Annotated in this window: 100 protein-coding genes and 1 riboswitch (2 of these 101 only partly in view); of the genes, 52 read left to right on the forward strand and 48 right to left on the reverse strand. The window is 67.2% G+C overall.

The window, feature by feature from the left end:
• Together LJF27_RS19710 and LJF27_RS19715 are read left to right on the forward strand one after the other, a co-directional pair.
• A protein-coding gene (locus LJF27_RS19710) for an AraC family transcriptional regulator (protein WP_003117898.1) crosses the window boundary here: on the forward strand, positions 1 to 504 show its 3' portion. Its footprint begins 291 nt before the window's first position; the window shows 504 of its 795 coding nt (coding positions 292-795); the start codon falls outside the window, past its left edge; the stop codon is at positions 502 to 504.
• A gap of 75 nt (positions 505 to 579) precedes the next feature.
• Entirely contained in the window at positions 580 to 1191 is a 612-nt protein-coding gene (locus LJF27_RS19715) for a LysE family translocator (RefSeq protein ID WP_003084610.1), read from the forward strand.
• Positions 1192 to 1198: 7 nt separating this feature from the next.
• On the opposite strand, the gene LJF27_RS19720 is transcribed toward LJF27_RS19715, so the two are convergent.
• From LJF27_RS19720 to LJF27_RS19730, 3 genes are all read right to left on the reverse strand, one after another.
• Positions 1199 to 2614, reverse strand: coding sequence for a hypothetical protein (locus tag LJF27_RS19720; RefSeq protein WP_025921018.1), 1416 nt, complete (start codon positions 2612 to 2614; stop codon positions 1199 to 1201).
• Between the two features lie 34 nt (positions 2615 to 2648).
• On the reverse strand, positions 2649 to 3371 hold the full coding sequence (locus tag LJF27_RS19725) for a 16S rRNA (uracil(1498)-N(3))-methyltransferase (protein ID WP_003106127.1): 723 nt from the start codon (positions 3369 to 3371) through the stop codon (positions 2649 to 2651).
• Between the two features lie 92 nt (positions 3372 to 3463).
• Positions 3464 to 4867 (reverse strand): adenosylmethionine--8-amino-7-oxononanoate transaminase, encoded by a 1404-nt coding sequence (locus tag LJF27_RS19730; protein ID WP_003117900.1) that lies wholly within the window; start codon positions 4865 to 4867, stop codon positions 3464 to 3466.
• Between the two features lie 173 nt (positions 4868 to 5040).
• Between LJF27_RS19730 and LJF27_RS19735 the strand changes: the two genes are divergently transcribed.
• The 3 genes from LJF27_RS19735 to LJF27_RS19745 all read left to right on the forward strand — a co-directional run bounded on the left by LJF27_RS19735 (position 5041) and on the right by LJF27_RS19745 (position 7868).
• Entirely contained in the window at positions 5041 to 6531 is a 1491-nt protein-coding gene (locus LJF27_RS19735; protein ID WP_003118815.1) for a flavin monoamine oxidase family protein, read from the forward strand.
• 180 nt (positions 6532 to 6711) lie between these two features.
• Complete coding sequence (locus LJF27_RS19740; RefSeq protein WP_003106133.1) at positions 6712 to 7281, forward strand: cytochrome b; 570 nt, start codon at positions 6712 to 6714, stop codon at positions 7279 to 7281.
• An 11-nt stretch (positions 7282 to 7292) separates the two neighbouring features.
• Positions 7293 to 7868 carry a YceI family protein gene (locus tag LJF27_RS19745; RefSeq protein WP_003084626.1) on the forward strand — a complete coding sequence of 192 codons (576 nt, stop codon included), beginning with the start codon at positions 7293 to 7295 and terminating at the stop codon, positions 7866 to 7868.
• 68 nt (positions 7869 to 7936) lie between these two features.
• Here the strand turns inward: LJF27_RS19745 and mexR are convergent, their stop codons facing one another.
• Complete coding sequence (gene mexR, locus LJF27_RS19750) at positions 7937 to 8380, reverse strand: MarR family transcriptional repressor MexR (protein WP_003114897.1); 444 nt, start codon at positions 8378 to 8380, stop codon at positions 7937 to 7939.
• Between the two features lie 274 nt (positions 8381 to 8654).
• On the opposite strand from mexR, the gene mexA reads away from it, so the two are divergent.
• From mexA to oprM, 3 genes are read left to right on the forward strand one after another with little or no spacing between them, the layout of a single operon-like run.
• Positions 8655 to 9806, forward strand: a complete 1152-nt coding sequence (gene mexA, locus LJF27_RS19755; RefSeq protein ID WP_003118819.1) for a multidrug efflux RND transporter periplasmic adaptor subunit MexA — start codon at positions 8655 to 8657, stop codon at positions 9804 to 9806.
• A 15-nt stretch (positions 9807 to 9821) separates the two neighbouring features.
• A complete protein-coding gene (gene mexB / locus LJF27_RS19760; RefSeq protein ID WP_003107312.1) occupies positions 9822 to 12962 on the forward strand; it encodes a multidrug efflux RND transporter permease subunit MexB in 3141 nt (1046 codons plus the stop codon).
• Between the two features lies 1 nt (position 12963).
• Entirely contained in the window at positions 12964 to 14421 is a 1458-nt protein-coding gene (gene oprM / locus LJF27_RS19765; RefSeq protein WP_003084633.1) for a multidrug efflux RND transporter outer membrane channel subunit OprM, read from the forward strand.
• Between the two features lie 95 nt (positions 14422 to 14516).
• Here oprM and LJF27_RS19770 read toward each other — a convergent pair whose 3' ends face one another.
• The 5 genes from LJF27_RS19770 to ahcY all read right to left on the reverse strand — a co-directional run bounded on the left by LJF27_RS19770 (position 14517) and on the right by ahcY (position 20746).
• Complete coding sequence (locus tag LJF27_RS19770) at positions 14517 to 16436, reverse strand: DEAD/DEAH box helicase (RefSeq protein WP_003099895.1); 1920 nt, start codon at positions 16434 to 16436, stop codon at positions 14517 to 14519.
• A gap of 250 nt (positions 16437 to 16686) precedes the next feature.
• Complete coding sequence (locus LJF27_RS19775) at positions 16687 to 17757, reverse strand: hypothetical protein (RefSeq protein ID WP_003084637.1); 1071 nt, start codon at positions 17755 to 17757, stop codon at positions 16687 to 16689.
• A 69-nt stretch (positions 17758 to 17826) separates the two neighbouring features.
• Positions 17827 to 18675: a methylenetetrahydrofolate reductase [NAD(P)H] gene (gene metF / locus LJF27_RS19780; RefSeq protein WP_003084639.1), complete on the reverse strand. Its 849-nt coding sequence runs from the start codon at positions 18673 to 18675 to the stop codon at positions 17827 to 17829.
• 66 nt (positions 18676 to 18741) lie between these two features.
• The gene (locus tag LJF27_RS19785) at positions 18742 to 19296 is read right to left on the reverse strand and encodes an HD domain-containing protein (RefSeq protein ID WP_029981941.1); all 555 of its coding nucleotides are present in this window, start codon (positions 19294 to 19296) and stop codon (positions 18742 to 18744) included.
• Positions 19297 to 19336: 40 nt separating this feature from the next.
• Entirely contained in the window at positions 19337 to 20746 is a 1410-nt protein-coding gene (ahcY, locus tag LJF27_RS19790) for an adenosylhomocysteinase (RefSeq protein ID WP_003099900.1), read from the reverse strand.
• 22 nt (positions 20747 to 20768) lie between these two features.
• A riboswitch (S-adenosyl-L-homocysteine riboswitch) is annotated at positions 20769 to 20874 on the reverse strand.
• A gap of 179 nt (positions 20875 to 21053) precedes the next feature.
• Here ahcY and LJF27_RS19795 point away from each other — a divergent pair.
• From LJF27_RS19795 to LJF27_RS19810, 4 genes are all read left to right on the forward strand, one after another.
• Positions 21054 to 21470, forward strand: coding sequence for a DUF2946 domain-containing protein (locus LJF27_RS19795; protein WP_003160904.1), 417 nt, complete (start codon positions 21054 to 21056; stop codon positions 21468 to 21470).
• A gap of 125 nt (positions 21471 to 21595) precedes the next feature.
• The gene (locus LJF27_RS19800) at positions 21596 to 23788 is read left to right on the forward strand and encodes a TonB-dependent receptor (RefSeq protein WP_010793538.1); all 2193 of its coding nucleotides are present in this window, start codon (positions 21596 to 21598) and stop codon (positions 23786 to 23788) included.
• 10 nt (positions 23789 to 23798) lie between these two features.
• A complete protein-coding gene (locus tag LJF27_RS19805; protein WP_023102804.1) occupies positions 23799 to 25277 on the forward strand; it encodes a PepSY domain-containing protein in 1479 nt (492 codons plus the stop codon).
• Between the two features lie 84 nt (positions 25278 to 25361).
• The gene (locus tag LJF27_RS19810; protein WP_003084655.1) at positions 25362 to 25982 is read left to right on the forward strand and encodes a TetR/AcrR family transcriptional regulator; all 621 of its coding nucleotides are present in this window, start codon (positions 25362 to 25364) and stop codon (positions 25980 to 25982) included.
• Between the two features lie 36 nt (positions 25983 to 26018).
• On the opposite strand, the gene LJF27_RS19815 is transcribed toward LJF27_RS19810, so the two are convergent.
• The 5 genes from LJF27_RS19815 to hydA all read right to left on the reverse strand — a co-directional run bounded on the left by LJF27_RS19815 (position 26019) and on the right by hydA (position 32887).
• On the reverse strand, positions 26019 to 27290 hold the full coding sequence (locus LJF27_RS19815; protein ID WP_009875736.1) for a cytosine deaminase: 1272 nt from the start codon (positions 27288 to 27290) through the stop codon (positions 26019 to 26021).
• Positions 27280 to 28530, reverse strand: coding sequence for a cytosine permease (gene codB / locus LJF27_RS19820; protein WP_023117220.1), 1251 nt, complete (start codon positions 28528 to 28530; stop codon positions 27280 to 27282). The genes LJF27_RS19815 and codB overlap by 11 nt, the downstream gene beginning before the upstream one ends.
• Positions 28531 to 28711: 181 nt before the next feature.
• The gene (gene preA, locus LJF27_RS19825; RefSeq protein ID WP_003118829.1) at positions 28712 to 29989 is read right to left on the reverse strand and encodes an NAD-dependent dihydropyrimidine dehydrogenase subunit PreA; all 1278 of its coding nucleotides are present in this window, start codon (positions 29987 to 29989) and stop codon (positions 28712 to 28714) included.
• On the reverse strand, positions 29986 to 31353 hold the full coding sequence (locus LJF27_RS19830) for an NAD(P)-dependent oxidoreductase (RefSeq protein ID WP_003084667.1): 1368 nt from the start codon (positions 31351 to 31353) through the stop codon (positions 29986 to 29988). The genes preA and LJF27_RS19830 overlap by 4 nt, the downstream gene beginning before the upstream one ends.
• A gap of 94 nt (positions 31354 to 31447) precedes the next feature.
• The gene (gene hydA, locus LJF27_RS19835; RefSeq protein WP_003099919.1) at positions 31448 to 32887 is read right to left on the reverse strand and encodes a dihydropyrimidinase; all 1440 of its coding nucleotides are present in this window, start codon (positions 32885 to 32887) and stop codon (positions 31448 to 31450) included.
• A 615-nt stretch (positions 32888 to 33502) separates the two neighbouring features.
• Between hydA and LJF27_RS19840 the strand changes: the two genes are divergently transcribed.
• Positions 33503 to 34993, forward strand: a complete 1491-nt coding sequence (locus LJF27_RS19840) for an NCS1 family nucleobase:cation symporter-1 (protein ID WP_003084674.1) — start codon at positions 33503 to 33505, stop codon at positions 34991 to 34993.
• 58 nt (positions 34994 to 35051) lie between these two features.
• On the forward strand, positions 35052 to 36335 hold the full coding sequence (locus LJF27_RS19845; RefSeq protein ID WP_003084676.1) for a Zn-dependent hydrolase: 1284 nt from the start codon (positions 35052 to 35054) through the stop codon (positions 36333 to 36335).
• Positions 36336 to 36534: 199 nt separating this feature from the next.
• Here LJF27_RS19845 and LJF27_RS19850 read toward each other — a convergent pair whose 3' ends face one another.
• Positions 36535 to 37758 carry a CaiB/BaiF CoA transferase family protein gene (locus LJF27_RS19850; RefSeq protein ID WP_003084679.1) on the reverse strand — a complete coding sequence of 408 codons (1224 nt, stop codon included), beginning with the start codon at positions 37756 to 37758 and terminating at the stop codon, positions 36535 to 36537.
• Between the two features lie 119 nt (positions 37759 to 37877).
• Complete coding sequence (locus LJF27_RS19855) at positions 37878 to 39059, reverse strand: acyl-CoA dehydrogenase (protein ID WP_003084682.1); 1182 nt, start codon at positions 39057 to 39059, stop codon at positions 37878 to 37880.
• A 220-nt stretch (positions 39060 to 39279) separates the two neighbouring features.
• On the opposite strand from LJF27_RS19855, the gene LJF27_RS19860 reads away from it, so the two are divergent.
• Both LJF27_RS19860 and LJF27_RS19865 read left to right on the forward strand, forming a co-directional pair.
• Entirely contained in the window at positions 39280 to 40188 is a 909-nt protein-coding gene (locus LJF27_RS19860; RefSeq protein WP_003109731.1) for a LysR family transcriptional regulator, read from the forward strand.
• A gap of 151 nt (positions 40189 to 40339) precedes the next feature.
• Positions 40340 to 40744, forward strand: coding sequence for an acyl-CoA thioesterase (locus LJF27_RS19865; RefSeq protein ID WP_003084686.1), 405 nt, complete (start codon positions 40340 to 40342; stop codon positions 40742 to 40744).
• Between the two features lie 42 nt (positions 40745 to 40786).
• Here the strand turns inward: LJF27_RS19865 and LJF27_RS19870 are convergent, their stop codons facing one another.
• A complete protein-coding gene (locus tag LJF27_RS19870) occupies positions 40787 to 42409 on the reverse strand; it encodes an inorganic phosphate transporter (protein ID WP_003117914.1) in 1623 nt (540 codons plus the stop codon).
• A gap of 379 nt (positions 42410 to 42788) precedes the next feature.
• Here LJF27_RS19870 and LJF27_RS19875 point away from each other — a divergent pair, with 379 nt between their 5' ends.
• The 3 genes from LJF27_RS19875 (at position 42789) to LJF27_RS19885 (ending at position 45750) form a co-directional block, all read left to right on the forward strand.
• Positions 42789 to 44120, forward strand: coding sequence for an NfeD family protein (locus LJF27_RS19875; RefSeq protein ID WP_003099925.1), 1332 nt, complete (start codon positions 42789 to 42791; stop codon positions 44118 to 44120).
• The gene (locus LJF27_RS19880; protein WP_003084693.1) at positions 44117 to 44911 is read left to right on the forward strand and encodes a slipin family protein; all 795 of its coding nucleotides are present in this window, start codon (positions 44117 to 44119) and stop codon (positions 44909 to 44911) included. The genes LJF27_RS19875 and LJF27_RS19880 overlap by 4 nt, the downstream gene beginning before the upstream one ends.
• A 107-nt stretch (positions 44912 to 45018) precedes the next feature.
• Entirely contained in the window at positions 45019 to 45750 is a 732-nt protein-coding gene (locus tag LJF27_RS19885; protein ID WP_003109736.1) for a substrate-binding periplasmic protein, read from the forward strand.
• On the opposite strand, the gene yccS is transcribed toward LJF27_RS19885, so the two are convergent.
• Both yccS and dbpA read right to left on the reverse strand, forming a co-directional pair.
• Positions 45747 to 47948: a YccS family putative transporter gene (gene yccS / locus LJF27_RS19890; protein WP_003084700.1), complete on the reverse strand. Its 2202-nt coding sequence runs from the start codon at positions 47946 to 47948 to the stop codon at positions 45747 to 45749. The two genes, LJF27_RS19885 and yccS, sit on opposite strands and share 4 nt — an antisense overlap.
• 261 nt (positions 47949 to 48209) lie before the next feature.
• Positions 48210 to 49586, reverse strand: a complete 1377-nt coding sequence (gene dbpA / locus LJF27_RS19895) for an ATP-dependent RNA helicase DbpA (RefSeq protein ID WP_003113273.1) — start codon at positions 49584 to 49586, stop codon at positions 48210 to 48212.
• A 347-nt stretch (positions 49587 to 49933) separates the two neighbouring features.
• Between dbpA and LJF27_RS19900 the strand changes: the two genes are divergently transcribed.
• Both LJF27_RS19900 and LJF27_RS19905 read left to right on the forward strand, forming a co-directional pair.
• Positions 49934 to 50143, forward strand: a complete 210-nt coding sequence (locus LJF27_RS19900; protein WP_003084710.1) for a cold-shock protein — start codon at positions 49934 to 49936, stop codon at positions 50141 to 50143.
• 150 nt (positions 50144 to 50293) lie between these two features.
• Positions 50294 to 50818, forward strand: coding sequence for an ATP-dependent zinc protease (locus tag LJF27_RS19905; RefSeq protein ID WP_003117916.1), 525 nt, complete (start codon positions 50294 to 50296; stop codon positions 50816 to 50818).
• Between the two features lie 102 nt (positions 50819 to 50920).
• Here LJF27_RS19905 and mdtD read toward each other — a convergent pair whose 3' ends face one another.
• A complete protein-coding gene (gene mdtD, locus LJF27_RS19910; protein ID WP_003084717.1) occupies positions 50921 to 52354 on the reverse strand; it encodes a multidrug transporter subunit MdtD in 1434 nt (477 codons plus the stop codon).
• 373 nt (positions 52355 to 52727) lie between these two features.
• Between mdtD and clpG the strand changes: the two genes are divergently transcribed.
• Complete coding sequence (clpG, locus tag LJF27_RS19915) at positions 52728 to 55526, forward strand: AAA family protein disaggregase ClpG (protein WP_003117917.1); 2799 nt, start codon at positions 52728 to 52730, stop codon at positions 55524 to 55526.
• A gap of 101 nt (positions 55527 to 55627) precedes the next feature.
• The gene (locus LJF27_RS19920; RefSeq protein WP_003084725.1) at positions 55628 to 56206 is read left to right on the forward strand and encodes a DUF2780 domain-containing protein; all 579 of its coding nucleotides are present in this window, start codon (positions 55628 to 55630) and stop codon (positions 56204 to 56206) included.
• A 197-nt stretch (positions 56207 to 56403) separates the two neighbouring features.
• On the opposite strand, the gene LJF27_RS19925 is transcribed toward LJF27_RS19920, so the two are convergent.
• Positions 56404 to 57291 carry an acyltransferase gene (locus tag LJF27_RS19925; protein WP_003099939.1) on the reverse strand — a complete coding sequence of 296 codons (888 nt, stop codon included), beginning with the start codon at positions 57289 to 57291 and terminating at the stop codon, positions 56404 to 56406.
• 142 nt (positions 57292 to 57433) lie between these two features.
• Here LJF27_RS19925 and LJF27_RS19930 point away from each other — a divergent pair, with 142 nt between their 5' ends.
• From LJF27_RS19930 to LJF27_RS19955, 6 genes are all read left to right on the forward strand, one after another.
• The gene (locus tag LJF27_RS19930; protein WP_003084733.1) at positions 57434 to 57943 is read left to right on the forward strand and encodes an ATP-dependent zinc protease; all 510 of its coding nucleotides are present in this window, start codon (positions 57434 to 57436) and stop codon (positions 57941 to 57943) included.
• Positions 57944 to 58027: 84 nt separating this feature from the next.
• Entirely contained in the window at positions 58028 to 58717 is a 690-nt protein-coding gene (gene creB, locus LJF27_RS19935) for a two-component system response regulator CreB (protein ID WP_003113268.1), read from the forward strand.
• Positions 58717 to 60141 (forward strand): two-component system sensor histidine kinase CreC, encoded by a 1425-nt coding sequence (gene creC, locus LJF27_RS19940; RefSeq protein WP_010793529.1) that lies wholly within the window; start codon positions 58717 to 58719, stop codon positions 60139 to 60141. The genes creB and creC overlap by 1 nt, the downstream gene beginning before the upstream one ends.
• Before the next feature lie 102 nt (positions 60142 to 60243).
• On the forward strand, positions 60244 to 61602 hold the full coding sequence (gene creD, locus LJF27_RS19945; RefSeq protein WP_003099944.1) for a cell envelope integrity protein CreD: 1359 nt from the start codon (positions 60244 to 60246) through the stop codon (positions 61600 to 61602).
• A gap of 49 nt (positions 61603 to 61651) precedes the next feature.
• Positions 61652 to 61954, forward strand: a complete 303-nt coding sequence (locus tag LJF27_RS19950) for a hypothetical protein (protein WP_003084737.1) — start codon at positions 61652 to 61654, stop codon at positions 61952 to 61954.
• Positions 61951 to 62136 (forward strand): hypothetical protein, encoded by a 186-nt coding sequence (locus LJF27_RS19955; protein ID WP_003084739.1) that lies wholly within the window; start codon positions 61951 to 61953, stop codon positions 62134 to 62136. Before LJF27_RS19950 ends, LJF27_RS19955 begins: the two co-directional genes overlap by 4 nt.
• On the opposite strand, the gene LJF27_RS19960 is transcribed toward LJF27_RS19955, so the two are convergent.
• Positions 62099 to 62719, reverse strand: coding sequence for a glutathione S-transferase (locus LJF27_RS19960; protein ID WP_003113265.1), 621 nt, complete (start codon positions 62717 to 62719; stop codon positions 62099 to 62101). The two genes, LJF27_RS19955 and LJF27_RS19960, sit on opposite strands and share 38 nt — an antisense overlap.
• 18 nt (positions 62720 to 62737) lie before the next feature.
• The gene (locus LJF27_RS19965) at positions 62738 to 63688 is read right to left on the reverse strand and encodes a virginiamycin B lyase family protein (RefSeq protein ID WP_003111755.1); all 951 of its coding nucleotides are present in this window, start codon (positions 63686 to 63688) and stop codon (positions 62738 to 62740) included.
• Between the two features lie 85 nt (positions 63689 to 63773).
• Here LJF27_RS19965 and LJF27_RS19970 point away from each other — a divergent pair, with 85 nt between their 5' ends.
• Positions 63774 to 64631, forward strand: a complete 858-nt coding sequence (locus LJF27_RS19970; RefSeq protein ID WP_003099950.1) for a PP2C family serine/threonine-protein phosphatase — start codon at positions 63774 to 63776, stop codon at positions 64629 to 64631.
• Between the two features lie 172 nt (positions 64632 to 64803).
• On the opposite strand, the gene fiuA is transcribed toward LJF27_RS19970, so the two are convergent.
• The 3 genes from fiuA to LJF27_RS19985 form a co-directional block, all read right to left on the reverse strand.
• Complete coding sequence (gene fiuA / locus LJF27_RS19975) at positions 64804 to 67212, reverse strand: TonB-dependent ferrichrome receptor FiuA (RefSeq protein WP_023117219.1); 2409 nt, start codon at positions 67210 to 67212, stop codon at positions 64804 to 64806.
• A 103-nt stretch (positions 67213 to 67315) separates the two neighbouring features.
• Entirely contained in the window at positions 67316 to 68287 is a 972-nt protein-coding gene (locus tag LJF27_RS19980) for a FecR domain-containing protein (RefSeq protein WP_023117218.1), read from the reverse strand.
• Positions 68284 to 68802 carry an RNA polymerase sigma factor gene (locus tag LJF27_RS19985; RefSeq protein ID WP_003084762.1) on the reverse strand — a complete coding sequence of 173 codons (519 nt, stop codon included), beginning with the start codon at positions 68800 to 68802 and terminating at the stop codon, positions 68284 to 68286. Before LJF27_RS19985 ends, LJF27_RS19980 begins: the two co-directional genes overlap by 4 nt.
• A gap of 168 nt (positions 68803 to 68970) precedes the next feature.
• On the opposite strand from LJF27_RS19985, the gene LJF27_RS19990 reads away from it, so the two are divergent.
• From LJF27_RS19990 to LJF27_RS20000, 3 genes are all read left to right on the forward strand, one after another.
• Positions 68971 to 69720 carry a glutathione S-transferase family protein gene (locus tag LJF27_RS19990; protein ID WP_003105233.1) on the forward strand — a complete coding sequence of 250 codons (750 nt, stop codon included), beginning with the start codon at positions 68971 to 68973 and terminating at the stop codon, positions 69718 to 69720.
• A 139-nt stretch (positions 69721 to 69859) separates the two neighbouring features.
• The gene (locus tag LJF27_RS19995) at positions 69860 to 70264 is read left to right on the forward strand and encodes a PaaI family thioesterase (protein WP_025921017.1); all 405 of its coding nucleotides are present in this window, start codon (positions 69860 to 69862) and stop codon (positions 70262 to 70264) included.
• Between the two features lie 49 nt (positions 70265 to 70313).
• Positions 70314 to 70883, forward strand: a complete 570-nt coding sequence (locus LJF27_RS20000; RefSeq protein WP_003084771.1) for a TetR/AcrR family transcriptional regulator — start codon at positions 70314 to 70316, stop codon at positions 70881 to 70883.
• Between the two features lie 33 nt (positions 70884 to 70916).
• Here the strand turns inward: LJF27_RS20000 and LJF27_RS20005 are convergent, their stop codons facing one another.
• Both LJF27_RS20005 and LJF27_RS20010 read right to left on the reverse strand, forming a co-directional pair.
• On the reverse strand, positions 70917 to 72566 hold the full coding sequence (locus LJF27_RS20005) for an NCS1 family nucleobase:cation symporter-1 (RefSeq protein ID WP_023117216.1): 1650 nt from the start codon (positions 72564 to 72566) through the stop codon (positions 70917 to 70919).
• Between the two features lie 347 nt (positions 72567 to 72913).
• A complete protein-coding gene (locus LJF27_RS20010) occupies positions 72914 to 73840 on the reverse strand; it encodes a LysR substrate-binding domain-containing protein (RefSeq protein WP_003117923.1) in 927 nt (308 codons plus the stop codon).
• 87 nt (positions 73841 to 73927) lie between these two features.
• On the opposite strand from LJF27_RS20010, the gene LJF27_RS20015 reads away from it, so the two are divergent.
• A complete protein-coding gene (locus LJF27_RS20015; RefSeq protein ID WP_003084777.1) occupies positions 73928 to 74404 on the forward strand; it encodes a GNAT family N-acetyltransferase in 477 nt (158 codons plus the stop codon).
• Positions 74405 to 74482: 78 nt separating this feature from the next.
• Here LJF27_RS20015 and LJF27_RS20020 read toward each other — a convergent pair whose 3' ends face one another.
• Complete coding sequence (locus tag LJF27_RS20020) at positions 74483 to 75421, reverse strand: LysR family transcriptional regulator (protein ID WP_023117215.1); 939 nt, start codon at positions 75419 to 75421, stop codon at positions 74483 to 74485.
• Positions 75422 to 75524: 103 nt separating this feature from the next.
• Here LJF27_RS20020 and pcaD point away from each other — a divergent pair, with 103 nt between their 5' ends.
• On the forward strand, positions 75525 to 76322 hold the full coding sequence (gene pcaD / locus LJF27_RS20025; RefSeq protein WP_004346523.1) for a 3-oxoadipate enol-lactonase: 798 nt from the start codon (positions 75525 to 75527) through the stop codon (positions 76320 to 76322).
• A 42-nt stretch (positions 76323 to 76364) separates the two neighbouring features.
• Positions 76365 to 76808 (forward strand): hypothetical protein, encoded by a 444-nt coding sequence (locus LJF27_RS20030; protein WP_003105223.1) that lies wholly within the window; start codon positions 76365 to 76367, stop codon positions 76806 to 76808.
• Positions 76809 to 76855: 47 nt separating this feature from the next.
• Here LJF27_RS20030 and LJF27_RS20035 read toward each other — a convergent pair whose 3' ends face one another.
• Positions 76856 to 79033 (reverse strand): malate synthase G, encoded by a 2178-nt coding sequence (locus tag LJF27_RS20035; RefSeq protein WP_003105217.1) that lies wholly within the window; start codon positions 79031 to 79033, stop codon positions 76856 to 76858.
• 306 nt (positions 79034 to 79339) lie between these two features.
• Here LJF27_RS20035 and LJF27_RS20040 point away from each other — a divergent pair, with 306 nt between their 5' ends.
• Both LJF27_RS20040 and LJF27_RS20045 read left to right on the forward strand, forming a co-directional pair.
• Positions 79340 to 79783 (forward strand): GNAT family N-acetyltransferase, encoded by a 444-nt coding sequence (locus LJF27_RS20040; protein ID WP_003105215.1) that lies wholly within the window; start codon positions 79340 to 79342, stop codon positions 79781 to 79783.
• 31 nt (positions 79784 to 79814) lie between these two features.
• Positions 79815 to 80330, forward strand: a complete 516-nt coding sequence (locus LJF27_RS20045) for a glycine cleavage system protein R (RefSeq protein ID WP_003084789.1) — start codon at positions 79815 to 79817, stop codon at positions 80328 to 80330.
• A gap of 689 nt (positions 80331 to 81019) precedes the next feature.
• Here LJF27_RS20045 and rarD read toward each other — a convergent pair.
• The 7 genes from rarD to LJF27_RS20080 all read right to left on the reverse strand — a co-directional run bounded on the left by rarD (position 81020) and on the right by LJF27_RS20080 (position 86480).
• Complete coding sequence (rarD, locus tag LJF27_RS20050; protein WP_003103301.1) at positions 81020 to 81916, reverse strand: EamA family transporter RarD; 897 nt, start codon at positions 81914 to 81916, stop codon at positions 81020 to 81022.
• 202 nt (positions 81917 to 82118) lie between these two features.
• Entirely contained in the window at positions 82119 to 83093 is a 975-nt protein-coding gene (locus LJF27_RS20055; protein WP_003084794.1) for a serine/threonine protein kinase, read from the reverse strand.
• Positions 83094 to 83154: 61 nt separating this feature from the next.
• Positions 83155 to 83913 carry a TOBE domain-containing protein gene (locus LJF27_RS20060; RefSeq protein ID WP_023117214.1) on the reverse strand — a complete coding sequence of 253 codons (759 nt, stop codon included), beginning with the start codon at positions 83911 to 83913 and terminating at the stop codon, positions 83155 to 83157.
• A 67-nt stretch (positions 83914 to 83980) separates the two neighbouring features.
• Positions 83981 to 84301 (reverse strand): YfiM family lipoprotein, encoded by a 321-nt coding sequence (locus LJF27_RS20065; RefSeq protein WP_003117926.1) that lies wholly within the window; start codon positions 84299 to 84301, stop codon positions 83981 to 83983.
• Between the two features lie 41 nt (positions 84302 to 84342).
• Positions 84343 to 85068, reverse strand: a complete 726-nt coding sequence (locus LJF27_RS20070) for a ComF family protein (protein WP_003103309.1) — start codon at positions 85066 to 85068, stop codon at positions 84343 to 84345.
• A 138-nt stretch (positions 85069 to 85206) separates the two neighbouring features.
• Complete coding sequence (locus LJF27_RS20075; RefSeq protein WP_003084806.1) at positions 85207 to 85500, reverse strand: hypothetical protein; 294 nt, start codon at positions 85498 to 85500, stop codon at positions 85207 to 85209.
• 53 nt (positions 85501 to 85553) lie between these two features.
• Entirely contained in the window at positions 85554 to 86480 is a 927-nt protein-coding gene (locus LJF27_RS20080; protein WP_003118849.1) for a LysR family transcriptional regulator, read from the reverse strand.
• Positions 86481 to 86597: 117 nt separating this feature from the next.
• On the opposite strand from LJF27_RS20080, the gene LJF27_RS20085 reads away from it, so the two are divergent.
• The 5 genes from LJF27_RS20085 (at position 86598) to LJF27_RS20105 (ending at position 90915) form a co-directional block, all read left to right on the forward strand.
• Positions 86598 to 87356, forward strand: coding sequence for a 5-oxoprolinase subunit PxpA (locus LJF27_RS20085; protein ID WP_003103315.1), 759 nt, complete (start codon positions 86598 to 86600; stop codon positions 87354 to 87356).
• Between the two features lie 76 nt (positions 87357 to 87432).
• A complete protein-coding gene (locus LJF27_RS20090; protein ID WP_003084813.1) occupies positions 87433 to 87681 on the forward strand; it encodes an acetyl-CoA carboxylase in 249 nt (82 codons plus the stop codon).
• A gap of 10 nt (positions 87682 to 87691) precedes the next feature.
• Positions 87692 to 89068, forward strand: a complete 1377-nt coding sequence (locus LJF27_RS20095; RefSeq protein WP_003113254.1) for an acetyl-CoA carboxylase biotin carboxylase subunit — start codon at positions 87692 to 87694, stop codon at positions 89066 to 89068.
• A 1-nt stretch (position 89069) separates the two neighbouring features.
• Positions 89070 to 89948, forward strand: coding sequence for a 5-oxoprolinase subunit B family protein (locus tag LJF27_RS20100; RefSeq protein WP_023115725.1), 879 nt, complete (start codon positions 89070 to 89072; stop codon positions 89946 to 89948).
• Entirely contained in the window at positions 89938 to 90915 is a 978-nt protein-coding gene (locus LJF27_RS20105) for a biotin-dependent carboxyltransferase family protein (protein ID WP_023117213.1), read from the forward strand. The genes LJF27_RS20100 and LJF27_RS20105 overlap by 11 nt, the downstream gene beginning before the upstream one ends.
• Positions 90916 to 90958: 43 nt before the next feature.
• On the opposite strand, the gene LJF27_RS20110 is transcribed toward LJF27_RS20105, so the two are convergent.
• Both LJF27_RS20110 and LJF27_RS20115 read right to left on the reverse strand, forming a co-directional pair.
• A complete protein-coding gene (locus LJF27_RS20110; protein ID WP_003103326.1) occupies positions 90959 to 91957 on the reverse strand; it encodes a fimbrial protein in 999 nt (332 codons plus the stop codon).
• Between the two features lie 17 nt (positions 91958 to 91974).
• Positions 91975 to 92676, reverse strand: coding sequence for a molecular chaperone (locus LJF27_RS20115; protein WP_025921016.1), 702 nt, complete (start codon positions 92674 to 92676; stop codon positions 91975 to 91977).
• Between the two features lie 565 nt (positions 92677 to 93241).
• On the opposite strand from LJF27_RS20115, the gene bioB reads away from it, so the two are divergent.
• The 9 genes from bioB (at position 93242) to LJF27_RS20160 (ending at position 104379) form a co-directional block, all read left to right on the forward strand.
• Positions 93242 to 94300 carry a biotin synthase BioB gene (gene bioB, locus LJF27_RS20120; RefSeq protein ID WP_003103330.1) on the forward strand — a complete coding sequence of 353 codons (1059 nt, stop codon included), beginning with the start codon at positions 93242 to 93244 and terminating at the stop codon, positions 94298 to 94300.
• A 105-nt stretch (positions 94301 to 94405) separates the two neighbouring features.
• Positions 94406 to 95611: an 8-amino-7-oxononanoate synthase gene (bioF, locus tag LJF27_RS20125; RefSeq protein WP_003084826.1), complete on the forward strand. Its 1206-nt coding sequence runs from the start codon at positions 94406 to 94408 to the stop codon at positions 95609 to 95611.
• Positions 95604 to 96326, forward strand: a complete 723-nt coding sequence (locus LJF27_RS20130; protein WP_023114733.1) for an alpha/beta fold hydrolase — start codon at positions 95604 to 95606, stop codon at positions 96324 to 96326. Before bioF ends, LJF27_RS20130 begins: the two co-directional genes overlap by 8 nt.
• Positions 96319 to 97143 carry a malonyl-ACP O-methyltransferase BioC gene (gene bioC / locus LJF27_RS20135; protein ID WP_003113247.1) on the forward strand — a complete coding sequence of 275 codons (825 nt, stop codon included), beginning with the start codon at positions 96319 to 96321 and terminating at the stop codon, positions 97141 to 97143. Before LJF27_RS20130 ends, bioC begins: the two co-directional genes overlap by 8 nt.
• Before the next feature lie 3 nt (positions 97144 to 97146).
• Positions 97147 to 97833 (forward strand): dethiobiotin synthase, encoded by a 687-nt coding sequence (gene bioD, locus LJF27_RS20140; protein WP_003103336.1) that lies wholly within the window; start codon positions 97147 to 97149, stop codon positions 97831 to 97833.
• Positions 97834 to 97941: 108 nt separating this feature from the next.
• Entirely contained in the window at positions 97942 to 98172 is a 231-nt protein-coding gene (locus LJF27_RS20145; RefSeq protein WP_003103338.1) for a hypothetical protein, read from the forward strand.
• A 339-nt stretch (positions 98173 to 98511) separates the two neighbouring features.
• Positions 98512 to 100317: a phenylacyl-CoA dehydrogenase gene (locus tag LJF27_RS20150; protein WP_003084842.1), complete on the forward strand. Its 1806-nt coding sequence runs from the start codon at positions 98512 to 98514 to the stop codon at positions 100315 to 100317.
• Positions 100318 to 100529: 212 nt separating this feature from the next.
• Positions 100530 to 102326 (forward strand): acyl-CoA dehydrogenase C-terminal domain-containing protein, encoded by a 1797-nt coding sequence (locus LJF27_RS20155; RefSeq protein WP_003103343.1) that lies wholly within the window; start codon positions 100530 to 100532, stop codon positions 102324 to 102326.
• Positions 102327 to 102600: 274 nt separating this feature from the next.
• The gene (locus tag LJF27_RS20160) at positions 102601 to 104379 is read left to right on the forward strand and encodes an acyl-CoA dehydrogenase C-terminal domain-containing protein (protein ID WP_023117211.1); all 1779 of its coding nucleotides are present in this window, start codon (positions 102601 to 102603) and stop codon (positions 104377 to 104379) included.
• A gap of 331 nt (positions 104380 to 104710) precedes the next feature.
• Here LJF27_RS20160 and nirN read toward each other — a convergent pair whose 3' ends face one another.
• The 9 genes in view from nirN to nirC are tightly spaced (at most 10 nt apart) and all read right to left on the reverse strand, a layout consistent with a single transcriptional unit that may run on beyond the window.
• On the reverse strand, positions 104711 to 106192 hold the full coding sequence (gene nirN / locus LJF27_RS20165; RefSeq protein WP_023117210.1) for a dihydro-heme d1 dehydrogenase: 1482 nt from the start codon (positions 106190 to 106192) through the stop codon (positions 104711 to 104713).
• Positions 106183 to 107022, reverse strand: a complete 840-nt coding sequence (gene cobA / locus LJF27_RS20170) for a uroporphyrinogen-III C-methyltransferase (RefSeq protein WP_003113243.1) — start codon at positions 107020 to 107022, stop codon at positions 106183 to 106185. The genes nirN and cobA overlap by 10 nt, the downstream gene beginning before the upstream one ends.
• Positions 107023 to 107032: 10 nt before the next feature.
• A complete protein-coding gene (nirJ, locus tag LJF27_RS20175) occupies positions 107033 to 108196 on the reverse strand; it encodes a heme d1 biosynthesis radical SAM protein NirJ (protein WP_003106109.1) in 1164 nt (387 codons plus the stop codon).
• On the reverse strand, positions 108190 to 108705 hold the full coding sequence (locus tag LJF27_RS20180) for an Lrp/AsnC family transcriptional regulator (RefSeq protein WP_003084858.1): 516 nt from the start codon (positions 108703 to 108705) through the stop codon (positions 108190 to 108192). Before LJF27_RS20180 ends, nirJ begins: the two co-directional genes overlap by 7 nt.
• Positions 108680 to 109123, reverse strand: a complete 444-nt coding sequence (locus LJF27_RS20185; RefSeq protein WP_003084860.1) for an Lrp/AsnC family transcriptional regulator — start codon at positions 109121 to 109123, stop codon at positions 108680 to 108682. Before LJF27_RS20185 ends, LJF27_RS20180 begins: the two co-directional genes overlap by 26 nt.
• Entirely contained in the window at positions 109116 to 109640 is a 525-nt protein-coding gene (locus LJF27_RS20190; protein WP_003111534.1) for an Lrp/AsnC family transcriptional regulator, read from the reverse strand. The genes LJF27_RS20185 and LJF27_RS20190 overlap by 8 nt, the downstream gene beginning before the upstream one ends.
• Positions 109637 to 110089, reverse strand: coding sequence for an AsnC family transcriptional regulator (locus LJF27_RS20195; protein WP_003084864.1), 453 nt, complete (start codon positions 110087 to 110089; stop codon positions 109637 to 109639). The genes LJF27_RS20190 and LJF27_RS20195 overlap by 4 nt, the downstream gene beginning before the upstream one ends.
• An 8-nt stretch (positions 110090 to 110097) precedes the next feature.
• Positions 110098 to 111276: a heme d1 biosynthesis protein NirF gene (nirF, locus tag LJF27_RS20200; RefSeq protein ID WP_003084866.1), complete on the reverse strand. Its 1179-nt coding sequence runs from the start codon at positions 111274 to 111276 to the stop codon at positions 110098 to 110100.
• On the reverse strand, positions 111273 to 111321 hold the 3' end of the coding sequence (gene nirC / locus LJF27_RS20205; RefSeq protein ID WP_003084870.1) for a cytochrome c55X. It continues 311 nt past the right edge of the window; 49 of the gene's 360 nt are visible here — the last part of the coding sequence; the start codon falls outside the window, past its right edge — the gene reads right to left on this strand; its stop codon occupies positions 111273 to 111275. Before nirC ends, nirF begins: the two co-directional genes overlap by 4 nt.

Genomic DNA, 111321 nt, shown 5'->3' on the forward strand with positions numbered 1-111321 from the left:
TCCGTCGAGTTCGACCGCCCGCTGCTGCGCAGTCCGGCGCTGGGCCGCGAGTTGGCCGCCAGCATCGAAGCCTTGCTGGCCAGCGACCGTTTCGCCCGCGAACGGGGCGAGGAGCGCCTGCTGGATTTCCTTGGCCGCCTGCTGGCGGCGAGCGGCACCCGCCTGCCGCAGAGGGCCGATCCTGGGCGCCCGGCTGTCGCCCGCCTGCAGGCGCTGCTCGCCGAGCGCCTGGCCGAACCGCCGGACCTGGATGAGATGGCGGAGCAGGTGGGCCTGTCGAAATACCACCTGCTGCGGGCGTTCAAGAAGGCCACCGGGCTCAGCCCGCGCCAGTGGAGCATGCAACTGCGCACCCGCCGCGCCCTCGGCCTGTTGCGCCGTGGCCTGGCGGTGGGCGAGGTGGCCCACGCCCTGGGCTTCGCCGATCAGAGCCACCTGACCCGTTACTTCACCAGCGCCTACGGCATTTCGCCGGGCCGCTACCAGCGCGCCGTGCGCGGCTGAACTGCGCAATCCGGTTCAAGTCGGCGGAGCCGCCGGCCGGGATAATCCGACGTCCCACCACGGAGTCGTCGTTCCATGCTCGCCATCTTCCTCGCCGCCTTGCTGTTCGGTTTCGCCTTCAATGTTTCCCCTGGCGCGGTGTTCAGCGAAACGCTGCGCCGCGGTTTGACCGGCGGCTTCCGCCCGGCGTTGCTGGTGCAACTGGGGTCGCTGATCGGCGATGCCGTCTGGGCCCTGCTCGGGCTTACCGGACTGGCGCTGCTGCTGGGCTACGAGCAGGTGCGGATTCCCCTGACCCTGGCCTGTGCCGCCTACCTGGCCTGGCTCGGCGTGCAAGGCTTGCGCGACGCCTGGAGTCCGCCGCTGGCGGCGGAGGATGCCGGCGAGCAGGGGCGCAACGCCTTCGGCGCCGGCGCGGCGATCTCCCTGTCCAATCCGAAGAACGTGGTCTACTGGGGTGCCCTCGGCAGCGCCCTGGCGGGGATCGTCGACGGCACGCCGAACCAGGCGCAGTCGCTGGTGTTCTTCGCCGGTTTCATGCTCTCGTCGCTGATCTGGTGCTTTTGCTGCGCGGCGCTGGTGGACTGGCTGCGGCGCAACACCTCGCTGTTCTGGCACCGCGTCAGCTACGCCGGTTGCGGCGTGCTCCTGCTCGGCCTGGCGGGACTGGCGCTGCGCGGGCTGTAGACGCGCCTCAGGCCGGCGCCAGGCGCCGCCGCAGCAGGCGTTGGCGCAGGCTTTCGAACCTGCCGAGGTCGACATGCCGGGCATGGTCGCCGACGACGATCCGGCCGTCGGGCAGCTCCGCCCAGTGCTGTAGTCCGCCCTCCAGGTCCAGTTCGCCGTAGCGGATGCGCAGCGCCCGGCCGGATTCGAGGTGCCAGAGCTGGGCGAGGTCCCGCGAGCGATGCGGTTCCAGCCACGGCGCCAGGAGCAGCCAGCCTCCGTCCAGGGCCTGGAGCTTCAGGTAGGGGCCTTCGGCCAGGCCGTCCAGCGAGTGGCTGCGGATCTCGCCGCTGTCGAGCCGGCCTTCGCAGAGCGTTTCACGCTCCAGCCAGACGATGGTCCCGGGCGCCGCCGAGGTCGGTTGCGCCGGATCGGCGGGCAGATCCTTGCCGACGGGGAACGGCAGGGGCTGGATGCGTGCCTCGCGCCATTCGAAGAACTGCCCGCGGGAGAGCAGGCAGACGCGCTGGTCCGGAGTGGTGAAGACCGCCGGCGGATTCTCGATGGAGCGCCGCGCTTGCGGCACGTCGAAGAGCAACCGCGGTTCGTCGTTGCCCTGGGCGAAGCCCGGATAGAGGAAGAACAGGCCGCGGTCGGCCAGGAGCAGGTCGTCCCCGGCCAGGCCGATGGCAAGTTCCGGGGTGCGGCGTTGGCGCAACGACTGCGCTGGCGGCAGCGGCAAGGGCGGTAGTTCGGGCGTCAACGAGGCGAGGTCGCGGGAGCGATGCAGCCAGGCGTAGGGGCTTCCCGAACGGGTCATCCTGACCCAGGCGTGCAGGCCGTCCGACGAACTGGCCCGGCAGAGCAAGGCGCCCTGGGTTTCCTCCGCGCCATCGGGCAGGCGTTGCAGCCTGGGCCATTGGCGCAGGTCCAGCAGGTCGCGGCTGTCCTCGCCCGGCAGGCGGGCGATGGCCAGGCCGGGCGCCAGGTGCTCGGCGTGTTCGAGGCAGATGTAGGCCGAAGCCGGCGCCAGGCCGGCCGGCGCGGCGGCGGGGAGGGCCGCCCGGGCGCCCTCGGGGGCGTTTTCCTGGCGCAGCGTGCGGGCGTTGTGGCCCTGCGCTGCGAGCGCATCGAGGAGGCGCTGGCTGTGGGGGGCGCCGACCACGTACAGGTTCAGGCTGTCGTCTTCGTCCAGGCGTTCCACCAACGCCAGTCCGAGGGATTCCAGCTCCTGGCCGAGGGCTGGCAGGAAATCCTCGGGAAGGTCGTCGCGCAGGCGCTCCAGCAGCGTCTCCAGTGCGGCGGAGGCCAACTGCGGGAAGCGTCCGGCATAGTCTCGGCGGAGTACGCCGAGCACGTCGGGCAGGCGGATCTTCCAATCGAAGGTAACGGGCGTGTCCATGCGTGCGATCCGTTGCGAAGTGGGTTGCGCAACGGTATTCACTGGCTGTCGCCGTTGTAAAGCGGCGGGAGGGATATCAGGCGAAGTCGCCCCAGAGTTGCTGGGCCACCGCCAACGCTACCACCGGAGCGGTCTCGGTGCGCAGCACTCGCGGGCCGAGGCGCGCGGAGTGGAAACCGGCCGCCTGAGCCTGCTCCACCTCGGCATCGCTCAGGCCGCCTTCGGGACCCACCAGGAAGGCCAGGCGCGACGGCGGCGCATGGCTGGCCAGGGGGGCGGCCACAGGGTGCAGGACCAGCCTGAGGTCATCGTCCCGCCCGCGCAGCCAGTCCTCCAGGGCCAGAGGCGGATGGATCAGCGGCAGGCTCGAACGGCCGCACTGCTCGCAGGCGCTGATCGCCACCTGGCGCCAGTGCTGCAGGCGCTTGTCGGCGCGCTCGTCCTTCAGGCGCACTTCGCAACGCTCGCTGACGATCGGGGTGATTTCCGCCACCCCCAGCTCGGTGGCCTTCTGGATCGCCCAGTCCATCCGCTCGCCGCGCGACAGGCCTTGCCCCAGGTGGATACGCAGGGGCGAGTCGGGCTGGCCGGCGAACTGCTCGCGGAGTTCGACGCGGACATTCTTCTTGCCGACCTCGACCAGCTCGCCGAGGTATTCCCGGCCGCTGCCGTCGAACAGTTGCACGGCGTCGCCCGTGGCGTGCCGCAGCACGCGGCCGATGTAGTGGGCCTGGGCCTCGGGCAGGTCGTGCTGGCCGAGGGAGAGAGGCTGGTCGACGAAGAAGCGGGACAGGCGCATGGCGATTCGAGGGTAGTGGCGACAGGCGCGCAGTTTACTGCCTGCCGCGGGGCGCTGGAACCGGCCCCCTCGGAACGAAGGGGCGGCGACGGTCAGCCCGGATCGCGGTGGTCCGGGTGGAAGTCGCTGACCGCCACGCTGACCGCGTCGCGGGTGGCGATGTCGATGCCTTCGCTGGCCACCTCGGCGAGGAAGTCGATCTGCTCCGGGGTAATCACGTAGGGCGGCAGGAAATACACCACGCTGCCCAGCGGGCGCAGCAGCGCGCCGCGCTCCAGGCCATGCTGGAAGACCTTCAGGCCGCGGCGCTCCTGCCAGGGGTAGGGCGTCCTGGATGCCTTGTCCTGGACCATTTCGATGGCCAGGACCATCCCGGTCTGGCGCACCTCGGCGACATGCGGGTGGTCGGCCAGGTGCGCGGTGGCCCTGGCCATGTGGGTGGACAGCGCGCGGTTGGCCTCGATCACCTTGTCTTCCTCGAAGATGTCCAGGGTCGCCAGGGCGGCGGCGCAGGCCAGCGGGTTGCCGGTATAGGTGTGCGAGTGGAGGAAGGCGCGCAGGGTCTGGTAGTCGTCGTAGAAGCCCCGGTAGACGGTCTCGCTGGTCAGCACCGCGGACATCGGCAGGTAGCCGCCGGTGAGGGCCTTGGACAGGCAGAGGAAATCCGGGGCGATGCCGGCCTGCTCGCAGGCGAACATCGTCCCGGTGCGGCCGAAGCCCACCGCGATCTCGTCGTGGATCAGGTGCACGCCATAGCGGTCGCAGGCTTCGCGCAGCAGCTTGAGGTAGACCGGGTGGTACATGCGCATGCCGCCGGCGCCCTGGATCAGCGGTTCGACGATGACCGCGGCGATCTCGTCGTGCCCTTCGGCCAGGGTGCGCTCCATGTGGGCGAACATGTTCCGCGAATGTTCTTCCCAGCACATGCCGTCCGGACGCAGGAAGCAGTCCGGGCTGGGCACCTTGATGGTGTCGAGCAGCAGCGACTTGTAGGTTTCGGTGAACAGCGCCACGTCGCCCACCGACATCGCCGCGATGGTTTCGCCGTGGTAGCTGTTGGTCAGGGTGACGAAGCGCTTCTTGCGCGGCCTGCCGCTATTGAGCCAGAAGTGGTAGCTCATCTTCAGCGCGACCTCGATGCCCGCCGAGCCGCTGTCGGCGTAGAACACCCGGTCGAGCCCCGGCGGGGTGATCTTCACCAGTCGCTCCGACAGCTCGATCACCGGCTGGTGGCTGAATCCGGCGAGGATCACGTGCTCCAACTGGTCGACCTGGTCCTTGATGCGCTGGTTGATGCGCGGGTTGGCGTGACCGAACACATTGACCCACCAGGAACTGACTGCGTCGATGTAGCGCTTGCCTTCGAAATCCTCCAGCCAGACGCCTTCGCCGCGGCGGATCGGGATCACCGGCAGGCGTTCGTGGTCTTTCATCTGGGTACAGGGATGCCAGAGTACGTTCAGGTCGCGCTGCATCCAGTCGGCGTTAAGGCCCATGGGCTGTCTCCTCGGATCGATCGGCAAAGCCTATGCAATGGGGGTGAGATGAACAACCCGGCGGGTTGGGACACATCCGACAGCAGCCGCCGACGGACTCCTATGGTGGCCCAAACGGCTCTGGCGTATGCTGCGCGCCGTTGCGTCTTTGCTTTTTTCCTGGGGAGTCCGGTATGTCGTTAAGGTGGCTGCGCGCCGCGGCGTTTCTCATGTTGGGGGTGTTCAGCGCGGTGGCGCTGGGCAAGGATAAACAGCCTACGGCGATCGTCGTCGGCGCGGGCCTGGCAGGCCTGAGCGCGGCCTACGAATTGCAGAAGGACGGCTGGCAGGTCACGGTGCTCGAAGCGCGGCCGCAGGTGGGCGGGCGTTCCGGCCTGGCCACCAGCGAATGGGTCGGCAACCAGAAGGTCCAGCCCACGCTCAATGCCTACCTGGACACCTTCAAGCTGAAGCCGGTGCCGGCGCCGGACTTCGTCCGCACCCCCAGCTACCTGATCGACGGCCTGTACTACAGCAGCAGCGATCTCGCGCTCAAGCAGCCGAACGTCGCCGCCGACCTCAAGCGCTTCGAGTCGACCCTGGACGATCTCTCGGCATCGATCTCCGATCCGCTCAACCCCGCCTCGAGCAATACCCTGTTCGCCCTCGACCAGATGAACGCCGCGCGCTGGCTGGACAAGCTGAACCTGTCGCCGACCGCGCGCCTGCTGGTCAACCAGCGTATCCGCTCGCGCTACGACGAACCGTCGCGCCTGTCGCTGCTCTACCTCGCCCAGCAGGGCCGCGCCTACCGTGGCGTCGATGACCGCGACCTGCGCGCGGCGCGCCTGCCCGGCGGCAGCCAGGTGCTGGCGGAAGCCTTCGTCAAGCAGATCAAGACGATCAAGACCAAATCCAAGGTGTCGAGCATCGTCCAGGCCAAGGACGGCGTCGCCGTCAAGGCCGGCAGCGAGACCTACAAGGCCGACTACGTGGTTCTCGCCGTGCCGCTGAAGGCGCTCGGCCAGATCCAGATGACCCCGTCCCTGAGCGGTACCCAGATGTCCGCGCTGAAGGGCACCAACTATGGCTGGCGCGACCAGATCCTGCTGAAGTTCAAGCGTCCGGTGTGGGACGACAAGTCGCGCCTCTCCGGCGAGATCTTCAGCGACCAGGGCCTGGGCATGATCTGGGTCGAGCCGGCGCTGAAAGGCGGCGCCAACGTGCTGATCAACCTGTCCGGCGACAACGCCCGCGTGCTGCAGGCTTTCGGCGACCGGCAGATGGTCGATCAGGTGCTGATCCGCATGAACAAGTTCTATCCGAAGATGCGCGGTGCCTTTGCCGGCTACGAAATTCGTCGCTACAGCGCCGATCCGGGTACCGGTGGTTCCTACCTGGCCTACGGTCCGGGCCAGGTGACGCGTTTCTGGCGGATCTGGGAACAGCCGCTGTCGCGGGTCGCCTTCGCCGGCGAGCACACCGATGCGCTGTACCCCGGCACCATCGAGGGCGCGCTGCGTAGCGGCAAGCGCGCGGCCAGCCAGGTGCGCGACCTGTATGCCGGCAAGACGCCGGTGATCGAGGGCGCGCCGATGGTGGCGAAGGCCGAGAAGGTGGCCGCACCGACGACCGGCGGCGAGAAGAAGAACCCGTTTGCCTGGTTCACCCGCCTGTTCGATTGATCCCCTTCGCCGGCGCCGGAAGCTCCGGCGCCTTGCGCTTCCCGGTTCGCAGCGCAATCCGGGGTTTTTTCTTAGCCTGCGAACCTATCTTGTGAATCGATGTTTCAAAGCAGAATTTTCTGCTTTAACTCGATGGATTTGCCGCTAGTCTTGAGGCTTCGCTTTTCAAGGAAGTTTTTCATGCAGTGGCGCAATACCTCATCCCGTTACGGCGTATTCAGCCTGTTCCTGCACTGGGGCAGCGCGCTGGTGGTCTTCGGCCTGTTCGGCCTGGGCCTGTGGATGCGCGAACTGAGCTATTACGACCCCTGGTACCACCCCGCGCCGGCCCTGCATAAAAGCATCGGCATCCTGCTGGCCATTGCCCTGCTGGTGCGGATCGTCTGGCGTTTCGTCAGCCCGCCGCCGCCGGCGCCGGCCAACCACGGTCCGCTCACGCGGGTAGCGAGCAAGCTTGGCCACCTCGCGCTGTACGGGCTGCTGCTGGCGGTGATCGTCGCGGGCTACCTGATTTCCACCGCCGACGGCGAACCGATCAGCGTGTTCGGCTGGTTCTCCGTGCCGGCAACCCTCAGCGGGCTGCCCGACCAGGCAGACGTCGCGGGTGAAATCCATCTCTACCTGGCCTGGGCGCTGGTGGTCTTCGCCGTCCTCCATGCCCTGGCCGCCCTCAAGCATCACTTCGTCGACCGCGACCCGACCCTAAAGCGCATGCTCGGTCGCTCGTCGAATGATCAACAACCACGTTAAGGAGAATGTCCATGCTGAAGAAGACCCTTGCCGCGCTGGCGCTCGGCTCCGCACTGTTCACCGCCGGCCAGGCAATGGCCGCGGACTACAAGATCGACAAGGAAGGCCAGCACGCCTTCATCGAGTTCCGCATCAAGCACCTGGGCTATAGCTGGCTGTACGGCCGCTTCAACGACTTCGACGGCAGCTTCACCTTCGACGAGAAGAACCCGTCGGCCGACAAGGTCAAGGTGACCATCAACACCAACAGCGTGGACACCAACCATGCCGAGCGTGACAAGCACCTGCGCAGCGGTGATTTCCTCAACGTCAGCAAGAACCCGACCGCTACCTTCGAATCCACCGAAGTGAAGGCCAACGGCGACAGCGCCGACATCACCGGCAACCTGACCCTGAACGGCGTGACCAAGCCGGTCACCATCAAGGCCAAGCTGATCGGCCAGGGCGACGACCCGTGGGGCGGCTACCGTGCCGGCTTCGAAGGCAGCGCCACCCTGAAGCTGAAAGACTTCGGCATCAAGATGGACCTCGGCCCGGCATCCCAGGAAGTCGAGCTGCTGCTCTCCGTCGAAGGCATTCGCCAGTAAGCGGATACCTGAAACGAAAAACGCCGGCGATCGCCGGCGTTTTTCATTGTGCTTCGAAAAGAATGTTCTTAAATATCCTCAAGCGGTTGCGCGGCCAGGCACTGGTCGAGGAGATGCACCAGGGTGGCCTGTTCCACCGGGGTGAGCGGGGCAAACAACTCGTCATGCACGCGTGACATGATGGCCTCCGCATGCTGGTGGATGGCCAGCCCCTCGTCGGTGAGGAAGAGCTGGAAGCTGCGCTGGTCGCTGGGGTTGCGCTCGCGGCGGACCAGGTTTCTTCCCTCCAGCTCGCGGATCTTCCGGGTGATCAGTGCCTTGTCGCGGCACATCTGGCGTCCCAGGTCCTGCAGGTTCAGCCCGCGTTGTTCGTCGATAAGCTTCAATACATGGACGTCGGGCGGGGTCAGGTCGAGTCGCTGGCAATCGAGCTCGCTCTGGATGCGCGTCCGCACATGCTGGAAGACCGCCATCAGCGCGGGCATCAGGTCGGGATTCACGGGGTAGTTCATTGGTTTGGCCGAGTAAACCTAATGTAAATGTGGTTGATCCAGTCAACTATTTTGCTTATTTTAGTTGACCTTATCAACCTTGTTTCAGGTTCTGAATATGGGCCATGGCGCCGGGTGGATAACCGGCCATCGAGCTAAAACGTTTCAGGTGTTTTCACGCGAGGCTTTCGGACGTTTACAAACACCTATGAATGTAAGTATTTTGCCTGCCTTCTTCGAGCCGGTGCAGCGCCTTCACGCTGCATCGGCCGCTTTCGCTCATGAGGACAACGCTATGCAACGAACGCCAGCCATGCGTGTACTGGTTCCGGCCCTGCTGGTCGCGATTTCGGCCCTTTCCGGGTGCGGAAAAAGCGAGGCGCCGCCGCCGGCGCAAACGCCGGAGGTCGGGATCGTGACCCTGGAAGCGCAGACGGTGACCCTGAATACCGAGCTGCCGGGCCGGACCAATGCGTTCCGCATCGCCGAGGTGCGTCCCCAGGTGAACGGCATCATCCTCAAGCGCCTGTTCAAGGAAGGCAGCGACGTCAAGGCCGGGCAGCAGCTCTACCAGATCGACCCCGCCACCTACGAGGCCGACTACCAGAGCGCCCAGGCCAACCTGGCTTCGACCCAGGAACAGGCCCAGCGCTACAAGCTGCTGGTCGCCGACCAGGCCGTGAGCAAGCAGCAGTACGCCGACGCCAATGCCGCCTACCTGCAGTCCAAGGCGGCGGTGGAGCAGGCGCGGATCAACCTGCGCTACACCAAGGTGCTGTCGCCGATCTCCGGCCGCATCGGCCGTTCCGCGGTGACCGAAGGCGCCCTGGTGACCAACGGCCAGGCCAACGCGATGGCCACCGTGCAACAGCTCGACCCGATCTACGTCGACGTCACCCAGCCGTCCACCGCCCTGCTGCGCCTGCGCCGCGAACTGGCCAGCGGCCAGTTGGAGCGCGCCGGCGACAACGCGGCGAAGGTCTCCCTGAAGCTGGAGGACGGTAGCCAATACCCGCTGGAAGGTCGCCTCGAATTCTCCGAGGTTTCCGTCGACGAAGGCACCGGCTCGGTCACCATCCGCGCCGTGTTCCCCAACCCGAACAACGAGCTGCTGCCCGGCATGTTCGTTCACGCGCAGTTGCAGGAAGGCGTCAAGCAGAAGGCCATCCTCGCTCCGCAGCAAGGCGTGACCCGCGACCTCAAGGGCCAGGCTACCGCGCTGGTGGTGAACGCGCAGAACAAGGTCGAGCTGCGGGTGATCAAGGCCGACCGGGTGATCGGCGACAAATGGCTGGTTACCGAAGGCCTGAACGCCGGCGACAAGATCATTACCGAAGGCCTGCAGTTCGTGCAGCCGGGTGTCGAGGTGAAGACCGTGCCGGCGAAGAATGTCGCGTCCGCGCAGAAGGCCGACGCCGCTCCGGCGAAAACCGACAGCAAGGGCTGATCAAGGGGATTCGTAATGTCGAAGTTTTTCATTGATAGGCCCATTTTCGCGTGGGTGATCGCCTTGGTGATCATGCTCGCGGGCGGCCTGTCGATCCTCAGTCTGCCGGTCAACCAGTACCCGGCCATCGCCCCGCCGGCCATCGCCGTGCAGGTGAGCTACCCGGGCGCCTCGGCCGAGACGGTGCAGGACACCGTGGTCCAGGTGATCGAGCAGCAGATGAACGGGATCGACAATCTGCGCTACATCTCCTCGGAGAGTAACTCCGACGGCAGCATGACCATCACCGTGACCTTCGAACAGGGCACCGACCCCGACATCGCCCAGGTCCAGGTGCAGAACAAGCTGCAACTGGCCACCCCGCTACTGCCGCAGGAAGTGCAGCGCCAGGGGATCCGGGTGACCAAGGCGGTGAAGAACTTCCTCATGGTGGTCGGTGTGGTTTCCACCGACGGCAGCATGACCAAGGAAGACCTGTCGAACTACATCGTTTCCAACATCCAGGACCCGCTCTCGCGGACCAAGGGCGTCGGTGACTTCCAGGTGTTCGGCTCGCAGTACTCGATGCGCATCTGGCTCGACCCGGCCAAGCTGAACAGCTACCAGCTGACCCCCGGCGACGTGAGCAGCGCGATCCAGGCGCAGAACGTGCAGATTTCCTCCGGCCAGCTCGGCGGCTTGCCGGCGGTCAAGGGCCAGCAGCTCAACGCCACCATCATCGGCAAGACCCGCCTGCAGACCGCGGAGCAATTCGAGAACATCCTGCTCAAGGTCAATCCCGACGGTTCCCAGGTGCGCCTGAAGGACGTCGCCGATGTAGGCCTGGGCGGCCAGGACTACAGCATCAACGCGCAGTTCAACGGCAGCCCGGCGTCCGGTATCGCGATCAAGCTGGCCACCGGCGCCAACGCGCTGGATACCGCCAAGGCGATCCGCCAGACCATCGCCAACCTGGAACCGTTCATGCCGCAGGGCATGAAGGTGGTCTACCCGTACGACACCACCCCGGTGGTCTCGGCCTCGATCCATGAGGTAGTGAAGACCCTCGGCGAGGCGATCCTCCTCGTGTTCCTGGTGATGTACCTGTTCCTGCAGAACTTCCGCGCCACGCTGATCCCGACCATCGCCGTACCGGTGGTGCTGCTGGGGACCTTCGGCGTGCTCGCCGCGTTCGGCTTCTCGATCAACACCCTGACCATGTTCGGCATGGTGCTGGCCATCGGCTTGCTGGTGGACGACGCCATCGTGGTGGTGGAGAACGTCGAGCGGGTGATGGCCGAGGAAGGCCTGTCGCCAAGGGAGGCGGCGCGCAAGTCCATGGGTCAGATCCAGGGCGCGCTGGTCGGTATCGCCATGGTGCTCTCGGCGGTATTCCTGCCGATGGCGTTCTTCGGCGGCTCCACCGGGGTGATCTACCGGCAGTTCTCCATCACCATCGTGTCGGCCATGGCCCTCTCGGTGATCGTGGCGCTGATCCTCACCCCGGCGCTCTGCGCGACCATGCTCAAGCCGATCGAGAAAGGCGACCATGGCGAGCACAAGGGCGGCTTCTTCGGCTGGTTCAACCGGATGTTCCTTTCCACCACCCACGGCTACGAGCGGGGCGTGGCGTCGATCCTCAAGCATCGCGCGCCGTACCTGCTGATCTACGTGGTGATCGTGGCCGGGATGATCTGGATGTTCACCCGCATTCCCACCGCGTTCCTTCCCGACGAGGACCAGGGCGTACTGTTCGCCCAGGTACAGACCCCGCCGGGCTCCAGTGCCGAGCGTACCCAGGTGGTGGTGGACTCGATGCGCGAATACCTGCTGGAGAAGGAAAGCTCTTCGGTCAGCTCGGTGTTCACCGTGACCGGCTTCAACTTCGCCGGCCGCGGCCAGAGTTCGGGCATGGCGTTCATCATGCTCAAGCCCTGGGAAGAGCGTCCCGGTGGCGAGAACAGCGTGTTCGAACTGGCCAAGCGCGCGCAGATGCACTTCTTCAGCTTCAAGGACGCGATGGTGTTCGCCTTCGCGCCGCCGTCGGTACTGGAACTGGGTAACGCCACCGGCTTCGACCTGTTCCTCCAGGACCAGGCGGGCGTCGGCCACGAAGTCCTGCTCCAGGCGCGCAACAAGTTCCTCATGCTCGCCGCGCAGAACCCGGCGCTGCAACGCGTGCGCCCCAACGGCATGAGCGACGAACCGCAGTACAAGCTGGAGATCGACGACGAGAAGGCCAGCGCCCTCGGCGTGTCCCTTGCCGACATCAACAGCACCGTGTCCATCGCCTGGGGTTCCAGCTACGTTAACGACTTCATCGACCGTGGCCGGGTCAAGCGGGTCTACCTGCAGGGCAGGCCGGACGCGCGGATGAACCCGGACGACCTGAGCAAGTGGTACGTGCGCAACGACAAGGGCGAGATGGTGCCGTTCAACGCCTTCGCCACCGGCAAGTGGGAATACGGTTCGCCGAAGCTGGAGCGCTACAATGGCGTGCCGGCGATGGAGATCCTCGGCGAGCCGGCGCCCGGCCTGAGTTCCGGTGACGCCATGGCGGCGGTCGAGGAGATCGTCAAGCAATTGCCGAAAGGCGTTGGCTACTCCTGGACCGGCCTGTCCTACGAGGAGCGCTTGTCCGGCTCGCAGGCGCCGGCGCTGTATGCGCTGTCGCTGCTGGTGGTGTTCCTCTGCCTGGCGGCCCTGTACGAAAGCTGGTCGATTCCGTTCTCGGTGATGCTGGTGGTGCCGTTGGGCGTGATCGGCGCGCTGCTGGCGACGTCCATGCGCGGCCTGTCCAACGACGTGTTCTTCCAGGTGGGCCTGTTGACGACCATCGGCCTGTCGGCGAAGAACGCCATTCTCATCGTGGAGTTCGCCAAGGAGCTGCACGAGCAGGGCAAGGGCATCGTCGAGGCGGCCATCGAAGCCTGCCGCATGCGTCTGCGGCCGATCGTGATGACCTCCCTGGCGTTCATCCTCGGCGTGGTCCCGCTGGCGATCTCCACCGGCGCCGGCTCGGGCAGCCAGCATGCGATCGGTACCGGCGTGATCGGCGGCATGGTCACTGCGACCGTCCTGGCGATCTTCTGGGTACCGCTGTTCTACGTGGCGGTCAGCACGCTGTTCAAGGACGAGGCGTCCAAGCAGCAAGCGTCCGTCGAAAAGGGGCAATGATATGAAACGGTCCTTCCTTTCCCTGGCGGTAGCCGCTGTCGTTCTGTCCGGCTGCTCGCTGATCCCCGACTACCAGCGCCCCGAGGCGCCGGTAGCCGCGGCCTACCCGCAAGGGCAGGCCTACGGGCAGAACACCGGCGCGGCGGCCGTTCCGGCCGCCGACATCGGCTGGCGCGAGTTCTTCCGCGACCCGCAGTTGCAGCAACTGATCGGCGTGGCGCTGGAAAACAACCGCGACCTGCGGGTCGCCGCGCTGAACGTCGAGGCCTTCCGGGCGCAGTACCGCATCCAGCGGGCCGACCTGTTCCCGCGGATCGGCGTGGACGGTAGCGGCACCCGCCAGCGTTTGCCGGGCGACCTGTCGACCACCGGCAGTCCGGCGATTTCCAGCCAGTACGGGGTGACCCTGGGCACTACCGCCTGGGAACTCGATCTCTTCGGCCGCCTGCGCAGCCTGCGCGACCAGGCCCTGGAGCAGTACCTGGCGACCGAACAGGCGCAGCGCAGCGCGCAGACCACCCTGGTGGCCAGCGTGGCGACCGCCTACCTGACGCTGAAGGCCGACCAGGCGCAGTTGCAGCTGACCAAGGACACCCTGGGCACCTACCAGAAGAGTTTCGACCTGACCCAGCGCAGCTACGACGTCGGCGTCGCCTCCGCGCTCGACCTGCGCCAGGCGCAGACCGCCGTGGAAGGCGCCCGCGCGACCCTGGCGCAGTACACCCGCCTGGTAGCCCAGGACCAGAATGCGCTGGTCCTGCTGCTGGGCTCCGGGATCCCGGCGAACCTGCCGCAAGGCCTGGGCCTGGACCAGACCCTGCTGACCGAAGTGCCGGCGGGTCTGCCGTCGGACCTGCTGCAACGGCGCCCGGACATCCTCGAGGCCGAGCACCAGCTCATGGCTGCCAACGCCAGCATCGGCGCCGCGCGCGCGGCGTTCTTCCCGAGCATCAGCCTGACCGCCAACGCCGGCACCATGAGCCGCCAACTGTCCGGCCTGTTCGACGCCGGTTCGGGTTCCTGGTTGTTCCAGCCGTCGATCAACCTGCCGATCTTCACCGCCGGCAGCCTGCGTGCCAGCCTGGACTACGCGAAGATCCAGAAGGACATCAACGTCGCGCAGTACGAGAAGGCGATCCAGACGGCGTTCCAGGAAGTCGCCGACGGCCTGGCCGCGCGCGGTACCTTCACCGAGCAGTTGCAGGCGCAGCGCGATCTGGTCAAGGCCAGCGACGAGTACTACCAGCTCGCCGACAAGCGCTATCGCACGGGGGTGGACAACTACCTGACCCTGCTCGACGCGCAACGCTCGCTGTTCACCGCGCAGCAGCAACTGATCACCGACCGCCTCAATCAGCTGACCAGCGAGGTCAACCTGTACAAGGCCCTCGGCGGCGGCTGGAACCAGCAGACCGTGACCCAGCAGCAGACCGCGAAGAAGGAAGATCCCCAGGCCTGATCGCCTTCCGCGCCATGCAAGAACGCCGACCCTAGGGTCGGCGTTTTTTTATCCTCGCGGAAGTCGGCGGGTCCGCGTCACGGACCCGCTCGGCCTTAGCGGTTGCGGGTCAGCAGTGCGGGGCGCTCGCCCTTGCGCCGCGGTTCCAGCTCGTCGAGCTGCTCGGCGGTGGGGAAGCGATCCATGCGCACCAGGTCGCGCTTGTTGATCACCACCGGCTGGCGGCTCGGCTGCTTGCCGGTGCCGTACTCGGACGGCTCGCGCAGCGGCGCGTCGCTCATCCGCGAGGCATTCTCGCGACCCTGGCCGCGCGGCTTGCCGGCGCGCGGTTTCTTCGCCTTGCCCTGGCCGGCACCCTGACCGCGAGCGCCGCCTTGAGCGGCGCCCTGGCTCTTGCCGCGAGCTTGGCCCTGGCCTTGGCCACGACCCTGCTGGCCGGTGCCGCCCTGGGGTTTCTGCTGGCCACCGCGGCGTCCGCGTCCCTTGTTTTCCTGGCCCTGGTAGGGGCTGACGTAGTCGGCGCGGTTGCCGAAATTGTCGAAGTCGTCGTCGAGGAACTCTTCCGGATCGCGATTACCGTCGACTTCCGGCGGCCGATTGGGCTTGGCCGGACGCGCTTCGCGGCTCTGCCGCGGCTGCTGCGCTTGGCCGGCCTCGCGGTTTTCCTTGTTCTTGCCACCGCGACGGCGGCGCTTTCCAGCCGGCTTCTCGGTACCGTCCTGGGCCGCAGCGACATTGCTGTCGGGGTTGCTCGCCTGGGCGTCTTTCGGCTTGCGCTCGCGGCTGCTGCGCCGTTCCTTGTCGCGGCGCGGCTGCTTCTGCGGCGCTTCGCGGGGCTCCGGCTGGGCCACCTCGGGCAGCACGGCCTCGGGGTCGAAACCCTGGGCATCGCCATCGGGAATACGCTGTCTGGTCATCTTCTCGATGGCCTTGAGCAGCTTCTCTTCGTCCGGCGCCACCAGCGAGATCGCCTCGCCGCTGCGTCCGGCTCGGCCGGTACGGCCGATGCGGTGGACATAGTCTTCCTCGACGTTGGGCAGCTCGTAGTTGACCACATGGGGCAACTGGTCGATATCCAGGCCGCGGGCGGCGATGTCGGTCGCCACCAGGATGCGCACGTCGTTGGCCTTGAAGTCGGCCAGCGCCTTGGTCCGCGCGTTCTGGCTCTTGTTGCCATGGATCGCGGCGGCCGGCAGGCCGTGCTTGGTCAGGTACTCGGCGAGACGGTTGGCGCCGTGCTTGGTACGGGTGAAGACCAGCACCTGTTCCCAGGCGCCGACGGTTACCAGGTGCGCCAGCAGGGCGCGCTTCTGCGGCGCCGGCAGGCGGAACACGCGTTGCTCGATGCGCTCGACCGTGGTGTTCGGCGGCGTTACCTCGATGCGTTCCGGGTTGTGCAGGAGCTTGTTGGCGAGGTCGACGATGTCTTTCGAGAAGGTTGCCGAGAACAGCAGGTTCTGGCGCTTGGGCGGCAGCTTGGCGAGAACCTTCTTCACATCGTGGATGAAGCCCATGTCGAGCATGCGGTCGGCTTCGTCGAGGACGAGGATTTCCACGTGGGACAGGTCGACCTTGTTCTGCCCGGCCAGGTCGAGCAGGCGGCCGGGGCAGGCGACGAGTACGTCGACGCCCTTGGCCAGGGCCTGGATCTGCGGGTTCATGCCAACCCCGCCGAAGATGCAGGTGCTGTTCAGCGGCAGGTCGCGGGCGTAGACCTTGAAGCTGTCATGCACCTGGGCGGCCAGCTCACGGGTCGGGGTCAGTACCAGCACGCGCGCCTGGCGCGGGCCGTGGCGGTGTTCGCGGTCGGGATGACCGGCGGGGAACAGGCGCTCCAGTACCGGCAGGGCGAAACCACCGGTCTTGCCGGTGCCGGTCTGTGCCGCAACCATCAGGTCGCGACCTTGCAACACGGCGGGAATCGCCCGCTGTTGCACGGGAGTGGGCTGGCTGTAGCCCGCAGCCTCCACAGCGCGGGCAAGCGCCTCGGAGAGTCCGAGGGAAGAAAAGGACATGCGGGTTTTCCTATATGGGCCGGGGCGAGGCCGGCTGCTGTGAAATCACCAAGTTCTGCGAACTCCTGTCTACCTTCGGGCCCTGTCGGCCAGGGCGGAAGGTCTGGCCGCGGCGCTGCGTATGCGCTCGGTGGCCGGTGTCGAACGGGTGCCCTCGCGGGCATGGCCGCGCACCTGGTCGGGGGCGCTGGCCGGTTCGCTCCCGGCCCTGGGTGGGGGGGCCGGGGGCAGCGTCAACGGAGGGCTGCGGTCAGAGCAGGTCACGCTGGCGCAAATGCTGGCGGATCTCGTTGGCCCGGGAGCCAAGGAGGTTGCGCAGCAAGCTGTGATTCAGCCAATCCTCGATTTGTTCCGCAATCGGTTCCTGCGGATAGCGTTCGATGGCATTGGTCGCGGCTTTCTCCCACCAGACGGGGCCGCAGGCCCGGTCGAACTCGTTACTGTATTCGTGGCAACCGTAGAGCAGTTCGATACTGAACTGGCGCATCGGAGCCGGCAACGGCAGGGTTCCCAGCTTGTACAGCAGACGCTTGGCACGCGGTGGGCGTGGCAGTCGATCGGTCACCTTGAGGGTGTCGTCGAGGGCTGCAGCGCTGAGAAGGGAGGAACCGTGCTTGCACAACCAGGCCTGGATCTTCGCGCGGAACAGCTGTTTCCGGCTCCAGTAATGGTGGATCAGGTCGGTACAACCCACCAGCTCCAGCCGCTTGTGGGCGGCGACGGCCAGGACGAATTCCTCAAGAGTATAGGCACCGTTGGCAATTGGATAGAGTTCATCCATTAATTCCAACGAACGGTCGAGTATTTTCGCCTCTTCCCGAGGCAGGCCGATGACGCCGGAGTTGAGCTGGTGCATCTCGTCGTCGGCCCAGCCGCGCTCGAACAGGTAGGGCGAGAGGTCGCGGTAGAGCGGGAAGTTACGGTGTTCGCCATAGCGCGCGCCGATCGCGTTGCACAGCAGGCTGCCGGGCTGGATGCGGTCGAACAGGCGCAGGGGCGAACTGTGGAAGAAGGTATCGGTGTCGATCAGCAATGCCTGGTCGGCGTCTTCCAGGGCGTCGCGCAGGGCCACGTGCTTGGCGCGGAAGTGATAGCCGTGCGGTTGGCACCAGGCGACCAACTCCTCGGCCGTCACTTCGCGGACCTGCACCGGCAGGCCGGCGTAGGGACTGGGGTCGTCGGTATAGACCCTGACCGTCAGGCCATGCGCCGCCCCGTCGCGGAGGTGGGCGAAGGCGCTGGCGATGCTGAACAGGGCTTCCTGGTGGTAGGTCTGTCGCCCGTAGACCAGGTAGATCAGATGCTTGCGTGAGTTGGCCATGTCTGTCGTGGATCGCGTGAGAGGCATCCCTGCCGGTATACGCTGCCGGGCCGAACCGCGTGGGCGGTATCAGCGTGGCAGCTGGAGATTCTTCCAGATCGCCAGGCTCGGATCGGCCTGGTTCAAAGTATAGAAATGCAGTCCCGGTGCGCCGCCCTCCAGCAGGCGTTCGCACATCTCGCTGATGACCTGCTCGCCGAAGGCCTGGATGCTGCGGCTGTCGTCGCCGTAGGCTTCCAGTTGCTTGCGGATCCAGCGCGGCAGTTCGGCGCCGCAGGCGTCGGAGAAGCGCGCCAGCTTGGAGTAGTTGGTGATCGGCATGATGCCGGGGACCACCGGGATGTCCACGCCGAGCTTGGCGACCCGCTCGACGAAGTAGAAATAGGCATCGGCGTTGAAGAAGTACTGGGTGATGGCGCTGCTGGCGCCGGCCTTCACCTTGCGCACGAAGTTCGCCAGGTCATCCTCGAAGCTGCGCGCCTGGGGGTGGACTTCCGGATAGGCGGCGACCTCGATGTGGAAGTGGTCGCCGGTCTCGGTGCGGATGAAGTCCACCAGTTCGTTGGCGTAGCGCAGTTCGCCGCTGGCCATGCCCATGCCCGACGGCAGGTCGCCGCGCAGGGCGACGATGCGGCGGATGCCGGCCTCGCGGTAGCGGCCGAGCAGTTCGCGCAACTCGGCTTTCGAGTCGCCGACACAGGACAGGTGGGGCGCGGTCGGCACCTTCACCTCGCCGTCCAGTTGCAGCACGGTACTCAACGTGCGGTCGCGGGTGGATCCGCCGGCGCCGTAGGTGCAGGAGAAGAAGTCGGGCTTGTAGCCCGCCAGGTTGCGGGCGGTGGCCAACAGCTTTTCATGGCCGGCCTCGGTCTTCGCCGGGAAGAACTCGAAGCTGAAACGGCGTTCGCTCTGACTCATGATCGGTTCCTTGGACGCGACCACGGCCGCGCCTCTTCTTGTTGATTCCGACTAGCGCCGGGTACTTCAGTAGTACTGGCGGTAGTGCTCGATTTTTTCCCGCAGGCGTCGGGCCGTCGCGGCGTGGGCATGGCCGAGGCGAGCGAGGATCAGCTGCGACTCCTGGTGGTAGTTCGCGATCTTGTCCTGGTTCCAGGTCTGCGGCGGTGGCTGCAGGTTGGTGATGCGGTCGCACAGCTTGACCAGGGCGTACTGCGCCGGGCCCTCGGCAAGCGCCTGGAGATAGTCGTCGAGGGAACGCTTGGGGCCGTCGCCCACGCGCTTGCTCAGGGCCTGCACGCCGGCACAGACGAACTCGCCGAACTGTTGCCGCAGCTCCTCGGGTGAGGTCGCCGTGTCTTCCAGGGTGTCGTGCAGGACCGCGATCTGCAGGGTTTCCCCGAGCCGTTCGATGGCACCGTCGCGATCGGCGGCCAGCAGCTCGTTGGCGACCATGCCCAGGTGCACCAGATAAGGCAGCGGCGAGCCGCTGAGGGTCTGGTTGCGGTGGGCGCGGGCGGCGAACAGCCAGGCCTGGTTGTAGCGATCGGCGAGGTGCGTGGACATCATGGGAGCGCTCATGCGAACGGGGCAGGCGCATGGCGCCTGCCCCGTGGTCCGCTTAGTAGCGATAGGTGTCCGGCTTGAACGGGCCTTCCACGCTCACGCCGATGTACTCGGCCTGTTTCGGGGTCAGCTGGGTGACCACGCCGCCGAAGCCCTTGACCATCTCCAGGGCCACTTCCTCGTCGAGCTTCTTCGGCAGCACTTCGACGCTCAGGCGCTTGGCCTTCTCGGCGGCCGGCAGGTCGGCGTACTTCTGCTCGAACAGGTGGATCTGCGCCAGCACCTGGTTGGCGAAGGAACCGTCCATGATCCGGCTCGGATGGCCGGTGGCGTTGCCCAGGTTGACCAGGCGGCCCTCAGCGAGAAGGATCAGGTAGTCGTCGTTGTGCGCGTCGAAACCGTCCTTGCCGGTGCGGTGGATCTTGTGCACCTGCGGCTTGACCTCTTCCCAGGCCCAGTTCTTGCGCATGAAGGCGGTGTCGATCTCGTTGTCGAAGTGGCCGATGTTGCAGACCACCGCGCGTTTCTTCAGCGCCTTGAGCATGTTGGCGTCGCAGACGTTGACGTTGCCGGTGGTGGTGACGATCAGGTCGATCTTGCCCAGCAGCGCGGCGTCGATGCTGGCCTCGGTGCCGTCGTTGATGCCGTTCTTGTACGGCGATACGACTTCGAAGCCGTCCATGCAGGCCTGCATGGCGCAGATCGGGTCGACTTCCGCGACCTTGACGATCATGCCTTCCTGGCGCAGCGACTGCGAGGAGCCCTTGCCCACGTCGCCGTAGCCGATCACCAGGGCCTGCTTGCCCGACAGCAGGTGGTCGGTGCCGCGCTTGATGGCGTCGTTGAGGCTATGGCGGCAGCCGTACTTGTTGTCGTTCTTGCTCTTGGTCACCGAGTCGTTGACGTTGATCGCCGGGACTTTCAGGGTGCCGTTCTTGAGCATGTCGAGCAGGCGGTGGACCCCGGTGGTGGTCTCTTCGGTGATGCCGTGGATGCGCTCGAGCATCTGCGGGTATTTCTTGTGCAGGATCTCGGTCAGGTCACCGCCGTCGTCCAGCACCATGTTGGCGTCCCACGGCTGGCCATCCTTGAGGATGGTCTGCTCGATGCACCATTCGTACTCTTCCTCGGTCTCGCCCTTCCAGGCGAACACCGGGATGCCGGCGGCGGCGATGGCGGCGGCGGCCTGGTCCTGGGTGGAGAAGATGTTGCAGCTCGACCAGCGGACTTCGGCGCCCAGCGCGACCAGGGTCTCGATCAGCACGCCGGTCTGGATGGTCATGTGGATGCAACCGAGGATCTTTGCGCCTTTCAGCGGCTGCTGGCCGGCATACTTGCGGCGCAGGCCCATCAGTGCGGGCATTTCCGATTCGGCGATGATCAGCTCGCGGCGGCCCCAGGCGGCCAGGGTGATGTCGGCGACCTTGTAGTCGGTGAAACCGGCGGGCGTCATGACAGCGCTCATGCGTAACTCTCCATTCGTTGTCTGCGAATGGGCGCCGTTGGTGCGTTGACAGACCGGCGAGGCCGGCCTGAGAGCGCGCTCCGTTCGAGCCTGACAGGCCTAGGCCTGCTGCAGCGCCCCTCGAACGGAAGGCGGGAGCGACCCGAAAGGGCCGCCTGAGCGGGCGATTATAGCGGCGCCACATGAAACTCCCAAGTCACCCCTGATACGCCGCTCGTCGCCGTGCGTCGCGCCCTCGGGCTGCGGCGATGCACCGCAGCGCAGAAGCGCGGGGAATTTGCGTGTCAGGATGCTAGAGTGCGCGGTCATGAGAATCGCTCCCATCTCCCGCTCACCGCTGCTGCAGTGGCTGAGCTTCGCCCTCTGTGCCTGCGTGCTGGTCAACGCGCTGGCTTGCGGCGTCCTGCACCTGCAGGCGCTGGGAGTGGGCAGCGACAAAGGGCAGAAGGCCAGCGTCGGGCTGTTCTGCGTCGCCGGTGCCAGCCAATGGCTATCCCTGGATCCCGACGACGGGTCCGCCGGCGATCCGGTACCGGTCAATCCCCAGTTGCCGGTGAGCTGCCCGATGTGCAGCGCCCTGGTGCTGTTCGTCGCGCTCGGGGTGATCTGGTCCTGGCGCTTGCAACGGCGACGCCAGGCGCGTTTCCGCCCGCCCGCCACGCGCGAGCCGGTGCCGCCCCGGTACGTCTGGCCGCCGGCCAACCCGCGCGCTTCCCCCGCCTGATCCTGAACGCCCGCCGCGCCGGGCATTTGCATCCGTCGCCCGTCCTGCCTCGTCCGCGCAGCGCTCGCCGCTGTCCATCCGGGCGAGGCGGGCGTGCCCACCATGCCTTGCTTCAGGATCGCTCGATGAAAAAGCACTCCACGGCCCGCCGCGTCCTCGCGCTGGGTCTCAACCTCACCCTGGCCGGCGTTCCGGCCTTGCTCTGGGCCGATGAGGAACCCACCGAACTGCCCGCCCTCACCGTCAGCGCCGGCGCCGCCGGGGAAACCCCGCCGGCCCTCGATCTCGACGACAGCGCCGGTGGCGGCTCGCGCCTGGGCCTGAGCCTGCGCGAGACTCCCGGCTCGGTAAGCGTGGCCAACCGTGCCAGCTTCGAGCGGCGCGGCCTGCGCAGCACCCAGGACATCGCCAACAGCCTGCCCGGCGTGAACGCCTCGGCGCCGCCCGGCTTCGGCGGCTTCGTCACCTACCGCGGCTTCAGCTCGAACCAGGTCAACCAGTTGTTCAACGGCATTCCGGTGCAATACAGCAGCGCCATGCGTCCGCTGGACGACTGGATCGTCGACCGCGTCGAGCTGGTCGGCGGTCCGTCCTCCTTCCTCAACGGCGCCGGTGCCGTCGGCGGCTCGCTGGACTACATCAGCAAGCTCGCCGACCGCTACGGCGATTTCATGGAAGGCCGGGTGCGCTACGGCAGCTACGACGATTCGGAAGTCGCCTTCGGCTTCAACCAGGCCCTGGGCATCGGCCCCGAGCCGAAGCACTTCGTGCGCCTGGACGTCAGCCGCAGCGGCGGCAACGGCTACGTCGACCGCAATTCGCGCGAATCGTGGAACGTCGCTTTCTCCCTGCTCAGCGACCTGACCCCGGACCTTTCCCACACCCTGGCCCTGGAGTACCAGGACGAGCAGGAAGACAGCCCCTACTGGGGCACACCGGTGCTCAATCCCTACGCCGGCGAGCTGAAGATCGACAAGAGCCGTCGCCGCGAGAACTACAACGTCGCCGATGGCCGCTACGAACAGCGCGTGCGCTGGCTGCGCTCGATCCTCGAATACCGGGTCAGCGACAGCACGCGCTGGCGCAACACCTTCTACCACTACGACGCCGAGCGCGATTACCGCAACCTCGAGACCTACCGCTACAACGCCGACAACAGCGGGGTGGTGCGCTCCAACGCATTCCTCCAGCGCCACGACCAGCAGCTCAACGGCAACCGCTTCGAGCTACAGCACAGCCAGCCGCTGTTCGGACTGGCCAGCGACTGGGCGCTGGGCTTCGACTACAGCATCAACAAGCAGACGCGCTTCCCGAGTACCGCCTCCGGGCCGTTCGGTACGGTCGATCCGGCCAGTTTCGAGCCGGGCCACTTCTACGACCTGCCGGGCATGCGTCCCGGCCACCGGAAGGACCGCAGCAACGAGGTGCGCACCAGCGCGTTGTTCGCCGAGAACCGCCTGGGCCTGACCGACGAGCTGTCGCTGGTCACCGGGCTGCGCTACGACCACCTCGACCTCGACGTGCGCAACCATCGGACGGTGACCGCCAGCGATCCTGCACACTTCGAACGGCGCTGGGACGTGCTCACCGGGCGCGCCGGGCTGGTCTACCAGTTCACCCCGCACGCCAACGTCTACCTGCAATACAGTACCGCCGCCGACCCGCCGGGCGGGGTGCTGACCAGCGCCAGCTTCGGCCAGGTCCGCGACTACGACCTGTCCACCGGCGACCAGTGGGAGCTGGGCAGCAAGTTCGATTTCCTCGACGGTCGCGGCAGCGCCACCCTGGCCGCCTACCGCATCGTCCGCCGGGACTTCTCGGTGGCCGACCCGAACAACCCCAACCTCAGCGTGCCGGTGGGCCAGCAGACCTCCAGGGGCATCGAGGCCGCAGCCTCCCTGCGGATCACCCCGAAGCTGCTGGCCGAGGGCAATTTCGCCTGGGTCGACGCGCAGTACGACGAGTTCACCGAGAACGTCGGCGGCGTCGCCGTCTCGCGCAAGGGCAAGACGCCGCCGAACGTGCCGGAGCGGGTCGGCAACCTGTGGCTGACCTACGACTTCGACCCGGCCTGGCAGGGCGGGGTGGACGCGCGCTACGTATCCTCGGTGTACGCCAACAACGCCAACACCTGGCACGCGCCGTCCTATACGGTCTACGGGACTTTCCTCAGCTACCGGCTGGACGAGCGCACGCGGATCACCGGGCGCGTGCGCAACCTCACCGACGAGGTCTACGCGCGCTTCGTGCAGAGCACGCCGCTGTACTACGTCGGCGACCCGCGCACCTTCGAGCTGAGCGTGCAGACGCGCTTCTGAGGAGTCGTCGATGAAACGCTACCTGTACCTGTGGCACCGCTGGCTGGGCATCGGCTGCTGCCTGCTGATGGTGCTCTGGTTCGTCTCCGGCATGGTCATGCTGTATGTCGGCTATCCCAAGCTGACTCCGCTGGAACGCCTGGCCCACCTGCCCGAGCTGGACGGCTGCGAGGCCTGCGTACCGCTGCGGACGGCCCTCGCCGGCGGCGATGGAAAGACCCCGCGGAGCATCCGGCTGGCCAGCGTAGGAGGCCTGCCGACCTACCTGCTGGATGACGCCGACGGACGCACGCGTGCGCTGGCGGCGCGCGACGGCCGACCGCTGGCGGTGGACGCGGACAGGGTGCTGGCTTCGGCCCGTGCTTTCAGCGGCGAAGTACCGATGCAGTTGCAAGGGCGGATCGAGGAAGACGCCTGGACCCATACCCGCAACCTCGATCCGCACCGGCCGCTATGGCGGGTGCAGACCGCGGACGAGCAGGGCCGGCTGCTCTACCTGTCCTCGCAGACCGGCGAGGTGGTACGCGACGCCAGCCGCCGGGAGCGCGCCTGGAACTGGCTCGGCGCCTGGCTGCACTGGCTCTATCCGCTGCGCGGCGGCTGGTTCGACGGGCAGTGGGCGAACCTGGTGATCGGCCTGTCGCTGCTGGCGACCCTGGCGACCGTCCTCGGCATCCTCGTCGGCCTGCTCCGCTGGCGCTTCCGCAAGCCCTACCGCAGCGGCTCGCGCTCGCCCTATGCGGGCGGTTTCCAGCGCTGGCACCACCTCGCCGGCCTGCTCTTCGGCGCGCTGGTGCTGAGCTGGATCTTCAGCGGGCTGATGTCGATGAATCCGTGGAACCTGTTCGGCCGCGGTACGCCGCTCGACCTCGCGGCCTACCAGGGCGGTAGCTGGGACCGGGCGCTGCCCGCCGGACTGGAGGCGGACGCTGTCCTGCGGCGCTTGCGTGCCGCCGGGTTGCGGGTGCGCGAGCTGGAGTGGCGGGCGCTCGACGGCGAGCCCTATGCGCTCGGGCGCAGCGCCAGCGGCAACAGCCTGCTGCTGACGGCGGATGGCGAAATCCTCCGCGAGCTACCCGTGGATCGCCTGCTGGCGGCGGCTCGCGCGCTGCTGCCGGGCGTGCCGATGCAGGCCGAACGGTTGGAACGCTACGACTTCTATTACTACCCGCGCGAAGAACACAGCATGATGGGCTACCTGGAGCGGCGCCTGCCGGTCTGGCGCCTGCGTTTCGACGATCCCCGGCATACCTGGGTGCACCTGGATCCCTACAGCGGCGCGGTGGTTGGCGTGCTCGACGACGGTCGGCGCGGCAGCCGCTGGCTGTTTTCCCTGTTGCATAGCTGGGACTGGCTGCCGCTGCTGACCCGGCGTCCGCTGTGGGACCTGTGGATGCTCGGTTTCAGCCTCGGCGGCCTGGTGGTCTGCGCCAGCGGCTGCTGGATCGGCTGGCGTCGCCTGCGCGGCCGCCGTCCGAAGCGTCGCTGAGAGGGGCTACCTGGCAAGACTGGGCGTCGCCGCACGCCCGGATTTGCTGGTAGCCTTGGTTGAATTCGCAGTAATGGATCGCACATGGGCACACACAAGATCGAGATCCGCCGCCGCAACGTCGAGAAGATTCTCCTGGCCGCCGAAAAAGTCTTCGCCGAAAAAGGCTACGCCGGCACCTCCATGGGCAACATCGCCGAAGAAGCCGAACTGCCGCGCTCCAACCTGCACTACTACTTCAGCACCAAGGACGAGCTGTACCGCGACGTCCTCCTCGGCCTGCTCGAGGTCTGGAAGCAGGACGCCCTCTGCTTCGAGATGTTCGATGACCCAAGGGTGGTATTGACCAGCTATATCCGCGCGAAGATGAACCATTCGCGCACCCGCCCGCATGGCTCCAAGGTCTGGGCCAACGAAATCATGCATGGCGCGCCGCTGCTCGGCGCCACCCTCGACGACAGCCTCTACGAATGGGCCAAGATGAAGGAGGCGAAGATCCGCCAGTGGGTCGAGGAAAAGCGCATCCTGTCGATCGAACCGAGCAGCCTGCTCTACATGATCTGGGCCTCCACCCAGCACTACGCCGACTTCGGCTACCAGGTCGAGGTGCTCAACGGCCACCAGCCGCTCAGCGACATGCAGTTCGAAAGGGCGGTGCAGACGGTGACCAGCGTGGTCCTGCGCGGAATCGGATTGGAGCCCTGAGCAGCGGAGCCTTCGCTAGAAGGCTCTGGCGAAGGCTCAGCTGGCGCGGGTGAAGTCCACCGCTTCAGCCTGTTCGAGGAACACCGTGGTCTGCGCCGGGACCGTCTCGGCGAGCAGCCGTCCGCCGCGGATCGAGTAGCGCACCGGGACCTGCCGGCGCACCGCGTCGAAGCCGTCGCGGGCCGGCAGCACCAGCAGGTTGGCCGGATGGCCGACCTCGATGCCGTATTCCCGCAGGCCGAGGGTGCGGGCGCTGTTGCGGGTGATCAGGTCGAGGCCGCCGTCGATCTCGTCGTAGCCCATCATCTGCGTCACGTGCAGGCCCATGTGCAGCACCTGCAGCATGTTCGCGGTGCCCAGCGGGTACCAGGGGTCGAACACGTCGTCGTGGCCGAAGCAGGTGTTGATCCCGGCACCGAGCAGTTCCTTGACCCGGGTGATGCCGCGGCGCTTCGGGTAGTCGTCGAAGCGACCCTGCAGGTGGATGTTCACCAGCGGGTTGGCGACGAAGTTGATTCCCGACAGTTTCAGCAGGCGGAACAGCCGCGAGGTGTAGGCGCCGTTGTAGGAGTGCATCGCCGTGGTGTGGCTGGCGGTGACCCGTGCGCCGAGGCCGTCGCGATGGGCGAGCATGGCCAGGGTCTCGAGGAAGCGCGACTGCTCGTCGTCGATCTCGTCGCAATGCACGTCCACCGGCAGGTCGTAGCGCTTGGCCAGGTCGATGGCCTTGTGCAGCGACTCGACGCCCAGCTCGCGGGTGAATTCAAAATGCGGGATCGCCCCCACCACGTCGGCGCCCAGGCGCAGCGACTCCTCCAGCAGTTCCAGGCCGTTGGGGTAGGAGAGAATGCCCTCCTGGGGGAAGGCGACGATCTGCAGGTCGACCCAGGGCGCCACTTCGCCGCGCACCTCGAGCATGGCCTTGAGCGCGGTGAGGGTCGGGTCGGAGACGTCGACGTGGCTGCGCACGTGCTGCACGCCGTTGGCGATCTGCCATTTCAGGGTCTGCCAGGCGCGCTGCTTGACGTCCTCGTGGCTGAGCAGGGCCTTGCGCTGGGCCCAGCGCTCGATGCCTTCGAACAGCGTGCCGGAGCGGTTCCACTCCGGCTGGCCGGCGGTCTGGGTGGTGTCGAGATGGATGTGCGGCTCGATGAACGGCGGCACGGCAAGACCGCCGGCGCCGTCCAGGCGCTCGCCGGCGTCGTCGACGGCCTGTTCCATCGGCACCAGGGCGGCGATACGGCCATCGGCGACACGCAGTTGCCAGAGACCTTCGCGGCCGCGCAGGCGCAGGTTGTCAATCAGCATGGAGGACCTCTTCTGGTTTGTTCGGGCTGCGGCTCAGCAGGGGATTGAGCAACAGGTAGGCGATGGCGGCGCCGAGCACCGCGTTGACCGGCACTATCCCCGGCAGCCAGTGGCCGGCGGCGGTGCCGCAAGCGACGGCGAGGATCGCCGCCCAGTTGATCGCCTGGATGTCCGCGCAGGGGTGCTGGCGGTAGCGCCGGCGGCGACTCAGGTAGTCGGCGATGATCACCCCGCCGATGGGCGGGATGGCGGCGGAGAGGAAGATCAGCCAGCCGACGAAGTGGTTGTACAGCCAGAGCGCGGCGAGGGTGCCGAGGGCGCCGTTGAGCATCGCCAGGAAGCGGCTGGAGAGGCCGGTGATGTTGGCGAAGCCGAGGCCGGAGGCATACAGCGCGTTGTCGTTGGTGGTCCAGATGTTCAGGCCGAGGACCAGGATCGCCGGGATCAGCAGGCCCTGGGCGATCATCACGTCGGAGATGTCCGACTTGCCCACCGCCGCCGCGCCGGCCGCGCCGAAGATGAACATCAGCGAGTTGCCGAGGAAGAACGCCACCAGGCACACCACCACGGCGGTACGCGCGCTGCGGCCGAAGCGGACGAAGTCGGCGGTGAGGGTGCCGGCGCTGACGAACGAGCCGACCACCAGGGCGATCGCGGTTGAGAGGCTCAGCGGCGCGCTCGGCGTCACCTGCTGCAGCGCCGCCAGGCCGCCGGCGTCGCGCACCGCGAGCCATACCGAGTAGCTGCCGAGAACGACGATCGCCGGGACCGCGATGGCCGACAGCAGGGTCAGACCGGCGATGCCGAAGAACACCGTGAGGGTCATCAGCGCTCCGGAAACCAGGATCAGCAGGTTGACGTCGAGGCCGGTGGCCTTGGCCACCGGGATGGCGAACATCGCTACGCCGACGCCGAACCAGCCGACCTGGGTGCCGCCGAGCAACGCCGAGGGCAGCCAGGAGCCCTTGCTGCCGAACGAGTAATGCGCCAGCAGGTGGGTGGAAAGGCCGGTGCGCGCGCCGATGAAGCCGAGGATCGCGGTGTACAGGCCGAGCATCAGGTTGCCCAGCAGCACGGCGAGGAAGAAGTCGTCGTAGCTCAGGCCGGTGCCGAGGGTGCCGCCGGTCCACATGCTGGCGGAAAAGAAGGTCAGGCCGAGCATCACCACGCTCAGGGCCAGCGCGCTCTTGCGCGCCGCCAGCGGGACCGGTTGCTGGCTGTAGTTGCTGTCTGCGGACATGCGCGAGTCTCCGTGGGGCGCCGGCCGTCCGGGAGCGTCGGCCGGGCCGCGGCGAATGGTAGTCGAAGGCGGGTCGATCCGACAGACGCCGTTGCGCGTCGTCGGACCGCAGCGGCACGCAGGAAGCGTGCCGGCGCGCGGCAGGGCGGCGTCCGCCGGGGATGTGGGCGCCGCCCTGCGTTCAGGAGGCTTCGCGGTAGGGGTTGCGCGGATCCTGGGTCCAGTTGAGATAGGGCTTGCCGGTGTCCTGCGGCACCATTTCGATGCAGTTCTCCACCGGACAGGTGATCTGGCACAGGTTGCAGCCCACGCACTCGGCGTCGATCACTTCGTAGCGGTGCGTACCGTCGGCCCGGGGCAGGCTGGCGATGGCCTGGTGCGAGGTGTCCTCGCAGGCGATATGGCAGCGGCCGCAACCGATGCAGGCGTCCTGGTCGATGCGGGCGATCACCTGGTAGTTGATGTCCAGGTACTTCCAGTCGGTGGTATTGCCCACCGCGCCGCCGCTGAAATCGGACAGCCGCTGGTAGCCATGGCTGTCCATCCAGCGCGCGAGACCGTCCTGCATGTCCTCGACGATACGGAAGCCGTGCAGCATCGCCGCCGTGCATACCTGCACCGCGCCGCAGCCGAGCGCGACGAATTCCGCTGCGTCGCGCCAACTGCCGATACCGCCGATGCCACAGATCGGCAGGCCGCGGGTCTGCGGGTCGCGGGCGATCTCGGCGACCATGTTCAGGGCGATCGGCTTCACCGCCGAGCCGCAGTAGCCGCCGTGGGTGCTCTGGGTGCCGACCACGGGCAGGGCGACCATGCGCTCCAGGTCGACGCTGGTGATCGAGTTGATGGTGTTGATCAGCGACACCGCGTCGGCGCCGCCGCGATGGGCGGCGCGCGCCGACTGGCGGATGTCGGTGATGTTGGGGGTGAGCTTGACGATCACCGGCAGCGAGCAGTGGGTCTTGCACCAGCGGGTGACCATCTCCACGTACTCCGGTACCTGGCCCACCGCCGCGCCCATGCCGCGCTCGGGCATGCCGTGGGGGCAACCGAAGTTCAGCTCGATACCGTCGGCGCCGGTGGCTTCCACCAGCGGCAGGATGTATTTCCACGACTCCTCGACGCAGGGCACCATCAGCGACACGATCAGCGCGCGGTCTGGCCAGTCCTTCTTCACCTGGGCGATCTCGCGCAGGTTGATCTCCAGCGAGCGGTCGGTGATCAGCTCGATGTTGTTGATCCCCTGCACCTGGCGGTTCGGTCCGAAGTGCGCGGAATAACGCGACGACACGTTGACCGCCGCGGGGTCTTCGCCGAGGGTCTTCCAGACCACCCCGCCCCAGCCCGCCTGGTAGGCGCGGACCACGTTGTAGGCCTTGTCGGTGGGCGGCGCGGAGGCCAGCCAGAAGGGGTTGGGCGACTTGATGCCGGCGAATTCGATAGACAGGTCGGCCATCACGCAGCCTCCACGTTGAGCATGAGTTGGGCGTGGATCGCTTCCGCCGCCAGTTTGCCGTGCTGCACCGCCTGCACGGTGAGGTCCTCGCCGAGCGCCACGCAGTCGCCGCCGGCGTAGATGCCGGGGATGCTGGTGCGCATCTGTCCGTCGACCTGGATGCGCTCGCCGTCGCGCCGCAGTTGCGCTGCCAGCGGATCGCCCAGGCTGGCGCCTTCGAAGGCCTGGCCGATGGCCTTGAAGATGGCGTCGGCGGCCAGTTCGAAGTGCTCGCCGGTGTCGCCCAGGCGACCGTTCTCCAGGCGCGTGCGGGCGAAGCGCATGCCGCGCACCCGGCCGTGCTCGTCAAGCAGTACCCGTTCCGGTCGGGCCCAGGTCAGCAGGCGCACCTGGCTGGCCTTGGCGATCTCCTGCTCGTGGCCGGTGGCGCCCATTTCCTCGAAGCCACGGCGGTAGACCAGGTTGACGTCGCGGGCGCCGAGCCGGCTCATCTGCACCGCCATGTCGATGGCGGTGTTGCCGGCGCCGATGACGATGCAACGGTCGGCGACGGGCAGGTCGAGCAGGTCGTCGCTCTGCCGCAGCTCGCGGATGTAGTCGGTGGCGGCGAGCAGGCCGGGGGCGTCCTCGTCTTCCAGGCCGAGGCGCTTGCTGGCGGCCAGGCCGATGCCGAGGAACACCGCGTCGTACTCGTCGTGCAGGGCGCCGAGCGCCAGGTTGTCGCCGAGACGCTGGCCGTGGCGCAGTTCGATACCGCCGATCTGCAGGAGGAATTCCACTTCGCGCCGGGCGAAGTCGTCCACCAGCTTGTAGCGGGCGATGCCGTACTCGTTGAGGCCGCCGGCCTTGGCGCGGGCCTCGAAGAGCACCACGTCGTGGCCGTGCATGGCCAGGCGGTGGGCGCAGGACAGCCCGGCCGGCCCGGCGCCGACCACGGCGATGCGCTTGCCGGTGGCCGGCGAGCGCTTGAACGGATGTTCGCCGAAGCCGGCGTGGTCGAGGGCGTAGCGTTGCAACTGGCCGATCAGCACCGGTGCGCATTCCTGGGCGTTGTTGCGTACGCAGGCCCGCTGGCAGAGGATTTCCGTGGGGCAGACGCGGGCGCAGCTGCCGCCGAGGATGTTCGCCGAGAGGATCTTCTGCGCCGCGCCCTGGACATTCTCCTGGGCGATGCTGCGGATGAACCCCGGGATGTCGATCTCGGTCGGGCAGGCGTTGACGCAGGGCGCGTCGTAGCAGTACAGGCAGCGGGCGCTTTCCAGGGCGGCCTGGCGGGCGTTGAGCGGCGGCGCGAGGTCGGCGAAGCGCTCGGCGAGCGTGTCCGCGCCGGCGTCCGGACGGGGGAGGTGGTTCAGGGAATCGATCACGGTTGTAGCCTCTCTTCTGGTTTCTTCTCGGGGCAGTCAACGGCAATACGGCACCGTCCGGCCTCTACGGGCCGGTCCGGTATTGCGGGAAGGATCAGCGCTCGACGGCGACCGGGCGCTGGCGTTCGGCGCGGCGGCCGAGCACTTCGTACACCGACGGGTAGGCCGGGCGCTCCACGTAGCGTCCGGCGCCGGGTTCGGCGCGCAGGTCGCCTGCGGCCCAGAGCAGCTTGCCCTGGCTGATGGTGTGGCTGGGTATGCCGCGCACGGTGCGACCTTCGAAGATGTTGAAATCGACCCGCTGGTGATGGGTGGCGGCCGAGAGGGTGCGGCTGCCCTGCGGGTCCCAGAGCACCAGGTCGGCATCCGCGCCGACGCGGATCGCGCCCTTGCGCGGGAACAGGTTGAAGATCTTCGCGGTGTTGGTGGAGGTCAGCGCGACGAACTCGTGCATCGACAGGCGCCCGCTGTTGACCCCGGCGTCCCACAGCAGCGCCATGCGGTCCTCGATGCCGGCCGTGCCATTGGGAATCTTGCTGAAGTCGTCGCGGCCCATGGCCTTCTGCTCGGCGCAGAAGCAGCAGTGGTCGGTGGCGGTGGTATGCAGGTTGCCGGACTGCAGGCCGCGCCACAGCGCTTCCTGGTGTTCGACGGGACGGAACGGCGGGCTCATCACGTAGCCGGCCGCGGTGGCCCAGTCCGGGTGGCGGTAGACGCTGTCGTCGAGCAGCAGGTGCCCGGCCAGCACCTCGCCGTAGACCGGCTGGCCCTTGGCGCGGGCATAGGCGATCTCGTCCAGCGCCTCGCGGCTGGAAATATGCACCAGGTACAGCGGCGTACCCAGCGTCTCGGCGATGCGGATGGCGCGGCTGGCGGCCTCGCCCTCGACTTGCGGCGGACGCGACAGCGGATGCGCCTCGGGGCCGGTGAGGCCCTGGGCGAGGAGTTTCTGCTGCAGGTGGAAGACCAGTTCGCCGTTCTCCGCGTGCACCGTCGGCACCGCGCCCAGCTCCAGGCAGCGCTCGAAGCTGGCCACCAGGGTATCGTCGGCGGCCATGATGGCGTTCTTGTAGGCCATGAAGTGCTTGAAGCTGTTCACCCCGTGCTGTGCCACCAGCTCGCCCATTTCCCGGGCGACCTCGTCGCTCCACCAGGTGATGGCGACGTGGAAGCCGTAGTCCGCAGCGGATTTCTGCGCCCAGCCGCGCCAGGTGTGGAAGGCCTCCAGCAGCGACTGTCGCGGGTTGGGGATGACGAAGTCGATGATCGAGGTGGTCCCTCCGGCCAGCCCGGCCGCGGTGCCGCTGAAGAAGTCCTCGCTGGCCACCGTGCCCATGAAGGGCAACTGCATGTGGGTATGGGGGTCGATGCCGCCCGGCATCAGGTACTGGCCACCGCCGTCGAGGACGTCGCAGCCGGAGGGGGTTTCGAGGTTCTCGCCGATGGCCTGGATGAGGCCGTTGGCACAGAGCACGTCGGCTCGATAACTCTCTTCGTGAGTAACCACGGTGGCGCCACGGATCAACAGGGACATGCCGTCTTTCCTCGCAGGCTGACCGGTCGTTGCCGGTTCTTGAAATTGTTTTTTCGCCATGCGCCGAGGACTTTTGTAATCCTGTCAGCGCTGACAGGATTCGAATCTAGATGCTGATCATCGATTGAGCAAGATTATTTTCAAATGGTTGTTTGAGTTTGTAACTTATTGATTTTAAATAATTAAAAATAAATATCACCAAAATGGTGAGGGTTCTCACCATTTTGACGCGCTTGACAAGAATTCAAAAAGGTCGAGATTTCCCATGCAAAATCAGCCGCTTGAAAGCCGTGTTCGAACGGTTGTGGGGAGATGAAAAAAGTTCGCCTGCACTCCTTTGGTTCCTGACCGGGGCGACAGGCTCGCGCATTTCCCCCGGTGACACGCCGGACTGCCCGTCGGCGTGTCACCGACGTTGTCGATGAAGTGTTTCAGATCAGTCGGTTACCTCCAGTAGACCGGCCTGCCCAGTGACGTCGCGGGGTTTTCGGCACGCTTATTGAGTGCCGCCCGCCACGGCATTGTCCGGACCGGAGGTGCAGTACTGGTGGTGCGGTACTCCGGCCATCGCATTAGCCCGATGAGCGAATAACTAAAAGAATTCTGGAGAGGCCCATGCAACAGAGCAGATCGGAAGTGACCGAGCGCGACGGCTTGGTCGAGCTGTCCGCCGGCAGCGACGTACTCGACAGTCCCCGCTACAACCACGACATCGCCCCGACCCGGGTGGAACAGCGTACCTGGAACAGGTGGCACATCACCGCGCTGTGGATCGGCATGTCCATCTGCGTGCCCACCTACACCCTCGGCGGCGTCCTCACCGCCTACTTCGGCCTCAGCGTCGGCGAAGCGCTGCTGGCGATCCTGCTAGCCAACCTGGTGGTGCTGATCCCGCTGACCCTCAATGCCTTCGCCGGCACCCGCTACGGCATTCCCTTCCCGGTGCTGCTGCGCGCTTCGTTCGGCATCATCGGCTCCAACGTGCCATGCCTGATCCGCGCCGTGGTCGCGTGCGGCTGGTTCGGCATCCAGACGCTGTTCGGCGGGCTGGCGATCCATCTCTTCCTCGGTTCGATCTTTCCCGCCTGGAAGGCCCTCGGCGGCACCGGCGAGGTGATCGGTTTCCTCCTGTTCTGGGGGCTGAACCTGTGGGTGGTGCTGCGCGGCGCGGAGTCGATCAAATGGCTGGAGACACTCTCGGCACCGCTGCTGGTGCTGGTCGGCCTCGGCTTGCTGGTGTGGGCGCTGCCGCACATATCGGTCAGTGAACTGCTGGCGCAGCCGCCGAAGCGGCCGGAAGGCGCCAGCGTCACCGGCTACTTCATGGCCGGGCTGACGGCGATGGTCGGCTTCTGGGCCACGCTGTCGCTGAACATCCCCGACTTCAGCCGCTATGCGCGTAGCCAGAAGGACCAGATACTCGGGCAGATCTTCGGCCTGCCGCTGACCATGTTCCTGTTCGCCGCCCTCGGCGTGGTGATGACCGCCGCCTCGGCCTCGCTGGTGGGCGAGACGGTTTCCGACCCGGTCAGCCTGATCGGCCACATCCCCAGCCCCGGCTGGGTGGCGGTGGCGATGGCGCTGATCATCGTCGCCACCCTCTCGACCAACACCGCGGCGAACATCGTCTCGCCGACCAACGACTTCCAGAACATCGCACCGAAACTCATCGGCCGCACCCGCGCCGTCTGGCTCACCGGCTTCATCGGCCTGGCGCTGATGGCCCACGAGTTGCTGAAGAAGCTCGGCTGGATCGTTTCCGACCTCAGCCTGGAAAGCGTCTACTCCAACTGGCTGCTCGGCTACTCCAGCCTGCTCGGGCCGATCGCGGGGATCATGGTGGTGGACTACTTCCTGGTGCGCAGGCAACGCCTCGACCTCGCCGGACTCTACCGCGACGACGTCTACCCGGCCTGGAACTGGCCCGGCTTCGCCGCCTTCGCGGTGCCGGTGGCGCTGACCGTCATGGCCCTCGGCAACCGCCAGTTCCACTGGTTCTACGACTACGGCTGGTTCACCGGCTCGCTGCTCGGCGGCGCGCTCTACTACGGCCTCTGCGGCCGCCGCGCGCGGAGCCCGGCGGCATTGGCCAAACCGCTGCCCTGATGGGCATACAGGCGGCCAGCGAGCCGCCGACACCCACTCCAAGCCTGAGGAGACGACAATGAGCACTGCCCGGAACGTCCTGCAATCCACCCAGCGACACATCGATGGCCAGCGCCTCTGGCAATCGCTGATGGATCTCGCCCGCCTCGGCGCCACCGCCAAGGGTGGGGTCTGCCGCCTGGCCCTGAGCGATCTCGACCGCCAGGCCCGCGATCTCTTCGTGCAATGGTGCGAAGCGGCCGGCTGCACGGTCAGCGTCGATCGGGTCGGCAACATCTTCGCCCGTCGTCCCGGGCGTAACCCGGACTTGCCCCCGGTGATGACCGGTAGCCACATCGACACCCAGCCCACCGGTGGCAAGTTCGACGGCTGCTTCGGGGTGATGGCCGGCCTCGAGGTGATCCGCACCCTCAACGACCTCGGGGTGGAAACCGAGGCGCCGCTGGAGGTGGTGGTGTGGACCAACGAGGAAGGCTCGCGCTTCGCGCCCTGCATGATGGGCTCGGGCGTATTCGCCGGGAAGTTCACCCTGGAGGAGACCCTGGCCAAGCGCGATGCCGACGGTGTCAGCGTAGGCGAGGCGCTGGACGCCATCGGCTACGCGGGAGCGCGCGATTGTCTCGGACATCCGGTGGGCGCCTATTTCGAGGCGCACATCGAACAGGGGCCGATCCTCGAGGACGAGGAGAAGACCATCGGCGTGGTACTCGGCGCGCTCGGGCAGAAATGGTTCGACCTGTCCCTGCGCGGCGTCGAGGCACACGCCGGGCCAACGCCGATGCACCTGCGCAAGGATGCCCTGGTCGGTGCCGCGGCGGTGGTCGAGGCGGTCAATCGCGCGGCCCTCGGCCATCAGCCGCATGCTTGCGGCACGGTCGGCTGCCTGCACGCCTATCCCGGTTCGCGCAACGTGATACCCGGCGAAGTGAAGATGACCCTGGACTTCCGCCATCTGCAACCGGAGCGCCTGGACTCGATGATCGCCGAGGTCCGCCAGGTGATCGCCGCTACCTGCGAGAAGCATGGCTTGCAATACGAGCTGGTGCCGACCGCCGATTTCCCGCCGCTGTACTTCGACCAGGGATGCGTCGGCGCGGTGCGCGAGGCGGCGCAGGCGCTGGGCATGCCGCAGATGGACATCGTCAGCGGCGCCGGCCACGACGCGATCTTCCTCGCCGAACTCGGTCCGGCGGGGATGATCTTCGTGCCCTGCGAGAACGGCATCAGCCACAACGAGATCGAGAACGCCAGCCCCGACGACCTGGCCGCCGGCTGCGCGGTGCTGTTGCGGGCCATGCTCAAGGCCTCCGAGGCGATCGCCGGCGGCCGCCTGGCGGCCTGAGTGGCGCTTCCATCGAGGCGCCGGCATCGACCGCCTTCTACACGGGGTCGGTAGGGCGAATAACGCCAGGGGCGTTATCCGCCGATGCTCGGCTGGCCGGCGGATAACCGCGTTGCGGTTATGCGCCCTACGTCGCGGTGTTGCGCGGGGTACGGTGGGGCGTTGTCCGCCGATGCGTCGCTGGGGCGGGGCGCGGGGCTCAGATCACCTTGCCGTCGCGCAGCCTTTCCAGCGCGGCCGCGTCCAGGCCGAGGAGCGTCTCGAGGACCTCGTCGGTGTGCTGGCCGAGGGTGGGCGGCGGGTTGCGGTATTCCACCGGCGTCTCGGACAGGCGGATCGGGCTGGCTACCTGCGGCACCGTCCCGGCCAGCGGGTGCGGTAGCTCCACGCGCAGGCCGCGGGCCTGCACCTGCGGGTCGGCGAACACCTGCGCCAGGTCGTTGATCGGCCCGCAGGGCACGCCGGCGCGCTCCAGGGAAAGAATCCACTCGGCGGTGGTGTGCAGCACCGTGGCCTGGCGGATCAGCGGGATCAGCACCTCGCGGTTGGCCACCCGCGCCTTGTTGGTGGCGAAGCGCGGGTCGTCGGCCCATTCCGGGTGGTCTGCCAGCTCGGCGAACTTGCGGAACTGGCTGTCGTTGCCGACCGTGAGGATCATGTCGCCGTCGGCGGTGGGGAAGTCCTGGTACGGCACGATGTTCGGGTGTGCGTTGCCCAGGCGCCGCGGCGGCACGCCGGTGGTCAGGTAGTTGAGGGTCTGGTTGGCCAGGCAGGCGACCTGCACGTCGAGCAGGGCCATGTCGATGTGCTGGCCGATGCCGCTGACGTCGCGGTGGGCGAGGGCGGCGAGCACCGCGGTGGAGGAGTACAGCCCGGTGAGGATATCGGTCAGCGCCACGCCGACCTTCACCGGACCGGCGCCTTCCTCGTTGTCGGCGCGCCCGGTGAGGCTCATCAGGCCGCCCAGGCCCTGGATCATGAAGTCATAGCCGGCGCGCTTGGCATAGGGGCCGGACTGGCCGAAGCCGGTGATCGAACAGTAGATCAGCTTCGGGTTGACCTGCTTCAGCGATTCATAGTCGAGGCCATAGGCCTTGAGCCCGCCGACCTTGAAGTTCTCCAGCAGGATGTCGGCCTTGGCCGCCAGTTCGCGAACGATGCGCTGGCCTTCCGGCTGGGTGAAGTCCACCGTCACCGACTTCTTGTTGCGGTTGGCCGACAGGTAGTAGGCCGCCTCGCTGGTGTCGTTGCCTTCGGCATCCTTGAGGAACGGCGGGCCCCAGGCGCGGGTGTCGTCGCCGCTGCCGGGGCGCTCGATCTTGATCACCTCGGCGCCGAGGTCGGCGAGGATCTGCCCGGCCCAGGGGCCGGCCAGGACACGGGACAGGTCGAGTACGCGGATATGGGAAAGGGCGCCGGGCATGACGGTTCTCGCTGCTGGGGGCTGGAAACGGAAATGGCCGGGAAGACGGGTTCCTTGCCCGTCTCCCCGGCGGCCGGCGCGCTACCGTGAAAAAGCGCGCCGGGGTGTTGCTCGGTGGCTCAGAAGAATGCCTGGATGCCGGTCTGCGCGCGGCCGAGGATCAGCGCGTGGACATCGTGGGTGCCCTCGTAGGTGTTCACCACTTCCAGGTTGACCAGGTGGCGGGCGATGCCGAATTCGTCGGAGATGCCGTTGCCGCCCAGCATGTCGCGGGCCAGGCGGGCGATGTCGAGGGCCTTGCCGCAGCTGTTGCGCTTCATGATCGAGGTGATTTCCACCGCCGCGGTGCCTTCGTCCTTCATCCGCCCCAGGCGCAGGCAGCCTTGCAGGGCCAGGGTGATCTCGGTCTGCATGTCGGCCAGCTTCTTCTGGATCAGTTGGTTGGCGGCCAGCGGGCGGCCGAACTGCTGGCGGTCGAGCACGTACTGGCGGGCGGTGTGCCAGCAGAATTCGGCGGCGCCCAGGGCGCCCCAGGAGATCCCGTAGCGCGCCGAGTTCAGGCAGGTGAACGGACCGCGCAGGCCGCGCACTTCGGGGAAGGCGTTCTCTTCCGGAACGAACACGTTGTCCATCACGATCTCGCCGGTGATCGAGGCACGCAGGCCGACCTTGCCATGGATCGCCGGGGCGCTCAGGCCTTCCCAGCCCTTCTCGAGGACGAAGCCGCGGATCTGCCCTTCGTCATCCTTGGCCCAGACCACGAAGACGTCGGCGATCGGGCTGTTGGTGATCCACATCTTGCTGCCGCTCAGGCGATAGCCGCCGTCGACCTTCTTCGCCCGGGTGACCATCGAGCCCGGGTCGGAACCGTGGTTCGGCTCGGTCAGGCCGAAGCAGCCGATGTATTCGCCGCTGGCCAGCTTGGGCAGGTACTTCTGCCGGGTGGCTTCGTTGCCGAATTCATGGATCGGCACCATCACCAGCGAGGACTGCACGCTCATCATCGAGCGATAGCCGGAGTCGACGCGCTCGACTTCGCGAGCGATCAGGCCATAGCAGACGTAGTTGAGGCCGCTGCCGCCGTAGGCTTCGGGAATGGTCGCGCCGAGCAGGCCGGTCTCGCCCATCTCGCGGAAGATCTTCGGGTCGGTCTGTTCGTGGCGGAAGGCTTCGAGCACGCGCGGGGCCAGCTTGTCCTGGGCGAACTGCTGGGCGCTGTCGCGAACCATGCGCTCTTCTTCGGTGAGCTGCTGGTCCAGCAGCAGGGGATCTTCCCAGTTGAAGCTAGCTTTGGTGGCCATGCGTACATCCTCGTCAAGCGGTAGCGGAGGCTGGCGTGGGCCAGCCGGAATGGAAGCATCCTAAGAGCCTAGCGAATGGGGCGGCAAACGAGGAATTCGCACGCACTTGTGCTATTTTCTCACTCCGAGAAAATGAGTCTCGTATTTCATGCCCTTGAAGAGGCGCGAGGAATCGTGACCTGGGCGTCATAGATGCGAAACCGGCACTCCGGAGTCCTCCATGCGACGCAAGATCCCTTCCACCGCCGCGCTGGTCAGCTTCGAATCCGCCGCGCGCCACGAGAGCTTCACCAAGGCGGCGGAGGAGTTGTCCCTGACCCAGAGCGCGATCTGCCGGCAGATCGCCACGCTCGAGGAGTTCCTCGGTGTCGAGCTGTTCCGTCGCTCGCGGCGCGGGGTCAAGCTCACCGAGGCCGGGCTGTCCTATAGCCGGCGGGTGGCGGTACGCCTCGACGCGGTGGAGCGCGACACCCTGGCGGTGATGGGGCACCAGGGCGGCGGCGCGATCGAACTGGCGGTGGTGCCGACCTTCGGCACCCAATGGCTGTTGCCGCGGCTCAAGCGTTTCCAGCGGCTGCACCCGGAGGTCACGGTCAACCTGACCAACCGCACCCGCCCGTTCCTCTTCGCCGACACCGAGTTCGACGCCGCGCTGTACTTCGGCGACGCCGACTGGTCGGGTACCGTCTCGCATTTCCTGATGCGCGAGAATCCGGTGCCGGTGTGCAGCCCGGAGCTGCTGGGCGGGCGTCGAACGCTGAGCGCCGAGCAGGTCGCCGGGCTGCCGCTGATGCAGCAGAGCACCCGGCCCTACGCTTGGCGCCAGTGGTTTCACTCCCAGGGACTGAACGTCGCCCACGACATGAGCGGGCCGCGCTACGAGCTGTTCTCCATGCTTGCCCAGGCGGCCATGCACGGCATGGGCGTGGCCCTCATACCGCCCTTCCTGATCCAGGACGAGCTGGCCGACGGAAGGCTTATCGTGCCCATGCAACATGCCTATTTGAGCGAGAATGCGTATTACCTGATCATTCCCGAGCGCAGGGTCGAATCGGCGATGCTCAATGCCTTCCGCGACTGGCTGGTGGAAGAGGCCAGGCAGTACCGCGAGGCCAACGGGCTGGGCTGAACGCGCAGGAACATCGGGTGGCGCAGGCAGGACGCGCCGCCCCGGGACCGGGCCGATCCGCCGGGTCCCGCGGAGCCGCGGCGGCGATACCGCCGGGCATCCTCCACGACGGCCAGGATGGCGGCCGTGGGGCACCACACCAGGAGTTCACATGAATTTCCACACCCGCAAGTGGGTCAAGCCAGAAGATCTCAACCCCAACGGCACCCTGTTCGGCGGCAGCCTGCTGCGCTGGATCGACGAAGAAGCGGCGATCTACGCGATCATCCAGCTGGGCAACCAGCGCGTGGTCACCAAGTACATTTCCGAGATCAACTTCGTCAGCTCGGCGCGCCAGGGCGACATCATCGAGCTGGGCATCACCGCCACCGACTTCGGTCGTACCTCGCTGACCATGACCTGCCACGTGCGCAACAAGATCACCCGCAAGAGCATCCTCACCATCGACAAGATGGTCTTCGTCAACCTCGGCCCGGACGGCCTGCCGGCGCCCCACGGCAAGACCGAGATCACCTACATCAAGGACCAGTTCAAGGAAGACGAAGTCCTGCCCTGATCGGCGCGACGAGCGGCCGGCACCCGTGCCGGCCGCCGTGTTTCAGAACAGCCGGGTGAGCAGCCAGTAGAGCGAGGCCGAGAGCAGGATCGCCGCCGGCAGCGTCAGCACCCAGGCCATCAGCAGGTTGCGGATGGTCTTCCACTGTAGTCCCGAACCGTTCGCCGCCATGGTCCCGGCCACCCCGGAAGACAGTACATGGGTGGTGGATACCGGCAAGCCATACAGGTCCGCCGCGCCAATGGTCAGCATCGCCACGGTTTCCGCCGAGGCGCCCTGGGCGTAGGTCAGGTGGGTCTTGCCGATCTTCTCGCCGACCGTCACCACGATGCGTTTCCAGCCGACCATGGTGCCCAGGCCGAGGGCGATGGCCACGGCGATCTTCACCCATAGCGGGATGAACTTGGTGGCGTCGTCGATCTTCTGCTTGAACGCCTGCAACTTGCCGCGGGTGTCGGCGTCGAAGCGGCCGACGCCGTCCTTGTCCATCAGGCGGATCGCCTCGGAGGTCAGGTACATGTCGTTGCGCACGTTGCCCATGGCTTCCGCCGGTACCCGCGAGAACGCGCCATAGCCTTTCACTTCCTGGCCGATCGAGCCGGTCAGGGCGGCCAGCGCCGGGATCAGCTCAGGCGATGCCTGCTTGCTGCGCACGTAGTCGGAGAGTACCTGGCGCGGATCGGCCGGCGCCGGTTGCGGCGCACTCTTCACCAGCGCTTGCTGGGTGACCTCGGCGACGGCGGCGAACTGCACCGCCTGGTCCGCCGGCATGGTGCGGTTCAGGGCGTAGGCCATCGGCAGGGTGCCGACCAGGATCAGCATGATCAGGCCCATGCCTTTCTGTCCGTCGTTGGAGCCGTGGGCGAAGGACACCCCGGTACAGGTCAGGATCAGCAGGCCGCGGATCCACCAGGGCGGCGGCGCCTTGCCCTTCGGCGCCTTGTACAGCGCGCGGTTCTTCACCAGCAGGCGCAGCGCCAGGAGCAACAGGGCGGCGCAGGCGAAGCCGATCAGCGGCGAGAGCAGCAGGGAGTAGCCGACCTTGGTCGCCTGGCCCCAGTCCACCCCGCTGGTGCCATCGCGCCCATGCATCAGCGCGTTGGCCACGCCGACGCCGATGATCGAGCCGATCAGGGTGTGCGAGGACGACGCCGGCAGGCCCAGCCACCAGGTCCCGAGGTTCCACAGGATGGCGGCGATCAGCAGGGCGAAGACCATGGCGAAGCCGGCCGAGGAACCGACCTGCAGGATCAGTTCCACCGGCAGCAGGGCGATGATGCCGAAGGCCACCGCGCCGCTGGAGAGCAATACGCCGAGAAAGTTGAAGCAACCCGACCAGACCACCGCGAAGTGCGGCGGCAGCGAGTGGGTGTAGATCACCGTGGCCACCGCGTTGGCGGTGTCGTGGAAGCCGTTGACGAACTCGAAGCCGAGGGCGATCAGCAGGGCCACGCCGAGCAGCAGGAAGGGCGTCCAGGTGGTGATCGTGGAACCGACGTCATCGACGTCCTGCATCAGGCTGTAGGCGCTGAACAGCAGTCCGGTGGCGAGCACGGCGAAGAATACGAGGGCGGTGAGGCGGCCGGGACGCTGCTCGAGATGGGGCTTGTGCGCGTTGCCGGCGGCACTGGCGACGGCGTCGGCGGGAAGGACATCGGAGGTCATGGTGCGGGTCCGCGCTGGGGATGACCGGCACATGATGGGCAGGCGATTGTGACAAGTTATGTCTTGCGCATACCGGCTTCGTCTGGCGAAGAAAGGACAAGGGCCGCGGGAGGCCGCCGGAAGCCGGATGGGGTCGGGCGCCAGGCGGCCTGCCCGCTGCGGCCGCGAAGATTAATGAATTCCTGTGGCGAGTGCCATCATTTCGTCGCTAAAAAGTTGGCATGTTGAGGGATTTGCCGATCCGGACACGCGCGGGGAAGGCGAGAGCCACTGGACTAGACTGAGAAGTGCGCGGCGGGGCCGGTCGCTTGCCGGCCCGGTGCGCGGGACGAGCGCCTTCGTCCCGGGGTGGCCCGGCCGGGCGGTCGGGGAGGTCGATATGCGGATGCCGTGCCGGCTCGCGCTGGCGCTGTTGTTGTGCTTCGCCGGCCCGGCCTGTCTCGCGGCCTCCGGCCCGGTTCGGGTGCTCTCGGTGGATGGTGCGATCGGCCCGGCCAGCGCCGATTACCTGGTGCGCGGCATCGAGCGTGCCGCCGAGGACGGCGCGCAACTGGTGGTGCTGGAACTGGACACGCCCGGCGGCCTGGACGCATCGATGCGGCGCATCGTCAAGGCGATCCTCGCCAGCCAGGTGCCGGTCGCCGGTTTCGTCGCGCCCAGCGGGGCGCGGGCGGCGAGCGCCGGCACCTACATCCTGTATGCCTGCCATATCGCAGCGATGGCGCCGGGGACCAACCTCGGCGCCGCCACCCCGGTGCGCCTGGGGACGCCGGACAAGCCCGCAGAGAAGCCCCCGGCGCGGGACGCCGAACCCATGGCGCGCAAGCAGGTCAACGACGCCGCCGCCTATATCCGTGGCCTCGCGCAGTTGCGCGGGCGCAACGTCGAATGGGCCGAGCGCGCGGTGCGCGAGGCGGTCAGCCTGGCGGCGCACGAGGCCGCGGCGCAGAAGGTGATCGACCTGCAGGCCCGCGACCTGCCCGACCTGCTGCGCCAGCTCGACGGCCGCAGCCTGCGCGTCGGCGAGCGCGCGCTGACCCTGGCTACCGCCGGCGCCACGGTCGAGCGCCAGGCACCGGACTGGCGCGCGCGGTTGCTGGCGGTGCTCACCGATCCCAGCGTGGCGCTGATCCTGATGATGATCGGCATCTACGGTCTGATCTTCGAACTGGCCAATCCCGGCATGGCGCTGCCCGGCGTACTCGGCGGCATCTGCCTGCTGCTCGGCCTGTACGCCCTGCAGATGCTGCCGGTCAACTACGCCGGGCTGGCGCTGATCGCGCTGGGCCTGGCGTTCATGGTGGGCGAGGCGTTCGTCGCCAGCTTCGGCGTGCTCGGCATCGGCGGAATCGTCTCGTTCGTGGTCGGCGCGCTGATCCTGATCGATACCGAGGTGCCCGGCTACGGCATTCCGCCCGGCCTGGTGGTGGCCCTGGCGTTGCTCAGCGCCGCGCTGATCGTCGGTCTGCTGGGCATGGCCCTGCGTACTCGCCGGCAAGCGGTGGTAAGTGGCACCGCCGGATTGGTCGGCAGCCTGGCGACGGTGGCGGCGGTGGATTCCGAACAACCCTGCGCAGGCTGGGTGCTGCTCCAGGGCGAGCGCTGGCGGGTGCTCGCCGCGCGGCCGCTGGCGGTGGGCCAGCCGGTCTGGGTGCTGGCGCGCAAGGGCCTGCTCCTGGAAGTCGCGCTGGCCGATGAAGGAGGTGGATGATGGGTATTTCCTATGGTTTGGCGATGTTGCTGGTGTTCCTCGCGCTGCTGCTGTTCAGCGCGCTGCGCATCCTCCGCGAGTACGAGCGTGGCGTGGTGTTCCAGCTCGGGCGGTTCTGGAAGGTCAAGGGGCCGGGGCTGGTGCTGGTGATCCCGGCGATCCAGCAGATGGTGCGCATCGACCTGCGCACCATCGTTCTCGACGTGCCGCCGCAGGATGTGATTTCCCGCGACAACGTTTCGGTGAAGGTCAACGCGGTGGTGTACTTCCGCGTGCTCGATCCGCAGAAGGCGATCATCCAGGTGGAGAACTACCTGGCCGCCACCAGCCAGTTGGCGCAGACCACCCTGCGCGCGGTGCTGGGCAAGCACGAACTGGACGAGATGCTCGCCGAGCGCGAGCGCCTGAACCTGGATATCCAGCAAGTGCTCGATGCGCAGACCGACGCCTGGGGCATCAAGGTGGCGAATGTGGAAATCAAGCACGTCGATCTCAACGAATCGATGGTCCGCGCCATCGCCCGGCAGGCCGAGGCGGAGCGTGAGCGCAGGGCCAAGGTGATCCATGCCGAGGGCGAGCTGCAAGCCTCGGAGAAACTCATGCAGGCGGCGCAGATGCTCGGCCGGCAGAGTGGCGCCATGCAGTTGCGCTACATGCAGACCCTCGGCGCGATCGCCGGCGACAAGAGTTCGACCATCGTCTTCCCGATGCCGATCGAACTCTTCGGCGGCAAGTACGCAGGTGCCGCGCCGCGGAACGAAAAGGCCGCCGGAGAGGATGAGGAGAGGTGAACGCGCGCGGTTTGTGATGGAAATATCATCGAGCCGCGACACGGGGACATGCGTGCCCGGGGTCGGGATGGCTATGCTGTGGCGATCCACTCCCGGGACGCTCCTTCATGCTGCGATGCGCACTCCTGCTGCTGACATTGCTCCTCCCTTGCGCGCTGCCTGCCGCCAACCTGCGCCTGGTCGGCGACTCCTGGCCGCCTTTCGTCGATTCGCGCCTGCCTGGCAACGGCCTGGCGGTGGAACTGGTGACCACCGCGCTCAAGCGCGCCGGCTTCGACTCGAGTTTCCAGCAGGTACCCTGGTCGCGTGCCCTGTACGGCGTGCGCAGCGGCGACTACGACATCGCCCTGAGCGCCTGGTACGAGCCCGCCCGCAGCCTCTACGGGCAGTTTTCCCGCGCCTACCTGAGCAACCGCATTCGCCTGCTGCAACGCAAGGGGCGGGGTATCGAGTTTTCCCGCCTGAGCGACCTGCGTCCCTACCGCATCGCGGTCGTGCGCGACTATGCCTACGCGCCCGAATTCGACCGTGACAGCCGTTTGCAGAAGGTCAACGTGACCAGCTTCGCCAACGCCGCGCGGATGCTCGAGGCGGGGCGGGTCGACCTGGCGGTGGAGGACGAGCTGGCGCTGGGGGTCGCCTTCAAGGGCGAGCTGGCCGATTTGCGCGACAAGCTGGAGGTACTGCCCACCCCGCTTGGCGAGAACGGCCTGCACCTGCTGGTGAGCCTGAGGAATCCCCGGCATGACGAGATCGTCGACGGCTTCGACCTGGCCATCCGCGGCATGCGCGACGACGGCAGCTACCAGCGCCTGCTGGAGCGCTACGGCGCGCGCTAGGGCTGGCCTGGCAGCGGCTGCGCGCCGGCCAGTTCCTTCTTCAGCAAGTGCGCGGCCAGGGTGCGCAGCGGGGCGAGCTGGCGACAGATGTGCGCCAGTTGGGTCTGTACCAGGCGATGGCTGTCGTCCATGTCCTCGGGCATCTGCTCCAGTTCCTTGGCCAGCGCTTCCTCCTCTTCGCTGTAGATGGCGACCGGGCGTTTCTGTTCCAGGCTCGCGGCGATTTCCTCGAGGCTGGCGGAGAGCCGCTCGGCGGCGCGCTCCAGGAGGCCGTCGCTGGCGTCCTCGGGCAGGCTTTCGCGGTGCGCGCCGAGGCCGGATAGATAGCTGAGCAGGGTGTGCGAGAGGACCAGGAAGCGGAAGCCGATCTCGGCGTCCTTCCTGAAGTGGCCGGGCTCCAGGAGCATGTTCGACAGGGTGGTCGAGAGCGCCGCGTCGGCGTTGTGCGCGTTGCGCCGGGCGGTGCGGTAGTCGAGGTCGTCGCGCTTGCCGGTGGCGTACTGCTGCATGATCTGCCGCAGGTAGCGGCTGTTGCAGGCGAGGGTGTTGGCGAGCATGCGGTTGAGCCGGCGGCCCTGCCAGTCGGGCAGCACCAGGAACACCGCGAGGCCGGCGATCAGGCTGCCTAGCAAGGTATCGAACAGGCGGGGCAGGATCAGCCCGTAGCCATCGCCGACCTGGTTGAAGCAGAACAGCACCAGCAGGGTGATCGCCGCCGTCGCCAGGGTATAGCGACTGCTGCGGGTGGCGAAGAAGGCGACCCCGGCGGCGACCGCGAACAGCGACTGCACCAGCGGGCTGGGGAACAGGTCGATCAGCGCCCAGCCGACCACCAGGCCGACCACCGTACCTAGGATCCGCTGCACCAGGCGCAGGCGGGTCGCGCCATAGTTGGGCTGGCAGACGAACACCGTGGTGAGCAGTATCCAGTAGCCCTGGGTCGGATGGATCCAGTGCAGCACGCCGTAGCCGGCGGTCAGCGCCAGGGCCATGCGCAGGCCGTGGCGGAACAGCAGCGAGGTCGGGGTGAGCTGCTGGCGCAGGCGCTCGAAGGCGTCCTTCAGGCTGCGCGGCGAGCGGTCGAGCAGGGCGCTGTCCTGTTCGTCGGCGATGGCGTCCGGGTTGCTCGCCCCGGCCAGCTTGCGGTCCAGCGTGGTGAGGTTGGCGGCCAGGGCGCCGAGCGAGCGCAGCAGGCCCTTCCAGGCCGGGTTGCTCTGCTGGCGCAGGTGTTCGAGCGAGGCCTGGAGGTCTTCCAGGGCCAGCTCGCGGTCGGCGTAGTCGAACGGCTGGCGCAGGCGGATAGCCCGCGCCAGGGCCTGGCAGGCCTTGCCCTGCTGGTTGAGCAGGCGCTGGCAGCGGAACAGCACGTCGCTGTGGAAGAACGCCTCGGCCAGCCGGTTGTACGGGTAGTGCGAGGAACTGGCGCGCTCGTGGACGTCCTGGGCGATGAAATAGAGCTTCAGGTAGCGGCTCACCTTGGGGCCCGGCCGGCCATGGCCGAGACGGTTGAGAATGGTCTCCTTGGCCTGGTTCAGCGCCACCACCACCTTGCCGTTCTGCCGTGCCAGGGCGAGGCGCTGGCCCTCCACGTCGAGCTGGCGCAACGGTTCGAACAGGCTCGACTTGATCCTCAGGTATTCGCCCAGCTCGAAATACAGGCGGGAAAGACTCTGCTGCACCGGCTGGTTGGAGAACAGCGCGTTCCACAGTACCGAGAGCAGCCCGTACCAGGCCGCCCCGGCCACCAGCAGCAGCGGTTCGTGCCAGACATCGGCGACCTCGCCGCCGCGCTGGTCCACGCCGATCATGGTGTAGATCGAGAGGATCAGGGTCGCCGAGGCGATCGCCGCATAGCGCTCGCCGAGGGCGCCGAGGAGGATCATGCCGAACGCCGACAGCGCCATCCCGGAAACGAACAGCCAGGGATAGGGGAACAGCAACTCGACGGCGAAGGCGGCGACGCTGAAGCACAGCAGGGTCACCAGCAGCGCTTGCAGGCGGCCGAGCCAGTTGTCGTCGGTCTCCGCCAGGGCGCTGGCGATGATCCCGAGGAACAGCGGGATCAGCAGCTCGATGCGGTCCTGCCACCAGCACAGCAGCAGGGCGCCGGCCAGGGCGATGAATACCCGCAGGCTATAGGCGAACTTGTCGAGGGCCCAGAGGCGGCGGAGCGTGTGTGTCAACGAAGAGGGCGGCATGGGGGCGGAGTGCTATCCGATGGTCCGTGGTTCAGCCTATGTGGCCTGTCCGGCTAATTCAATCGGCCGATTTCGCGCGACTGGAAGTCCGCTGCCCGCCGCAGTCGCAGGAAGCGCTGCCGTGGGCAACTCGGTCGAGCCGGGCATCTGGCGGATGCAGGCTTCGTGCCTGCGAACGCTAAGACGTCGTCGCCGCGCCGAACGTTACCCGGCGGCGATATCGCGCGCCGGAGCGGGCCCGGCGAGCGAAGCGGCGGCGCGCTAAAGCAGGCGGACCTTGAACGAGCGACCCTTGATCTTGCCTTCGCTCAGGCGCTTGAGGGCCTGGTGGGCGAGGCCGCGCTCGATGGCGACGAAGGCCTGGAAGTCGAAGATGGCGATCTTGCCCACCGCGCTGCCGGGCAGCCCGGCGTCGCCGGTGAGGGCACCCAGCAGGTCGCCGGGGCGCACCTTGTCCTTGCGTCCGCCGGCGATGCACAGGGTGCTCATCGGCGGCAGCAATGGCTCCGGGCTGGCCTTCAACTGGCCGAGGGCGTACCAGGCCAGCGGCTGCTTCTGCAGGTCCTCGATGGCCTGCGCGCGGCTGGCCTCGGCCGGCGCCACCAGCGACAGGGCCAGGCCTTTCTCGCCGGCGCGACCGCTGCGTCCGATGCGATGGATGTGGACCTCCGGGTCACGCGCCAGCTCGACGTTGATCACCGTTTCCAGGGCGGCGATGTCCAGCCCGCGGGCGGCCACGTCGGTGGCCACCAGTACGTTGCAACTGCGGTTGGCGAACACCGTCAGGACCTGGTCGCGCTCGCGCTGCTCCAGGTCGCCGTGCAGGGCCAGGGCGGAAATCCGCTGCGCCTTCAGTGCGTCGGCCAGCTCCTGGCACTGCTGGCGGGTCTGGCAGAAGGCCACGCAGGACTGTGGCCGGAAATGCTGGAGCAGGCGTACCACGGCGTCCATGCGCTGTTTCGGATCGATCTCGAAGAAGCGCTGCTCGATCTGGCTGTCGGCGTGCAGCGACTCGACCCTCACCTGTCGCGGATCGCGCATGAAGGTCTTCGCCAGCTTCTCGATGCCGTCCGGGTAGGTGGCGGAGAACAGCAGGGTCTGCCGGCGCTCGGGGAGCTGGCCGATGATCTCGGCGATGCTGTCGTAGAAGCCCATGTCGAGCATCCGGTCGGCTTCGTCGAGGACCAGGGTATTGAGCCCGTCGAGGACCAGGGTGCCCTTGCGCAGGTGCTCCTGGATGCGCCCCGGGGTGCCGACCACCACGTGCGCGCCGTGCTCCAGCGAAGCCACCTGCGGGCCGTAGGGGACGCCGCCGCAGAGGGTCAGGACCTTGATGTTGTCGGCGGCGCGGGCCAGCCGGCGGATCTCCTTGGCGACCTGGTCGGCCAGTTCGCGGGTCGGGCACAGCACCAGCGCCTGGCAGCCGAAGTAGCGCGGGTTCAGCGGGCTGAGCAGGGCGAGGCCGAAGGCCGCGGTCTTGCCGCTGCCGGTCTTGGCCTGGGCGATCAGGTCGTGGCCCTGGAGGATCAGCGGCAGGCTCTGCGCCTGGATCGGCGTCATCTCCCGGTAACCGAGGGAGTCGAGATTGGCCAGGAGGTCCGCGGAAAGCGGCAGCGAGGAGAAAGCGGTGGAGGTCACGGGGCAGGGCTCGGCAGGCGATACGAGCGGCTAGTCTAGCAGCCTGCGGCGGCTTGCCGCGTGCGATCGCCGCCGGAGCAGCAGCGACAGGCAATGTATCTTTGGCCAGTACCGTTCGTCCGAAAAACGAAAAAAGCGCGTTTCTGTATTTTTATACAGGTTCGCTTTCCTCAGTTTTTTGTCGTAGAGTGCTGACACTGTGTTTGCATGGGTCGCCGTCGATCGTGACCTGATGCGGTCGGAAATTCCAGCCCGTCCTGCTCGACTCCTTGTAACTCCTTGCAACTCAGTTACCGGCTACGATTTCGTGGCTAAATCAATACCCATAGTTCCAAGGAGAACTTGCAATGTCCCGTCAGAACGGCACCGTTAAGTGGTTCAACGAAACCAAAGGCTACGGCTTCATTACCCCGGAAAGCGGCCCGGACGTTTTCGTTCACTTCCGTGCCATCGAAGGTAACGGCTTCAAGACCCTGGCCGAAGGCCAGAAGGTCAGCTTCGAAGTCGTACAAGGCCAGAAAGGCATGCAGGCCGAGCGCGTTCAGGTGATCAACTAAGATCCCTGGGCCCCAGCCCGAAGAACCCGGATGGAAGCATCCGGGTTTTTTATTGCCCGGAGAAAACCGTCACACTGTCTTCGCCTGCCGTTCACCCTGTCTTGACGAGTTCCCGCCCAGAGTGGCCCGGTCCCGTTCGGAGTCGTTTCGATGAAGCCTGTGCAATCCCGTCGTCTGGCCTTCGCCGCGCTGTTGTCGCTGTCGTTCTCTTCCGCGTCCTGCCATGCCGCCACCGAGCACTGGGGCTGGATCGAGCAGTCCTGGCTGATGCCCGAGCGCATGCAGGCCAAGGCCAAGCTGGATACCGGCGCGCTGACCTCGTCGCTGGACGCGAGGAATATCCATCGCTACAGGAAGGACGGCGAGCGCTGGGTGCGCTTCGATGTCGTGCTGCCCACCGCCGACAGCAAGGCGCCGGTCAGCGTGACCTTCGAGCGCAAGGTGCTGCGGCTGATCAAGGTACGCGGCGCCGGCGGCAGCGACAGCCGTCCGGTGGTGGCGATGGACATCTGCCTGGGCGCCAAGCTGCTGCGCGAGCAGTTCTCCCTGCGCGACCGCGGCAACATGAACTATCCGGTGCTGCTCGGTCGCCGCACGCTCGAACACCTCGGCGCGGTCGACGTGTCCCGAACCTTCACCCGCAAACCCACCTGCGGCGCGCTTGCCGCTCAGTAGAAGAACCCGCGCGGCAGTCCGGCGGCCAGCGCCAGCCGGGGCAGCACGATCAGCGCCGTCATCCACAGGTTGCGCGGGCGCGCCTCGTCCTCGCGAGCCCGGCTAGAGGTCCGGGTCCTTTTCCGGATCGACCCGGCGCGGGCTGGTGCGGCCGTCCTCGCTGCCGAGCTGGAAGAAGATCGCTGCGGCCAGCATCGACATCAGGCCGACGCTGACATAGGTGGCGTGGAAGGCGCCGAGTACGGTGTCCTGCCCCGTATCCAGGTCGGTCTGGAAACCGCCCAGCAACGCCGCCGCGCAAGCCACGCCAAGGCTGATCGACAATTGCACGACCACCGACATCAGGCTGTTGCCGCTGCTGGCGTTGCTGTCCTGCAGGTCGATCAGGGTGAGGGTGTTCATCGCCGTGAATTGCAGGGAGTTCACCGCGCCGAGCAGGCTCAGGTGCAGCAGCAGCCAGACGTAGGGGGTGTCCTGGTCGACCAGGCCGAAGCCGGCGATCAGGCAGCCGAGGATCAGGGTGTTGCCGACCAGCAGCTTGCGATAGCCGAAGAAGTCCAGCAGTGGCTTGGCCATCGGCTTGGCGACCATCGCGAACAGCGCCAGCGGGATCATGGTCATGCCCGCGGTGGAAGGCGGGTAGCCCAGTCCCACCTGCAGCAGCAGCGGGGTGAGGAAGGGCAGGGCGCCGCTGCCCAGGCGGGCGAACAGGTTGCCGAGGATGCCGACGGCGAAGGTCCGCGCCTTGAACAGGCTCGGCGGGAACAGCGGCTTGTCGATGCGTAGCGCGCGCAGCCAGTAGGCGGTGAGCAGGACCAGTCCGCCGATCAGCAGCAGGACCACGCGCAGGTGCGACAGGTGCAGCTCGCCGAGTCCTTCCAGGGCGATGGAGATCAGCACCATGGAGCCGCCGAAGAGCAGGAAGCCGATGCTGTCGAAACGGCTCGGCACCGGGCTGCGCAGGTCCGGCATCAGCTTCATCGCCACCAGGCAGCCGAGCAGGCCGACCGGCAGGTTGATCAGGAAGATCCAGTGCCAGGAGGCGTACTCCACCAGCCAGCCGCCCAGCGTCGGTCCCGCCAGCGGGCCGAGCAGGCCGGGAATGGTGACGAAGCTGAGCACCCGCACCAGGTCCTGGCGCGGGTAGACGCGCAGGATCACCAGCCGTCCCACCGGCATCATCAGCGCGCCGCCGACGCCCTGTACGATGCGCGCCCCGACCAGCAGTTCGAGGCTCGGCGACAGCGCGCAAAGCAACGAGCCGAGGCTGAACAGCAGTACCGCGCCGAGGAACACCCGGCGCGTGCCGAAACGGTCGGCGATCCACCCCGAGGCCGGTATCAGCAGGGCCACCGTGAGCAGGTAGGCGATCACCACCGCCTGCATGCGCAGCGGGTTTTCGTTCAGCGAACTGGCCATGCTCGGCAGCGCGGTGTTGAGGATGGTGCCGTCGAGGGCTTGCATGAAGAAGGCGACGGCAACCAGCCAGGGCAGTTGGCGGGCGATGCGGGGGGTGAGCTGGAACGGCTCGCTCATGGACGGGCTCCCTCGGGCGGACAGGGCCCAAGCATAGAGAAGTTCTCGCCGCGATGGGACGGCCGGCGACCGGATCGGGGCGAACAGCGGGCATTGCGGCGGAAGTCGCGGCCAGAGAGGTCGCCTTTCATTGTCCTGGGTCAAGCCGAAGCGCTGGCGCTCGCCGGCTGCTGTGCTAGTACTCAAGAGTCACCCCGTCAGTGGCTGCGGATGCGACGTCGGCGCTTCGTCATCGCACGGACATGTCCCGCGTTGCATGCTCGACGGCGCGTGCTTCACCGCCTTGTCGCGATGTTCTCCACGCAGCGCTCGGCGACCCCGGTCGCCGCTGCCGTCGCCGAAGCCCACCTTCCGTGGAAACAGGAGTCCTCCCATGGCCCAGGAACTTTGCGCTATCTGCCACGAACGTCCCGCCGTCGCCCGCGTCAGCCTGGTACAGAACGGCCAGCGCCGCGAACTCGCCCTCTGCGAACTGCACTACCGCCAGTTGATGCGCCAGCAGCGCATGCGCTCGCCGCTGGAGTCGCTGTTCGGCGGCGGCAGCCCGTTCGACGAGATCTTCTCCGGCTTCGGCGAGCAGAGCCCGGTCACCCCGGTGCGCGCCCGCGAGCCGGAGGCGGTGGACATCGCCGAGTACTTCAGCAAGCAGACCACCGAGTACCTGCAACGCGCCGCGCAGGTCGCCGCCGAATTCGGCAAGCGCGAAGTGGACACCGAGCACCTGCTCTACGCCCTGGCCGACGCCGACGTGGTGCAGGCGGTGCTCAAGCAGTTCGGCCTGTCGCCGGCCGACCTCAAGCAGTACATCGAGGCCAACGCCGTGCGCGGCGCCAGCAAGGGCGAGGCGAGCGAGGACATGACCATCTCGCCGCGGGTGAAGAGCGCCTTGCAGCATGCCTTCGCCCTGTCCCGCGAACTCGGCCACAGCTATGTCGGCCCCGAGCACCTGTTGCTCGGCCTGGCGGCGGTGCCGGACAGCTTCGCCGGGACGCTCCTGAAGAAGTACGGCCTGACCGAGCAGGCGCTACGGCAGAAAGCGGTCAAGGTGGTCGGCAAGGGCGCCGAGGACGGCCGCGTGGACGGCCCGAGCAACACTCCGCAACTGGACAAGTTCAGCCGCGACCTGACCCGGCTGGCCCGCGAAGGCAAGCTCGATCCGGTGATCGGCCGCTCGAAGGAAGTCGAGACCACCATCGAGGTGCTCGCCCGGCGCAAGAAGAACAACCCGGTGCTGATCGGCGAGCCCGGCGTCGGCAAGACCGCCATCGTCGAAGGCCTGGCCCAGCGCATGGTCCAGGGCGAGGTGCCGGAGGTGCTGCGCGACAAGCGCCTGGTCGAACTGAACATCAACGCCATGGTCGCCGGCGCCAAGTACCGCGGCGAGTTCGAGGAACGCCTCAAGCAGGTGATGGACGAACTGCAGGCGGCGCAGAGCGAGATCATCCTGTTCATCGACGAGGTGCACACCATCGTCGGTGCCGGCCAGGGCGGCGGCGAAGGCGGGCTGGACGTGGCCAACGTGCTGAAGCCGGCGATGGCGCGCGGCGAGATGAACCTGATCGGCGCCACCACCCTCAACGAGTACCAGAAGTACATCGAGAAGGACGCCGCGCTGGAGCGGCGCTTCCAGCCGGTGTTCGTCCCCGAGCCGACGGTGGAGCAGACCATCTCCATCCTCCGTGGCCTGCGCGACAAGCTCGAAGGCCACCACAAGGTGACCATCCGCGACGAGGCCTTCGTCGCCGCCGCCGAGCTGTCCGACCGCTACATCGGCAACCGCTTCCTGCCGGACAAGGCCATCGACCTGATCGACCAGGCCGCCGCCCGCGTGCGCATCGCCAGCACCTCGCGGCCGGCCGAGATCCAGGAACTGGAGGCCGAGCTGGCGCAGCTCAAGCGCGAGCAGGACTACGCCGCCAGCCGCAAGTGGTACGACGAGGCGAAGGTCTTCGAGAAACGCATCCAGGAACGCAAGGAACACCTCGAGCAGATCACCGAGCGCTGGCAGCAGACCCAGGGGTCGAAGACCGAGGAGGTGCGGGTCGAGGACATCGCCGAGATCATCTCCAGGCTCACCGGCATCCCGGTCACCGAACTGACCGCCGAGGAGCGCGAGAAGCTCCTGCAGATGGAAGAGCGCCTGCACCAGCGGGTGATCGGCCAGCAGGAAGCGATCACCGCGGTCAGCGACGCCGTGCGCCTGGCCCGCGCCGGGCTGCGCCAGGGCAGCCGGCCGATCGCCACCTTCCTGTTCCTCGGCCCGACCGGGGTGGGCAAGACCGAGCTGGCCAAGGCCTTGGCCGAGGTGGTGTTCGGCGACGAAGACGCGATGATCCGCATCGACATGAGCGAATACATGGAGCGCCACGCGGTGTCCCGGCTGATCGGTGCGCCGCCGGGCTACGTCGGCTACGACGAGGGCGGCCAGCTCACCGAGCGGGTGCGCCGGCGGCCGTACAGCGTGATCCTGCTCGATGAGATCGAGAAGGCCCACGCCGACGTCAACAACATCCTCCTGCAGGTGTTCGACGACGGCCGCCTGACCGACGGCAAGGGGCGCGTGGTGGACTTCACCAACACCATCATCATCGCCACCAGCAACCTCGGCTCCGAGCTGATCATGAAGAACGCCCAGGCCGGCGAGTTCGCCCAGCCGCCGGAGAAGCTCAAGCGCGAACTGATGACTACCTTGCGCGGACATTTCCGCCCGGAATTCCTCAACCGCCTCGACGAGGTGATCGTCTTCGAGTCGCTGAGCAAGGCGCAGATCGAGGACATCGTGCGCCTGCAACTGGAGCGGGTGAAGCGCGCCGCGCACGCTCAGGACATCTACCTGCACATCGACGACAGCCTGGTCGGCCACCTCGCCGAAGAGGCCTACCAGCCGGAGTTCGGCGCCCGCGAGCTGAAGCGGCAGATCCGCCAGCAACTGGAGACGCGCCTGGCCACGGCGATGCTCAAGGGCGAGGTGAAAGAGGGCGAGACGGTCACCTTCTTCTACGACGCCAAGGACGGCGTCGGCTACCGCAAGGGCGCCGCGCCGAAGCCGGCGGCACGCAAGAAATCCGGCGCCGGCGAGACGCCCAAGGGCCGCGCGACGGCGGCGAGGAAGCCGGCGGCGAAGAAAGGCGCCGCCGCCAAGGGCAAGGCCGACAAGCCGAAGGCCAAGTGACCCGACCAAGGTTGGGGAACAAGGCACCGGCCGGCCGGTCGAAATCTCACCCCGGCCTGCGAATGCGGCCGGGGCGTTCGATATCTCATGAGGAATTGCCGATGCGCGTCACCACCCACGCTACCCTGGCCGCGGCCCTGCTGCTCAGCGCCGCCTCCGCGTTCGCCTTCAATCTCGGGGATGCCGCCAAGGCGGTCGCCGGGGCATCCCAGGGCGACTCCGCCCAGGTAGCCACCACCCCGCAGACCAGCGGTCTGCTCGGCGCACTCACCGGCCAGCTCGGGGTCAGCCAGGAGCAGGCGGTCGGCGGTACCGGCGCCCTGCTCGGCCTGGCCAAGAACCAGTTGGCCGGCAACGATTATTCGCAACTGGTTAAGACTATCCCCGGCCTCGACAAGCTGGCCGGCAACAACGCCCTGGCCGGTCTCGGCGGGCTCGGCAACGTGCTCGGCAAGAGCGGCGGCGACAGCAAGGGCCTCGGTTCGCTGCTCGGCAATGCGGACAGCATGGGCGACGTGAACAAGGCCTTCGGCACCCTGGGCATGGATAGCGGGATGACCGAGAAGTTCGCCCAGGTGCTGGTCGACTACTTCGGCAAGCAGGGCGCCAACAGCGAGCTGCTGGGCAGCCTGAGCAATCTCTGGGGAGTGAGCAAGGCGGGCGGCTCGTCGCTGCTCTGATCTGCCGCCAGCGGATCGGCGGATAACCGTGTTGCGGTTATTCGCCCTACGAAGTGGGTGCGGCGCCCGGATATTCGTTGCCCGCACCGGTAGGGCGAATAACGCCCCCGGCGTTATCCGCCGCTGCGCCGTGGAAACGGCGGATAACCGCGTTGCGGTTATTCGCACTACGAGATGGGTGTGCTTCGGCCGGTACTTCAGCGCAGTTGCCGCAAGCGGGCGATGCGTTCGTCCTTTTCTTCCCACATGCGCGAGACCCATTCCTGCACGTACTGGCGGAACACCGGGTCGTTCTCGTAGTCGCCCTGCCACAGGGCGGGATCGATCGGGCGGGTCTGGATGTCGACGATCACCTTCGGCACCCGTCCGCAGAGCAGGTCCCAGAATCCCGGCACCTTGTCGCTCGGGTAGACCACGGTGACGTCGAGCAGGGCGTCCAGTTGCTCGCCCAGCGCGGCGAGGACGAAGGCCACCCCGCCGGCCTTGGGCTTGAGCAGGTGGCGATAGGGCGACTGTTGCCGGGCCTTCTTCTGCTCGCTGAAACGCGTGCCTTCCAGGTAGTTCACCACGGTCACCGGGATGCGCTTGAACTTCTCGCAGGCGGCCTTGGTGATCTCCAGGTCCTTGCCCTTGAGTTCCGGGTGCTTCTCCAGGAAGGCCTTGGAATAGCGCTTCATGAACGGATACTCCAGCGCCCACCAGGCCAGGCCGAGGAAGGGCACCCAGATCAGCTCCTTCTTGAGGAAGAACTTGAAGTACGGGGTGCGCCGGTTGAACACCTGGATCAAGGCGGGGATGTCGACCCAGGACTGGTGGTTGCTCACCACCAGGTACGAGGTGTCCTGGCGCAGGTCGCCGGCGCCGCGCACGTCCCAGACCGTCGGCGTGCAGGTGGCGAAGATCCACTTGTCGATCTCCGCCCAGGTCTCGGCGATCCACATCACGCCCCTGGAGCAGAGGTCCTTCAGGCGCTGGCCGGGGAGCACCAGCTTGAGCAGTGCGATCAGCATCATCGGGCCGATCAGGATCAGCGTGTTGAGAAGCAGCAGAAGGCTGCTGGTCAGGCCGGTCAACAGTTCCCGCATGGTTGGTTTCCCTGTCCTGGGTGTGGGTCGACGCGGCCCATCATACGCATCCGCGCCGCGCCGCCCAAGCCGCCGGCGTGGCGAACGAAACCGCGCCGTGCTAGTCCTATGTGGACCTCGTATCACTTCAGGAGATGCCCGCGTGAAGCGTGCCCTTGCCTTGCTCTCGCTGTTCGCCCTGCCGGTCCTCGCCGCCGAACCCAACCTCTACGGCCGCTACGAATGGGTCTCCCTGCCGGAGCTGGACCGCACCCTGCAGGCGAAGATGGACACCGGCGCCTACACCTCCTCGCTGTCGGCCAAGGACATCGAGTTGTTCCAGCGCGACGGCGAGGAGTGGGTGCGCTTCCGGCTGGCCACCAAGGAGGCCGACGGCTCGGTGTTCGAGCACAAGCTGGCGCGCATCGGCAAGATCAAGAACCGCGCCGACAACCGCAACGGCGAGGACGAGGATGAGGACCGCCTGAGCGAACGCCCGGTGATCGACCTGCAGGTCTGCCTGGGCGGAGCGATGAAGACCATCGAGGTCAACCTCACCGACCGCAGCGCCTTCAACTATCCGTTCCTGATGGGCACCAAGGGCTTGCGCAAATTCCACGTCGCGGTCGATCCCTCCGAGCGCTTCGTCGCCGACAAGCCCACCTGCAAGTAAGCGTCCTACGCCACCGGCGGCGCGATTGACGCGCGCGCCGGCTTGCGGCACCGTTCCGGCATTCCCGTCAGCCGCCGTCACGCCATGCCGCATATCCTGATCGTCGAAGATGAAGCCGCGATTGCCGACACCCTGCTCTACGCCCTGCAGGCCGAAGGCTTCGCCACCACCTGGGTGACCCTCGCCGGCGAGGCGCTGGCGTTGCAGGAGCGCCAGCCGGCGGATCTGCTGATCCTCGACGTCGGTCTGCCGGACATCAGCGGTTTCGAGGCCTGCAAGCGCCTGCGGCGGTTCTCCGAGGTGCCGGTGATCTTCCTCACCGCGCGCGATGCCGAGATCGACCGCGTGGTCGGCCTGGAGATCGGCGCCGACGACTACGTGGTCAAGCCGTTCAGCCCGCGCGAGGTGGCGGCTCGGGTCAAGGCCATCCTCAAGCGCATGGCGCCGCGCCCGGCGGCGCTGGAAGAGGCCGCGCCGAGCGGGCCGTTCCAGGTCGACGAGGAGCGCGTGCGGATCCACTACCGCGACACCCCGCTCAACCTCACCCGCCACGAGTTCCGCCTGCTGCAGACGCTGCTCGGGCAGCCCGAGCGGGTATTCAGCCGCGAGCAGTTGCTCGACGCCCTCGGCGTCGCCAGCGAGGCCGGCTACGAGCGCAACATCGACAGCCACATCAAGAGCCTGCGCGCCAAGCTGCGCCAGGTGAACGAACGCGGCGAAGCGATCCAGACCCATCGCGGCCTGGGCTACAGCTACAGCCCGGACCACGCCTGATGCCGCTCGGCGTTCGGATCTTCCTGGTCTACTTCCTGTTCGTCGGTCTCACCGGCTACTTCGTGCTGAGCACGGTGATGGACGAAGTGCGCCCCGGCGTGCGCCAGTCCACCGAGGAAACCCTGGTGGACACCGCCAACCTGCTCGCCGAGATCCTCCGCCAGGACGTGAAGAACGGCACCCTGGCACAGAGCGACCTGCCGGAGATGCTCGAGGACTACGGCAAGCGGGTGCCGCAGGCGGATATCTGGGGCTTGCGCAAGGAGGCGGTGAACCACCGCATCTACGTCACCGACGCCAGCGGCAAGGTGCTGCTGGACTCCGCCGGGGTGGCCGTCGGCCAGGACTATTCGCGCTGGAACGACGTCTACCTGACTCTCCGGGGCCAGTACGGCGCGCGCTCCAGCCGCGAAGACCCGGACGACCCGGATTCCTCGGTGATGTACGTGGCGGCGCCGATCAAGGATGGCGGGAAGATCATCGGGGTGGTTTCGGTGGCCAAGCCGAACAGCAGCCTGCAACCCTACATCGACCGCTCGCAGCGGCGCCTGGCCTGGCTCGGTGCCGGGCTGATCGCCCTCGGGCTGCTGGTCGGCGGCCTGCTCTCCTGGTGGCTCAGCGGCGCGCTGCGGCGCCTCACCCAGTACGCACAGGCGGTCAGCGAGGGGCGCCGCGCCGAGCTGCCGCGCTATCGCGGCGGCGAGATGGCGCAACTGGCCGACGCGGTGGAACGCATGCGCACGCAACTGGAAGGCAAGGACTACGTCGAGCGCTACGTGCATACCCTGACCCACGAACTGAAGAGCCCATTGGCGGCGATCCGTGGCGCCGCCGAGTTGCTCGACGGCGAGATGCCGGCCGAGCAGCGGGCGCGCTTCGTCGGCAACATCGCCGGCGAGAGCGAGCGCCTGCAACAACTGATCGAGCGCCTGCTGAGCCTGGCCCAGGTGGAGCAGCGGCAAGGCCTGGAGGAGGTCGGCAAGGTCGACCTGCGGGAGATCGCCGCGTCCCTGCTGGAAGGCCAGGCGGCGCGTATCCAGCGCCAGCGATTGCGGGTGGAGAACCGCCTGGAAGGTCCCTGCGAGGTTCGCGGCGAGCAGTTCCTGCTGCGCCAGGCGCTGGCCAACCTGCTCGACAACGCCCTCGACTTCACCCCGCCCGGCGGCATCCTTCGCCTGCTCGCCGAGGTCGACGGCGAGGGTATCGCCTTGCGCCTGTTCAACCAGGGGCCGGCGATTCCCGACTACGCCCTGGCGCGCCTCACCGAACGCTTCTACTCGCTGCCGCGCCCGGCCAGCGGGCGCAAGAGCACCGGGCTGGGACTGAACTTCGTCGCCGAGGTGGCGCAACTGCATGGCGGCCGGTTGCAGGTCGGCAACCGCGACGACGGCGTCGAGGCGCTGCTCTGGCTGTCGCGCGGCTGAGGCGCCTCCACGGAAACTCCATCGACTCTCCACACGGCGACCCGAAGCCCGCCATCGCGGCGCCGCAGACTTTCCGCCATCACCCCGACGGAGAGTCCCCCCATGAACCGCACGCTGGCCTACAAGCTCGGCGCCATCGCCCTACTCATCCTGCTATTGCTGATTCCCCTGTTGATGATCGACGGCCTGATCCGCGATCGCCAGGAGGTTCGTGACGGCGTGCTGCAGGATATCGCCCGCAGCTCCAGCTACAGCCAGCGCCTCACCGGCCCGCTGCTGGTGGTGCCGTACCGCAGGACGGTGCGCGAGTGGGTCACCGAGGAGAAGACCGAGAAGCGCGTGTTGCAGGAGCGCGAGCAGCGCGGCGAGCTGTACTTCCTGCCCGACCGCTTCGCCCTCGACGGGCAGATGCGCACCGAGCTGCGCTACCGTGGCATCTACCAGGCGCGCCTGTACCACGTCGACAACAAGGTTGCCGGCTACTTCCAGGTGCCTGCGCACTATGGCATCGAAGAAGACCTGGAGGACTACCAGTTCGAAACGCCGTTCCTGGCGATGGGCATCAGCGACATCCGCGGCATCGAGAATGCCCTGCGCCTGTCCCTCAACGGTGCCAGCGTTGACTTCGAGCCGGGTAGCCGGGTCGGCCTGCTCGGCAGCGGTGTGCACGCACCGCTGCAAGGCGTCGACGGGCGCCAGGCGCAGCGCCTGGAGTACGCCTTCGACCTGTCGTTGCTCGGCAGCGAGCGGCTGGACATCGTGCCGGTGGGCCGCGACAGCCAGGTCATCCTGAAGGCCGACTGGCCGCACCCGAGCTTCGGCGGCGAGTTCCTGCCCAGCGAGCGGGAGATCACCGCCCAGGGCTTCACCGCGCGCTGGCAGACCAGCTTCTTCGCCACCAACATGGAAGAGGCGCTGCGCAGTTGCGTGGAGGAGCAGCGTTGCGACGGCTTCCAGGCGCGCGCCTTCGGCGTCGGCCTGGTCGATCCGGTGGACCAGTACCTGAAGGCCGACCGCGCGATCAAGTACGCGCTGCTGTTCATCACCCTGACCTTCGCCGGCTTCTTCCTCTTCGAGGTGCTCAAGCGCCTGGCGGTACACCCGGTCCAGTACGCGCTGGTCGGCCTGGCGCTGGCGTTCTTCTACCTGCTGCTGCTGTCGCTGGCCGAGCACGTCGGCTTCGAGCTGGCCTACCTGGTCTCCGCCGGAGCCTGCGTCGGCCTGATCGGCTTCTACCTGTGCTTCGTCCTGCGCAGCGTGGCCCGAGGGCTGGGCTTCAGCGCCGGCCTGGCAGGGCTGTACGGCCTGCTCTACGGCTTGCTGAGCGCGGAGGACTACGCCTTGCTGATGGGTTCGCTGCTGCTGTTCGCGGTGCTTGCCGCGGTGATGGTGCTGACCCGCCGCCTGGACTGGTACGGGGTCGGCCGCAAGGACTTCCCGGCGGTACCCGCCAGGGCCTGACGACGAAGGCGGCGGCGCCGGCCGCCGCCGATTTCCAAGGAGGAAAAGCATGCGCCTGTTCTTCGAGTTCACCCTCTGTGCCGCCCTCGGCCTGCTGGTCAGCGGCGTGATCCTGATCTTTCTGCTGTTCTTCGGCAAGTTCGGCCTGATCGAGTACTGGATCGCCAGCGGCAAGCCCCTGGCCCACGCCATGCTGGTGCTGATGCCGGACGGATTCTGGGAAGGCCTCAGCGGCATCGAGGGCGCCGCCGGCAATCCGCACGTGCGCTCCTTCCTGGAGCTTTGCATGGGGCTCGGACAGAGCGCGCTGTTGCTGGGCCTGCTGCTGTTCCGCCTGGTGTGCTGGAAATGAACGGCTATGTCGGCCTGCGCGACGACCGTCGCGACGGCGAGCGCCTGGCGGCGCGGATCGGCCTGCTGTTCCCCGGCCCCTCGGCGGCCTGGCTGCAACGCGCCGAGCGCCTGCGGCGGCAGCAGGCGTCGGCGGGCCTCGGGGTCAGGCGCGGGTGGCCTGCATCGACGGGCGCTGGCTGACTTCGGCGAACCAGGCGGCGAGTCGCGGGTAGCGGCCGCGCCAGTCCCACTCCGGCTGGCGCAGGTCGAGATAGCCCAGGGCGCAGGCGACGCCGATGGCGGCGATGTCGAAGCGCGCCTGCAGTTCGGCGATGCAGTCGCCCTCCAGCCACGCCAGGGACCGCCCGATCTTTTCCCGCTGTGCTTCGAGCCAGGTGTCCCAGCGCTTCTCCTCGGGGCGGACGAAGGTTTCGTAGCGGGACAGCACCGCGGCGTCGAGGACGGCGTCCGCCAGCGAGGCGATGGTCAGGCGTCGCCAGCGGGCGCTGCCTTCGCGGGGGATCAGCGGTTCGCCGACGTGCTGCTGGTCGAAGTAGTCGCAGATCACCCGGCTGTCGTGCAGCACCTGGCCGTCCGGCAGGCGCAGGGCGGGAATCTTGCCGGCCGGGTTGCTGGCGTTGAGCTGCCGGATGGGCGCGACCGGCGTCGGCGTGACTTCCTCGAGCGCCACGCGCTCGCGTTGGCCGGTTTCGTGGAGCAGGACCAGGACCTTGCGCACGAAGGGCGAGGCGGCGGCGTAGAACAGCGTATGGGTAGCGCTCATGCGGGCTCCTTGGAAGGATCAGTCGCGGACGACGCGCAGACGATCGGCGGCAGGCTCGGCGCTCCAGGTTTCTCCGGGGCGACCGCCGAGCAGGGCGTTGCCGGGCGCCGGCCGGTCGCTGGGCAGGACGCGGAATGTCGCCTGCTCACTGTCGAAACGCAAGAGCGCCCCGCTGGCGGCGTCGTGCAGCCAGACACGGTCCATGGCGTCGACCCGCAGGCTGTCCGGGCGGGCCTGGCTGTCCGGCAGCGGCCAGCTCTGCCACGAGGCATCGCTGGGATCGTAGCGGTACAGCCGGGCGCCACCGCTGTCGCTGGCCCAGAGCCTGCCGATGGAGTCGGCGCCGATCCCGCGCAAGGCCTTCGTGCCTTCAGGCGCGGGCAACCGCTCGGCGCTGCCGTCGAGCGGATCGACATGCACCAGCGCGTCGTCCTGCGCGTACCAGACCTCGCCGTCCGGGGTGACGCAGATGCCGTTCGCCGCCTTGCCCTGGGGCGAGGGCCAGACCTCCACCAGGCGCCTGGCTGGGTCGAGGCGACCGTGGAAGCCGCGGCTGCCGGTGAACCAGAGGCGCCCGTCGTCGTCGAATACCGCGGACTCGAGCCCGGCCGGCGCGGCCTTGGCCGGTAGCGGGAAACGTTCGCTGCCCAGGCGCTCGCCGCCGATGCGAAGGATGGCGTTGAGGCCACTGTCGAGCACCCAGGCGTTGCCGCTCTCGTCGCTGACGATGGCTCGCGGCCGCGCGCCTTCGCCGAGCGGCACCTGCACGCTCTCGCCACTGGTCGGGTCGAGGCGCCCCAGCGAATGCCCGCCGTCCGCGCCGTACCAGACCGCACCCTGTGCACTGGGCGCGACCGCGTAGGGCGCGGAGCCCTTGTCCAGCGGGTAGTACTGTTCGCCGGCCAGGGCGGCGCCGGTCGACGACAGGGCCAGGAGCAGGCCCAGCAGCGGGTAGGGCAGGTGACGCATACGGTTCTCCCGGAACGACGAGCGGAACGTGGAAAGGCTCTGTCTTGCTATTCTGGCAGCGCATTGAGCATAGGAGGAACTGCGAATGGCCACAGTGGAAATACTCGGGGCGGAATGCCGCGCGGGGGGCGCGGTGAACGACGATGCGCTGGGCTGCACGGCGCAGGCCGCCTGGGTGATCGACGGTGCCACCAGCATCGGTCGCAGCGTGCTGGGCGTGGAAAGCGACGCGCGCTGGCTGGCCCAGGCGGTGGACCGGCACCTGCGGTTGCTGCTGGAAGTCGAGCCCGAGCAATCCAGCGAGACCCTGCTGCGGCGCCTGCTCAACGATATCCAGGGCGACTTCCGCGCCCAGAGCGGCCGCGACTGGCACGACCTCGAAGACATGCCGGCGGCCTGCCTGAGCCTGCTGCGGATTCGCGGCGGAGAAATCGAACTGCTCAACATCGGCGACAGCCGGATCCTCGTCGAAGGCGCCGACGGCCAGGTACGCAGCTTCGGCGATTCGGCCCTACACGAACTGGATCGGCAATCCCTGGCGCATTTCTGCCGGATGCGCGAGGAACATCCGCAGTGGGATCACGCCGAACTGTTCAAGGCCAGCCGCCCGCGCGTGCGGCAGAACCGCCTGCTGATGAACAAGCCCGAGGGCTACTGGGCGCTGGACATCAGCGACCGCTGGCTCGGCCAGGTGCAGCGCGAGACCTTGCCGCTCGCCGCGTTGCGTTCCTTCGTGCTGATGACCGACGGCTTCGACCGGCTGGTCGAGCCTTTCCGCCGCTATACCGACGAACAGTTGCTGCGGCGCCTCGAGGACGTCGGAGTGAGCGCCATGCTCGACGAGTTGCGCGAGATCGAACAGGGCGACGACCAGGCCCTGGCTTTCCCGCGTTTCAAGATCCACGACGACGCCAGCGCGCTGTGGGGTCGGATCGCGGGGTGAACGATGATCTCCGGCGCCCGGAATGCAGGTCCTCCCCATTGCGCCGGCTGCCAATATCCCGGCCCTCTCCCTCAGGCGGGAGGAGGGCATCCGGTGCCCGGAAGGTACGTTCTGCGGTAGGGCGGATAACCGCGAAGCGGTTATCCGCCGTTACGCACCTGTGACGCGTCGCTCACCACTTGTAGCTGACGCTGCCCACCACGCTGCGCTGGTCGCCGTAGTAGCAGTAGTAGCCGTCGCAGGACGCCAGGTAGTCCTTGTTGAACAGATTGTTGGCATTGACCGCCACGCTGACGCCTTTCAGGCTGCCGTTCAATTGGCCCAGGTCGTAGCGCACGGCGGAGTCGTACAGGGTGTACGAGCCGGCGTAGCCGTCGTAGGTGTTGGCCTGGTCGCCGTAGGTCGAGCCTACGTAGCGGGCGCCGGCACCCACGCTGAAACCGTTCAGCGCACCCTCGTGCCAGGTGTAGTCGGCCCATAGCGAGGCCTGGTTGCGCGGCGCCTGTTGCAGGCGGTTGCCTGCGTACTGGCCTTTTTTCACTTCGGTGTCGGTGTAGCTATAGGCGCCGATCATCTTCAGGTTGTCGGTGACGTTGCTGGTGGCTTCCAGTTCTATCCCGGAGACCTTCACTTCGCCCGTCTGCGAAGTGACCGGCGTGCCGCCTATGTTCTGCGACACGCTGACGTTCTCCTGGCGCAGGTCATAGACCGCGGCGGTGAACAGCGAGTCGGAGCCTACCGGCTGGTACTTCACGCCGATTTCCCATTGCTTGCCTTCGGTCGGCTTCAGCGAACTGGTGCTGTTCATATCGGCGCCAGTGGTGGGCTGGAACGACTCCGCATAGGAGATATAGGGCGCCACGCCATTGTCGAAGATGTAGCTGAGCGCTGCGTTGCCGCTGAACTTCTTGTCGCGGCTGGTATTGGTGGCGTCGCCCTTGTTGTAGAAGGTGGCGCCTGTGTGCACCCAGTCCTCGCGACCGCCGAGGGTCAGGCGCCAGTTGTCGAGGGCGATCTGGTCCTGGACGTAGAGGCCGGTCTGGTAGGTCTTCTGCTTGTAGTCGTAGTACGCGTCGGAACGCGGCGGCTTGGGAATCGGCTGGCCGTAGATCGGGTTGTTGATGTTGGTCGGCGGTACATTGAAGCCGAAGATCGAGGTGTATTCGTTGGTGGTCCGGTTGTGGTCCAGGCCCAGCAGCAGGGTGTGGCGCAGCGCGCCGGTGTCGAAGTCGGCCTGGAAGTTGTTGTCCACCACGAACTGGCTGACGTCTTCGTCCACTGATGTGCTGGTGCGCTGCAGGGTACCGTCGTCGCTGGCGGCAGCGTAATAGCTGGCTGGGGTCAGCGCCTGGAACGACAGGTCGTTGCGCAGGTAGCGCAGGTTCTGGCGGAACTGCCAGACATCGTTGATCCGCCGCTCGAAGGCGTAGCCCAGCCAGTAGTAGGTGCGGTCGTAGTATTCCCAGTCCGGATCGCCGAGGTTCTTGTGATGGGAAACCTTGCCGAACGGCGTGTCGTACTTGGTTCCGCGTAGCGGCAGGAACTGGCTGGTGATGCCGGTATCGTCGCGGTTGAACTGGCCGAGGAAGGTCAGCCTGGTGTCGTCGTCGATGTTCCAGGTCAGGCTCGGGGCGATGTTGTAGCGCTTGTCGTCGATATGGTCGACCTGGGTGTTGCTGTCGCGCACCACGCCGGAGACGCGGTAGAGAAAGCGTCCCTCGTCGTCGAGCGGGCCGGTGCTGTCGAAGCTGACCTGCTTGTGGTTGTAGTTGCCGACCTCGGCCTTCACCTCGTGACTGGCGACGTTCTGCGGACGCAGGCTGACCATGTCGAGCATGCCGCCCGGCGGGGTCTGGCCGTAGACCGAGGAGGCCGGGCCGCGCAACAGGGCGACACGCTCCAGGTTCCAGGTTTCCAGCTTCGGGTTGTTGTAGACGCCGACCGCCATCGGCAGGCCGTCGAGGAACTGGGTCGGCTTGAAGCCGCGCACCTTCAACCAGTCGGAGCGGGTGTCGCTGCCGAAGCTGCTGGCGACGACGCCGGGCATGTAGCGCACCGCGTCGTCGAGGTTGTGCACGGCGCGGTCGGTCATCTGCTGGCGGGTCGCCACCGAGATCGAGCGCGGGGTCTCGAGGATCGGCGTATCGGTCTTGGTGCCGGTCATGCTGCGCTTGGCCACGTAGCCGCTGGTCGGCCCCAGTGGGTCTTCCTCGGCGCCGCTGACCGTCATCGCCTGCAGCGACAGGGTGTCTTCCGGCACCTTGCGCAGGCTGTAGGTGCCGCCGGCATTTTCCACCAGTTCCAGGCCGCTGCCCTTGAGCGCTTCGCGCAATGCGCCGGGCGCGTCGAAGCGACCTTGCACGGCGTGGGCGCTGCGTCCTTCGGCGAGCGCCGGGTCCAGGGTGAGGACCAGGCCGGCCTGGGCCGCGATGCGGTTCAGGGTGCCTGCCAGCGGCCCGGCGGCGATGCGGTAGTCGCGCACGCTGGCCTGTTCGGCCGGGGCGGCGTGGAGGAACGGTGCGGGAACGGCGAGGGCGATGGCTAGGGCGAGCAGGCCGGGACGGAACGTCGGGCGGGGCATGTGCGGGGCTCCTGGATGGAAACGAGTCTCAATGCCTCCTTGCCGGACGAGTCGGAAAAAGTGATAGGGCCGGCGGGAAAAATTTTTCGCCGGCCCGTTCGGTTCAGCGTGGCACCACTTCGAACCACCAGGCGTTGTGCCTTACGCTGCGCACCCGCAGGCTCGGCTCCAAAGCCTGAAGGGCGAGGCGGGTGTCCTTCAGCGGGAAACTGCCGGTGACGCGCAGGTCGGCGATGCTCGGGTCGACCCGCAGCAGCGCCGGCGAATAGCGCCCCAGTTCCGCCACCAGGTCGGCCAGCCGGGCGTTCTCTACCACCAGCATGCCTTGTGCCCAGGCGCCGGCCAGGGCCGGGGCCGCTTCGCTGGCCTGCAGGCCTTGCGGCAGGATCAGCACCTGCTGGCCTTCCTTGATCACACGCTCTTCGCTGAGCGTTTCCGCGCGCGCGGCCACCGCCGACTGCAACACGGTGAGGCGCGTGCCGGGTTCCTCGCGGCGCACCAGGAAGCGCGTGCCGAGGGCGCGCATGTCGCCATCGGCGCTGCTGACCACGAAGGGGCGCGGGTCGCCATGGGCGGTTTCCACCAGGATCTCGCCGGCCAGTAGCACGACCTGGCGGCGTTCGCCGTCGAAGCGGACGTCGATGGCGCTGCGGCTGTTCAGGCGCACATGAGTGGCATCCGGGAGGGTCAGCTCGCGCTGCTCGCCGGTGGCGCTGTAGGCATCGGCCAGCAGGTAGCGGACCGGGACGTAGCGGTTGGCCACGCCGAGCCCGACGCCTAGCGCCAGCACTAGCCCCAGGGCGCTGCCGCCGAGCCGGCGCAGGCGGCGCTTGAAGCGTGCGTTGCCGGACAGCAGGGCGTTGCGCGCCGGCCCGTTGGCGGCTCTCGCCAGGTGCCGGTCGAGGCCGCCGAGCTGTTCCCAGGCGCGTTCGTGTTCGGGATGCGCCGCGTACCAGCGGTGGAAGGCGCGGTGATCGTCGGGATGGGCTTCGCCGGAGTCGAGCAGCAATTGCCAGGCGATGGCTTCGTCGAGCACCCGCGCGCGTACCGGCGAATGACGATCGTCGGCGCTCACCGGGGCTCTCCGTAGAGGGCGATGTAGCACTGGCGCAGGCCCTGGGCCAGGTATTGGCGCACGCGCGGCACCGAGACTCCGAGACGCTCGGCGATCTCCGCGTGGGGCATGCCGTCCAGGCGGCTATAGAGAAACGCGCTGCGCGCCTTCAGCGACAGCGTGCCAAGCAGGCGATCGATCTCGCGGAGATCCTCGAGAATCAGGTACTGCTCTTCGGCCGAAGGCTGTTCTGCTTCCGGAACCAGCGCCAGTTCGGCGAGATAGGCCTGCTCAAGGGCGGCGCGGCGGAAGTGGTCGATCATCAGGCCGCGCGCCACCTTCGCCAGGAACGCGCGCGGTTCGCGCAGGCCGGGCAGCTCCGGGCGGCCGAGGAGGCGAACGAAGGTGTCCTGGCTGAGGTCTTCGGCGCGCTGGCGGCAGCCGAGGTTGCGGTTCAGCCAGGCAAGCAGCCAGCCGCGGTGGTCCCGGTACAGGCTACCCACGAATTCGCTGTTGCTGACGTCACCCGCCGACACGACCGCTCCCCATCCCGAAACGGGATTGAATGGAAAAACGAGAATTATTCGCAAATGATCGCAAAGTGCGACTATCCCTGCAATTGGCGTCCGTCGGGAAGCCACTTGAGTCGTCCCGCTGGTTTGCCGGAGGATCGGTGTTCCCATAACAAGAACAGGAGTCTCGCCGTGGCCGAACCTTTGCTGATCATCGGTTCCTATCTGTCCCCCTATGTGCGCAAGGTGCTGGTGCTGCTGGAACTGAAAGGCATCGCCTACCGCATCGACCCCATCGTGCCGTTCTTCGGCGACGAGGCCTTCGAGCGCCTCAGTCCGTTGCGCCAGATTCCGGTGCTGGTGGACGGTGACTTCGTCCTCAACGATTCCAGCGTGATCTGCCAGTACCTGGAGGAGCGCTACCCGCAGCCGAGCCTGTATCCCGTCGACATCGGCCAGCGCGCCCAGGCCCGCTGGCTGGAGGAGTACGCCGATTCGCGGCTGGGCCAGGTGATCATCTGGCAGTTGTTCCACCAGTTGGTGATCAACCGTGGCATCTGGCAGCGCGAACCCGACCAGGCGATCCTGCAACGCACCTACGACGAAGACCTGCCATCGATCTGCAACTACCTGGAAGGGCGGGTCCCGCCGAGCGGCTGGCTGTGCGGCGAGCTGTCCATCGCCGATGTCGCCGTCGCCTGCCTGTTCCGCAATGCCCAGTTGGCGCGCTACCAGGTCGACGGCGAGCGCTGGCCGCGCCTGGCGCGCCTGTTGGCTGACGCTTTCGCCCTGCCGGCCTTCCAGCATCTGGCGCGTTTCGAGAAGGCCACCGCGCAGACCCCGGTCGCCGAACAGCGCCAGGCGCTGCGCGAGGCCGGCGCGCCGCTCAGCGCGACCAGCCACGCCCGCGAGCGGCCGGTGCGCGGTCCGATGAGCCGCTGAGAGGGAGTGCGGGCGGCGCCCAGGGCGCCGTCCTGATGAAGCGCCATTCAGCGCCTCGATAAGACCTTCGCGGCGCTGGTGGATCCAGCGTCCGGGCATATTTTATATAGACCAGTCTATATAAAGCGGAGGCCGCACCGTGATGAACGTCCCCGAAGGGTTCCAGCCGCTGTTCCGCAGCAGTCCGTTGCTCGACCTGCTCGGTCCTTTCTTCTGCCGGCAGGACTCCCAGCGCCAGTGGGTGGTGGCGCTGCGCATCGACGAAAAGCACTGCAACCACGGTGGCACCGCCCACGGCGGCCTGCTCTCGACCCTGGCCGACGTTGGCCTCGGCTACGCCATGGCGTTCTCCCGCGAACCGCCGCAGCCGATGGTCACCGTCGGCCTGCGCCTGGACTTCTGCGGGGTCGCGCGGGTCGGCGACTGGCTGGAGGTGCATACCCGGGTCGACAAGCTCGGCCAGCGCATGGCCTTCGCCTCGGCCCGGCTGCACAGCGGCGAGCGCCTGGTGGCCAGCGCCAGCGGCGTGTTTCATCTGCCCTGAGGCTCGGGCATGCTTGCCCGGTCGTCTGCCGTGAGTTGGGGAGTCAGGTTTGCCGAAGAAGTCCAATGCCGCCGAACGGATCGTCCATGCCACCGCCTCGCTGCTGGCCAGCCGCGGGTATTTCGGCACCGGGCTGAGCGACATCATCGCTCGCGCCGAGGCGCCGAAAGGCTCGCTCTATCACTATTTCCCCGAGGGCAAGCCGCAGATCGCCAGCGCCGCGATCGGCTTCGTCGCCGACGAGGTGGCGTCCTTCCTCGACCGCGCCGGGACCCAGGCCCCCCATGCGCGCAACGTCCTCCGCCAGTTCACCGCGACCCTGCGTGGCTGGCTGGAGCATTCGCGTTTCGAAGAGGCCTGCCCGGTGCTTTCCACCAGCCTGAGCATCGACGCCGAGCTGGCCCCGGTGCACGCTGAATGCCGCCGGGCGCTCCGCGCCTGGCACGCCAGCATCGAGCGTGCGTTGCGCGCCGACGGACTGGCGGAAAAGCTCGCCGCCTCGCGCGCCTGGCTGATCCTCGCGGCGCTGGAGGGGGCGGTCGCGGTGGCCCGCGTCGAGCGGTCGTTCCAGGCGCTGGATGCGATCGAGGAAGAATTGCAGGCGCTACTGCCGGCCTAGGCGGGTGTCGCGCCCAGGCCGGCCAGGTATCCGTCAGTGCTGCACGCTGTCCACCGCGATCGCTTCGCCGGAAACCTCGCGGTAGGCCGTGCGGCGCTTGGCCAGGGCGTAGTGGATCAGGCCGGCCAGGCCGGCGCCGAAGAACCAGGAGAACGGCGATAGCTCGGCGAATGCCGGCAACAATGCCAGCAGGGTGGAGATGATCGCCGCCGGGACGAACGCGGCGATGGCCCGCGGGTTCACCCCTCGCGCGTAGTGATAGGCGCCGGCGCGGCTTTCGGTGTACAGCTCCGGCAGGTTCACCCGGCCTTTCCGCACCAGGTAGTAGTCGACCATGATGATCCCGTACAGCGGGCCGAGCAGCGCGCCGAGGCCGCCGAGGAAGTAGAGGATCACCCCGGGGCTGTTGTACAGGTGCCAGGGCAGGATCAGCACTGCGATGGTCGCGCTGATCAGCCCGGCGCGGCGGAAGTTCAGCAGGTTCGGCGCCAGGTTGGTGAGTACGTAGGCCGGGGCGACGAAGTTGGCCATGATGTTCACCGCCACGGTGACGATCAGCAGCGCCAGGCTGGCCAGCACCAGGAAGAGGGTGTCGGGGATCGCGGCGACGATGTCGGTGGGGCTCTGGATGAGCTGGCCGTCGATCCTGAACTGGGCGCCGGCGAGGACCACCGCGAACAGGCCGAACAGCAGGATGTTCACCGGCAGCCCCCAGAAGTTGCCGACGCTGATGGTGCGGCGGTCCGGGCAGCCGCGGGCGAAGTCGCAGAAGTTCAGGATCATGGTGCCGTACAGGGTCACCCAGAACGCCGCGCCGCCGAAGATCTTCAACCACATCTGCGAACCGCTCATGGGTTCGCCGCTGGACCAGGCGATGGAGGCGCCGGCGCGCAGGTACATCCAGGCGGCGAGGGCGGCGACGGTGAGCAGGATCACCGGTCCGGCGAAGGATTCGTAGCGACGCACCATCTCCATGCCGTAGGCGAAGATCAGCAGTTGCACGCACCAGATGGCGACGAAGGTCGCCCAGCCCAGGCTCGACAGGCCGAGGATGGCGTCCTGGTCGTAGGCTGCGAGCCCCGGCCAGATCGCCGTCAGCAGCACGCGCAGGACGATGGAGGCGAGATAGGTCTGGATGCCGAACCAGGCGATGGCGATCACCGCGCGGATCAGCGCGGGGAGTTGCGCGCCGTGGATGCCGAAGGCGATGCGGCACATCACCGGGTAGGGCAGCCCGATCTTCTGGCCCATGTAGCCGGACAGGTTCATCAGCCCGTAGACCATCAGCGCGCCCAGGGCCAGCGCGGCGAGGATCTGCGCGCCGCTCATGCCGAGGGCGAAGAGGCCGATGGCGAAGGAGTAGTTGGCGATATTGTGCACGTCGTTGGTCCACAGCGCGAACAGGCTGTAGCGTCCCCAGCGGCGCCCTTCGGCCTTGGTCGGGGCGAGATCGGCGCTGTACAGGCGCGGGCTCAGCGGCGGCAGTTCGGGGCCGGCGTGATGGCTGGCGCGGGGCAGGCAATCGAGACTGGCGGGAGTGCCCAGGTCCAGGCGCGCCGCCGAGAACTCCGCTGCGCGCAGCCCGGCGCGTGGCAGGCAGTCGAGACTGGCCGGAGTGCCCAGGTCGAGCAGCGAGGGAGAAAACTCGCGGGGCGAGGCGGGCGGCTTCGGGGTGCTGGACATGGCGGTCTCCTCCGGCAGTCGGAAGAACTCGGCGCGAGGTCGGGTTCGTCTGTTGTTTTTGTATACAAGAATTTCGAAGATTTAAGCCAGTTATGTGCCAACCGATCCTCGACCGAATTTTCCGCGCTCTGCGGAAACCGGCCTTTCGGCGGCAAGCCCCTGAAACCGCTTGGGAAAAAGCTGTCGCTTCGATCAGGTAAGAATTTCGAACCGATTCATAGGCTTATGCAGACGGACGAGGGAGAGGGAAAAAAAGCGGGACGCCAGGAGGTCGCATTGGGAAAATTGTGCACAATAATTGTGCCCAGTGTTACCGCCGCGCCCGTCGACGGTGCGCGGCGCGAAGCTCAGCCCGTCCGGGAAATATCCAGGCCCTTCAACTGCCCGATCATCCACGCATGGGCGTCACGCCCGACATGCTGGACGTGGCTGTAGAGCCGCAGCACGTAGGGTGGAATGTCGAACGGCGCGGGATACAGGGCGAGGCCGGCGGCGTCCGCCAGGGCCCGTGCGGCATGTCGCGGAGCGGTGAGCAGGAAATCGGTGGAGCCTGCCAGGAACAGCGCCGCCAACACCGTCGGCAGTTGCACCGCCACTTCGCGACGCAGGCCGGAGCGGGCCAGCAGCCGGTCGATCACCCCGCTGTCCTCGTTCCACGGCGTCACCACCGCATGCCGTTCGGCCAGGTAGCCCTCCAGCGTCGGCGCCCCGGCGAGGCGCGGGTGGTCGCGCCGCGCTACCACCACGTAGCGGTCGGCGAACCAGTCATGGGCCTGGATGCCTTCGGGCAGGCGCTCGTGTTCCTCGTCGTAGCCGAGGGCGAAATCGATCCGCCCGCTGGCCAGGGCCTCCACCGACAGCTTGCGTTCCGCATTGACCAGGCGCAGGCGCACTCCGGGCGCGCTGTGCTGCAGGCGGTTCATCAGCGGCGGAAGCAGGGCGAAAGCGGTGTAGTCGGTGGCGGCGAAGACGAAGGTGCGCTGGCTCTGTCCCGGTACGAACGGCCGCCACTCTTCCAGCCCCTCGCCGAGGGCGCGCAGAGCGGCGGCCACCGCAGCGGCCAGGTGCTCGGCACGCTGGGTCGGCTGCATGCGGTTGCCCTGGCGCAGGAACAGCTCGTCGTCCAGCCCCTGGCGCAGGCGCCCCAGCGCATGGCTGAAGGCCGAGGCGCTGATCGCCAGTTCGCTGGCTGCGGTGCCGACGTTGCGGTGGCGATACAGGGCGTCGAAGACAAGCAGGAGGTTGAGATCGAGGCGGCGCAGCAGGGGATGCATGTTATTCAGTTGCCGATGAGAAGAATGCACTTCATGCATCTTAGCAGTCGCACTAGGATGGCCGGATCCCCCACCGGAAGGTTGCCCATGACTCTCGAAATCCGTCCCGCCGTACCGGCCGACGCCGAACAGATCCTTGCCTTCATCATCGAACTGGCCGACTACGAGCGCGCCCGCCATGAGGTGGTCACCGATGTCGAAGGCATCCGCCGCAGTCTGTTCGCCGAAGGCTCGCCGACCCGCGCGCTGATGTGCCTGAGCGAAGGCCGGCCGATCGGCTATGCGGTGTATTTCTACAGCTACTCGACCTGGCTGGGGCGCAACGGCATCTACCTCGAAGACCTCTACGTCACCCCTGAGTACCGTGGCGTCGGCGCCGGTCGCCGGCTGCTCCGCGAGCTGGCCCGCGAGGCCGTGGCCAACGACTGCGGACGCCTGGAGTGGAGCGTGCTGGACTGGAACCAGCCGGCCATCGACTTCTACCGCTCCATCGGCGCGCTGCCGCAGGACGAGTGGGTGCGCTACCGGCTGGATGGCGAGGCGTTGCGCAAGATGGCGGAGTAGCTGGCGGCAAGCCGGCGTTGATGCCGGGGGAGTGCGTGGGGGTAGGGCGAATAGCGCCTGGCGATATCCGCCACCTTTTCACCGAGGACGCCTGACGCCCTCCGCCCTGTCGCCGCTTTTCCCCCGCAACGTCGTAGCGTTGTCCCGCAGGAACGCCCACAGGCGTTCCGCTACCGGGCCCTGCGCGCGATCGCGCCGGCGCGCCGCCACCACCTCTTCGCTGCGTCCTGGCAGATGCGGCCCGGCCAGTGCGAGCAGGCGGCCGTCGGCCAGTTCCTCGTCGACCAGGAAGTCCGGCAGGTGCCCCCAGCCGAGGCCCTGGAGGATCACCTCTTTCTTCGTTCGCTGGTCCGGCACGCTGCACTGTCGCGCGCCGGCGAGCATGAAATAGTCCGTCGGCGGAGAATGGCGGGCGCTGTCGCGCATCACGCACTGGGCGAAGGGGCGCAGTTGTTCCGGGCGCACCGGTCGCGGCGGAGGATCGCCGAGCAGGCCCGGTGCGATGACCGGGACCAGCCCGACCCTGCACAGGTCGAGCCATTCCAGGCGTGGGTCGGACTTGTCCACGCGATGCAGGATCAGGTCGGCCTCGCCGTCCAGCAGGCGCTCCAGCGGGCCGCTGACGGTTTCGAACAGCAATTGCAGGCGGGTCTGCGGCTGGCTGCCGAAGAACCCTGCGAGCAGCGCCAGGGCCGGGCGCGGCGGGCAGAGGTCGCCCAGTACCACGCGCAGCTCGCTTTCCTCGCCCTGGGCCAGGTGCGCGGCGTGGCCCCGCAGCCCTTCCAGTTCGTAGAGCAGGGCCTGGGCACGCTGGTGGAAGGAGCGACCGGCGGCGGTCAGGCCGACCCGGTAGCCGCCTCGTTCCAGCAGCACCAGGCCGAGCTGGCGCTCCAGCCTGGCAACGGCGGCGAACACCGCCGGATGGGAGCGGTGCAGGCGCTGTGCGGCGGCCTGGAAGCCGCCGGCGTCGACCACTGCGTCGAAGCATTGGAGGTCGTGGAGGGTGAAATCGTGCATGTCAGCTTCCCTGACAGAGTCGTTCCATTCTTTGTAGTTTTTCCCAGGGGCCGTCGCAACTAGCCTGGCGTGCATGGCAATCACCCTGACCCCGGAGGCTCCCATGGGCAACCTGTCTTTTCTCGCTACCAGCGATGGCGCCAGCCTCGCCTATCGCCTGGACGGTGCGGCGGAGAAACCGCTGCTGGCGCTCTCCAACTCCATCGGTACCACCCTGCACATGTGGGATGCGCAACTCCCGGCACTGACCCGGCACTTCCGCGTCCTGCGCTACGACGCCCGTGGCCATGGCGCCTCCAGCGTGCCGCCGGGGCCCTATACCCTGGCCCGGCTGGGCGAGGACGTACTGGAGCTGTTCGACGCGCTGGAGGTACGGCGCGCGCATTTCCTCGGCCTGTCCCTGGGCGGGATCGTCGGCCAGTGGCTGGCGCTGCATGCGCCGCAGCGGATCGAGCGGCTGGTGCTGGCCAACACCTCGGCCTGGCTCGGCCCGGCGGCGCAGTGGGACGAGCGCATCGCCGCGGTGCTGCAGGCCGAGGACATGAGCGAGACCGCCGCGGGCTTCCTCGGCAACTGGTTTCCGCCGGCGCTGCTGGAGCGCGCCGAGCCCGTCGTCGAGCGCTTCCGGGCGATGCTCATGGCCACCAACCGGCACGGCCTGGCCGGCTCCTTCGCGGCGGTGCGCGATACCGACCTGCGCGCGCAACTGGCGCGGATCGAGCGGCCGACCCTGGTGATCGCAGGGGCGTACGACACGGTCACCGCCGCCAGCCACGGCGAGCTGATCGCCACGTCGATTGCCGGGGCCAGGCTGGTTACGCTGTCGGCGGTGCATCTGTCGAACGTCGAGTTCCCGCAGGCGTTCGAAGGCGCGGTGCTGAGCTTTCTCGGCGCAGCCTGATTAGGCTATCGTCGCGGCTTTTCCCTCGGCGCAGGAGCCGACATGAACGAGCCGGGCAGTTTCATCTGGACGTGGTACGGGCAGGATGAGCATCGATGGGTCCTGCTCAGCGCAGAGGCGTTCCTGGCGCTCGATTTCCTGGCCCTTGACGGTGCCATGCAGAGAGAGACCATCGGCAGTTGCCCGGGCTGCTCTACCTGGTCGGAGAAGGTCGTGCCGTTGCACGAGTGGCTCGAAGGCTGTCCGGGTCACCAGGCCGGGAGTTTTCGCGATGCCTTGAGGCGTGTCTGGGCGCTGTGCAACGAGCTGCCCGAGGAAGCGCTGGGCTGCTTCGACTTCGACATCTATGCCCACCCCGGATGGCAGGCGGTACGTCGAGAGGCCCGGGAGGCGCTGCGGCAGAACGGTTGGGACAGCATCCGTAGCCACGCCGAGGAGCTGCGCGACGACTGTTGGGAGCGTGTGCATGGCTACCCGAAGAAATGAAAAAGCCGCCCCTCGGGGCGGCTTTTCGTTGCGCTGCGGCGAACGGCCTACAGCCCGTTCTTCGCCTTGAACTCACGGCGGCGGCGATGCAGGACCGGCTCGGTATAGCCGTTCGGCTGCCGGGTGCCTTCCACCACCAGCTCCAGGGCGGCCTGGAACGCGACGTTGTCGTCGAAGTTCGGCGCCATCGGCCGGTAGGACGGGTCGCTGGCGTTCTGCCGGTCGACCACCACGGCCATGCGCTTGAGGCTCTCGACCACCTGCTCCTGGCTGATCACGCCGTGACGCAGCCAGTTGGCCAGCAGTTGGCTGGAGATGCGCAGGGTGGCGCGGTCTTCCATCAGACCGACGTCGTTGATGTCCGGCACCTTGGAGCAGCCGACGCCCTGGTCGATCCAGCGGACGACATAGCCGAGGATGCCCTGGGCGTTGTTGTCCACCTCGTTCTTGATCTCTTCCGCGGTCCAGTTGGTGTTCGGCGCCAGCGGAATGGTCAGGATGTCGTCCACCGAGGCCGGGGTGCGCTTGGCCAGCTCGGCCTGGCGGGCGAACACGTCGACCTTGTGGTAATGCAGGGCGTGCAGGGTCGCGGCGGTCGGCGACGGGACCCAGGCGGTGTTGGCGCCGGCCAGCGGATGGCCGATCTTCTGCTCGAGCATGGCGGCCATCAGGTCGGGCATGGCCCACATGCCCTTGCCGATCTGCGCCTTGCCTTGCAGGCCGGTGGCCAGGCCGACGTCGACGTTGTTGTTCTCGTAGGCGCCGATCCACTTCTCCGACTTCATGGCGCCCTTGCGCACCACGGCGCCGGCTTCCATGGAGGTGTGGATCTCGTCGCCGGTGCGGTCGAGGAAGCCGGTGTTGATGAACACCACGCGATCCTTGGCCGCCTTGATGCAGGCCTTCAGGTTCACGGTGGTGCGGCGCTCCTCGTCCATGATGCCGACCTTCAGGGTGTTGCGCGGCAGGCCGAGGACGTCCTCGACGCGGCCGAACAGCTCGTTGGTGAAGGCGGCTTCTTCCGGACCGTGCATCTTCGGCTTGACGATATACACGCTGCCGGTGCGGCTGTTCTTGCGGCTGGTGTTGCCGTTCAGGTCATGAATGGCGATCAGGCTGGTGAACAGACCGTCCTGGATGCCTTCCGGCACTTCGTTGCCGTCCTTGTCGAGGATCGCATCGTTGGTCATCAGGTGGCCGACGTTGCGCACGAACAGCAGCGAGCGGCCGTGCAGGGTCAGTTCGGAACCGTCGGCCCTGGTGTAGACGCGGTCCGGGTTCATGGTGCGGGTGAAGGTGCTGCCGCCCTTGCTGACTTCCTCGGCCAGGTCGCCTTTCATCAGGCCCAGCCAGTTGCGGTAGATCACTACCTTGTCGTCGGCGTCGACCGCGGCGACCGAGTCCTCGCAGTCCATGATGGTGGTGAGGGCGGCTTCCATCAGCACGTCCTTCACGCCTGCGGCATCGGTCTGGCCGACCGGGCTGCTCGGGTCGATCTGGATTTCGAAGTGCAGGCCGTTGTGCTTGAGCAGTACCGCTTGCGGCTTGGCGGCGTCGCCCTGGAAGGCAAGGAACTGGCCAGCGTTCTTCAGGCCGGTTTCGCTGCCGTTCTTCAGCGCGACGACCAGCGCGCCGTTCTTCACGCTGTAGGAAGTGGCGTCGACATGGGAGCCGGACTCCAGCGGCGCGGCCTCGTCGAGGAAGGCGCGAGCGAAGGCGATGACCTTGTCGCCGCGAACCTTGTTGTAGCCCTTGCCTTTCTCGGCGCCGCCTTCTTCGCTGATCACGTCGGTGCCGTAGAGTGCGTCGTACAGCGAGCCCCAGCGGGCGTTGGAGGCGTTGAGGGCGAAGCGCGCATTCATCACCGGCACCACCAGCTGCGGGCCGGCCATGCGGGCGATCTCGTCGTCGACGTTCTGGGTGCCGGCCTGGAAGTCTTCCGCCTCGGGCAGCAGGTAGCCGATTTCCTCGAGGAAGGCCTTGTAGGCAGCTGCGTCGTGGGCCTGGCCGGCGCGAGCCTGGTGCCAGCCGTCGATCTTGGCCTGGAGTTCGTCGCGCTTGGCGAGCAGGGCTTTATTCTTCGGCGCCAGGTCGTTGATCACGGCCTCCGCACCGGTCCAGAACGTGTCGGCAGAGACGCCGGTTCCGGGGATGGCTTCGTTGTTCACGAAGTCGAACAGGACTTTGGCGACCTGCAGGCCACCGACTTGAACGCGTTCAGTCATTGTTTGCCTCACTCTGCTCTAGACCAGCTCTGGACCCGGGCCGCACGGCCTTGTAGTCCGAGCCGCGGCATACTACATGATGCCGCGGGAAAAATCAGTGGTTACGCGTCGCGTTACGACTGGATGACGCTTCACGGTCACGTTGGCCAGGCTCAATGTTCGCAAAAAAACTGTACTTTGTTCCAGATAAATCTAAAAACAGTACACGATTTATCGCGAGCCCAACTGCGGCGCGGCGTCGCAGGATGTTTCACTGCGCTGCGAGCGCCTTGCCTATACTCCCGGAATCGCCCCAGGAGCCTCGCCATGCCCGTCCATGCCGCATCCCTCGCCGATCTCGCCGACCTGGTTCCGCTGTTTTCCGCCTACCTCGACTTCTACGAAGTGCCGGCGCCGGAAGAGCAGGTTCGCGCATTCCTCGCCGAGCGCCTGCGCCAGGGCGATTCGACCCTGTTCCTGGCCAGGGATGCCGAGGCGCGGGCGCTGGGCTTCGTCCAACTCTATCCGCTGTTCGCCTCCCTGGCGCTACGACCTTCGTGGCTGCTCAGCGATCTCTACGTCCGCCCGGAGGCGCGTCGCCGGGGTGTCGGCGAGGCCCTGATGAACCAGGCCCGGGGTTTCGCCGAAAGCATGGGCGCCTGCGGCCTGCAACTGGAGACGGCGAAGACCAACCACGCCGGGCAGTCGCTCTACGAGCGCCTCGGCTATGTCCGTGACGAACAGTTCTACACTTACTGGCTGCAGCTCTGAACTCCCATTCGTCCCAGCAGGAGGCAAGCTCATGGATCACCTGGTCCTGACCGTGATCGCCACCGACCATCCCGGCCTGGTCGAGCGCATCGCCCAATGCATCGCCTCCCACGGCGGCAACTGGCTGGAAAGCCGCATGTCGCGGATGGCCGGGCAGTTCGCCGGGATACTGCGGGTGGCCGTGCCGGCGGAAGGCTACGACGAACTGGTGGAAGGGCTACAGGGCCTGTCCAGCCACGGTATCCGCGTGCTCCTGGCGGAAAGCGGGATCGAGCCGGTATGCAACTGGAAGCCTATCCACCTCGACCTGGTGGGCAACGACCGCCCCGGTATCGTGCGTGACATCACCCGGCTGCTGGCCGAGCACGGGGTGAACCTGGAGAGCCTGTCCACCGAAGTGCGCCCGGCGCCGATGAGCAGCGAACCGCTGTTCCATGCCGATGCGCTGCTGGCGGTGCCGCTGACCCTGTCGCTGGACACCCTGCGCGAGCGACTGGAAGACCTGGCCGACGACCTGATGGTGGAGTTGGTGCTGGACGCGTCCTGAAGTTGTTCAGGAAAGCCGGGGACGGGCCTGTGGAAAAGCCTTGGGTGAAACCCTGAAGCCCAGGCGCCGCGAGGCTTGGAGGTCGTAGCGCGTTTTTTGACCAGCTGCGTTGCGGTTATTCCCAAACCAGGTGGACCAGCCTGTGGGTATTCTGTGTGGATAACCTTGCAGGCCTTTATCCATGGGCGATACAAGGGTTTGATCGTTTTCTGAGCAGCCTCTCTTGCGCTTTTGCTTGTGGATTAACCTTCGCCGCTATCGTTGCCCCTGTGCACAAATAACGTGGAGCAGTCTGTGGGTAAGCCGGGGAAAAATCCATGCAGGCCTTTATTCATCGGTATTACAGGTATCCGTACGTTTTTTGATCGATGGCTTTTCCGGTTCATCCACAGTTGCTCACAAAAGCCTTGGGCAGATTTGTGGATAAGCCTTGTGTATATCGTTGTAACCCGTGGTAAGCCTTGCATGCAGCGGTATGCTCAAAGACTGATCAGGCGCTTTGCAGGGCCTCTTCCGAAGAGTTATCCACGTGCCTGCGGAGAGGAGAAGGCAGGTATATGCACAAAGTGCGTGCATGATCCTGTGGAAAAGCCTGGGGTGGATCGCTGAGCGTCAGTCTTGGCGGGGGATAGGAAGGAGTGCGTGTTTTTTCGCCAGGCTTGGGGAGTTCCGCAAGCCTGGGGATAACGTCAGCCCGGCTGGGGAAGGCGGCGCAGGCTGCGCCAGGCGTCGAAGCTGTAGACGGCCAGGGCGAGCCAGATGAAAGCGAAGGCGGTCAGGCGGCTGGAGTCCAGATGCTCGCCGAACAGCAGGATCGCCTGTAGCAGGACCAGCGTCGGCGCCAGGTATTGCAGGAAGCCCAGGGTGGCGTAGGGCAGGTGCCTTGCCGCGGCGTTGAAGCAGACCAGCGGAACCAGCGTCACCGGGCCCGCGGCGACCACCCACAGGGCTTCCGGGGTGCTCCAGAAAGCCGTTTCGCTGGTCGGCCCGTCGGCGAAAAACAGCAACCAGACCAGCGCCAGCGGCAGCAGCAGCCAGGTTTCCACCACCAGTCCGGGCAGCGCGGCGACCGGCGCCTTTTTGCGGATCAGGCCGTAGAAGCCGAAGGTCAGGGCCAGCACCAGCGACACCCAGGGCAGGCTGCCGAGTTGCCAGACCTGCTGCGCCACGCCCAGCGAAGCCAGGGCCACCGCCAGCCATTGCAGGGGACGCAGGCGTTCCTTGAGCAGCAACATGCCGAGCATCACGTTGATCAGCGGATTGATGTAGTAGCCCAGGCTGGCTTCCAGCATGTGGCCGTTGTTCACCGCCCAGACATAGGTCATCCAGTTGCTGGCGATCAGCAGTCCGCTGGCGGCCAGCACGACGAAGCGCTGCGGATTCTGGCGCAGCTCGCGCCACCAGCCCGGGTGCTTCCAGAACAGCAGCAGGACGGCGCCGAACAGGGCCGACCAGACCGCGCGCTGGACGATGATTTCCACCGCGGGAATGCGTTCGAGCAGTTTGAAGTAGAGCGGGAACAGTCCCCAGATCACATAAGCCGTCAGGCCGAGGACATAGCCCCGACGGAGGTTGGCGGTCGCCATGGAGAATCCTTGAAACGTCAGGCAGGTAAGAATGGCCGTGCACGGTATGCACGCGCGGATGACCTGTGAATTCTAGTAGGGGGGTGGCGAGCTTGTCTGCGCACAGTTCCCGCGGAAAAGCACCGGCACACTTGCCGTTCCCTCGCCTGCCCCGCGGCGGGACGGATAGCGCCGCGCGCCATTCGCCCCGTCCGCAGGAGGCTCAGAACAGCCGCAGCGGTTCCTCGTCCAGCGCCGCCAGTTGTTCGCGCAGCACCAGCACCTGCTCGCCCCAGTAACGTTCGCTGCCGAACCAGGGGAAGCTCGGCGGGAACGCCGGGTCGTCCCAGCGCCGCGCGAGCCAGGCGCTGTAGTGCATCAGGCGGAGGCTGCGCAGGCCTTCGAGCAGCGGTAGCTGGCGCGGGTCGAAGTCGTGGAACTCGTTGTAGCCGTCGACCAGTTCGGCAATCTGCGCCAGGCGTTCGTGGCGCTCGCCGGCGAGCATCATCCACAGGTCCTGGAGGGCCGGGCCCATGCGGCAGTCGTCGAGATCGACCATATGGTAGACCTCGTCGCGGCACAGCAGGTTGCCCGGATGGCAGTCGCCGTGCAGGCGGATCGGCTGGTAGGGCACCTCGGCGAACAGGGCGTCGAGGCGTTTCAGCAGGTCGCGGGCGACCGACTCGTAGGCCGGCAGCAGGCTCCTGGGGATGAAATTGCCTTCCAGCAGGGTGGCCAGCGAGGCGTGGCCGAAGTTATCCACAGCGAGCGCCTCGCGGTGCTCGAACGGCCGCGTGGCGCCGACCGCGTGCAGGCGGCCGAGCAACTGGCCGAGGCGGTAGAGCTGGTCGAGATTGCCCGGCTCGGGCGCGCGCCCGCCGCGCCGCGGGAACAGGGCGAAGCGGAAGCCGGAGAATGCGAACAGGCTTTCGCCGTCGCGCGACAGCGGCGCCACCACCGGCACCTCGCATTCCGCCAGCTCGGCGGAGAAGGCGTGCTCCTCGCGGATCGCCGCGTCGCTCCAGCGGTCCGGTCGGTAGAACTTGGCGATCAGCGGCTCGCCGTCCTCGATGCCGACCTGGTACACGCGGTTTTCGTAGCTGTTGAGCGCCAGCACCCGTGCGTCGCTGAGATAGCCGAGGCTTTCCACGGCATCCAGGACGAGGTCGGGGGTCAGTTGGTCGAAGGGATGGGACATGACGGGGCATCCAAGGCTCGAAAGACCCCTAGTGTACGCAAGCCGGCGCGGGCCGGCAGGTTCACAGCGGCGTGCCGAGCAGGACCTGGGCTGGATCGAAGGAGGCGATCACCTTCTGGCCCTTCTTCAGCCCCAGGCTGGCCAGGCGTTCGCCGGACAGCAGCGCGCAGAGGGTAAGACCGCTGCCCAGGGCGATGCGCACCTCGCTGGGACCGGCCTTGGCCGCGAGGATTTCCTCCAGGGTGCCGTGCAACTGGTTCGGCTGGTCCTCGCGCGGTTCCAGCCCGACGTCCAGCCAGCCGGCCTTGATCAGCGCCAGTACCGGGCGGCCGCGACCGAGTTCGAGTTGCTCGGTGCTGGCGCGGGTGATCAGCGCCTCGATGCGTTGCTGGCCTGGCAGCTCGATGGCGATGCGGTCGTGGAAGCCTTCGCCATGGATCGACAGGACCCGCCCGTGCAATTGGTTGCGTGCGCTGGTGCGGAGCATCAGGCGGCCGATCAGGTTGAGGTCCTCGGCGTCTTCCGCGGCCTGCAACACCTGCGCTTGCAAGGCTTCCAGGCGCCGGTAGAGAGCCAGCAGGCGTTCGCCCTCGGCGGTCAGCCGGGCGCCGCCGCCGCCCTTGCCGCCGACGCTACGCTCGACCAGCGGACGCTCGGCCAGGTTGTTCAGTTCGTCGATGGCGTCCCAGGCGCCCTTGTAGCTGATGCCCACGGCCTTCGCCGCACGGGTGATGGAGCCCAGTTCGGAGATCTGCGCGAGCAGGGAGATGCGTTGCGGGCGACGGGTGACGTGCTGGGCGAGAGTGGAGAGTGCGGACATGGAGGCTTCGCTATGAGCGGACGTATACGGCGAAGGCTCCAACAGCCATGGGCAAAACGCAAGGGCGTCACTCGGCGGCCTGGTAGAGACCGTAGCCGGCGGCGGCGCCGGCCAGGTCCCAGGCGAGGTCCTTCCAGCTCCAGCCGCTGCCGGCGGAACGGCTGTCGTAGAACTCCTTGCCGACGCCGAAGGCGAGCGAGACGCTCAGGCCGAAGCGTGCCTGGCGAGCGCCGCGCAGGCCGCGGTCGTGGGCCATCTGCATGCCCGCCGCGGCAAGGGCCGCGGAACTGGCGAAATGCAGGGCTTTGTCTTCGCCCAGCCAGTCGTCTTCGGCGAAATGGCTGCAACCGCCGAGCAACAGGCAGGCCGCGACCAGCAGTGCGCGCATGGATCCTCTCCCGTATCGGTTGCGCGGCAGTTTAGCCCAGCTCAGCCGGGCTTCGGCGTGCGCGCCAGGCAGTAGACGTCGACCCGCGCGGCGCCCGCCCGGCGCAACAGGCGGGAAAGGCGCTCGGCGGTGGCCCCGGTGGTGAGCACGTCGTCCACCAGTGCCAGGTGCAGCCCGCGAACATCGCTGGCGGGCGCCAGGGCGAAGGCGTGGCGCAGGTTGCGCCGCCGCACCGTCGCGTCCAGTCCCTGCTGGGCCGGAGTATCCAGCACTCGCCGCAGGCTGTGCGGATCGCAGCGCAGGTCCAGCTCGCCAGCCAGTCGCTCGGCGAGCTGTTGCGCCTGGTTGAAGCCGCGACGACGTTCGCGCCGTGGCGCCAGCGGGACCGGCAGCAGGCGTGCCGGGCGCGGCAGGCCTTCGGCGTAGCGTTGCCGCAGGTGTTCCGCCAGCAACTCGCCGAGCAGCCGCCCCAGCGGCCAGGCCGCCTGGTGCTTGAAGCGGTTGATCAGGCTGTCGAGCGGAAAGGCGTAGCGCCAGGGCGCGATCGCCTGTTCATAGGCCGGCGGGCGGCGCAGGCACTCGCCGCACACCTGGCCGTCCAGCGGCAGGGGCAGGGCGCAGCGCCGGCACTGCTGGCGCGACCAGGGCAGGTCGGCGGCACAGGCGCGGCACAGCGGGCGGGGCGGCTGGTCGCTGCGGGCGGCGCAGAGCAGGCAGGCCGGCGGCGGCAAAAGCCAGCGCGTGAGAGGACGAAGCGGGAACGACATGGCGGGACTTCCTGGCGGATGTCGCACCATGCAACCGCAGGCGCGCGCCGCCGACCAGCCGTTGCCAGCGGGTTCGGAACTCGCCTGTGGATAACCGAAACCTTCCTTCGCTCCTTGCGGAAACGGCCGACGCGTGGATCAGTGGATGAGCCAGCTCATGACGATCAGGCCGAGCACCGTCCAGATCACCCCGCCGACTATCGAGCGGCGCATGAAGGCGCGTATACCGCTGTAGAGCAGCAACAGGCCGAGCACCAGGAAGACGAAGCTGAACAGCGATGCGTCCATGCCGATGGCCCTGGCCAGGCCGTGGAGGAAGTCGTCCATGGCGCCCCAGATGCCGCCCAGCAGGCCGGAGAGCAGGTCCACCACGAAGCGGATCGCCCTGCCCAGCATCTCGCCCAGTCCGTCGAAAAAGCCTTCTGTACCCATGAGTGTCCTGTCCTGAGTGTTCCCAGCGTTGGATCAGAGATTAGCCGCCGGGTTCAGCGCCGGCTGCTGCTTTGCTGCGGAGCGAGGAACGACTGGCGGAAGTATTCGCGGAACGCGCGCATCCCGGCGCTCGCTTCGGTGTCGCGGCGCCAGGCCAGGCCGACGCTCATCGACGGCACCGGGTCGACCAGCGATAGCGTCTCGATGCGTTTGCCTTCCAGCGACCAGGGCCGGTACACCAGGTCGGAGAGGATGGCCACGCCGGAGCCGTTGGCGACCATGCTGCGCACCGCTTCCACCGAACTGGTATGGAGGATCACCTGTGGCCGGTGTCCGCTCTGTTGCCAGTAGCGCAGCGCGCTCTGCCCGGCCTCGTCGACGGTGAGCATGATGTAGGGCTCGCCGGCCACGTCGGCAAGGCCCAGGTCGGCCTTCTCGCCCAGCGGATGGCGGCTGGGCAGCCACAACCGGCGCTCGGAGTTGAACAGGGTTTCGGCGGCGATCCCGGGCTCGGTGAGATTGCCGGTGAGCAGCACGGCGATGTCGTAGCGACCGTCGAGGAGGCCGCGCTCGATGCTGGCGCGCTCGTCCTCGAACAGTTGTAGCTCCAGTTCCGGGTACCACTGCGCCAGGCGTTGCAGGTGGTGGGGGAGGAAATAGCCCATCACGGTATAGCTGGCGGCGACCTTCAGGGTGCCTTCGACCCGGGTGTCCGGTTGCGGGCTGTTGAGCGCGTCGTCGACGCTGCGCTGGATCGAATAGGCGTGGTTGAGGAAGTGCCGGCCGCTGTCGGTCAGGTTCATGCCCTGGGCCGTGCGGGTGAACAGGGCGACGCCGAGCATGCCCTCCAGTTCCTGGATCGCGCTGGTCACCGCCGACTGCGAGATGTTCAGGTGGATGGCGGCCTGGGATATCTGGCCGAACTCGGCGGTGGCGATGAAGTAGCGAACCTGGCGGAGGGTCAGGGCCATGGGGAGCATCCGGAGGAGGTATCTGTTTTTCAGAAACCAGTCTATCGAATAATAAATCTACCCAATACCTTTCCCGGCTTTTACCGTGGCTCCATCCAACAACAAGACAGATGAGGCCTGCGGGCAATGACTGAAGTCGACCTCAATTCCGACATGGGCGAAGGCTTCGGCCCATGGACCATCGGCGATGGCGTGGACGCGGCGATCATGCCGCTGATCAGCAGCGCCAACATCGCCACCGGTTTCCATGCCGGCGACCCGAGCAGCATGCGCCGCACCGTGGAGATGGCCGCCGAGCATGGCGTGGCCATCGGCGCCCATCCGGGCTTCCGCGACCTGGTCGGCTTCGGGCGTCGGCACATCGCCGCGCCGGCCATCGAGCTGGTCAACGACATGCTCTACCAGCTTGGCGCACTGCGCGAATTCGCCCGGCTGCAGGGCCTGTCGCTGCAACACGTCAAGCCCCACGGCGCGCTCTACATGCACCTGGCGCGGGACGAGGTCGCCGCGCGCCTGTTCGTCGAGACCCTGCAACGCCTGGAACCGGAACTGCTGCTCTATTGCATGCCCGGTTCGGCCACCTGGCGCATCGGCCGGGAACTGGGCCAGCCGCTGGTGCGCGAGTTCTACGCCGACCGCGACTACGACCGCAGCGGCTCCATCGTCTTCACCCGGCGGGTCGCCGCCCTCGATCCGCAGCAGGTCGCCGACAAGGTCCTGCGCGCCTGCCGCGAGGGCAAGGTGCGCACCGTCGAGGGCGAGGACCTCGACATCGCCTTCGACTCGGTGTGCATCCACAGCGATACCCCCGGTGCCCTGGAGCTGGTCGCCAGCACCCGTGCGCGCCTGGAGGGCGCCGGCATCCGCATCAAGGCGCCGCGTTGAGCGCCGCTCGCCTCGGCGAGCCTCGCGACAAGCTTTTCTGCCATTTCCTACAACGTTCGAATAATGAGGATTCGTCATGGCCGAACATAACGTGCAGTCCCCCTTGCCCGGCACCTTCTATCGCAAGGCCAGCCCCGACGCGCCGCCCTACGCGGAGGTCGGGCAGGCGGTCGAGGCCGGCAGCGTGATCGGGCTGATAGAGGTGATGAAGCAGTTTTCCGAAGTGCAGGCCGGGCAGGCCGGCATACTCCAGGCGTTCCACGTGGAAGATGGCGAGGCCATCGAGCCGGGCCAGGTGCTGGCGGTGATCGCCAGCGCTACCTGAGGAGGATGCCATGCACAAGCGACTGAACAAGCTGCTGGTGGCCAATCGCGGCGAGATCGCCGTGCGCATCATCCGCGCCGCGCAGGCACTGGGCATTCCCACGGTAGCGGTGTGCAGCGAGGCGGATCGCGATTCGCTGGCCGCGCGGCTGGCCGATGAGGTACGCCTGATCGGCCCTGCGCGGGCCGACCGGAGCTACCTGGATATCGAGGCGATTCTCATGGCGGCGCGGGAAACCGGTGCCGACTCGATCCATCCCGGCTACGGTTTCCTCTCCGAGAACCCCGCCTTCGCCGAAGCGGTGCAGGCGGCCGGCCTGGTCTTCGTCGGTCCGGAGGCGCAGACCATCCGCCGCATGGGCGACAAGGCCGAGGCGCGGCGTACCGCGATGGCCGCCGGGGTGCCGGTGGTGCCGGGCTCGCCCGGCGAGCTGGGCGACCTCGACGCGGCGCTGGCTTGCGCCGAAGAGGTCGGCTATCCGCTGCTGGTCAAGGCCTCCGCCGGCGGCGGCGGGCGTGGCATCCGTATCGCCCACGACGCCGACGAACTGCGTCGGGAATTCCCCATCGCCCAGCGCGAGGCGCAGGCCGCCTTCGGTTCGCCGGCGGTGTACCTGGAGCGCTTCATCCGCCAGGCACGGCACATCGAAGTGCAGATCCTCGGCGATGGCGAGCGCGCGGTGCATCTGTTCGAACGCGAATGCTCGCTGCAGCGGCGGCGCCAGAAGGTCTTCGAGGAGGCACCTTCGGCGGCGCTGGACGGCGCGCAGCGCCAGGCCCTCTGCGAGAGCGCGGTGCGCCTGGCGCAGAGTCTCGGCTATCGTGGCGCGGGCACCCTGGAATACCTGTTCGACGCGCACAGCGGCGAGTTCTTCTTCATCGAGATGAACACCCGTATCCAGGTCGAGCATCCGGTCAGCGAGATGGTCACCGGCATCGACCTGGTCCAGGCCATGCTGCGCATCGCCGCCGGCGAGGCGCTGCCCTGGCGCCAGGAGGACATTCGCCTGAACGGCGCGGCGCTGGAGATGCGGATCAACGCCGAAGACCCGGCGCGCAATTTCTTCCCCAGCCCCGGCACCGTGGAGCGCCTGGAATGGCCGCAGGGCGAGGGCGTGCGAGTGGACAGCCACCTGTATCCCGGCTACCGGGTGCCGCCGTACTACGATTCGTTGCTGGCCAAGCTGATCGTCCATGGTCGCGACCGCGACGAAGCGTTCGCCCGCGCGCGCCAGGCGCTGGAGCGCACCGTGCTGGCCGGCATGGCCACTACCCTGCCGCTGCACCGCTGGCTGCTCGCCGATGCGCGGGTACAGGCCGCGCAGTTCGATACCGCTACCCTGGAAACCTGGCTCGCCGAGCGGACCGCCGCCGCGCAGGAGGTTTGAGATGCATGCCAACATCCGCTACAGCTTCGGCGGCGACGAGCACCTGTTCGCCGAGATCGCCGAGTCCATGTCGCTGGAAGCCTTCTTCCGCGGCATGGCGATCACCCGCGCCATCGAGACCCTGCAATTGCCCGGGGTGCTCGACGTATGCCTGGCCAACGCCTCGTTCCAGGTCCGCTTCGACCCCGACCGGCTGGCCCCGCAGGCGCTGCTGGAGACCGTACGCGGCCTGGAGGTCGAGGCGGTCGCCGCGCGCAGCATCGAGACGCGTATCGTCGAAGTGCCGGTGTTGTACAACGATCCCTGGACCCACGAGACCCTGATGCGCTTCCGCGACCGTCACCAGGACCCGGACTCCACCGACCTCGAGTACGCCGCGCGGATCAACGGCTACGCCGACGTGCAGGCGTTCATCCAGGCGCACAGCGGCACGCCGTGGTTCGTCTCGATGGTCGGTTTCGTCGCCGGCCTGCCGTTCATGTACCAGATGGTCGAGCGCGAGCGGCAGTTGCAGGTGCCCAAGTACCTGCGTCCGCGCATCGACACGCCGAAGCTGACCCTCGGCCACGGCGGTTGCTTCGGCTGCATCTATTCGGTGCGCGGTGCCGGCGGCTATCAGATGTTCGGCGTGACTCCGGCGCCGATCTTCGATCCCCGCCAGGGCCTGCCCTATCTCGAGGAATCTATGGTGTTCTTCCGCGCTGGCGACATCGTCCAGTTCCGCCCCATCGAGCGGACCGAATACGAGCGCATGGCGGCCGAAGTCGAAGCGGGCACATTTGACCTGCGCATCCGCCCGGTGAGTTTCGATCTCGACGCGTTCCTCGCCGATCCGCGAGGCTGCACGCAACATCTGCAGGAGGTGCTGTATGTCGATTAAGGTGCTCAAGCCCGGCCTCGCCACCTCGGTGCAGGACGCCGGCCGCGAAGGCCACTATCACCTGGGCATCCCGCCGTCCGGCGCGCTCGACCAGTATGCCCTGCGCGCTGCCAACTTGCTGGTGGGCAACGCACCGACCGCCGCCGTGTTGGAGTGCGCGCTGCTGGGGCCGCAGCTGGAGTTCCAGCGCGACGCCCTGGTGGCCGTGTGCGGGGCGCGCATGACGCCTCGCCTGGAGGGCGCGGAGATGCCGCTGGATACTTCCTTCCGGGTTCGCGCCGGCCAGGTCCTGGGGTTCGATTTCATCCGTGCCGGCGCCCGTGGCTATCTCGCCATCGACGGCGGCATCGCGGTAGCCGAGGTGCTGGGCAGTCGTTCGACCTACGGTCTGGGGGCGATCGGTGGCTTGCAGGGACGACGGCTGGCGGAGGGCGACCTGCTGCCCCTGGGGCCTGCCTCGCCCTCTGCCGTGGAGGGCTTGGCGCTGCCGCGTTCGCTGCAGGTGGAGGTCGGCGGCGAGGTGAGCTTGCGGGTGGTTCCCGGACTCTACGTCCATCGCCTGACCCCCGACGCGGTCGAGCGTTTCTTCGCCGAGACCTGGACCGTCGGCTCGGAGGCGGACCGCACCGGCTACCGCTTCAAGGGCGGCACGGCGCTCCGGTTCGAGCCGCGCGAACAGCCATTCGGCGCAGGCTCGGACCCGTCCAACATCGTCGACGCCTGCTATCCCATCGGCTCGATCCAGGTACCGGGCGGGCTCGAACCCATCGTCCTGCATCGCGATGCGGTGTCCGGTGGGGGATATGCCACGCTGGGCACGGTGATCAGCCCCGACCTGAACCGGCTGGCGCAGATGCAACCGAACCAGAAGGCGCGTTTCGTCGCCGTCAGCCTGGAGGAAGGTCTCGAGGCGCGTCGCCGTTACAACTGGCAAGTGCAACGACTCCAGCACTTCTTCCTGCGCTGAGTCGTCGATACCGGCCGCTTCCGTCTGCGAAGCGGCCTCCCGCTCACTTGTAGTAGATATCTATCGCAGCGGTGGCATTGAATCGACCCAACGTAGGTGCGTTGGTCATCCATTTCAGTTGGGCCAGGAAGTTCTTCACCACGACCTGGTCTTTGCTGTGTTCCACCAATTGGAATTCTTTGTTGAAGGGGACGATGCTACGGTCTTCTTGCCTGAGCACGGTGATGCCTACGGACTTGTTGTCTCCCGGCACCAACGTGTCGCCTACGGTGCTGGAAGAATTCACGGGTCTCAGAAGTGCTCCCAGGCCATAGGCGCTATTGCAGTTCTTGCTTGCAGTGATCTGGAAGGGCTTTTCCTTGATGGTCTGGTTGGTGGCGGCTTGAAGCGCTTGAAGGAGGCCGAAGTCGAGTGTCTTGGGTGAAATGCTCAGGGTAGACGAGCATGCGACATAGCGTAGTTGGTTCAGGCCATTGAGCACCATGCGGAAGTTGTCGGCGATAGGACCTCCAATACCATCCAGTTGGAAAATCACGTAGCTATCGTGGCCAGCGATCGGCCCTTCCTTGCTGGTGCCGGGAAGGCTTCGCTTGGAAATGAAGAAGTTGTAGTGCAGCGTGAAGTTTGTTTTCAGATGTGGGCAGCCGCCAGGCGCATTGCTCCGGCAGGGCAGGGTCTTATAGGGAAGCTTGATTCGGCAGCGATCGACCTGCGTACACCGTATGTCCTTCCCGTCGAGGTTCAGTCCGACCTCCAGGTCGGGTCCGATCATGCTCAAGCCAGGATCCTTGGGGCTGAGGTAGAAATAGATCTCCTCTTCGGCGTTCCAGAACTGGTTCGCCCAGCAACTTATATTGACGCTGTAGTTGGGGGAACGCCAGAGAATGGTGTCCTTGGGAAGCGCAATGGGTACCGCGACGGTCGTATCCATCGAGATTTGATCAGATACGTCCGTCGCGTTTTTCAGACAAGTCAAAGCGAGACTTTTTTGGGATAGAGCCAGGAGCAGTCCCAGGAACAGGAGTTGGATGGTTAACTTCATAGGGAAACTCTTCTAGGTCAGAGTGGATTGGCGGTAGCTTTCCCATTCGTTGGCAATATGACCTGAAAGGGTCGTAGGTTGCCGGCGTCGCTGACTACCTCATATCGAGCCTTGATGGCCTGGCAATCGATGCTGTCGAATGAGTGTTCGGTATAAGGAGCCAGCATCAGGTGATCGATGGGTGGGGCGCAGAGCCGCCCGGGCGCATCGAGAAACTCCACCTGGCTGAGGGTCACGTAATAGGGAGAGGGATTCCGCGTCCTGGGACCACCCTCAGGATCGTAGGACCAGGTTAAGCCAGCCATGGCTTGCTCGACGGTAGCTTTCAAGGACGGTCGGTAGAACAGTTTGAAACGATGGCGCAGAGCGATTTGCAGAGCATCGCCTTTGCCAGTCGCGTGCGGCACGTCCAGCACGCTCAACAGCAGGTAGGTCTCGCGGTCGGTGGGCAGGCCCTGGCCCTGGTAGAGCACCTCCACCTTGGCCCGCTGGCCGGCGCCCAGGCGGAGCAGCGGCCTGGACACGGCGAAGGGCAGCGCCTGCCCCTTGCCGTCGGTACCCCAATCCAGGGAGATTTCCGCCAGGGCCGGCTCCTTGCCCTCGTTGACCAGCGTGATCGGCAGGCGCTTGCCTTTCATCACGAAACGGTTCTGGCCGTCGAACGAGAGATCGGCATGGGCGGACATGCACAGCCAGGCGAATATCGATGCAAGAACCATCCGAAGCCAACTTCGGACCTGGAAGAGGCGCTTTCCATTCATATTCCTGAATGTGCCCGAATGAAACCCGTATCGTGTTTTGGAAAGTGGTTGGTCGGAAGGGTCGAATATATTTTTCGTTATACTTCCGCTGCGCTTTGAATGGCTATATTTAGGGTGGTTGGTTGCGTTCATGGTTCAAGTCTGGATAACTTGTTTTCGTTGCGCACCGCTAGGGTGGCAAGAGATTCAATGTTTCTCCATGTTAGAAACCTGCTAGGGAATATATAAATAAGATATTTCCTATTTCTTGTAGGAAATATCCTAAGCATTACTTGTAGTTTTCCGAGGTAGTTGCGCCGTTTCTTCTAGGGAGCCGAATGCCACATAGAGGACGAGGCCGATTGGAGCAGTCGATGACTGCTGGCTTCTATATGGGTGATCAGATATTGATCAGATGTAGCCCTGTGTCCTGGGTTGGGTTGACAGCGTCATACAGCCACTTATGATGCCCTTGAGCCTGACCCCCGGCGTGCCGGGGCTCCCCGACAAAAGGCGCCATACAAGCGTCGAAGGAATCTTCCCCATGAGTGCAACCGCTTCCGTCGCCACCCGTCACGACTGGTCCCTCGCCGAAGTCCGTGCCCTGTTCGAGCAACCGTTCAACGACCTGCTGTTCCAGGCGCAGACGGTGCATCGCGCGCACTTCGACCCGAACCGCGTGCAGGTCTCGACGCTGCTGTCGATCAAGACCGGCGCCTGTCCCGAGGACTGCAAGTACTGCCCGCAGTCCGGCCACTACAACACCGGCCTGGACAAGGAGAAGCTGATGGAGGTGCAGAAGGTCCTCGAGGCGGCGGCCGAGGCCAAGGCCATCGGTTCGACCCGCTTCTGCATGGGCGCTGCCTGGAAGCACCCGTCGGCCAAGGACATGCCCTACGTCCTGGAGATGGTCAAGGGCGTGAAGAAGCTCGGCCTGGAGACCTGCATGACCCTCGGCCGCCTGACCCAGGAACAGACCCAGGCGCTGGCGGACGCCGGCCTCGACTACTACAACCACAACCTGGATACCTCGCCGGAGTTCTACGGCAACATCATCACCACCCGCACCTACAGCGAGCGCCTGCAGACCCTGGCCTACGTGCGCGAGGCGGGGATGAAGATCTGCTCCGGCGGCATCCTCGGCATGGGCGAGTCGGTGGACGACCGCGCCGGCCTGCTGATCCAACTGGCGAACCTGCCGGAGCACCCGGAGTCGGTGCCGATCAACATGCTGGTGAAGGTCAAGGGCACGCCCCTGGCGGAAGAGAAGGACGTCGATCCCTTCGACTTCATCCGCACCCTGGCGGTGGCCCGGATCATGATGCCGAAGTCCCACGTGCGCCTGTCCGCCGGCCGCGAGCAGATGAACGAGCAGATGCAGGCGCTGGCCTTCATGGCCGGGGCCAACTCGATCTTCTACGGCGAAAAGCTGCTGACCACGAAGAACCCGCAGGCCGAAAAGGACATGCAGTTGTTCGCCCGTCTCGGCATCAAGCCGGAAGAGCGCGAAGAGCACGCCGACGAAGTGCACCAGGCCGCCATCGAGCAGGCGTTGGTGGAACAACGCGAATCGAAGCTGTTCTATAACGCCGCTTCCGCCTGACCATACTGGAAGGGAGGGTGCCGCCGTCCCTTCGTTGCAGCCGCTGATGTCGGCCCTGCGTGGACGGGTGCGCCTGCGTCCGTCCAGCAACACGAGCGACCTGCCATGTCCTTCGATCTCGCTTCCCGCCTCGCCAGCCGGCGCGCGGAAGACCTCTACCGCCAGCGGCCGCTGCTGGAGTCGGCCCAGGGCCCGGACGTCGTGGTCGACGGCCAGCCGCTGCTGGCCTTCTGTTCCAACGACTACCTCGGCCTGGCCAACCATCCCGAGGTGATCGCCGCGCTGCGCGCCGGCGCCGAGCGCTGGGGCGTGGGCGGTGGCGCCTCGCACCTGGTGGTCGGCCACAGCGGCCCGCACCACGAACTGGAGCTGGCCCTCGCCGAATTCACCGGGCGGCCGCGCGCGCTGCTGTTCTCCACCGGCTACATGGCCAATCTCGGCGCGGTGACCGCGCTGGTCGGCAAGGGCGACACGGTGCTGGAGGACCGCCTCAACCACGCTTCGCTGCTGGATGCCGGATTGCTCTCCGGCGCGCGTTTCTCGCGCTACCTGCACAACGACCCGGCAAGCCTCGCCGCGCGCCTGGACAAGGCCGAGGGCAATACCCTGGTGGTCACCGACGGGGTCTTCAGCATGGACGGCAATCTCGCCGACCTGCCGGCCCTGGCCGCCGTCGCGCAGGCCCGCGGCGCCTGGCTGATGGTCGACGACGCGCATGGCTTCGGCCCGCTGGGCGCCAGCGGCGGCGGGATCGTCGAACACTTCGGCCTCGGCCAGGAGCAGGTGCCGGTGCTGATCGGCACCCTCGGCAAGGGTTTCGGTACCGCCGGCGCCTTCGTAGCGGGCAGCGAGGAACTGATCGAGACCCTGATCCAGTACGCCCGGCCCTACATCTACACCACCAGCCAGCCGCCAGCGGTGGCCTGCGCCACCCTGAAGAGCCTGGAGCTGCTGCGCCGCGAAAGCTGGCGGCGGCAACACCTGGCGGCGCTGATCGCCCGTTTCCGCCATGGCGCCGAGGCGCTTGGCCTGACCCTGATGGACAGCTTCACGCCGATCCAGCCGATCCTGGTCGGCGGCAGCCGCCAGGCCGTGGCCCTGGCCGGCATGCTTCGAGCCCGTGGCATCATGGTCGGCGCGATCCGCCCGCCAACCGTGCCGGCCAACAGCGCGCGGCTGCGCGTCACGCTGTCCGCCGCGCACAGCGAAGCGCAGGTCGACCGCTTGCTCGAAGCCCTCGGCGAAAGCTGGCGACAGCTGTCGTCTAGCCTTCTGGCAGAGATCGAAGCCGAGGAGGGAGACGATGCGTGACCACTTGATCCTGTTGCCGGGCTGGGGCCTGGGTAGCGCACCGCTGGAACCGCTGCGCGACGCGCTGCACGAGCGCGAGCCGCACCTGAACGTGTTGATCGAGCCGCTGCCGTCGCTGGACGACGCCGCCGACTGGCTCGACGAACTCGACGATAACCTGCCGCGCGATAGCTGGCTGGCCGGCTGGTCGCTGGGAGGCATGCTCGCCGGCGAACTGGCGGCGCGCCGCGGCGACGATTGCCGGGGACTGCTGACCCTGGCCAGCAATCCGTGCTTCCGCGTGCGCGAGGACTGGCCGAACGCGATGCCGGCGGAAACCTTCGAGGACTTCTTCGAGGCTTTCCTGCTCGAACCGCACCTGACCCGCAAGCGTTTCACCCTGCTGGTCAGCCAGGGTGCGCGCGACCCTCGGACCCTGGCGCGGCAACTGCAGGTGGCGCTGCCGCAGCTGGAGCGCGAGGCGCTGGTCGCCGGCCTGCAGTTGCTCGGCCAACTGGATACCCGGGCCGCCCTGGAAAACTTCCGCGGGCCGCAATTGCACCTGTTCGCCGAAGCCGATGCGCTGGTGCCGCCGGCCGCCGCCGAGGCCCTGCTCGAGTGGCTGCCGGACGTCGAGGTCTCGACCCTGGCGGCCAGTCACGGCCTGCCGCTGGAATGCCCGGACGAGGTGGCCGGCGCAATCCTGAGATTCCTTCGCGAGGGTGACGATGCCTGACGATTCCTCGCCGCTGCTGGCGCCCCATGGCGTTGCCGCGCTGCCCGACAAGCGCCAGGTCGCCGCGTCGTTTTCCCGCGCGGCGGCCAGCTACGACGCGGTGGCCGAACTCCAGCGCGGCGTCGGTGAGAGCCTGCTGTCGGCATTGCCGGAAGGCTTCTCGCCGCGCCGCTGGGTCGATCTCGGCTGCGGCACCGGTTATTTCAGCCGGGCCCTGGAACGACGCTTCGGTGCGGCCGAGGGCCTGGCCGTGGATATCGCCGAAGGCATGCTGCGGCATGCCCGCGCGCGCGGCGGCGCCAGCCATTTCATCGGCGGCGACGCCGAGAGGCTGCCGTTGCGCGACGGCAGTTGCGACCTGCTGTTCTCCAGCCTGGCGATCCAGTGGTGCGCCGACCTCCCGGCGGTCCTGGCCGAGGCGCGGCGGGTCCTGCGGCCGGGCGGCGTGCTGGCGTTCAGCAGCCTGTGCGTCGGTACCCTGGGCGAGTTGCGCGACAGTTGGCGGGTGGTGGACGGCTTCGTCCACGTCAATCGCTTCCGCGCCTTCGCCGACTACCTGCAACACGCGGCCGGCAGCGGCCTGCTGCCGCTGACCCTGCGCCACGAGGACCGGCTCCTGCATTTCCCCGACCTGCGCAGCCTGACCCACGAACTCAAGGCGCTGGGCGCGCACAACCTCAACCCCGGGCGGCCCGACGGCCTGACCGGGCGCCAGCGCATCCGCGCGCTGGTCGCCGCCTACGAGCGTTTCCGCCAGCCCGAGGGGCTGCCCGCTACCTACCGCGTCGTCTTCGGCGTGCTGCGCAAGGATTCCTGAACCATGCCGGCGTTCTTCGTCACCGGTACCGACACCGAGATCGGCAAGACCACCATCGCCGCCGGCCTGCTCCACGCGGCCCGGAGTGCCGGCCTGAGCACCGCCGCGGCGAAGCCGGTGGCCTCCGGCTGCGAGCCCACGGCGCAAGGCCTGCGCAATGGCGACGCGTTGGTGTTGCTCGGCCAGTGCTCGCTGGCGCTGGCCTACGAGCAGGTCAACCCGCTGGCCTTCGCACCGGCCATCGCCCCGCACCTGGCGGCGCGCGAGGCTGGCGTCGAACTGAGCGCCGCACGCTTGCACGAGGCGGTGCGCGAGGTGCTGGCGCTACAGGCCGACTTCACCCTGGTGGAGGGCGCCGGCGGATGGCGCGTGCCGTTGCTGGGCCGCGAGAACCTGTCCGACCTGGCGCGCCTGCTGGCGCTGCCGGTGGTGCTGGTGGTCGGCGTGCGCCTGGGCTGTATCAACCATGCGCTGCTCAGCGCCGAGGCGATCCTGGGCGACGGCCTGGCGCTGGCCGGCTGGGTGGCCAACGTCGTCGACCCGGCTACCTCGCGCCTGGAAGAGAACCTGGCGACCCTCGCCGAACGCCTGCCGGCGCCCTGCCTGGGTCGGGTACCGCGCCTGGAGGAAGCCACTCCCGCGGCCGTGGCCGCACACCTCGACCTGCGGCCCCTGGGTATCGGGCTATAAACAGCGGGCCGTCCATAACCAACGGGCGGTACCCAGCGCCGGCCAAGTCTGCTTGAATAGAAGCCACTTGCTATCGCAGTGGCGCGTGCGCGTCCCCAGGAGTAGAGGGTGGAAATTTCCGGCAACGCTTTCGTCAGTGGCCTCAACGCGGTGCAGTCGGGCAGCGCCCGCGTCGCCCAGGCCGGCAGCGAGATCGCCCGCAATACCGTGGAGGCCCGTTCGCCCCAGGCCGAGCAGATGGTCGAACTGACCCGCGGCAAGCTCGAGGCGCAGAGCGGCGCCCGGGTCATCGAGGTAGCCGACGAGACCCTCGGTACCCTGATCGATACCCACGCCTGACTTCCTGGCGGCCGGCAGCGGCCGCCCCGATCCTTCCTTTTCCGACTGTCACCCGGCGGCCCCTGAAGCCTGCCGGGCGCTTCGCCATGGGCTTTACTGAGAGAGACGAAAGTGCTTTGGAAGGACGTGGTTGCCAGTGATTTCGGGCATGACCGAGCGGTCGGTTCGGATGCTTGACAAGGGATTGGCGTAAACGTATGTTTCAAACGCCTGTTTGAGAGTCGGGACGCATGAGTGCGTCCGGCAAGGCGACCGGGAGCGATCCCGCACTGCGACCGCAGACTCTGGACATCCGTCCGGTCGCCGATTAACCAGAACCCTTCGTAGAGGTTGACTGCTATGCCTGATTACAAGGCCCCCTTGCGTGATATCCGTTTCGTTCGCGACGAGCTGCTGGGCTACGAAGCGCACTACCAGAGCCTGCCGGGCGCCGAAGACGCGACTCCCGACATGGTCAACGCCATCCTCGAGGAAGGTGCGAAGTTCTGCGAACAGGTGATCGCTCCGCTGAACCGTGTCGGCGACCTGGAAGGCTGCACCTGGAGCGCCGACGGCGTGAAGACCCCGACCGGCTTCAAGGAGGCCTACCAGCAGTTCGTCGAAGGCGGTTGGCCGAGCCTGGCCCATGACGTCGAGCACGGCGGCCAGGGTCTGCCGGAATCCCTCGGCCTGGCCATCAGCGAGATGGTCGGCCAGGCCAACTGGTCCTGGGGCATGTACCCGGGCCTGTCCCACGGCGCCATGAACACCCTGCATGCCCACGGCACCGCCGAGCAGCAGGCAACCTACCTGACCAAGCTGGTCTCCGGCGAGTGGACCGGCACCATGTGCCTGACCGAGCCGCACTGCGGCACCGACCTGGGCATGCTGCGCACCAAGGCCGAGCCGCAGGCCGACGGTAGCTACAAGGTCACCGGCACCAAGATCTTCATCTCCGCCGGCGAGCACGACATGGCCGACAACATCGTCCATATCGTCCTGGCCCGCCTGCCCGACGCCCCGCAGGGCACCAAGGGCATCTCGCTGTTCATCGTGCCGAAGTTCCTGCCCAACGCCGAAGGCAACGCCGGCGAGCGCAACGCGGTTTCCTGCGGTTCCATCGAGCACAAGATGGGCATCCACGGCAACGCCACCTGCGTGATGAACTTCGACGCCGCCACCGGCTTCCTGATCGGCCCGCCGAACAAGGGCCTGAACTGCATGTTCACCTTCATGAACACCGCTCGCCTGGGTACCGCGCTGCAAGGCCTGGCCCATGCCGAAGTCGGTTTCCAGGGCGGCATCGCCTATGCTCGCGAGCGTCTGCAGATGCGCTCGCTGACCGGTCCGAAGGCGCCCGAGAAGCCCGCCGACCCGATCATCGTGCATCCTGACGTGCGCCGCATGCTGCTGACCATGAAGGCCTTCGCCGAAGGCAACCGCGCGATGCTGTATTTCGCCGCCAAGCAGGTCGACATCGTCCAGCGCAGCCAGGACGAAGAGCAGAAGAAAGCCGCCGACTCGATGCTGGCCTTCCTCACGCCGATCGCCAAGGCGTTCATGACCGAAGTCGGCTTCGAGTCCGCCAACCACGGCGTGCAGATCTTCGGCGGCCACGGTTTCATCGCCGAGCACGGCATGGAGCAGAACGTCCGCGACAGCCGCATCTCGATGCTGTACGAAGGCACTACCGGCGTTCAGGCCCTCGACCTGCTGGGTCGCAAGGTGCTGATGACCCAGGGCGAGGCGCTGAAGGGCTTCACCAAGATCGTGCACAAGTTCTGCCAGGCCAACGAAGCCAACGAAGCCGTCAAGGAATTCGTCGCTCCGCTGGCACAGCTGAACAAGGAGTGGGGCGACCTGACCATGAAGGTCGGCATGGCCGCCATGAAGGATCGCGAGGAAGTCGGCGCCGCTTCGGTGGACTACCTGATGTACTCCGGCTACGCCTGCCTGGCCTACTTCTGGGCCGACATGGCGCGCTTGGCCGCCGAGAAGCTGGCCGCCGGCACCGGCGAGGAAGCCTTCTACAAGGCCAAGCTGCAGACCGCGCGCTTCTACTTCCAGCGCATCCTGCCGCGTACCCGCGCCCACGTCGCCGCCATGCTGTCCGGCGCCAACAACCTGATGGAGATGGCCGAGGAAGATTTCGCCCTCGGTTACTGATGGCACGGGCCGCTGGCGGCCCGTTCCCCAGGTGAGAAAGAGCCCGCCCTTCGGCGGGCTTTTTCATGCCTGCGATCCGCTGCATCCTGGCCTTCCGACCTCGGGGTTATGGCGTTGCATTCAGCGTCCGCAGCGTGATTGTAGGCGCCCGCCCGGCGCAGTAGCTTCGAGGGATTCGCGCCTGTGGGGCGCCCCTGCCGAGGAGAACAGAGATGCCGGAATACAAGGCTCCGCTGCGCGACATGCGCTTCCTGATCGATGAGGTATTCGACTTCCATGGGCGCTACCAGGCGCTCGGCGCCAGCGACGCGACCCCGGACATGGTGGCGGCGATCCTCGATGAAGGGTCGAAATTCTGCGAACAGGTTCTGGCGCCGCTGAACCGCTCCGGCGACGAAGAGGGCTGCCACTTCGACAACGGCGTGGTGACCACGCCCAAGGGTTTCAAGGAAGCCTATGCACAGTACGTCGAGGGTGGCTGGAACGGTGTCGCCAGCGATCCCGCGTACGGCGGCCAGGGCCTGCCGCACTCGCTGGGTCTGCTGCTCAGCGAGATGATCGGCGCCAGCAATGTCTCCTGGGGCATGTACCCGGGCCTGACCCGCGGCGCCATGTCGGCGATCCACGCCCACGGCAGCCAGGCGCAGAAGGACCTCTACCTGGCGCGGATGACCGCCGGCACCTGGACCGGCACCATGTGCCTGACCGAGCCGCACTGCGGCACCGACCTGGGCATCATCAAGACCCGCGCGGTGCCGAACGCCGACGGCAGCCATGCGATCAGCGGGACGAAGATCTTCATCTCCGCCGGCGAGCACGACCTGAGCGAGAACATCGTCCACCTGGTGCTGGCCAAGCTTCCCGATGCGCCGGCCGGGACCAAGGGTATCTCGCTGTTCATCGTGCCGAAGTTCCTACCCGACGCCGAAGGTAACGTGGGCGCGCGCAATGCGGTCTCCTGTGGCTCCATCGAGCACAAGATGGGGATCAAGGCCTCGGCCACCTGTGTGATGAACTTCGACGGCGCCACCGGCTACCTGATCGGCGAGCCGAACAAGGGCCTGCACTGCATGTTCACCATGATGAACCACGCCCGTCTGGGCACCGGCATGCAGGGCCTGTGCCTTGGCGAGACCAGTTACCAGGGCGCCGTGCGCTACGCCCGGGAGCGCTTGCAGATGCGCTCGCTGACCGGGCCGAAGGCGCCGGACAAGCCGGCCGACCCGATCATCGTGCACCCCGACGTGCGGCGCATGCTGCTGACCATGAAGGCGTTCAACGAAGGCAACCGCGCGCTGGCCTACTTCACCGCCCAGTTGCTCGACACCGAGCACCTGTCGCAGGACGCCGCCGAGCGCGAGCGGGCCGCCGACCTGCTGGCCTTCCTGACGCCGATCTGCAAGGCCTTCATGACCGAGACCGGGCAGGAGGTGACCAACCTCGGCATGCAGGTCTACGGCGGCCACGGCTACATCCGCGAGTGGGGCATGGAGCAGTTGGTCCGCGATTGCCGCATCGCACAGATCTACGAAGGCACCAACGGCATCCAGGCCCTCGACCTGCTCGGCCGCAAGGTACTGGGCAGCCAGGGCAAGCTGTTGCGCGGTTTCACCAAACTGGTCCACCAGTTGTGCCAGGCCCAGGCCGAGCATCCGCAACTGAAGGGACAGGTCGCGCAACTGGCGGCGCTGAACGCGCAGTGGGGCGAACTGACCCAGCAGGTGGGCCTGGCGGCGATGAAGAATGCCGACGAAGTGGGCGCCGCCTCGGTGGACTACCTGATGTTCTCCGGCTACGTGACCCTGGCCTATTTCTGGTTGCGCATCGCCCTGGTGGCGCGCGAGAAGCTGGATGCCGGCAGCGGCGAGGCCGCGTTCTACGAAGCCAAGCTGGCCACCGCCGACTTCTACTTCAGTCGCCTGCTGCCGCGCACCGCGGCGCACGCCGCGGCGATCCAGGCCGGCGCGGCGGGCCTGATGAGCCTGTCGGCGGAGCAGTTTTCGCTCTAGCGGCTGCCGGGGCAGGGGCGCGGCGCTTCTTCCCCCCGGTTTCTCCCCCACCCGCCGGGCCCGTCGGACTCCCGGCGAACTCGCTCGAGCCCGCGAAAAGCGGGCTTTTTCATGCCTGTCGCATAGAAGACCGATATAGACTTAATGGTCACGACGTGACGCTACAAGTCCGAAATGTTGGTGGTGTAGACTCGGCCGCGGCACGCCTTTCGTGCCTCCATTTTGTTGCCGCTGGCCCCCGGCCGGCGATCGGTACGATCGAGGATTCCCCCACATGGCTGATTACAAAGCTCCGCTGCGCGACATGCGCTTCGTCCTCAATGAGGTGTTCGAGGTCTCCCGGCTCTGGGCGCAACTGCCGGCGCTGGCCGACGTGGTCGACGCCGAGACCGCCGCGGCGATCCTCGAAGAGGCCGGCAAGGTCACCGCCGGTACCATCGCCCCGCTGAACCGTCCGGGCGACGAGGAAGGCTGCCAGTGGAACGCTGGCGCGGTGAGCACCCCGGCCGGCTTCCCCGAGGCCTACCGGACCTACGCCGAAGGCGGCTGGGTCGGCGTCGGCGGCGATCCGGCCTACGGCGGCATGGGTATGCCCAAGGTGATCTCGGCGCAGGTCGAGGAACTGGTCAACTCGGCCAACCTGTCGTTCGGCCTGTACCCGATGCTGACCGCCGGCGCCTGCCTGGCGCTCAATGCCCATGCCAGCGACGAACTGAAGGACAAGTACCTGCCGAACATGTACGCCGGTATCTGGGCCGGTTCCATGTGCCTGACCGAGCCGCATGCCGGCACCGACCTGGGCATCATCCGCACCAGGGCCGAGCCGCAGGCCGACGGCTCCTACAAGATCAGCGGGACCAAGATCTTCATCACCGGCGGCGAGCATGACCTGACCGAGAACATCATCCACCTGGTGCTGGCCAAGCTGCCCGACGCCCCGGCCGGGCCGAAGGGCATCTCGCTGTTCCTGGTACCGAAGGTGCTGGTCAATGCCGACGGTTCGCTGGGCGAGAAGAACAGCCTGGGTTGCGGCTCCATCGAGCACAAGATGGGGATCAAGGCCTCGGCCACCTGCGTGATGAACTTCGACGGAGCTACCGGTTGGCTGGTGGGCGAGGTCAACAAGGGCCTGGCGGCGATGTTCACCATGATGAACTACGAGCGCCTTGGCGTCGGCATCCAGGGCCTGGCCACCGGCGAGCGCTCCTACCAGAGCGCCATCGAATATGCCCGCGAGCGTATCCAGAGCCGCGCGCCGACCGGCCCGGTGGCCAAGGACAAGGCCGCCGACCCGATCATCGTGCACCCCGACGTGCGTCGCATGCTGCTCACCATGAAGGCGCTGAACGAAGGCGGCCGCGCCTTCTCCAGCTACGTCGCGATGCAGCTGGACACCGCCAAGTACAGCGAAGACGCGGTCACCCGCAAGCGCGCGGAAGAGCTGGTGGCGCTGCTGACCCCGGTGGCCAAGGCATTCCTCACCGACATGGGGCTGGAAACCACCATCCATGGCCAGCAGATCTTCGGTGGCCACGGCTTCATCCGCGAATGGGGCCAGGAGCAACTGGTGCGCGACTGTCGCATCACGCAGATCTACGAAGGCACCAATGGCATCCAGGCGCTCGACCTGGTGGGGCGCAAGGTGATCGGCAGCGGCGGCGCCTTCTCCCGTCACTTCACCGACGAGATCAAGGCCTTCGTCGCTTCCGCCGACGAGGCCCTGGGCGAGTTCAGCAAGCCGCTGGCGGCCGCCGTGGAGAACCTGGAAGAGCTGACCGCCTGGCTGCTCGACCGCGCCAAGGGAAATCCCAACGAGATCGGCGCGGCGTCGGTCGAATACCTGCATGTGTTCGGCTACACCGCCTATGCCTACATGTGGGCATTGATGGCGCGCACCGCGCTGGCCAAGCAGGGCGAGGACGACTTCTACGCCAGCAAGCTGGGTACCGCGCGCTTCTACTTCGCCCGCCTGCTGCCGCGCATCCATTCCCTGAGCGCCTCCGTGCGCGCCGGCAGCGAGTCGCTGTACCTGCTGGACGCCGAGCAGTTCTGAGGCCTGGCGCCTGAGACGGAAAGCCCCGCGATGCGGGGCTTTTTTCTGGGCGCCGGGGGCTCGGCGCGCGGGACGGGTGGGGGGGATATCCGCTTGCGGCTATCCGCCATTCCCAGGGTTTTCTCGGGGCCGTGATGGGACAGGGTGATCGGCGGATAACGCCGTTGGCGTTATGCGCCCTGCGGCTCCTCGCGCGGGACGGGCGGTAGGGCGAATAACCGCTTGCGGTTATCCGCCATTCCCGTGGTTTTTCTCGTGCCGTGAGGGGACAGGGTTGTCGCGGTCCGTCGCGGAGGATACGGGGATATCCGTTGATGGCGTCTCGACCGCCTCAGTGCGAGGTTCCCTCCGCATAGCCGATCTTGTTGCCGACGTTGTACTTGCCCGACGGCTTGTTCATCGGCAGTCGCTTCACTTCCTCCAGGCTGTGCGCGTCGTAGACCACCAGCGCGCCGTCGCGGTCCCAGACGCTGAGCAGGGCGTAGCGGCCGTCGCGGGTGAACTCGACGTGGCCGGCCACCTTGCCCGGGCTGGGGCGCAGGCGATGGGCGATTTCCAGGGTCTGCTTGTCGATCAGCAGGATCTCGTCGTGTTTCTTGCCAAGGAAGGTATCGGTCCAGGCGTAGGGCGAGTCGGCATGGCTGCGCATGAAGAAGCCGGGGCCGTCGGTGACGATTTCCTTCAACGGCTTCCAGTTTTGCAGGTCGATCACCGAGATCACCCCGCGGCTGATGTTCGGCGTAGCGAACACCCAGCGCCCGTCGCGCTTCCAGTAGATGCCCGAGCCGAGGTGCGGCATGCCCGACAGCGGGATCGAGGCGACCCGCGCGCCGCTGTCCAGCTCGATCACCTCGCCGCCCCTGGCCTGCCGCGAGCTGCCCAGCAGGTAGCGGTAGTCGGGGCTGAAGGAGAAGTCGTCGAGGTAGTCGGCCACCGCCAACCGTTTCGGCGCGGCCGGCTTGCCGTTGGCATAGGGCAGCTCCCACAGCTCGTGGACGTCCTTCAGGGCGACCACGAAGCTGTGTCGCGGCGGTGCCGTGTATACCGCGCTGACCCGCGAGGCCTGGCCCTGGGCGTCGGCCGCCGGGATGACCTGCACCAGGGACAGGTCGCGGGCGTCCAGCAGCACCAGGTTGCCGGGCAGGTAGTTGCCCACCAGGACCCAGCGCCCGTCGTCGCTGACCGCCAGGTTGCGCGTGTTGAGGCCGGCGCGGACCTCGGCGACCACCTTCAGGTTGTACAGGTCGTAGAGGGTTACCCAGCCGTCGCGCGAGGCGAAGTACACCAGGCGCCCGTCCGGGGAGAACTTCGGACCTCCGTGCAGGGCGTAGCGCGAGGGGAAGCGGGCGATGGGCTCGAAGCGATCGCCGTCGAGGATGGTCACGTGGTGGTCGCCGGACTCCACCACCACGAACAGGTTCAGCGGGTCGGCCTCGAAGCGGGGCCTGGACGGCAGGGTGGCGAGGGGATGCGGCTGAACCTGGCTGGCCCGGATGTCCTCGGCGCTCCACTGCGGTTCGCGCGGCGGCGCCTGGTAGAGATAGGCGACCAGGGCGTCCGCCGCGGCGTCGTCCAATTGACCGGCAAAGCCGGCCATCTGGGTTGCCGGGCGACCGTGCAGGATCACCTCGCGGGCCTGCGCCGGCTTCAGCCGCGAAAGGCTTTCCGGGAGCAGGGTCGGGCCGCTGCCGCCGAGCCGTCCGGCGCCGTGGCAGGCCTGGCAGTGCTGGCGGTAGAGCGCTTCCCCCGGCGCTTCGCCGGCCTGTGCGAGGGCGCCGAGGAGCAGGCCGAGGGCGAGGCCGATCAGGCGCATGCGACGGCCTCGCGGCTGACCGGCGAGCCGGCGCCCAGGTATGACGGATGCGCCATCGCGCGCTCGGCGAAGAGCGCGACCACCTGGCCGACGACGATCAGCGTCGGCGGCTTCAACTGGTAGCGTCGCGCCAGCGCCGGCAGCTCGGCAAGGGCGCCGCGGGTCACCTGCTGGCCCGCCTGGGTGCCCTGGCTGACCAGCGCCGCCGGGGTGTCGCTGGCGAGGCCGTGCTCGACCAGGCGCGCGGCGATCTCGGCGAGGTTGCCCAGGCCCATGTAGAACACCAGGGTCTGCTTGCCACGCGCCAGGCCGGCCCAGTCGAGGTCGAGGCGGCCGTCGTTCTGCAGGTGGCCGGTGACGAAGGTGCAGGACTGGGCGAGGTCGCGGTGGGTCAGCGGGATGCCGGCGTAGGTACTGCAACCGGAGGCGGCGGTGACGCCGGGGACCACCTGGCAGTCGACGCCGGCTTCGAGCAGGCGCTCCAGCTCCTCGGCGCCGCGACCGAAGATGAACGGGTCGCCGCCTTTCAGGCGGACCACCCGGCGTTGCTGCCGGGCCAGGCGCACCAGCAGCTCGTTGATTTCTTCCTGCGGCAGGCTGTGGTGGCCGCAGCGCTTGCCGACGTAGATGCGCTGGCAGCTTTCCGGCAGAAGGGCGATCAGCTCGCGGGCGACCAGGCGGTCGTAGACCACCACCTCGGCCTGTTGCAGCAGGGCCCAGGCGCGCAGGGTGAGCAGGCCCGGATCGCCGGGGCCGGCGCCGACCAGGGCGACGCTGCCGGCAGGGAAATCGACATCGAGGAGGGACGGCGGAATCACGGTAGTGTTCATGAGGCTTTCCTTAGACGGCGTGCAGCGCGATGCGCTCGAGGCCGATTTCCTGATCGCTGAGGTAGCAGCCGGGGTCTTCGCCCCAGAGTTCTCCGCCGGCCCAGGCGCGGGTGCGGGTGTTGCCGTTGCAGATGTCCAGCCAGCGGCATTGGCTGCAGCGCCCGACCACCGGTCGCGGGCGCTGGCGCAGTTGCAGGAGCAGCGGGTCGGGGCGCTCGAACCAGAAGTCGGCGAAGCGCTGATGGCGGATGTTGCCGACGCTGTGGTGCCACCAGTAGCTGTCCGGATGCACCTCGCCGGTGTTGTCGATGTTGGCGATGCCCTCGCCCGAGGCGTTGCCGCCCCAGTCCAGCAGCAGCTCGCAGAGACGCGCCAGTTGCTGCGGGCGGCGGCGCTTGAGCCAGTCGAGGAGAAGGATCGCGTCGGCGTCGTTGTTGCCGGTGACGAAGTCGCTGTCGCGCCCCTGCCGGATGTCCTCGTCGGCCCGTTCGAAGAGCAGCGCGAGGGCCTCGCGGGTGCGCCGGTGGTGGGCGTCGAGGGCGCGGCTGCGGCGGCCGCGGCCACTGTAGTTGAGGTGCGAGAGGTAGAACTTCTGCACGTCGAGTTCGCGCATCAGGTCGAGCAGTGCCGGTAGTTGCGCGGCGTTCTCCTCGGTCAGGGTGGTGCGCATGCCGACGCGGATATCCGCCTCGCGGCACAGGCGCATGGCCGCCAGCGCGGCGTCGAAGCTGCCCTGCTTCTGGCGGAAGCGGTCGTGGGTCTCGCGCAGGCCGTCGAGGCTGATGCCGACGTAGTCGAAGCGGGCCTCGGCGACGCGCTGGATGTTGCCTTCGTCGATCAGCGTACCGTTGCTCGACAGCGCCACGAACATCCCGGCCTGGCGCGCATGGGCGGCGATCTCGAAGAGGTCCGGGTGCATCAGCGGCTCGCCGCCGGAGAGGATCAGCACGCGCACTCCGGCGGCGCGCAGGTCGTCGATGCCGCGAAGGATTTCCGCGGTCTCCAGCTCGCCACGGAAGTCGCTGTCGGCGGAGGTGGAGTAACAGTGCTTGCAGGTCAGGTTGCAGCGCCGCAGCAGGTTCCAGATCACCACCGGGGCGCGCCTGCCGCCGGCGCGGCGCGGCGTCGGCGCGTCCTCGGCGAGGCTGCGCAGGTAATGGCTGATCCTCAGCATGGACGTTCCTCCTTCTGCGCCAGGCGCAGGCCGGTCTTCTTCAGGATGCGGCTGCTCACCAGCATCTCGTCGGCGCGACAGTCCTCGCCGAGCAGCAGGCGGATCTGCTGGCGATAGCCTTCGATCTCCGCTTCGCTGCGGCCGTGAACCATGGCGAACAGGTTGTAGCGCCACTGCGGCAGATGGCGCGGGCGCCGGTAGCAATGGCTGACGAAGGACAGCCCGCCGACCAGCCGGCCGAGGCGTTCGATGCGTTCGTCGGCGACGTCCCAGACGGTCATGCCGTTGTGCCGGTAGCCAAGGCGATAGTGGTTGGGCACCGCGGCGATGCGCCGGATCACCCCGGCGTCGCGCAGGCGCTTCAGCAGCGCCAGGGTCTCCGCCTCGCTCAGCCGCAGTTGCGCGGCGATCCACGCCCAAGGGTCGGCGACCAGCGGCAGGCCGGCCTGGGTCAGCTCGATCAGGCGGCGGGCGAGCAGGGCGTCAGAGGGGGAAATGCAGGCCGACATGGTAGGTCGCCTCCTTGGGCAGGTCGAGTACCGCCAGCCCGCTCTCGCGCTCCAGCCGTGCGAGGGTCTCGGCGACCTCCGCCGGGCTGTCGCAGGCGACCACCAGCCACATGTTCAGGGCGTGCTCGCGACGGTAGTTGTGGGCGACCTGCGGCCAGCCGGCGAGCAGCGCGGCGATCTCTTCGAAACGCGCCTCCGGCACGCTCATGGCGGCCAGGGTGAAGGCACCGCCGAGGGGCTCGATATCGAACAGCGGACCGAAGCGGGTCAGGGTGCCGTCGTCGAGCAGGTCGTCCAGGCGGCGCAGGATGTCTTCCTCGCGGCAATCCAGCTCGGCGGCGAGCAGCGCGTAGGGATGCGGCTCCAGCGGCAGGCCGTGTTGCAGGCGGTTCAGCAGGCGCCGGTCGAACTCATCCATGGCGGCGCTCCAGGTCGGCCGGCGGCGCGGTGTAGCGGCCGCCGCACTGCTTGTAGGCGCGCAGGCTGAACAGCCAGCGGTGCGGTGTCTGGCGCAGGGCGTGGCGCTCCAGCAGGGCCTCGATCTGGCGTTCCACTTCGCCGCGCTCGCGGCCGTGGATCATGCAAAACAGGTTGTATGGCCACATCGGCAGGCGACGCGGGCGGCGGTAACAGAGCGAGACGATCGTTTCGTGGGCGAGGGCGCGGCCGACGGCGTCGACCTCCGCGTCGGCGACGTCCAGCACCAGCATGGCGTTGGCGGTATAGCCCAGGGCGCGGTGGTGGAGGATCACTCCGAAGCGGCGGAACAGGCCGTCTTCGTCCCAGCGGCGGACCTGTTCCAGCACTTCGTCTTCGCCGGCGCCGATGCGTTCGGCGAGCACCCGGTAGGGCCGGCTGGCCAGCGGCAGGCCCTGTTCCAGCAGGTAGCGCAGGTGTTGCCGCTGCGGCGCGGCGAGGGGTTCGACGGGGTTCATCGGCTGGCCTCCAGGGGAAACGCGAGGTCGATGCAGTAGGCTTCCTGCATCGGCAGGTCGAGGGGTTGCAGGCCGGTGTCGGCGGCGATCTCCGCCAGTACCCGGTCGAGTTGCGCGCGGTCGCCGGCGGTGAGCACGAACCACAGGTTGTAGCGGTGTTCGCGCTGGTAGTTGTGGTTGACCTCGGCGTACTGGCTGATGCGCTCGGCGACCCGTTGCAGACGCTCCTCGGGCACCGCCAGGGCAGCCAGGGTGCTGGCCCCGGCGCGTTGGTGGCGGAGCACCGGGCCGACCCGCGACAACGCGCCGTCGGCTTCCAGGCGACGCAGCCGTTCGAGCACCTCGGCTTCGCTGCAACCCAGGGTCTCGGCCATCCGCCGATAGGGTTCCGCGCAGATCGGCAGGCCTTTCTGGTAGCGGGCGAGGAGGCGGCGGGAGAGGTCGTCCATGGTGCCTCCTAGAGTCCGATGTGCTGGGCGCGGTGGCTGAAGAAGATGCCGCTCGGGCTGCGGGCCGGAAGGCTGCCGATGCGCTTCAGGCGGTACGGGTCCCAGACCTGCAACTGGTCGGCGTCGCGCACCGAGATCCAGACCTGGTCGCCGCGCCCGCTGAATTCCATGTGCAGTACGCCGGGGCCAGGGCGCAGGGTTTCGATCACTTCGTGGGTCTCGCTGTCGATGACCTGCACCTTGTCGTTGTCCGGGTAGGCGAAGTTGACCCAGATCTGCCGGTCGTCCGGTCGAGTCATGACGAACACCGGCTGGCCGGCGACGTCGATGGCGTCGGTCTGCTTCCAGTCGCGCGCGTCGAGCACCAGCACCTGGTGATGGCCGACCGCCGGGACGAAGGCCTGGTCGCTGGCGATGGTCCAGCCCTCCAGGTGCGGCATCTTGTACACCGGCAGCTTGCGTTGGCCGCGGCCGTAGTCGCCGAGTACGCGCCTGACGCCGCGCTCCGGGTGCCAGAGGTCGAGCTGGGCCATGCCGTCCTCGCCGAACAGCCCGGCCATGTAGTAGCGCCCGTCGGGGCTGATGAGGGCGTCGTAGGGTTGCTTGCCGATATCGCGGAAGCGGGTCAGGTGCGGCGTGTCGCCCTGGCTGAAGTCGGCGATCCAGATCTCGCCGCTGTCGAACAGGCTGAACACGAAGCGCTGCCCGGGCGCGTCGACCAGGCCGACCACCCGGGAGTTCCTGTCCTGGCCGGGGAGGCGGGTGGCGGGAATCTCGGCGACCAGCTCCAGGGTGCGGCTGTCGAACACCTTGACCCCGCCCGGCTCGTAGTTGGATACCGCGACCAGCCGACCGTCCTGGCTGATCGCTCCGCCGATGCTGTTGCCGCCCTGGATCAGGCGCTTGTCGATGCGCTGGGCCAGCAGGTCGAGCTTGGTCAGGCCGCCGTCGCGACCGAATACGTAGGCGTAGCGCTGGTCGCGGGAGAACACCAGGGAGGCGTGGGACAGGTCGCCGAGGCCTTCGACCCGCGCCAGCGAGGTCTTCGCCGTGCCGTCGAGGATCTGCACGCTGCCGTCGGCGCGTTCGATCAGCACGCCGAGGTCGCCGCTGCCGCGCAAGGGCGGCTGCTGGCTACAGCCGGCGAGCAGGGCGAGGAAAAGCGGCGCGAGGGGACGCAGGTTCATGGGGCGATCTCTCCTTCGATCAGGCGGTCCACCAGCCAGCCGGCG

It is taken from the genome of Pseudomonas sp. 203-8, from assembly GCF_020708595.1.
Taxonomy (GTDB): domain Bacteria; phylum Pseudomonadota; class Gammaproteobacteria; order Pseudomonadales; family Pseudomonadaceae; genus Pseudomonas; species Pseudomonas aeruginosa.

What these genes read in the sequence shown, in the direction of transcription:
- LJF27_RS20195 (WP_003084864.1), bottom strand. Translation starts at nt 110,089, where the DNA reads ATGGACGACCTCTCCCGCCGCCTCCTCGCCCGCTACCAGAAAGGCCTG.
- LJF27_RS20010 (WP_003117923.1), bottom strand. Translation starts at nt 73,840, where the DNA reads ATGCATCCCCTGCTGCGCCGCCTCGATCTCAACCTCCTGCTTGTCTTC.
- LJF27_RS20060 (WP_023117214.1), bottom strand. Translation starts at nt 83,913, where the DNA reads ATGTCCGCACTCTCCACTCTCGCCCAGCACGTCACCCGTCGCCCGCAA.
- creC (WP_010793529.1), top strand. Translation starts at nt 58,717, where the DNA reads ATGCCGCTCGGCGTTCGGATCTTCCTGGTCTACTTCCTGTTCGTCGGT.
- mexB (WP_003107312.1), top strand. Translation starts at nt 9,822, where the DNA reads ATGTCGAAGTTTTTCATTGATAGGCCCATTTTCGCGTGGGTGATCGCC.
- LJF27_RS20035 (WP_003105217.1), bottom strand. Translation starts at nt 79,033, where the DNA reads ATGACTGAACGCGTTCAAGTCGGTGGCCTGCAGGTCGCCAAAGTCCTG.
- LJF27_RS20040 (WP_003105215.1), top strand. Translation starts at nt 79,340, where the DNA reads ATGCCCGTCCATGCCGCATCCCTCGCCGATCTCGCCGACCTGGTTCCG.
- metF (WP_003084639.1), bottom strand. Translation starts at nt 18,675, where the DNA reads ATGAGTCAGAGCGAACGCCGTTTCAGCTTCGAGTTCTTCCCGGCGAAG.
- LJF27_RS19880 (WP_003084693.1), top strand. Translation starts at nt 44,117, where the DNA reads ATGATGGGTATTTCCTATGGTTTGGCGATGTTGCTGGTGTTCCTCGCG.
- LJF27_RS20015 (WP_003084777.1), top strand. Translation starts at nt 73,928, where the DNA reads ATGACTCTCGAAATCCGTCCCGCCGTACCGGCCGACGCCGAACAGATC.
- LJF27_RS19715 (WP_003084610.1), top strand. Translation starts at nt 580, where the DNA reads ATGCTCGCCATCTTCCTCGCCGCCTTGCTGTTCGGTTTCGCCTTCAAT.
- bioD (WP_003103336.1), top strand. Translation starts at nt 97,147, where the DNA reads ATGCCGGCGTTCTTCGTCACCGGTACCGACACCGAGATCGGCAAGACC.
- LJF27_RS20185 (WP_003084860.1), bottom strand. Translation starts at nt 109,123, where the DNA reads ATGGATGAGTTCGACCGGCGCCTGCTGAACCGCCTGCAACACGGCCTG.
- LJF27_RS19770 (WP_003099895.1), bottom strand. Translation starts at nt 16,436, where the DNA reads ATGTCCTTTTCTTCCCTCGGACTCTCCGAGGCGCTTGCCCGCGCTGTG.
- LJF27_RS19905 (WP_003117916.1), top strand. Translation starts at nt 50,294, where the DNA reads ATGAAGCCTGTGCAATCCCGTCGTCTGGCCTTCGCCGCGCTGTTGTCG.
- LJF27_RS19745 (WP_003084626.1), top strand. Translation starts at nt 7,293, where the DNA reads ATGCTGAAGAAGACCCTTGCCGCGCTGGCGCTCGGCTCCGCACTGTTC.
- LJF27_RS19810 (WP_003084655.1), top strand. Translation starts at nt 25,362, where the DNA reads ATGGGCACACACAAGATCGAGATCCGCCGCCGCAACGTCGAGAAGATT.
- LJF27_RS19845 (WP_003084676.1), top strand. Translation starts at nt 35,052, where the DNA reads ATGAGCACTGCCCGGAACGTCCTGCAATCCACCCAGCGACACATCGAT.
- fiuA (WP_023117219.1), bottom strand. Translation starts at nt 67,212, where the DNA reads ATGCCCCGCCCGACGTTCCGTCCCGGCCTGCTCGCCCTAGCCATCGCC.
- LJF27_RS19865 (WP_003084686.1), top strand. Translation starts at nt 40,340, where the DNA reads ATGAATTTCCACACCCGCAAGTGGGTCAAGCCAGAAGATCTCAACCCC.
- creD (WP_003099944.1), top strand. Translation starts at nt 60,244, where the DNA reads ATGAACCGCACGCTGGCCTACAAGCTCGGCGCCATCGCCCTACTCATC.
- LJF27_RS19950 (WP_003084737.1), top strand. Translation starts at nt 61,652, where the DNA reads ATGCGCCTGTTCTTCGAGTTCACCCTCTGTGCCGCCCTCGGCCTGCTG.
- LJF27_RS19920 (WP_003084725.1), top strand. Translation starts at nt 55,628, where the DNA reads ATGCGCGTCACCACCCACGCTACCCTGGCCGCGGCCCTGCTGCTCAGC.
- LJF27_RS20155 (WP_003103343.1), top strand. Translation starts at nt 100,530, where the DNA reads ATGCCGGAATACAAGGCTCCGCTGCGCGACATGCGCTTCCTGATCGAT.
- LJF27_RS20160 (WP_023117211.1), top strand. Translation starts at nt 102,601, where the DNA reads ATGGCTGATTACAAAGCTCCGCTGCGCGACATGCGCTTCGTCCTCAAT.
- LJF27_RS20020 (WP_023117215.1), bottom strand. Translation starts at nt 75,421, where the DNA reads ATGCACGATTTCACCCTCCACGACCTCCAATGCTTCGACGCAGTGGTC.
- LJF27_RS19885 (WP_003109736.1), top strand. Translation starts at nt 45,019, where the DNA reads ATGCTGCGATGCGCACTCCTGCTGCTGACATTGCTCCTCCCTTGCGCG.
- LJF27_RS19960 (WP_003113265.1), bottom strand. Translation starts at nt 62,719, where the DNA reads ATGAGCGCTACCCATACGCTGTTCTACGCCGCCGCCTCGCCCTTCGTG.
- LJF27_RS19840 (WP_003084674.1), top strand. Translation starts at nt 33,503, where the DNA reads ATGCAACAGAGCAGATCGGAAGTGACCGAGCGCGACGGCTTGGTCGAG.
- LJF27_RS20115 (WP_025921016.1), bottom strand. Translation starts at nt 92,676, where the DNA reads ATGGTTCTTGCATCGATATTCGCCTGGCTGTGCATGTCCGCCCATGCC.
- creB (WP_003113268.1), top strand. Translation starts at nt 58,028, where the DNA reads ATGCCGCATATCCTGATCGTCGAAGATGAAGCCGCGATTGCCGACACC.
- nirN (WP_023117210.1), bottom strand. Translation starts at nt 106,192, where the DNA reads ATGCGCCTGATCGGCCTCGCCCTCGGCCTGCTCCTCGGCGCCCTCGCA.
- bioF (WP_003084826.1), top strand. Translation starts at nt 94,406, where the DNA reads ATGTCCTTCGATCTCGCTTCCCGCCTCGCCAGCCGGCGCGCGGAAGAC.
- LJF27_RS20075 (WP_003084806.1), bottom strand. Translation starts at nt 85,500, where the DNA reads ATGGGTACAGAAGGCTTTTTCGACGGACTGGGCGAGATGCTGGGCAGG.
- clpG (WP_003117917.1), top strand. Translation starts at nt 52,728, where the DNA reads ATGGCCCAGGAACTTTGCGCTATCTGCCACGAACGTCCCGCCGTCGCC.
- LJF27_RS20005 (WP_023117216.1), bottom strand. Translation starts at nt 72,566, where the DNA reads ATGTCCAGCACCCCGAAGCCGCCCGCCTCGCCCCGCGAGTTTTCTCCC.
- LJF27_RS19875 (WP_003099925.1), top strand. Translation starts at nt 42,789, where the DNA reads ATGCGGATGCCGTGCCGGCTCGCGCTGGCGCTGTTGTTGTGCTTCGCC.
- LJF27_RS19815 (WP_009875736.1), bottom strand. Translation starts at nt 27,290, where the DNA reads ATGCTGATTGACAACCTGCGCCTGCGCGGCCGCGAAGGTCTCTGGCAA.
- LJF27_RS19725 (WP_003106127.1), bottom strand. Translation starts at nt 3,371, where the DNA reads ATGCGCCTGTCCCGCTTCTTCGTCGACCAGCCTCTCTCCCTCGGCCAG.
- LJF27_RS19730 (WP_003117900.1), bottom strand. Translation starts at nt 4,867, where the DNA reads ATGGGCCTTAACGCCGACTGGATGCAGCGCGACCTGAACGTACTCTGG.
- LJF27_RS20150 (WP_003084842.1), top strand. Translation starts at nt 98,512, where the DNA reads ATGCCTGATTACAAGGCCCCCTTGCGTGATATCCGTTTCGTTCGCGAC.
- mexR (WP_003114897.1), bottom strand. Translation starts at nt 8,380, where the DNA reads ATGAACTACCCCGTGAATCCCGACCTGATGCCCGCGCTGATGGCGGTC.
- LJF27_RS19855 (WP_003084682.1), bottom strand. Translation starts at nt 39,059, where the DNA reads ATGGCCACCAAAGCTAGCTTCAACTGGGAAGATCCCCTGCTGCTGGAC.
- LJF27_RS19970 (WP_003099950.1), top strand. Translation starts at nt 63,774, where the DNA reads ATGGCCACAGTGGAAATACTCGGGGCGGAATGCCGCGCGGGGGGCGCG.
- LJF27_RS19850 (WP_003084679.1), bottom strand. Translation starts at nt 37,758, where the DNA reads ATGCCCGGCGCCCTTTCCCATATCCGCGTACTCGACCTGTCCCGTGTC.
- LJF27_RS19785 (WP_029981941.1), bottom strand. Translation starts at nt 19,296, where the DNA reads ATGAGCGCTCCCATGATGTCCACGCACCTCGCCGATCGCTACAACCAG.
- yccS (WP_003084700.1), bottom strand. Translation starts at nt 47,948, where the DNA reads ATGCCGCCCTCTTCGTTGACACACACGCTCCGCCGCCTCTGGGCCCTC.
- LJF27_RS20190 (WP_003111534.1), bottom strand. Translation starts at nt 109,640, where the DNA reads ATGAACCCCGTCGAACCCCTCGCCGCGCCGCAGCGGCAACACCTGCGC.
- LJF27_RS20055 (WP_003084794.1), bottom strand. Translation starts at nt 83,093, where the DNA reads ATGTCCCATCCCTTCGACCAACTGACCCCCGACCTCGTCCTGGATGCC.
- hydA (WP_003099919.1), bottom strand. Translation starts at nt 32,887, where the DNA reads ATGTCCCTGTTGATCCGTGGCGCCACCGTGGTTACTCACGAAGAGAGT.
- LJF27_RS20180 (WP_003084858.1), bottom strand. Translation starts at nt 108,705, where the DNA reads ATGTCGGCCTGCATTTCCCCCTCTGACGCCCTGCTCGCCCGCCGCCTG.
- nirF (WP_003084866.1), bottom strand. Translation starts at nt 111,276, where the DNA reads ATGAACCTGCGTCCCCTCGCGCCGCTTTTCCTCGCCCTGCTCGCCGGC.
- LJF27_RS19870 (WP_003117914.1), bottom strand. Translation starts at nt 42,409, where the DNA reads ATGACCTCCGATGTCCTTCCCGCCGACGCCGTCGCCAGTGCCGCCGGC.
- mexA (WP_003118819.1), top strand. Translation starts at nt 8,655, where the DNA reads ATGCAACGAACGCCAGCCATGCGTGTACTGGTTCCGGCCCTGCTGGTC.
- LJF27_RS20030 (WP_003105223.1), top strand. Translation starts at nt 76,365, where the DNA reads ATGAACGAGCCGGGCAGTTTCATCTGGACGTGGTACGGGCAGGATGAG.
- pcaD (WP_004346523.1), top strand. Translation starts at nt 75,525, where the DNA reads ATGGGCAACCTGTCTTTTCTCGCTACCAGCGATGGCGCCAGCCTCGCC.
- LJF27_RS20090 (WP_003084813.1), top strand. Translation starts at nt 87,433, where the DNA reads ATGGCCGAACATAACGTGCAGTCCCCCTTGCCCGGCACCTTCTATCGC.
- LJF27_RS20105 (WP_023117213.1), top strand. Translation starts at nt 89,938, where the DNA reads ATGTCGATTAAGGTGCTCAAGCCCGGCCTCGCCACCTCGGTGCAGGAC.
- LJF27_RS19735 (WP_003118815.1), top strand. Translation starts at nt 5,041, where the DNA reads ATGTCGTTAAGGTGGCTGCGCGCCGCGGCGTTTCTCATGTTGGGGGTG.
- mdtD (WP_003084717.1), bottom strand. Translation starts at nt 52,354, where the DNA reads ATGAGCGAGCCGTTCCAGCTCACCCCCCGCATCGCCCGCCAACTGCCC.
- LJF27_RS19740 (WP_003106133.1), top strand. Translation starts at nt 6,712, where the DNA reads ATGCAGTGGCGCAATACCTCATCCCGTTACGGCGTATTCAGCCTGTTC.
- LJF27_RS20080 (WP_003118849.1), bottom strand. Translation starts at nt 86,480, where the DNA reads ATGCTCCCCATGGCCCTGACCCTCCGCCAGGTTCGCTACTTCATCGCC.
- LJF27_RS19955 (WP_003084739.1), top strand. Translation starts at nt 61,951, where the DNA reads ATGAACGGCTATGTCGGCCTGCGCGACGACCGTCGCGACGGCGAGCGC.
- cobA (WP_003113243.1), bottom strand. Translation starts at nt 107,022, where the DNA reads ATGAACACTACCGTGATTCCGCCGTCCCTCCTCGATGTCGATTTCCCT.
- LJF27_RS20110 (WP_003103326.1), bottom strand. Translation starts at nt 91,957, where the DNA reads ATGAAGTTAACCATCCAACTCCTGTTCCTGGGACTGCTCCTGGCTCTA.
- nirJ (WP_003106109.1), bottom strand. Translation starts at nt 108,196, where the DNA reads ATGCTGAGGATCAGCCATTACCTGCGCAGCCTCGCCGAGGACGCGCCG.
- LJF27_RS19925 (WP_003099939.1), bottom strand. Translation starts at nt 57,291, where the DNA reads ATGCGGGAACTGTTGACCGGCCTGACCAGCAGCCTTCTGCTGCTTCTC.
- LJF27_RS19805 (WP_023102804.1), top strand. Translation starts at nt 23,799, where the DNA reads ATGAAACGCTACCTGTACCTGTGGCACCGCTGGCTGGGCATCGGCTGC.
- LJF27_RS20065 (WP_003117926.1), bottom strand. Translation starts at nt 84,301, where the DNA reads ATGCGCGCACTGCTGGTCGCGGCCTGCCTGTTGCTCGGCGGTTGCAGC.
- bioC (WP_003113247.1), top strand. Translation starts at nt 96,319, where the DNA reads ATGCCTGACGATTCCTCGCCGCTGCTGGCGCCCCATGGCGTTGCCGCG.
- LJF27_RS20130 (WP_023114733.1), top strand. Translation starts at nt 95,604, where the DNA reads ATGCGTGACCACTTGATCCTGTTGCCGGGCTGGGGCCTGGGTAGCGCA.
- LJF27_RS20045 (WP_003084789.1), top strand. Translation starts at nt 79,815, where the DNA reads ATGGATCACCTGGTCCTGACCGTGATCGCCACCGACCATCCCGGCCTG.
- LJF27_RS19860 (WP_003109731.1), top strand. Translation starts at nt 39,280, where the DNA reads ATGCGACGCAAGATCCCTTCCACCGCCGCGCTGGTCAGCTTCGAATCC.
- bioB (WP_003103330.1), top strand. Translation starts at nt 93,242, where the DNA reads ATGAGTGCAACCGCTTCCGTCGCCACCCGTCACGACTGGTCCCTCGCC.
- LJF27_RS19800 (WP_010793538.1), top strand. Translation starts at nt 21,596, where the DNA reads ATGAAAAAGCACTCCACGGCCCGCCGCGTCCTCGCGCTGGGTCTCAAC.
- LJF27_RS20095 (WP_003113254.1), top strand. Translation starts at nt 87,692, where the DNA reads ATGCACAAGCGACTGAACAAGCTGCTGGTGGCCAATCGCGGCGAGATC.
- rarD (WP_003103301.1), bottom strand. Translation starts at nt 81,916, where the DNA reads ATGGCGACCGCCAACCTCCGTCGGGGCTATGTCCTCGGCCTGACGGCT.
- codB (WP_023117220.1), bottom strand. Translation starts at nt 28,530, where the DNA reads ATGTCCGCAGACAGCAACTACAGCCAGCAACCGGTCCCGCTGGCGGCG.
- LJF27_RS19775 (WP_003084637.1), bottom strand. Translation starts at nt 17,757, where the DNA reads ATGGCCAACTCACGCAAGCATCTGATCTACCTGGTCTACGGGCGACAG.
- LJF27_RS19900 (WP_003084710.1), top strand. Translation starts at nt 49,934, where the DNA reads ATGTCCCGTCAGAACGGCACCGTTAAGTGGTTCAACGAAACCAAAGGC.
- LJF27_RS20070 (WP_003103309.1), bottom strand. Translation starts at nt 85,068, where the DNA reads ATGTCGTTCCCGCTTCGTCCTCTCACGCGCTGGCTTTTGCCGCCGCCG.
- LJF27_RS20085 (WP_003103315.1), top strand. Translation starts at nt 86,598, where the DNA reads ATGACTGAAGTCGACCTCAATTCCGACATGGGCGAAGGCTTCGGCCCA.
- oprM (WP_003084633.1), top strand. Translation starts at nt 12,964, where the DNA reads ATGAAACGGTCCTTCCTTTCCCTGGCGGTAGCCGCTGTCGTTCTGTCC.
- LJF27_RS19965 (WP_003111755.1), bottom strand. Translation starts at nt 63,688, where the DNA reads ATGCGTCACCTGCCCTACCCGCTGCTGGGCCTGCTCCTGGCCCTGTCG.
- LJF27_RS19795 (WP_003160904.1), top strand. Translation starts at nt 21,054, where the DNA reads ATGAGAATCGCTCCCATCTCCCGCTCACCGCTGCTGCAGTGGCTGAGC.
- LJF27_RS20100 (WP_023115725.1), top strand. Translation starts at nt 89,070, where the DNA reads ATGCATGCCAACATCCGCTACAGCTTCGGCGGCGACGAGCACCTGTTC.
- ahcY (WP_003099900.1), bottom strand. Translation starts at nt 20,746, where the DNA reads ATGAGCGCTGTCATGACGCCCGCCGGTTTCACCGACTACAAGGTCGCC.